The 85,206-nt window shown below is 65.4% G+C and carries 70 protein-coding genes (1 of these 70 cut by a window edge); 39 read left to right on the forward strand and 31 right to left on the reverse strand.

Annotation, left to right across the window (positions count from 1 at the left end):
* Together C7H84_RS22805 and C7H84_RS22810 are read right to left on the reverse strand one after the other, a co-directional pair.
* Positions 1-1,250 carry the 5' portion of an aldehyde dehydrogenase family protein gene (locus C7H84_RS22805; protein WP_121860879.1) on the reverse strand. It extends 223 nt beyond the left edge of the window, so 1,250 of the gene's 1,473 nt are visible here — the first part of the coding sequence; the start codon lies at positions 1,248-1,250; its stop codon lies off the left edge, out of view.
* The gene (locus tag C7H84_RS22810; protein WP_121860880.1) at positions 1,247-2,941 is read right to left on the reverse strand and encodes a 5-guanidino-2-oxopentanoate decarboxylase; all 1,695 of its coding nucleotides are present in this window, start codon (positions 2,939-2,941) and stop codon (positions 1,247-1,249) included. Before C7H84_RS22810 ends, C7H84_RS22805 begins: the two co-directional genes overlap by 4 nt.
* Before the next feature lie 466 nt (positions 2,942-3,407).
* Here C7H84_RS22810 and C7H84_RS22815 point away from each other — a divergent pair, with 466 nt between their 5' ends.
* The 6 genes from C7H84_RS22815 to hutC all read left to right on the forward strand — a co-directional run bounded on the left by C7H84_RS22815 (position 3,408) and on the right by hutC (position 8,959).
* On the forward strand, positions 3,408-4,268 hold the full coding sequence (locus C7H84_RS22815) for a transporter substrate-binding domain-containing protein (RefSeq protein ID WP_121860881.1): 861 nt from the start codon (positions 3,408-3,410) through the stop codon (positions 4,266-4,268).
* A 92-nt stretch (positions 4,269-4,360) separates the two neighbouring features.
* Entirely contained in the window at positions 4,361-5,083 is a 723-nt protein-coding gene (locus C7H84_RS22820; RefSeq protein ID WP_121860882.1) for an ABC transporter permease subunit, read from the forward strand.
* A gap of 12 nt (positions 5,084-5,095) precedes the next feature.
* The gene (locus C7H84_RS22825; RefSeq protein WP_121860883.1) at positions 5,096-5,842 is read left to right on the forward strand and encodes an ABC transporter permease subunit; all 747 of its coding nucleotides are present in this window, start codon (positions 5,096-5,098) and stop codon (positions 5,840-5,842) included.
* A gap of 28 nt (positions 5,843-5,870) precedes the next feature.
* The gene (locus tag C7H84_RS22830; RefSeq protein WP_121860884.1) at positions 5,871-6,662 is read left to right on the forward strand and encodes an ATP-binding cassette domain-containing protein; all 792 of its coding nucleotides are present in this window, start codon (positions 5,871-5,873) and stop codon (positions 6,660-6,662) included.
* A gap of 7 nt (positions 6,663-6,669) precedes the next feature.
* Entirely contained in the window at positions 6,670-8,163 is a 1,494-nt protein-coding gene (gene hutH / locus C7H84_RS22835) for a histidine ammonia-lyase (protein ID WP_121860885.1), read from the forward strand.
* Between the two features lie 40 nt (positions 8,164-8,203).
* Complete coding sequence (gene hutC, locus C7H84_RS22840; protein WP_121860886.1) at positions 8,204-8,959, forward strand: histidine utilization repressor; 756 nt, start codon at positions 8,204-8,206, stop codon at positions 8,957-8,959.
* A gap of 91 nt (positions 8,960-9,050) precedes the next feature.
* Here hutC and C7H84_RS22845 read toward each other — a convergent pair whose 3' ends face one another.
* From C7H84_RS22845 to C7H84_RS22855, 3 genes are all read right to left on the reverse strand, one after another.
* Positions 9,051-10,490: an MFS transporter gene (locus tag C7H84_RS22845; protein ID WP_121860887.1), complete on the reverse strand. Its 1,440-nt coding sequence runs from the start codon at positions 10,488-10,490 to the stop codon at positions 9,051-9,053.
* A gap of 135 nt (positions 10,491-10,625) precedes the next feature.
* A complete protein-coding gene (locus C7H84_RS22850; protein ID WP_121860888.1) occupies positions 10,626-11,777 on the reverse strand; it encodes a CaiB/BaiF CoA-transferase family protein in 1,152 nt (383 codons plus the stop codon).
* Positions 11,778-11,784: 7 nt separating this feature from the next.
* Positions 11,785-12,726, reverse strand: a complete 942-nt coding sequence (locus C7H84_RS22855; protein ID WP_121860889.1) for a hydroxymethylglutaryl-CoA lyase — start codon at positions 12,724-12,726, stop codon at positions 11,785-11,787.
* Between the two features lie 137 nt (positions 12,727-12,863).
* Here C7H84_RS22855 and C7H84_RS22860 point away from each other — a divergent pair, with 137 nt between their 5' ends.
* On the forward strand, positions 12,864-13,781 hold the full coding sequence (locus C7H84_RS22860) for a LysR family transcriptional regulator (protein ID WP_121860890.1): 918 nt from the start codon (positions 12,864-12,866) through the stop codon (positions 13,779-13,781).
* Positions 13,782-13,844: 63 nt separating this feature from the next.
* On the opposite strand, the gene C7H84_RS22865 is transcribed toward C7H84_RS22860, so the two are convergent.
* From C7H84_RS22865 to C7H84_RS22875, 3 genes are all read right to left on the reverse strand, one after another.
* The gene (locus C7H84_RS22865; protein ID WP_121860891.1) at positions 13,845-15,026 is read right to left on the reverse strand and encodes a fumarylacetoacetate hydrolase family protein; all 1,182 of its coding nucleotides are present in this window, start codon (positions 15,024-15,026) and stop codon (positions 13,845-13,847) included.
* 32 nt (positions 15,027-15,058) lie between these two features.
* The gene (locus tag C7H84_RS22870; protein WP_121860892.1) at positions 15,059-16,840 is read right to left on the reverse strand and encodes an IlvD/Edd family dehydratase; all 1,782 of its coding nucleotides are present in this window, start codon (positions 16,838-16,840) and stop codon (positions 15,059-15,061) included.
* Between the two features lie 112 nt (positions 16,841-16,952).
* Positions 16,953-17,990: a LacI family DNA-binding transcriptional regulator gene (locus C7H84_RS22875; RefSeq protein ID WP_121860893.1), complete on the reverse strand. Its 1,038-nt coding sequence runs from the start codon at positions 17,988-17,990 to the stop codon at positions 16,953-16,955.
* 300 nt (positions 17,991-18,290) lie between these two features.
* On the opposite strand from C7H84_RS22875, the gene C7H84_RS22880 reads away from it, so the two are divergent.
* A complete protein-coding gene (locus C7H84_RS22880) occupies positions 18,291-19,637 on the forward strand; it encodes an MFS transporter (protein ID WP_121860894.1) in 1,347 nt (448 codons plus the stop codon).
* Positions 19,638-19,742: 105 nt separating this feature from the next.
* Here the strand turns inward: C7H84_RS22880 and C7H84_RS22885 are convergent, their stop codons facing one another.
* The 4 genes from C7H84_RS22885 to C7H84_RS22900 all read right to left on the reverse strand — a co-directional run bounded on the left by C7H84_RS22885 (position 19,743) and on the right by C7H84_RS22900 (position 24,738).
* Positions 19,743-21,059, reverse strand: coding sequence for an MFS transporter (locus C7H84_RS22885; RefSeq protein WP_121860895.1), 1,317 nt, complete (start codon positions 21,057-21,059; stop codon positions 19,743-19,745).
* Positions 21,060-21,125: 66 nt separating this feature from the next.
* Positions 21,126-22,328 (reverse strand): tricarballylate utilization 4Fe-4S protein TcuB, encoded by a 1,203-nt coding sequence (gene tcuB / locus C7H84_RS22890; protein WP_121860896.1) that lies wholly within the window; start codon positions 22,326-22,328, stop codon positions 21,126-21,128.
* On the reverse strand, positions 22,315-23,721 hold the full coding sequence (gene tcuA, locus C7H84_RS22895) for an FAD-dependent tricarballylate dehydrogenase TcuA (protein WP_121860897.1): 1,407 nt from the start codon (positions 23,719-23,721) through the stop codon (positions 22,315-22,317). The genes tcuB and tcuA overlap by 14 nt, the downstream gene beginning before the upstream one ends.
* 75 nt (positions 23,722-23,796) lie before the next feature.
* Positions 23,797-24,738 (reverse strand): LysR family transcriptional regulator, encoded by a 942-nt coding sequence (locus tag C7H84_RS22900; protein ID WP_121860898.1) that lies wholly within the window; start codon positions 24,736-24,738, stop codon positions 23,797-23,799.
* Between the two features lie 275 nt (positions 24,739-25,013).
* On the opposite strand from C7H84_RS22900, the gene C7H84_RS22905 reads away from it, so the two are divergent.
* From C7H84_RS22905 to C7H84_RS22915, 3 genes are all read left to right on the forward strand, one after another.
* Entirely contained in the window at positions 25,014-28,469 is a 3,456-nt protein-coding gene (locus tag C7H84_RS22905) for an adenylate/guanylate cyclase domain-containing protein (protein WP_121860899.1), read from the forward strand.
* Between the two features lie 92 nt (positions 28,470-28,561).
* Positions 28,562-29,611 (forward strand): patatin-like phospholipase family protein, encoded by a 1,050-nt coding sequence (locus C7H84_RS22910; RefSeq protein WP_121860900.1) that lies wholly within the window; start codon positions 28,562-28,564, stop codon positions 29,609-29,611.
* Positions 29,612-29,651: 40 nt separating this feature from the next.
* Positions 29,652-30,266 (forward strand): hypothetical protein, encoded by a 615-nt coding sequence (locus tag C7H84_RS22915; RefSeq protein ID WP_121860957.1) that lies wholly within the window; start codon positions 29,652-29,654, stop codon positions 30,264-30,266.
* A gap of 40 nt (positions 30,267-30,306) precedes the next feature.
* Here the strand turns inward: C7H84_RS22915 and hpaR are convergent, their stop codons facing one another.
* On the reverse strand, positions 30,307-30,708 hold the full coding sequence (gene hpaR / locus C7H84_RS22920; protein ID WP_121860958.1) for a homoprotocatechuate degradation operon regulator HpaR: 402 nt from the start codon (positions 30,706-30,708) through the stop codon (positions 30,307-30,309).
* Positions 30,709-30,881: 173 nt separating this feature from the next.
* Here hpaR and C7H84_RS22925 point away from each other — a divergent pair, with 173 nt between their 5' ends.
* From C7H84_RS22925 to C7H84_RS23005, 17 genes are all read left to right on the forward strand, one after another.
* Positions 30,882-31,649, forward strand: coding sequence for a fumarylacetoacetate hydrolase family protein (locus C7H84_RS22925; RefSeq protein WP_121860901.1), 768 nt, complete (start codon positions 30,882-30,884; stop codon positions 31,647-31,649).
* Complete coding sequence (locus tag C7H84_RS22930) at positions 31,646-32,404, forward strand: fumarylacetoacetate hydrolase family protein (RefSeq protein ID WP_121860902.1); 759 nt, start codon at positions 31,646-31,648, stop codon at positions 32,402-32,404. Before C7H84_RS22925 ends, C7H84_RS22930 begins: the two co-directional genes overlap by 4 nt.
* A 16-nt stretch (positions 32,405-32,420) precedes the next feature.
* The gene (gene hpaE, locus C7H84_RS22935) at positions 32,421-33,878 is read left to right on the forward strand and encodes a 5-carboxymethyl-2-hydroxymuconate semialdehyde dehydrogenase (RefSeq protein WP_121860903.1); all 1,458 of its coding nucleotides are present in this window, start codon (positions 32,421-32,423) and stop codon (positions 33,876-33,878) included.
* Positions 33,879-33,934: 56 nt separating this feature from the next.
* The gene (gene hpaD, locus C7H84_RS22940; RefSeq protein WP_121860904.1) at positions 33,935-34,798 is read left to right on the forward strand and encodes a 3,4-dihydroxyphenylacetate 2,3-dioxygenase; all 864 of its coding nucleotides are present in this window, start codon (positions 33,935-33,937) and stop codon (positions 34,796-34,798) included.
* 16 nt (positions 34,799-34,814) lie between these two features.
* On the forward strand, positions 34,815-35,216 hold the full coding sequence (locus C7H84_RS22945) for a 5-carboxymethyl-2-hydroxymuconate Delta-isomerase (RefSeq protein WP_121860905.1): 402 nt from the start codon (positions 34,815-34,817) through the stop codon (positions 35,214-35,216).
* Positions 35,217-35,236: 20 nt separating this feature from the next.
* Positions 35,237-36,040, forward strand: coding sequence for a 2-oxo-hept-4-ene-1,7-dioate hydratase (hpaH, locus tag C7H84_RS22950; protein ID WP_121860906.1), 804 nt, complete (start codon positions 35,237-35,239; stop codon positions 36,038-36,040).
* Between the two features lie 19 nt (positions 36,041-36,059).
* A complete protein-coding gene (hpaI, locus tag C7H84_RS22955) occupies positions 36,060-36,866 on the forward strand; it encodes a 4-hydroxy-2-oxoheptanedioate aldolase (RefSeq protein WP_121860907.1) in 807 nt (268 codons plus the stop codon).
* A 147-nt stretch (positions 36,867-37,013) separates the two neighbouring features.
* Positions 37,014-37,823, forward strand: coding sequence for a GntR family transcriptional regulator (locus C7H84_RS22960; RefSeq protein WP_121860908.1), 810 nt, complete (start codon positions 37,014-37,016; stop codon positions 37,821-37,823).
* Positions 37,824-38,086: 263 nt separating this feature from the next.
* Positions 38,087-38,848 carry a cupin domain-containing protein gene (locus C7H84_RS22965; RefSeq protein ID WP_121860909.1) on the forward strand — a complete coding sequence of 254 codons (762 nt, stop codon included), beginning with the start codon at positions 38,087-38,089 and terminating at the stop codon, positions 38,846-38,848.
* Entirely contained in the window at positions 38,848-39,396 is a 549-nt protein-coding gene (locus tag C7H84_RS22970; protein WP_121860910.1) for a 2,4'-dihydroxyacetophenone dioxygenase family protein, read from the forward strand. The genes C7H84_RS22965 and C7H84_RS22970 overlap by 1 nt, the downstream gene beginning before the upstream one ends.
* Positions 39,397-39,418: 22 nt before the next feature.
* Entirely contained in the window at positions 39,419-40,666 is a 1,248-nt protein-coding gene (locus tag C7H84_RS22975) for a CoA transferase (protein ID WP_121860911.1), read from the forward strand.
* Positions 40,663-41,427, forward strand: a complete 765-nt coding sequence (locus tag C7H84_RS22980) for an enoyl-CoA hydratase-related protein (RefSeq protein WP_121860912.1) — start codon at positions 40,663-40,665, stop codon at positions 41,425-41,427. Before C7H84_RS22975 ends, C7H84_RS22980 begins: the two co-directional genes overlap by 4 nt.
* Positions 41,412-43,220 (forward strand): acyclic terpene utilization AtuA family protein, encoded by a 1,809-nt coding sequence (locus C7H84_RS22985; protein WP_121860913.1) that lies wholly within the window; start codon positions 41,412-41,414, stop codon positions 43,218-43,220. Before C7H84_RS22980 ends, C7H84_RS22985 begins: the two co-directional genes overlap by 16 nt.
* The gene (locus C7H84_RS22990) at positions 43,217-44,377 is read left to right on the forward strand and encodes an acyl-CoA dehydrogenase family protein (protein ID WP_121860914.1); all 1,161 of its coding nucleotides are present in this window, start codon (positions 43,217-43,219) and stop codon (positions 44,375-44,377) included. Before C7H84_RS22985 ends, C7H84_RS22990 begins: the two co-directional genes overlap by 4 nt.
* Positions 44,378-44,449: 72 nt before the next feature.
* Positions 44,450-44,944: a YbhB/YbcL family Raf kinase inhibitor-like protein gene (locus tag C7H84_RS22995; protein WP_205611452.1), complete on the forward strand. Its 495-nt coding sequence runs from the start codon at positions 44,450-44,452 to the stop codon at positions 44,942-44,944.
* A gap of 87 nt (positions 44,945-45,031) precedes the next feature.
* Positions 45,032-46,111 (forward strand): SMP-30/gluconolactonase/LRE family protein, encoded by a 1,080-nt coding sequence (locus C7H84_RS23000; protein WP_121860915.1) that lies wholly within the window; start codon positions 45,032-45,034, stop codon positions 46,109-46,111.
* Between the two features lie 193 nt (positions 46,112-46,304).
* A complete protein-coding gene (locus tag C7H84_RS23005; protein ID WP_121860916.1) occupies positions 46,305-47,438 on the forward strand; it encodes a porin in 1,134 nt (377 codons plus the stop codon).
* 100 nt (positions 47,439-47,538) lie between these two features.
* Here the strand turns inward: C7H84_RS23005 and C7H84_RS23010 are convergent, their stop codons facing one another.
* Positions 47,539-47,967, reverse strand: a complete 429-nt coding sequence (locus C7H84_RS23010; protein WP_121860917.1) for a TetR family transcriptional regulator — start codon at positions 47,965-47,967, stop codon at positions 47,539-47,541.
* Between the two features lie 179 nt (positions 47,968-48,146).
* Between C7H84_RS23010 and C7H84_RS23015 the strand changes: the two genes are divergently transcribed.
* Positions 48,147-48,902 carry a TetR/AcrR family transcriptional regulator gene (locus C7H84_RS23015; RefSeq protein ID WP_121860918.1) on the forward strand — a complete coding sequence of 252 codons (756 nt, stop codon included), beginning with the start codon at positions 48,147-48,149 and terminating at the stop codon, positions 48,900-48,902.
* A 62-nt stretch (positions 48,903-48,964) separates the two neighbouring features.
* Here the strand turns inward: C7H84_RS23015 and C7H84_RS23020 are convergent, their stop codons facing one another.
* Genes C7H84_RS23020 through C7H84_RS23045 form a run of 6 tightly spaced genes read right to left on the reverse strand, consistent with a single transcriptional unit; the run spans position 48,965 to position 58,633 of the window.
* Complete coding sequence (locus C7H84_RS23020) at positions 48,965-49,720, reverse strand: PqiC family protein (RefSeq protein ID WP_121860919.1); 756 nt, start codon at positions 49,718-49,720, stop codon at positions 48,965-48,967.
* Positions 49,717-51,312, reverse strand: a complete 1,596-nt coding sequence (locus C7H84_RS23025; RefSeq protein WP_121860920.1) for an MlaD family protein — start codon at positions 51,310-51,312, stop codon at positions 49,717-49,719. The genes C7H84_RS23020 and C7H84_RS23025 overlap by 4 nt, the downstream gene beginning before the upstream one ends.
* Before the next feature lie 51 nt (positions 51,313-51,363).
* Positions 51,364-52,785, reverse strand: coding sequence for a PqiA/YebS family transporter subunit (locus C7H84_RS23030; protein WP_276208411.1), 1,422 nt, complete (start codon positions 52,783-52,785; stop codon positions 51,364-51,366).
* A 51-nt stretch (positions 52,786-52,836) separates the two neighbouring features.
* A complete protein-coding gene (locus tag C7H84_RS23035; RefSeq protein WP_121860922.1) occupies positions 52,837-54,300 on the reverse strand; it encodes an efflux transporter outer membrane subunit in 1,464 nt (487 codons plus the stop codon).
* Positions 54,301-54,302: 2 nt separating this feature from the next.
* Entirely contained in the window at positions 54,303-57,476 is a 3,174-nt protein-coding gene (locus C7H84_RS23040; RefSeq protein WP_121860923.1) for an efflux RND transporter permease subunit, read from the reverse strand.
* The gene (locus tag C7H84_RS23045) at positions 57,473-58,633 is read right to left on the reverse strand and encodes an efflux RND transporter periplasmic adaptor subunit (RefSeq protein ID WP_121860924.1); all 1,161 of its coding nucleotides are present in this window, start codon (positions 58,631-58,633) and stop codon (positions 57,473-57,475) included. Before C7H84_RS23045 ends, C7H84_RS23040 begins: the two co-directional genes overlap by 4 nt.
* A gap of 213 nt (positions 58,634-58,846) precedes the next feature.
* On the opposite strand from C7H84_RS23045, the gene C7H84_RS23050 reads away from it, so the two are divergent.
* Positions 58,847-59,563, forward strand: a complete 717-nt coding sequence (locus tag C7H84_RS23050; protein WP_121860925.1) for a TetR/AcrR family transcriptional regulator — start codon at positions 58,847-58,849, stop codon at positions 59,561-59,563.
* Between the two features lie 188 nt (positions 59,564-59,751).
* Here the strand turns inward: C7H84_RS23050 and C7H84_RS23055 are convergent, their stop codons facing one another.
* Positions 59,752-60,867, reverse strand: a complete 1,116-nt coding sequence (locus tag C7H84_RS23055) for an AI-2E family transporter (protein ID WP_121860926.1) — start codon at positions 60,865-60,867, stop codon at positions 59,752-59,754.
* Positions 60,868-61,170: 303 nt separating this feature from the next.
* Between C7H84_RS23055 and C7H84_RS23060 the strand changes: the two genes are divergently transcribed.
* The 6 genes from C7H84_RS23060 to C7H84_RS23085 all read left to right on the forward strand — a co-directional run bounded on the left by C7H84_RS23060 (position 61,171) and on the right by C7H84_RS23085 (position 70,315).
* A complete protein-coding gene (locus tag C7H84_RS23060) occupies positions 61,171-62,268 on the forward strand; it encodes a VOC family protein (RefSeq protein ID WP_121860927.1) in 1,098 nt (365 codons plus the stop codon).
* Between the two features lie 36 nt (positions 62,269-62,304).
* On the forward strand, positions 62,305-63,261 hold the full coding sequence (locus C7H84_RS23065; protein WP_121860928.1) for a fumarylacetoacetate hydrolase family protein: 957 nt from the start codon (positions 62,305-62,307) through the stop codon (positions 63,259-63,261).
* A complete protein-coding gene (locus C7H84_RS23070) occupies positions 63,258-65,276 on the forward strand; it encodes an acyl-CoA synthetase (RefSeq protein ID WP_121860929.1) in 2,019 nt (672 codons plus the stop codon). The genes C7H84_RS23065 and C7H84_RS23070 overlap by 4 nt, the downstream gene beginning before the upstream one ends.
* Before the next feature lie 245 nt (positions 65,277-65,521).
* The gene (locus C7H84_RS23075) at positions 65,522-66,259 is read left to right on the forward strand and encodes an OmpW family outer membrane protein (protein WP_121860930.1); all 738 of its coding nucleotides are present in this window, start codon (positions 65,522-65,524) and stop codon (positions 66,257-66,259) included.
* Between the two features lie 185 nt (positions 66,260-66,444).
* On the forward strand, positions 66,445-69,423 hold the full coding sequence (locus C7H84_RS23080) for a molybdopterin-dependent oxidoreductase (RefSeq protein WP_121860931.1): 2,979 nt from the start codon (positions 66,445-66,447) through the stop codon (positions 69,421-69,423).
* Between the two features lie 10 nt (positions 69,424-69,433).
* Positions 69,434-70,315, forward strand: a complete 882-nt coding sequence (locus C7H84_RS23085) for a 4Fe-4S dicluster domain-containing protein (RefSeq protein WP_121860932.1) — start codon at positions 69,434-69,436, stop codon at positions 70,313-70,315.
* Positions 70,316-70,480: 165 nt separating this feature from the next.
* Here C7H84_RS23085 and C7H84_RS23090 read toward each other — a convergent pair whose 3' ends face one another.
* The 8 genes from C7H84_RS23090 to C7H84_RS23125 form a co-directional block, all read right to left on the reverse strand.
* Entirely contained in the window at positions 70,481-72,751 is a 2,271-nt protein-coding gene (locus tag C7H84_RS23090) for an aminomethyltransferase family protein (RefSeq protein ID WP_240462077.1), read from the reverse strand.
* A gap of 123 nt (positions 72,752-72,874) precedes the next feature.
* The gene (locus C7H84_RS23095; protein ID WP_121860933.1) at positions 72,875-74,245 is read right to left on the reverse strand and encodes an NAD(P)/FAD-dependent oxidoreductase; all 1,371 of its coding nucleotides are present in this window, start codon (positions 74,243-74,245) and stop codon (positions 72,875-72,877) included.
* 49 nt (positions 74,246-74,294) lie between these two features.
* Positions 74,295-75,161 (reverse strand): bifunctional methylenetetrahydrofolate dehydrogenase/methenyltetrahydrofolate cyclohydrolase FolD, encoded by an 867-nt coding sequence (folD, locus tag C7H84_RS23100; RefSeq protein WP_121860934.1) that lies wholly within the window; start codon positions 75,159-75,161, stop codon positions 74,295-74,297.
* Entirely contained in the window at positions 75,158-76,015 is an 858-nt protein-coding gene (gene purU / locus C7H84_RS23105) for a formyltetrahydrofolate deformylase (protein ID WP_121860935.1), read from the reverse strand. The genes folD and purU overlap by 4 nt, the downstream gene beginning before the upstream one ends.
* A gap of 83 nt (positions 76,016-76,098) precedes the next feature.
* A complete protein-coding gene (locus C7H84_RS23110; RefSeq protein ID WP_121860936.1) occupies positions 76,099-77,229 on the reverse strand; it encodes an aminomethyltransferase family protein in 1,131 nt (376 codons plus the stop codon).
* Between the two features lie 49 nt (positions 77,230-77,278).
* Positions 77,279-78,295, reverse strand: coding sequence for a DUF3445 domain-containing protein (locus C7H84_RS23115; RefSeq protein WP_121860937.1), 1,017 nt, complete (start codon positions 78,293-78,295; stop codon positions 77,279-77,281).
* Positions 78,296-78,305: 10 nt separating this feature from the next.
* Positions 78,306-79,241 carry a PDR/VanB family oxidoreductase gene (locus C7H84_RS23120; protein WP_121860938.1) on the reverse strand — a complete coding sequence of 312 codons (936 nt, stop codon included), beginning with the start codon at positions 79,239-79,241 and terminating at the stop codon, positions 78,306-78,308.
* On the reverse strand, positions 79,238-79,855 hold the full coding sequence (locus C7H84_RS23125; protein ID WP_121860939.1) for a dimethylamine monooxygenase subunit DmmA family protein: 618 nt from the start codon (positions 79,853-79,855) through the stop codon (positions 79,238-79,240). The genes C7H84_RS23120 and C7H84_RS23125 overlap by 4 nt, the downstream gene beginning before the upstream one ends.
* 223 nt (positions 79,856-80,078) lie before the next feature.
* On the opposite strand from C7H84_RS23125, the gene C7H84_RS23130 reads away from it, so the two are divergent.
* From C7H84_RS23130 to C7H84_RS23140, 3 genes are read left to right on the forward strand one after another with little or no spacing between them, the layout of a single operon-like run.
* Positions 80,079-81,170 (forward strand): ATP-binding protein, encoded by a 1,092-nt coding sequence (locus tag C7H84_RS23130; RefSeq protein WP_205611453.1) that lies wholly within the window; start codon positions 80,079-80,081, stop codon positions 81,168-81,170.
* On the forward strand, positions 81,170-81,823 hold the full coding sequence (locus C7H84_RS23135; RefSeq protein WP_121860941.1) for a response regulator: 654 nt from the start codon (positions 81,170-81,172) through the stop codon (positions 81,821-81,823). Before C7H84_RS23130 ends, C7H84_RS23135 begins: the two co-directional genes overlap by 1 nt.
* A gap of 20 nt (positions 81,824-81,843) precedes the next feature.
* Positions 81,844-82,584 carry a PAS domain-containing protein gene (locus tag C7H84_RS23140; protein WP_240462083.1) on the forward strand — a complete coding sequence of 247 codons (741 nt, stop codon included), beginning with the start codon at positions 81,844-81,846 and terminating at the stop codon, positions 82,582-82,584.
* Between the two features lie 102 nt (positions 82,585-82,686).
* Here C7H84_RS23140 and C7H84_RS23145 read toward each other — a convergent pair whose 3' ends face one another.
* Entirely contained in the window at positions 82,687-84,375 is a 1,689-nt protein-coding gene (locus tag C7H84_RS23145; RefSeq protein WP_240462078.1) for an APC family permease, read from the reverse strand.
* 325 nt (positions 84,376-84,700) lie between these two features.
* The coding region (locus tag C7H84_RS23150; protein ID WP_205611454.1) for a 4Fe-4S dicluster domain-containing protein at positions 84,701-85,206 on the reverse strand (506 nt) is incomplete at its 5' end.

Here is an 85,206-nt window from a genome sequence, read left to right on the forward strand (position 1 = left end):
GTATCGTTCGCGGCCGCGATCGCGTCGTCCTCGGTGTCGAACGCGCGCACGCACAGCACCGGCCCGAAGATCTCGTCTCGCCATAGCGCGCAGTCGGCCGGCACGTCGGCGAACAACGCAGGCCGGATGAAGTAGCCGGGGCCGGCGAGCGCATCGCCGCCCGTTACGAGCCGCGCGCCGTCGGTCTGAGCTTGTGCGATATGGCGCTTCACGCGTTCGTATTGCGCGCGGCTCGTGAGCGGGCCCATCTGTACGCCCGGTGCGAACGGCGGGCCGACGACGGTTGCGTCGATCCGCCGCGCGAGGCGCGCGATCAGCTCATCGGCGAGCGGCGCGGCGACGAGCACGCGCGAGGTTGCCGAACACATCTGCCCCGCGTTGAACAGGCCGCCGCCCGCGATCAGTTCGACCGCGTGATCGAGGTCGGCATCGTCGAACACAATGATCGACGACTTGCCGCCGAGTTCGAGGCCGACGCCCTTGATCGTGTCCGCGGCCGTCTTCATCACTTGTGCGCCGACCGCCGTGCTGCCGGTAAACGACACCTTCGCGACGAGCGGATGGGCGCACAGCCGGGCGCCGACGTCGTGACCGGTGCCCGTCACGACGTTCAGCACGCCGGGCGGCAGGCCGGCTTCGGCAACGATCGCGGCGAGTTCGAGTTCGGGCAGCGGCGTGATTTCGGACGGCTTCAGCACGACGGTGCAACCGGCCGCCAGCGCGGGCGCGAGCTTCCAGGCGGTCGTGACCATCGGGAAGTTCCACGGCACGATCAGCGCGGCGACGCCGGCCGGCTCGCGCCGGATCCAGGCGCGATGGTCGTCGCCGGGCAGCGCGACCTCGGCTTCGCAGTCGGTGTCGAGCGTGTCCGCGAGGCCCGCGTAGTAGTCGAAGGTGGCGATCACGTCCGCGACGTCGATCTCGGCTTCGGCGAACGGCTTGCCGTTGTTGAGCGACTGCAGGGTCGCGAGCCGGACGCGGCGTGCGTCGACGCCGCGCGCGATCGCCCGGAGCAGGGCCGCGCGCGTGGCACCGGTCGTGCGTTTCCAGCCGGGAAACGCGCGCGATGCCGCTTGCACGGCGTGCTCGACCTCCGCATCGCCGCCCGCGCTGACGGCGGCGAGGACCGCTTCGGTCGACGGGTCGATGACGGGCAGCGTCGCGCCGCTGACGCTCGTGCACCACGTCCCGTCGATGAAGTGGCGCGTGTGCAGCGGCGGATCGAACGCGCGTTCGGGTGTCGTGCTCATCGCTGCACCCGATCGAACCAGGTCGTCTCGTCGATTTCGATCACGGTCGGAATCGTGCGTACCGCGGCATCGCGCAGTGCTTCGGCAAGTGTGTCGGGCGTCGCGGCAGCTTGCGCCGCGCAGCCGAAGCCGCGCGCGAGTGCCTGGAAATCGGGCGTGTACGGATCGACGCCGACCGGCGTGATGTCGCGCGCAACCATGTATTTGCGGATCTCGCCGTAGCCGCGGTTGTTCCAGACGATCACGATCACCGGCACGCGGGCCTCGACCGCGCTCGCGAGTTCCGGCAGCGTGAACTGCAGGCCGCCGTCGCCGATCAGGCACACGACCGGCCGCGCCGGTGCGGCGAGCTTCGCGCCGATCGCCGCCGGCAACCCGTAGCCGAGCGTGCCGTAGCCGGTCGACGAGTTGAACCAGCTGCGCGGTGCCGGCGCATCGTGCGTGAAATTGCCGACATAGACCGGACTCGTCGAATCGCCGGCGATGATCGCGCCGGGCAGCGCCGCGACGACGGTGTCGATCAGCTGCGCCTGCGCACGTGCGGCGTCGTCGTGACCGGACGCGACCGCGTCGCGCACGGCGGCCACCCGCGACGCACCCCAGCCGGGCTCGGGTGTCGGCGCCGGTCTTTCGTGCAGGCGGGTCGACAGTGCGCCGAGCGCCAGCCGCGCATCGCCGGCGATGGCGATCTCCGCGCGGGCATTGCGCATCAGCTGTTGCGCGTCGATGTCGATGCGGATCAGGCGGCCGTCGATCGTGAAGCCGCCGTCGAACGTGACGTCGTAATCGGTTTCGCCGAGTTCGGTGCCGACGGCGAGCACCACGTCGGCATCGCGGATCGCCGCACGGGTGGCCGGCAGCGACTGGGTGGAACCGATCAGCAGCGGGTGACCGGCCGGCAGCAGGCCCTTCGCGTTGATCGTCAGCGCGACCGGTGCGTGCAGGCGCTCGGCGAGTTCACGCAGTTCCGCCGCCGCCTGGATCGTGCCGCCGCCGGCCAGGATCAGCGGCCGGCGCGCGTGCGCGAGCAGGTCGGCCGCCGCGCCGATCGCGTTCGCATCCGGCGCGGGGCGCGCGGGCAGGGCAAGCGGCGCGGTCGGCAGTGCGGGCGCCGGCATCACGATCACGTCGAGCGGAATCTCGATATGCACGGGCCGCGGCCGTGCGCTTTCGAACACCGCGAAGGCGCGCGCGAGCACCTGCGGCAGGTCGGCCGCATCCAGCAGCGTGTGCGAGAACGCGGTCAGTCCCGCGAACACGTCGCGCTGCGACGGCAGCTCGTGCAGGTGACCGTCGCCGCTGCCGAGCTCGCGCCGCGCGTTGACGCTCGAAATCACCAGCATCGGGATCGAGTCGGCGTAGGCCTGGGCCATCGCGGTCGCGATGTTGGTCATGCCCGGCCCGGTGATGATGAAGCAGACGCCCGGCCGCCCGGTGACGCGCGCATAGCCGTCGGCCATGAAGCCGGCCCCTTGTTCGTGGCGCGGCGTCACATGGCGGATCGACGAGGCGGCGAGACCGCGATAGAGCTCGACGGTATGCACGCCGGGAATGCCGAACACGCATTCGACACCCTGGCGTTCGAGCAGGTCGACGAGCGCTTCGCCGCAGGTGCGTGGGCGGACATGGAACGATGCTGCCGTGGCCGCGCGGGCGTCGGCGATGCAGGAGACGAGGGCTGGATGGCTCATGGGTCGTGATGTGCCGGTTGGGAGGGTGAGTGGCCCGTACCGCAAACGAAGGGGCATGAAGCCGATTGTCGATGCCGATCGGCGCTGCCAACAATCGATTAGTTCTCATGCGGCGCATGTGTGCCGCGCATGGCGATGTCGATTCGCGCCGTGGCGATTGCCGGTCGTCATGACAACGGTCTGACGTTTCCGTCCTCACCCGCCGACGAGCGCGACCGTGATCGAATCCGGAATTTGTCTAGTCATCCTTGAGATTGAATCGTGCCGCCTGCACCAACTGCGTGCCTGAATTCACCGCAACGAGGCACGTCGGAGCCCTGAAATTAGGGGATTTCCCGCGTTTCGCCGGTTTTTTTTGATCGCTGCTTGTCGCGCCGTTTTTCTTCTTGCATGCTTGTATAGACAAATTCCTGAGGCGGCTTGCTGCACCGAAGGGATGGCGAACCTCAACGCAAGGAGAACTCTCGTGAACGGCAAGCGCATCAAGTGGGCAATCAGGACGATCGGCGTCATCGCGGCTGCAGCGGCAACGCTCGCCGCACCGGTACAGGCGAAGGAATGGAAGACGGTCACGGTCGCGCTCGAAGGCGGCTACGCGCCGTGGAACCTCACGCTGCCGGGCGGCAAGCTGGGCGGTTTCGAGCCGGAACTCCTCGCCAACGTGTGCGAACGGATCAAGGTGCAGTGCAACATGGTCGCGCAGGACTGGGACGGGATGATTCCCGGCCTGCAGGCCGGCAAGTTCGATATCCTGATGGATGCGATTTCCATCACGCCGGAGCGCGAGAAGATCCTGCTGTTCTCGCGTCCGTATGCGGCGACGCCGGCGACGTTCGCCGTCACCGATACGAAGATCCTGCCGAAGGCCGCGGCCGGCGCGCCGATCGTCAAGCTGACGGGCGACGCGAACGCCGACAAGCCCACCGTCGACACACTGCGCAAGCAGCTGAAGGGCAAGACGATCGGCATCCAGTCGGGCACCGTCTATACGAAGTTCATCAACGACAGCTTCAAGGACATCGCATCGATTCGCGTGTACAAGACTTCGCCCGAGCGCGATCTCGACCTCGTCGCCGGGCGTATCGATGCGTCGTTCGACGACGTCACGTACTACGCGGCGAACAACACGAAGAAGGACACCGCGTCGATCGTGCTCGCGGGGCCGAAGCTCGGCGGGCCGATCTGGGGGCCGGGCGAAGGGCTCGCGTTCCGCAAGCAGGATGCCGACCTGAAGACGAAGTTCGATACGGCAATCGGCGCGGCACTCGCGGACGGCACGGTGAAGAAGCTGGCCGACAAGTGGTTCAAGACCGACGTCACGCCGTAAGCGCGGGTTCTGCCGCCGCCGCGTAAGCGGCTCGCACGACGCGCGGCGGCACGCATCCTGCCGATTCACTCAACGCTTGCCGGGAGGCACGCATGGCGATTCTCGAAATGCTCGGCTTCGGAACCGAAGGCTGGGGCGGTGTGCTGCTGCTCGCCGCATTGATGACGGTCGCGCTGACGCTCGCCGCGCTGGCCGTCGGCGCCGTGATCGGCACGGCGATCGCGGCCGCGAAGCTGTCGCGCTACCGCAGCGCCCGCCTGCTCGGCGATCTGTACACGACCGTGTTCCGCGGCGTGCCCGAACTGCTCGTCATCTATCTGTTCTACTTCGGCGGCTCGACGCTCGTCACGGCCGTCGGCCAGTGGTTCGGCGCGGAAGGCTTCATCGGCGTGCCGCCGTTCGTGATCGGTGCGCTCGCGGTCGGCATGATCTCCGGCGCGTACCAGGCGGAGGTGTATCGCGCGGCGGTGCTCGCGGTGTCGAAGTGCGAGCTCGAAGCGGCGCGCTCGATCGGCATGCCGGGCAGCATGGTGCTGCGCCGCATCCTGGTTCCGCAGGTGCTGCGCTTCGCGCTGCCCGGGATCGGCAACGTGTGGCAACTGAGCCTGAAGGACTCGGCACTGATCTCGGTCACCGGGCTCGCCGAACTGCTGCGCACGAGCCAGATCGCCGCGAATTCGACCCACCAGTATTTCGTGTTCTTCGTCGCGGGCGGCGCGTTGTATCTGCTGATGACGGTCTTGTCGAACCGCGTGTTCAACCGCGCCGAGGCGATCGTCGGCCGATCGTTCCGCCGCAATTTCGCGCGCAACTGACGGAGAACCCGCATGTCCATCGATTTCGCTTTTCTCGTCGACACGCTGCGCCAGCTCCTCGCGGCCGTGCCGACCACGCTCGGCCTGTTCTTCGCATCGCTCGTGCTCGGCGGCCTGCTGTCGCTCGTGATCGTCGCGATGCGCGTGTCGCCGCGCTGGCTGCCGAATCGCTTCGCGCGCGCCTACATCCTCGTGTTTCGCGGCTCGCCGCTGCTGATCCAGATGTTCCTCGTGTATTACGGGCTCGGCCAGTTCGGCGCGATCCGCGAGAGCTTCATGTGGCCGCTGCTGCGCGAGCCGTACGTGTGCGCGGTGCTCTCGCTCGCGCTGTGCACGGCGGGCTACACGGCCGAGATTCTGCGTGGCGGGCTGATGGCGGTGCCGGTCGGGCAGATCGAGGCTGGCTATTCGATCGGTCTGTCGGGCTTCGCGCTGCTGCGACGCGTGATCGGCCCGATCGCGTTGCGCCAATGCCTGCCCGCGTATTCGACCGAAGCCGTGCTGCTCGTCAAGTCGACCGCGCTGGCCAGCCTCGTCACCGTATGGGAAGTCACGGGCGTCGCGCAGCAGATCATCCAGCAAACCTATCGGACGACCGAGGTGTTCGTCTGCGCGGCCGTCATCTATCTCGGCCTGAACTTCATCGTCGTGCGCGTGCTCGGCGCGCTCGAATGGCGGCTCTCCGCGCACCTGCGTGCGCCGAAGCCGTCCGGTGCGCCCGCCGCGGCGGCGCGCAATGCTCAACGCGTCGCGCCCTGAGCGTGCCCGTCCTTACCAGGAGAACCCGATGAACACCGCTGCTCCCGTTGCGCTGTCGGTCAAGAACATTCACAAGTCGTTCGGCGATCACCATGTGCTGAAGGGCATTTCGCTCGACGCGTACGAGGGCGACGTCATCTCGATCCTCGGCGCGAGCGGCTCGGGCAAGAGCACGTTCCTGCGCTGCCTGAACCTGCTCGAGACGCCCGACGACGGCTCCGTCGCGCTCGCCGGCGAGGCGCTGGCGATGAAGCGCGCGCGCGACGGCAAGCTGCATCCGAGCGACCGGCGCCAGGTCGACCGGATCCGCTCGCAGCTCGGGATGGTGTTCCAGAACTTCAACCTGTGGTCGCACATGACGGTGCTCGATAATCTCGTCGAGGGGCCGCTGCGCGTGCAGAAGCGCAGCCGCGCGGAAGCGGTCGAGGAGGCCGAGGCGCTGCTCGCGCGCGTCGGCCTCGCCGACAAGCGCGGCTACTATCCGGCCCATCTGTCGGGCGGCCAGCAGCAGCGCGTCGCGATCGCCCGCGCGCTCGCGATGCATCCGAAGGTGATGCTGTTCGACGAACCGACGTCCGCGCTCGACCCGGAGCTGGTCGGCGAGGTGCTGCGCGTGATGCGCTCGCTCGCGGAAGAAGGGCGCACGATGCTGGTCGTCACGCATGAGATGGGCTTTGCGCGGCACGTGTCGAATCGCGTGATGTTCCTGCATCAGGGCGAAGTCGATACCGACGGCACACCCGACGAAGTATTCGGCGGCCAGACCTCCGAGCGCTTCCGGCAATTCGTGTCGAGCCACCACGACCGCACCACGAACTGAGGCTGCGATGACCGTATTCCGTAGGGCTCAGCCACTCGATTGGCGACAGGTGGCGGCGGTGGCGGCCGGCGAGCCGCTGGCGCTGGCGGACGACGCGCGCACGCGTGTCGTGGCCGCTCGCGAACTCGTCGACGAGATCGTCGCGCGCGGGATTCGCGCGTACGGCGTCAATACCGGCGTCGGCGCGCTGTGCAACGTGATCGTGTCGCCGGCACAGCAGAGCGCGCTGTCGCGCAACATCCTGATGAGCCACGCGGTCGGCGTCGGCATGCCGCTCGGCGCGGCCGAGACGCGCGCGATCATCGCGGCGGCGATCAACAATTACGCGCACGGACATTCGGGCGTCCGTGCCGACGTCGTCGACCAGCTCGTCGCGCTGCTCGACCACGATTGCCTGCCGGAGGTGCCGGCGCACGGCTCGGTCGGCTATCTGACCCACATGGCGCACGTCGCGCTCGTCTGCATCGGGCATGGCCATGCGCGCCATCGCGGCGAACGCATTCGCGGCGACGAGGCACTGCGGCGCATCGGCCGCGAACCGCTCGAGCTCGGCGCGAAGGAAGGGTTGAGCCTCGTCAACGGCACGCCGTGCGTGACGGGGCTCGCCGCGCTCGCACTCGCCCGCGCGGAACGGCTGCTCGATTGGGCCGACTGGATCGCGGCGGCCAGCTTCGAGAATCTTGGCGGGCAACTCGCCGCGTTCGACCCGGCGCCGCTCGCGCTGCGGATTTCGCCCGGTATCGGGCACGTCGGTGCGCGCTTGCGGACGATGCTCGCCGACAGCCCGATGCTTGCCGCGGCGAACGGTCGGCATACGCAGGATCCGCTCAGCCTGCGCACGATTCCCCATGTGCATGGCGCGGCCCGCGACGTGTTCGCGGCCACGGCGGAAGTCGTCGATCGCGAGCTCGCATCGGTCACCGACAATCCGATCGTGGCCGGCACGCGCGACGCGCCGACCGTTCATTCGCAGGCGCACGCGGTCGGCGCGGGCATCGCGCTGGCGATGGACAGCCTCGCGGCCGCGATGGCGCAGGTCGCCGCGATCGCCGAGCGGCGGCTCGACCGTCTCGTCAATCCGCTCGTGAGCGGGCTGCCCGCGTTTCTCGCGGCGCCGGGCGGCACGTGTTCGGGGTTCATGATAGCGCAGTACACGGCGGTCGCGCTGGTCGCGCAGAACCAGCGGCTCGCGGCGCCCGCGAGCCTCGACGGCGGCATCACGTCGGGGCTGCAGGAAGATCACCTGTGCCACGCGACGCCGGCCGCGCTGAAGGCGCTCGACATCATCGAGAATGCAACGCGGGTGCTCGCGATCGAGCTGCTTGCCGCCGCGCAGGCCTACGATCTGCAAGCGAACGAAGCGCGCAGCGCCGCATCGACCGACGCGCTGCGGCGGCATGTCCGCGAACGCGTGCCGGTGTATCGCGACGACCGGCCGCTGGCCGACGACATCGCGGTCGCGTCCGGCATCGTCGCGGGCGAACCGCCGCCATTGCAGTGACGACGGGCGGCTCATCCATCATTCATTCGGTCGAGGGTGCATGAACGAAACGGAACGACGACCTTTCGCACGGCCGGCCGCGGCATCGGGCGATGCCGTGCCGGCGCGCGCACTGCCGGCCTATCAACAGATCAAGCGCTACGTCGTCGAGCGGATCGCGAAGGGCGACTGGAAGCCGGGCGGCGCCATCCCGACCGAGGCCGAGCTGGTCAAGGAATTCGGCGTCGCGCGGATGACGGTGTCGCGCGCGCTGCGCGAGCTGACGGCCGAGCGCGTGCTGACCCGCATCCAGGGTGCCGGCACGTTCGTCGAGCGCCGGCATTACGAATCGACGGTGCTGGAGATCCGCAACATCGCCGACGAGATTGCCGAGCGCGGTCATCGGCACAGTGCCCGCGTGTTGCTGATCGAGCGCAGCGTCGACGCGGAAGCGATCGAAGCGCTCGGTCTTCGTTCCGGGCCGGTGTTTCATTCGCGCATCGTGCATTTCGAGGAAGACGAGCCGATCCAGTTCGAGGATCGCTACGTCAATCCGGCGTTGTTTCCCGCCTATCTGGAGCAGGATTTCTCGATCGAGACGCCGAACCACTACATGGTGCGGCTCGCGCCGATCCAGCGCGCGGAATTCCGGATCTATGCGGAGAAACCCAATGCGCAGGTGCGCCGGCATCTCGTGATGGAAATCGGCGAACCGTGCCTGGTGCTGAGACGTCGCACCTGGGTTGGCGAGCACGTCGCCACGTCGGTCCGGCTGTGGCATCCGGCGTCGCGGTTTCATCTGGCGGGGAAGATGTAGCACGGGATGCAGCACAGGCGAACGGGAAGGCCGTGGTGCGCATCGATGCATGCATCTTTTCGCAATGGCGCCTTCCCGCGTGCGCCGCGCATCAGCGATTGAGTTCCTCGAGCCGCATACCGTTGGTGCGCGGGCCGAACACGCCGATCACCAGCGCCACCAGCAGCATGAAGATCGTGATCCCGGTGAACACGCCGGGCACGCCGAAGTCCTTCAGCAGCGCGGCGATGACGAAGCCCGACGTCATCGCGCCGACGCGGCTCGCCGAATACACGATGCCGCTCGCACGGGAGCGCACTTCGGTCGGGAACAGCTCGCACTGGTAGGCGTGAAACGACACGGAGATCGTCTGCCCGGCGAGGCTGATCAGCACGCCGAGCACGATGAGCGGCACCACGGCCTTCATCTGGCCGAACGCGAGCCCGCAGACGATCACGGCGAGCGCACCGCCGACGATCAGATGCTTGCGCTGGACGCGGTCCGCATAGAGGATCGCGAGCAGCGGCCCCGCCGGCATCGCGAACGCGATGATGAACGCGTACAGCAGGCTCTTCGTAACGGTGATGCCCTGGCCGATCAAGAGCGTCGGAACCCAGTTCGCGAATCCGTAGTAGCCGATCGCCTGGCAGAAGTTGAACGCGATCAGCATCAGCAGGCGCGAACGATAGGGCGCGCGCCAGAGCGTCGCGAAGGCCGCGCGCGGCACGTCGGGCGGCGCGACCGCATCGACCACCGGCGGCAGAGGTGCGCCCGACTGGCGCGCGACGATCGCTTCCATCTCGCTGACGATCCGCTCGCTCTTCTCGATGTCGCCGCGTGCAGCCAACCAGCGCGGGCTTTCCGGCACCGCGCGGCGAATGAACCAGACGATCACGGCGCCGGCCGAACCGGCCAGCACGACGATGCGCCAGCCGTCGAGCCCGAACACCGTCTGCGGCACGAGCCACCACGACAGGAGCGCGGCAACCGGTGCGGCCGCGAACATCACGACCTGGTTGAACGCCATCGCGCGGCCGCGCATGTGTTGCGGCACCAGCTCGGTCACGTAGGTATCGATCGTGATGATTTCCAGGCCGACGCCGATGCCGGTGATGAAGCGCCACAGCAGCACGCCGTCCGGCGTCGTCTGGAACGCCATGATGGCCGAGCCGACCGAGTACCACAGCAGCGAGAACGTGAACACGGCGCGGCGTCCGTAGCGGTCGGGCATCCAGCCGCAGCCGAACGTGCCGACGAACAGCCCGGCGAACGTTGCCGCGATGAAGGCGGCGATCCCGGTGAAGCCGAAGAACGCTTGCGTGGTGGTCTGCAGCAGCCCGCTCTTCGTCATGCCCGGCGCGATATAGCCGGTGAAGATCAGGTCATAGACCTCGAAGAAGCCGCCGAGCGAGATGAGCAGCACGAGCATCCACAGATGCCGGGTGGCCGGAAGCCGGTCCATGCGCGCGGAGATTGCGGCGCCAACGTTGACGCCGGCGCGGGCAGCGGGCGTGTCGAGCGCGGCGCTGCGCGCGGTGAGGGTCTGCTGCATGTCTGTCTCCTGACATTTTGCATCGGCGGCGTTTTTTATCGATGTGCCGGCCGTGACGAAGGTAGATGCGCGCACGTCGCTCGTGCGCCGGTTCGGCTGCTCGCTACGGTGGGCCGAGCGCGTGCGAAAGCACGCTCATGCGATCGCCCTGCGCTTCAGGCGCGACAGCACCTCCTGCGTATGCTCGCCGACGCGTGCGAGCGCCTGGCGCACGCCGGGGCGCCGTCCGCCCATCGTGATCGGCAGCAACACGACCTCGGTCGTGCCGCCGTCGTCGGTCTGCATCGGCACCAGGCCGCCGCTCGCCTTCAGATGCGGGTCGTCGAGCAGTTGCTCCGGACGCGCGATCGGTGCGTACGGAATGCCGGCCGCTTCGAGCCTCGCCGACAGTTCGTCAGCGCGATGGTGTTTCAGGATCGCGCCGAGCCGCTCAAGCAACTGCGGACGCACCGCGACGCGCGACGCGTTGGTCGCGAAGTCCGGTTCGGCCGCGAGTTCGGGGCAATCGAGCACGTCGCACAGCGTGATGAACTGCTTGTCGCTCACCGCGCCGATGAAAAGCTGTTCGCCGTCGGCCAGCGTGAACACGTCGTAGACGCTCCACGCCGACACGCGCGCGGGCATCGGCGGCGGCGCCTCACCGGTCATCGCGTACTGCTGCATGTGTTGCGCGCACAAAAACACGCAGTTCTCGAACAGCGCGCTCTGGACTTCCTGGCCGAGACCCGTACGTTCGCGCTCGCGCAGCGCGGCGAGCACGCCGATCGCGCCGAACATGCCGCCCATGATGTCGTTGACCGACGTGCCGGCGCGCAGCGGACGGCCGACCGGCCCCGTCATGTACGACAGCCCGCCCATCATCTGCACCACTTCGTCGAGCGCGAGGCGCTTGTCGTACGGGCCGGGCAGGAAGCCCTTGTGCGATACGTAGACGAGTTTCGGGTACTGCTTCGACAGCGTCGCGTAGTCGAGGCCGAGCTTCGTCATCAGGCCGGGGCGGAAATTTTCGAGCATCACGTCGCAGGTGCCGATCAGTTCGACCGCCGCTTCGTTGCCTTCCGGCGAATTGATGTCGAGCACGACGCTCTTCTTGTTGCGATTGAACGACCGGAAGAAGCCGATGCCGAGGCCGGGCAGGTTGCGGGTCTTGTCGCCGCCCGGCGGTTCGATCTTGATCACTTCGGCGCCGAGATCGGCGAGGATCATCCCGCAGATCGGCCCCATCACCATGTGCGTGAATTCGATGACGCGAACGCCGTCGAGAGGGAGTCGGGTGTCGTGGTTCATGATCGTCTCAGTCGGTCGTGACAGTCGCGGCGGCGTGGGTGTTGGGCAGGCCGGCACGCCAGAGCGCACCGTGCAGCGTCTCGCCGTCGAGCCAGCCGGCCACCTTCGCGCGCAATTCGAGCAGCGCGGCGATGTCGATGCCGGTTTCGATGCCCATGTCGGCGAGCATGAATGCCAGGTCTTCGCTCGATGCGTTGCCGCTCGCGCCTGGCGCATGCGGACAGCCGCCGATACCGGCCAGCGTCGCGTCGAAGCGCGTGACGCCCGCTTCGAGCGCCGCATAGACGTTCGCGAGCGCGAGCCCGCGCGTGTCGTGAAAATGACCGCACCAGAAGCGCGTGCCGGCGATCTCGAGCGCCTTGTCGAACAATTCGCGCACGGCGGCCGGGCCCGCATAGCCGACGGTATCGGCGAGGCTCACGCGATCGGCGCCCGCATCGAGCAGCGCCTGCATGCAGCGCAGCACCTCCGACGGCTCGACGCGGCCCTGGATCGTGCAGCCGAACGCGGTGCCGATCCCGCCTTCGATCAGCGCTTTCGACCCGGCCGCGTCGCGCGCGGCGCGAATGCGGGCGACTTCGGCGACGACTTCGTCGGGCGTCTTGCGCAGGTTCGCGAGACTGTGTGCGCGGCTCGCCGACAGCGGCACGAGGATCAGGTCGGCACCCATCTCAAGCGCGCGCTCGGCGCCCTTCAGATTCGGTACCAGCACCGAAACGCGCAGGCCGGGCAGCGTCTTCGCGTACGTGACCAGTTCGGCCGTATCGGCGAGTTGCGGCAGCAGCCGCGCCGGCACGAACGAGCCGACCTCGATCTCGCGCTGGCCGGCGGCGTGCGCGTCGCGGATCCATTCGAGCTTGCGTTCCGTCGGAACAATGCGCTGGATGCTTTGCAGTCCGTCGCGCAAGCCGACTTCGCGAACGACCACGTGCTGGGGGAACGAGGGCAAGGGGCTGTCTCCATGTGCTTGGCCGGTCGTGGATGCGCCGGCGTTGTGCTAACTTTAGACATTCCTGTTGAACATTAAAGCGGTATTTCGGAACCGTCATGCTTCCGAACCGGAATGTCTAAGCCTGGAGACGGCGAATGCGCGACATCGACCTGAAGACGCTGCGGTTGCTGGTGGCCGTATGCGATCACCGCAACATCGCGCGGGCAGCGGAGGAAGCGCATATCGAACCGTCCGCCATCAGCAAGCGCATCGCGCAACTCGAGAGCGATCTCGGCGTGCCGCTGCTCACGCGTTCGCGACGCGGCGTCGAACCGACGGCCGCCTGCAATGCGCTGCTCGAGCATGCGCGCAGCATGCTGTTCACGATGGAGCGCATCGCGAGCGACATCGCCGCGTTCGGCGGCGGGCTGAAGGGGCACGTCAGCATTTGCGCGTCTGCTTCCGCGATCGCGGAAGCGTTGCTCGACGACATTTCATCGTTCATGCGCGAGCCGGCCAACGAGAACATCCGCGTCGACGTGGAAGAGCGGCTGTCGTCCGAGCTCGTGCGGCAGTTGCGCGAAGGCGCGGCGAGCGTGGGCGTGTGCTGGGACAGCGTCGACCTGCAGGGCTTGCAGCACCGGCCGTATCGACAGGATCGGCTGGCGCTGGCCGTGCATCGCGATCATCCGCTCGCGAACGAGGCATCGTTGCGCTTCGAGCAGACGCTCGGCTACGAGCACGTCGGCCTGCTGCCGTCGACGGCCGTGCACACGATGCTGCAGCGCGCGGCGGCCGGCGCGGGCAAGACGGTGTCGTACCGCGTGATCGTGTCGAGTTTCGATGCCGCGTTTCGCGTGGTCGCGTCGGGCCTCGGCATCAGCGTCGTGCCCGTCGAAGTGGCCGAGACGTACCGGCCGGTACTCGGCATCAAGGTAGTGCCGCTCACCGATGCGTGGGCGAAGCGCCGGTTCGTCGTGTGTTTCCGGCGCTTCGACGCGCTGCAGCCCGCCGCGCAGCGGTTGGTCGATTATCTTGCGAGCCGGGCGGAGGAGGTGGAGGAAGGAGCGTGAGAGGGCGGCAGCGGCTCCGTAGCCGACCGATGAGCATGAACGCCCCCTGCGAAACGCTCCGCGTCACGCACCGAGCAGCCCGCGCGCGGCCAGATTCGCATACAGCGCGCGCACGCCGAAGGTCCACGGCGCGATCTCGGTGCACAGCCGCACGGTGTTGACGAGTGCGCCAAGCGTGGGCGTGGAGATGGTCACGCGGTCGCCGAGGTGATGAGTGAAGCCGCCGCCCGGCGCATCGCGATCCTGGATCGGCGAGAACATCGTCCCCAGGAACAGCATGAAGCCGTCCGGGTACTGATGGTGCGTGCCGCACGTCTGCGCGACAAGGTCGGCCGGGTCCCGACTGATCTCGCGCATGTGGCTGATGCCGTCGAGGACAAAGCCGTCATCCGCGCCTTCGACGCGCAGCGATACGCTCGCGTGCCGCACGCTGTCCAGTGTGAAACCGCCGCCGAACAACCGCACGAACGGGCCGATCGCGCACGAGCCGTTGTTGTCCTTGCACTTGCCGAGCAGCAACGCCGAGCGGCCTTCGATGTCGCGCAGGTTCACGTCGTTGCCGAGCGCCGCGCCGACCGGCGTGCCGGCGCTGCTGACCGCCAGCACGATCTCCGGTTCCGGGTTGTTCCAGACCGACGCCGGCAGCAGACCGACGTCCGCGCCGAAGCCCACCGCGGACATCGGCTGCGATTTCGAGAACACCTCGGCATCGGGGCCGATGCCGACTTCCATGTATTGCGACCACGCGCCGCGGCGTTCGAGTTCCGCCTTCAGACGCATCGCGGCTTCCGAACCGGGAACGATCTTCGACAGGTCGGTGCCGATGGTCGCGGCGATCGTTTCGCGCACGTTCCGCGCCTTGGCCGGATCGCCGCCGGCCTGTTCCTCGATCACGCGTTCGATCAGGCTGACCGCAAACGTGACGCCGCACGCCTTGATGGCCTGCACGTCGCACGGCGCGAGCAGATGCGTGGCGCCGGACGTGCCGTCGAGCGCCGCCTGCAGCAGCGGCTCGACGCGGCCCAGCGATTCGCCGGGGGCGGCACGAGCGATATCGACCGCGTCGGGGCGGTCAAACAGATCCGCGGTGGTGGGCACGACGCGCGTGATGTCGAACAGTTCGCCGCCGCGCACGGCGACGACGCTCGGGCCCGCGTGGGCGCCATCGTGCCGCCAGACGCGGCCGATCAGCAGTGCGTCGGCGAGGTCGTGCGGCAGGCAGTCGGAAACGGAGAGATTTCGCATGGTCGGCTCGGCAAGATCGTGGAGCGGTTGGGTCAGTGCGAGTGGCGCGGGTTGCCGCGCTGCTCGATCACCTTCAGGTACAGCGTGGCTGGTTCGAGACAACCGCCGGTGGACAACTGGCCGACGAACCGGCGATAGAGCTCCTGCCACGGCGTTTGCGCCTGGGGCACGGCGAAGCTTGCAGTCTCGCGGCGGCGCGCGAGTTCGTCTTCATCGACGAGCACGTCGACGCTGCGGCGATTCAGGTCGACGCGGATGCGGTCGTTCGTGCGTAGTAGCGCGAGGCCGCCGCCCACCGCGGCTTCCGGCGACACGTTCAGGATCGACGGGCTGGCCGACGTGCCGCTCTGGCGTCCGTCGCCCAGGCACGGCAGCGACGTCACGCCACGCTTCACCAGCTCGGCAGGCGGCGCCATGTTGACCACTTCCGAACTGCCCGGGTAGCCGACCGTGCCGCAGCCGCGGATCACCAGGATGCAGCGTTCGTCGATTTGCAGCGCGGGATCGTTGATGCGGGCATGGTAGTCCTCGGGGCCGTCGAACACGATCGCGCGTGCGTCGAACGTATTCTCCGCACCGGGGTCGGCGAGGTAGGTCCGGCGAAAGGCTTCCCCGACCACCGACATCTTCATGATGGCGCTGTCGAAGAAGTTGCCCGACAGCACCATGAAGCCTGCGCCATGCTTGAGCGGCTCGTCGGGCGTGCGAATCACGTCGCGATCGGCGTCCGGCGCGGCGTCGGCAATCTCGCCGATCGCGCGGCCGGACACGGTCACGCAGTCGCGCCGCAGCAGGCCGGCCGCATCGAGCTGGCGCAGCACCGCGGGCACGCCACCGGCGCGGTGGAAGCTTTCCCCGAGGTATTCGCCGGCCGGCATGCAATTGACGAGCAGCGGCACGGATTCACCCAAACGCTGCCAGTCGTCGAGACTCAGTTCGACGCCCATGTGGCGTGCAATCGCGATCAGGTGCGGAGGGCAGTTCGTCGATGCGCCGAGCGCGGACGCGACGACGATCGCGTTCTCGAATGCCGCGCGCGTCATGATCTTCGATGGGCGCACGTCTTCGCGAACCAGCGCGACCGCACGCTTGCCGGTCGCATACGCCATCTGGCCTCGCTCGCGGTACGCGGCCGGAATGCTCGCGCAGCCCGGCAGCGACATGCCGAGCGCCTCGGCCAGGCTGTTCATCGACAGCGCCGTGCCCATGGTATTGCAGTGGCCGATCGACGGCGACGAGGCCGTGGTCAGCTGCATGAAGCCCTCGTAGTCGATCTCTCCGGCGGCCAGCAAGTTGCGGGCATGCCAGATCACCGTGCCCGAACCGACACGCTTGCCCTCGTGCCAGCCGTCGAGCATCGGCCCGCCCGACAGCACGATGGCGGGCATGTCGACCGTGGCCGCGGCCATCAGGCACGCGGGCGTGGTCTTGTCGCAGCCGGTCGTGAGCACCACACCGTCCAGCGGAAAGCCGTGCAGCACTTCCACCAGGCCCAGGTATGCGAGATTGCGGTCGAGCGCGGCCGTGGGCCGGCGGCTCTGCTCGGCCAGCGGATGCACGGGGAACTCCATCGGAATACCGCCCGCGTCGCGGATGCCGGCCTTGGTGCGCTCGGCCAGTTCGATGTGATGGCGGTTGCACGGCGCGAGATCACTACCAGTCTGCGCGATGCCGATGATGGGGCGCCCGGACTGCAGTTCTTCGCGCGTCAGGCCGTAGTTCATGAAGCGCTCGACATAGAGCGCGGTCATGTCGGCATGCGCGGGATCGTCGAACCATTCCTGACTGCGCAGGCGGCGAGCGGGGTGTGACATGGCGGGCTGTCTCCGAATGGGGCCGTAGCCGTTTTTTCGTGCCGGATAGTTACCGGTAACATTCGAGCTGATGTTAGCACGGGGATTTCGCGTTGAGGAAGGGCCCGGTCGCTCAGGCGCTTTCCCGCACGACGATCGTGTAGTCGATGCGGATGCTTCGCGATTCGGCCGGTTCGCCGTCATCGCGTGCTTGCAGCGCGCCCAGCAGCGCCTCACCCGTGTGCAGGCCGATGCCGTAAGCATCGACCGAAACCGTCGTGATGGTCGGGTGGCAGCAAGTCGCCACTTCGAAGTTGCCGAAGCCGGCCACGGCGACGTCTCCCGGCACGGACAGTCCGCGCCGGTGACACTCCATGATCGCGCCGAACGCCGACATGTCGCTCACGCACATCACGGCGTCGGTGTCGGGCCACTGCTCCAGCATGGCCGCCATCGCGGGCCCGCCGTGGCTCATCGTGATCGGCGAGTCGCCCAGCCGCACGACGCGCGGCGCGCACAGTCCGAGTGCCTTGATCTCCGCCCGATATCCGTTGAGCCGGTCCAGGCCGCGGCGGTCCAGTTCGCTCGCGCCGCCGAGAAAGCCGATGCGCCGGTAACCGCGCTCGGCAAGGTGCCGCACCATCGCACGCGCGGCGCGCACGTTGGAGAAGCCCACGGCGGTATCGATCGGGCGCGTGGGCAGATCCCACATCTCGACCACAGGAATGGCCGAGCGCTCCAGCAGCTTGCGCGTCGCATCGGTGTGCTGCGCACCCGTCAACGCAATGCAGCGCGGCTGGTGGCGCAGCATCGAGCGCACCAGCCGTTCCTCGCGCTCCAGGTCATAGTCGGTATCGCCGAGCAGCAGTTGCAGGCCGTGCGGTTCGAGTGCATCGGTCAAACCCCGCACCGTGTCGGAAAAGTTCGAACTCGACAGCGACGGCACCAGCACCGCGACGAATTCCGAGCGCCCCGACGACAGTGCGCCTGCCGCGGCATCGGCCACGTAGCCCAACTGGTCGATGGCCCTGCACACCCGTTCGCGCGTGTCGGCGGCCACGCTGTGGCCGGCAAGCACACGCGATACGGTCATCTTCGATACGCCGGCCAGGCGCGCTACATCGGACATGCGGGGCGGTCCGGCGGGCCGGACGGCAGTGGGACTGGGCATCGGAATCGCGATCGGGAGAAAGCCGGGAAGGCTACATCATACCGGTGCCGGATGCCGTGCAGGCCTGCCGCCGGGCGTCCGTTGCCGCGACGTCGGCACTAGGGAAACCACGCGTGGTTCAGGCCTTGAATGCACACGTCACGGCATGCTAACTTGATTGATGTTATCGGTATCAGCGCACCGGTTGCTCCCGTCGTTCCGTCGGCGGATTTTTTTTGCCCCGGAATGTTATCGGTAACATCAGTGCATCACCGAACCCGCCGGTACGAAGAAGACCTACACGATCAGGAGACAAGACCGATGCCATCCATTACACAGACCGCTGCCGCCTCGGCCGCGGCCGATTCCTCCGAGGACGCCCTTTACCGGAAGGTCATGCGGCGCATCCTGCCATTGCTGCTGCTCTGCTACGTCGTCGCGTATCTGGACCGCGTCAACGTGGGTTTCGCCAAGCTGCAGATGCTCGACGACCTGCATCTGAGCGACGGCGTCTATGCGCTCGGCGCCAGCATTTTCTTCTGGGGCTATTTCCTGTTCGAGATGCCGAGCAACCTGCTGCTGCATCGTTACGGCGCACGCTTCTGGATCGCGCGGATCATGATCACGTGGGGCATCGTGTCGTCGTCGATGGCTTTCATCGTGCCGCTCGCGCAGTTTTTCCACGTGCAGACGTCCACCATGTTCTACACGCTGCGCTTCCTGCTCGGCCTGTGCGAAGCCGGCTTCTTCCCGGGTGTGATCCTGTACATGAATTACTGGTTTCCCGCGCGCCGCCAGAGCGTGGCCATGTCGGGCTTCCTGGTGGCGATCCCGCTGAGTCTCACGCTGGGCAGTGTGGTTTCCGGATGGCTGATGGAACAGACGCATGGCTTGTCGGGCATGAGCGGCTGGCAATGGATGCTGCTGCTCGAAGGGCTGCCGTCGATCGTGGTGGCGTTCATCGTGCTGGCCTGCCTCGGCGATGGTCCGCAGTCGGCGAAATGGCTGTCCACCGACGAGAAGGCGGTGGTGTCGCGCAACCTCGAACGCGAGGCCACGCACAAGTCGCACAGCGTCGGTGCCGCGCTGCGCAGCCCGCGCGTCTGGCTGCTGACGTTCATCCTGCTCACGTTCAATACCGGCTTCTACGGGCTGGCGTTCTGGCTGCCGTCGATCATCCGCGCGTCGGGCGTGCGGAGCCCGCTGCATATCGGCCTGCTTACCGCAATACCGTACCTGACGGCCATCTTTGCGATGGTGTGGAATGCATCGCACTCGCGCAAGACCGGCGAACGTCGCCTGCACGCGGCGATTCCCGCGCTGATCGGCGGCGTCGGTCTGATCGCGAGCGCGGCGTGCGCGCAGAACGTCGGACTGTCGATCCTGTTCCTGACCATCGCGACGTGCGGCATTCTCGCGCTGATGCCGATCTACTGGACTTTCCCCGGCCAGATCCTGTCGGGCACGGCCGCCGCCGCCGGCATTGCGCTGATCAACTCGGTGGGCAACCTGTCCGGCTTCACGGGTTCGATGATCACCGGCATTGCCAAGGAGATGACCGGCAACATCAACAACGGCACGTATGCGCTGGGCGCGTGCCTGCTGGTCAGCTGCGTACTGATCATGTTGATTCCGCGCAGCATCCTGCTTCCGTCGGTGGAGCAGTAGGCCGTTTGCCATTCGTCGGTCGTGGTGCCGCCCCGGTATGCCGGTGGCGGGCCGCGACCGGCCGGCGCATGTCCACTTCGCGCATGCGCGGCCCGCCAGCGCCGGTCAGGCAAGTGAAGCCGCGCGTTCCGCGGCGCCACCTCGGCGATAGAGCGCAAGGGTGGCCAGCAGTCCGCAGCAGGCTGCGGCACTGAGCCAGTACCCTGGCGCCGCCTTGTCTCCGGTGACCTGAATCAGAAAGGTCGACACCGCGGGCGTGAAGCCGCCAAAGACGGCGGTCGCCAGACTGAACGCGAGCGAGAAACCCGCCACCCGAACGTTGACGGGCATGATTTCGGTGAGTGCCGCAACCATCGCGCCGTTGTACATCCCGAAGAAGAATGAAAGCCACAACAGCACGCCGAGCATCCGACCGAAGCTGGGTGCGGACGACAGCCATGCAAGCGCGGGATACGACGTCGCGATGGCCATGATCGTGATGGCCACGAGAATCGGCTTGCGTCCGATGCGGTCCGACAATGCGCCGCCGACGGGCAGCCAGAAGAAATTCGACACGCCCACGCACAACGTAACGATCAGGCTGTCGGCCGTGGACAGTTTCAGGACGGCCTTGCCGAAGGTCGGCGTGTAGATCGTGATGAGATAAAAAGTGGTCGTCGTCATCGCCACGAGCAGCATGCCGGCAAATACCGTGCGCCAGTTTTGCAGCATCGTCGCGAACACTTCGCGCGCGCGCGGATGATGCGTGCGTGCTTTGAATTCGTCGGTTTCCCGCAGCGTTCGGCGAAGCAGGAAAATCGCCGGCACGATCGCACAACCGATGAAGAACGGAATGCGCCAGCCCCACGCGGCGATTTCCTGGCTCGTCAGAAGATGATTCAGCACATAGCCGAGCGCTGCGGCCACGACGATGGCGACTTGCTGGCTGGCGGACTGCCAGCTCGTGTAGAAGCCTTTGTATCCCTGCGTCGCCATTTCCGCCAGATAGACGGACACGCCGCCGAGTTCCGCACCCGCGGAAAAGCCCTGCAGCAGGCGTCCAAGCAGCACCAGCACCGGTGCAACGAGTCCGATCGTCGCATAGCCCGGTACGCACGCGATGAGAACCGTGCCGCTCGCCATGATCGAAAGCGTCACGATCAACCCCTTGCGCCGACCCACTTCGTCAATGTACGCGCCCAATACGATCGCGCCGAGCGGACGCATCAGGAAGCCGGCACCGAATACGGCGAACGTCAGCAACAGCGATGCGAATTCGCTTGCGGTCGGAAAGAACACCCGCGAGATCGTGGTCGCATAGAAGCCGAACAGGAAAAAATCGAATTGCTCGAGGAAGTTGCCGCTGGTGACGCGCAGGACCGTGCCGAACGTCGACGTTCGAGTGGCAGCGCGGTCCTGGGCAGCTGGCGGTGAGCGATGCATGATGTGTCTCCTATGGATGTCTTGTACGAATCCGGCGACAGGCCGAATCGCTTCGCATGACCCGGTTCAATCCGGGCTCGATTGCAGGCGCGTGGCCTGGCGTTTTTCGATCGACGACTTGAGCAGTGCCGCGCAGCGGAAGATGCCGTGCGCGAATTTTCCGTACGGCAGCGTGGCGAAAAGCGCCATCACGACACCGAGATGGATGGCCAGCAGGCACGCCATCGCACTGCTGTCGCGCCACGCAAGCAGCGCCAGACCGGACGCGCTCACGAGCATCAGCAGCGCGATGAAGCCGCGATCCATCGGGCGTTGCTTCGGATCGGTCCGCTCCGTGGCGCGACGCACATTGAGCCAAAGCAAGCCGGCCGGCCCGATCAGCAGGCCGATTCCGCCCGTCGTGCCGAGCAGCACGGGAAGGCTCAGGAACGCGTACGGCGCGTGCAGGCCGAGCGCGTAGTGATAGAACGTCGCCACCACGGTGGCCGCGAAGCACAGCATGAAGCCGTAGAACGTGAAGTGGTGGAAGCGTCGTCGAGCGAGCGTGAACGCATCGTCCGACTCGTTGCAGCCGTCACCGTGGCCGCCGTCGAGATAGGTCAGCGCAAGCGCGTGCTTCGCTGCTTCGGCGACTGCAGGACCGTTCGCTGTGCCTGCCGACACGTCGCGCCAGAATCGCGTCACACCGATTCCCAGTGCGAGCATGGCCACGCCGAACACGCTGCCGAACATCACGGCAAGCAGGTTGTGCGGAAAAATCGCATAGAAGTTGCCGCCCACCGGACCGTTCAGCAGCGAACCGTGCATCGTGACGCCGAGCTGCAGGAACAACGCGAGCGCGGCAGCCAGCGCGAGTGCGACCGTGAGACCATTGCGCTGGTAGAGCCGGCCCATCGGTGCGGGCCACGCATATTCGACATACGTATCGAAGCGGACTTGCGCCATCGCCTTCGGCACGTTCACGGCGAACTCGTGCGGCGGCGCGTACTGGCACGCGTGATAGCACGCGCCGCAGTTGTGGCACAGGTTGGCGAGGTAGTTGACGTCGGCCTTCGCGAAATCGAGGCGGCGCGTCATGGCCGGAAAGACCGCGCAGAATCCTTCGCAATAGCGGCACGCGTTGCAGATGCTCATCTGCCGCGAAACCTCCGCTTCGTTGTCGGTGACGGGATGCACGCGAATGACCGCGGCACCGCTTGTGCCGCCGGACGCCCGGCGGGCGGGCGCGAGCGGCTGCGCGTCGCGAACGCGCTCTTCAAGATTCTGCACATTGAACTCCAGTCGATTGAGCGGCCTTCGCCGCCTGAGTGCCGGCGATACGCCCGAATGCGGTGCCGATCGACATGCCGACGCCAGCCGTATATCCCTTGCCGAGCACGTTGCCGGCCATCATTTCACCGGCAACGAACAGGTTGCCGCTCGGCCGTCCGCCGAAATGGACTTGCGCGAGTTCGTTGACCTTGAGCCCCAGATACGTGAACGTGATGCCGGGGCGCAGCGCGTAACCGAAGAATGGGGGGGTGTCGATCGGACGCGCCCAGTGGGTTTTCGCGGGCGACAGCCCTTCGGTACGACAGTCGTCGAGCGCCGTGTGGTCGAAGGTGCCGATCCGGCATGCGGCGTTGTACGCGCGCAGCGTGTCGACAAACGCGTGCTCGGGCAGATTCAGGCGGCGCGCGAGCTCCGGCAGCGAATCGGCTCTCGCGCCGGGAAATACCGGCGGCATGAATCGTCCGACCGCCTTCGCGTCGATGATCGAGTAGGCGATCTGGCCCGGTTGCCCGGCGACGAGCCGGCCCCAGATCGCATAGCGCTTCGGCCAGAAATCTTCACCCTCGTCATAGAAGCGCCGTGCATCGCGGTTGACGACGACACCGAGCGACACGCAGTCGATGCGCGTGCAGATGCCGCCGTCGTAGAGCGGCGCGCGGGCGTCGATCGCGACGCAATGCGACTGCGACGGGTCGCCGATCGTGTCCGCGCCGGCGTCGATCATGTATCTGAGCAGCACGCCTTGATTGAACCGCGTGCCGCGGATGAGGAAGTTGTCAGCGGGCCATTCGCCGCGCTCGTCTTGTCCCCAGGCTTCGCGCAACCATTCGCGATTGGATTCGAATCCGCCTGCCGCCAGCACGCAACTGCGGGCCTCGAAGCGTTGTGCGCCGCTGCGCGCGGCGACGAAGCGCTCGCCGTCGAGTTCGATCGCATCGACCGGCGTGTCGTAACGGATCCGTACACCCAGCGCTTCGGCACTGCGGTAATACGCGTTCACCAGCGCTTTGCCGCCGCCCATGAAGAATGCGTTGGTTCGCGCGACGTGCAGCGCGCCGGACAGCGGTGGCTGAAAACGCACGCCATGCGAATGCATCCACGGACGACACGTCGACGACGCGCGGATCACCAGCCGGGCCAGCGCCTCGTTCGTGATGCCACCGGTGACCTTCAGCAGGTCTTGCCAGTATTCCTCTTCGGGATAGGCGCCGACCAAAACGTCCTGCGGCGCGTCATGCATGCAGCGCAGGTTGCGGGTGTGCTGGGAGTTTCCGCCGCGCCATTCGCGCGGGGCCGATTCGAGAAGCAGGACCGAGGCCCCGGCTTCACGCGCCATCAATGCGGCGCAGAGTGCGGCATTGCCTCCGCCGATTACGAGAACGTCGACCATCTGAGCTGTCTCCTTTGAGACGTCACTCTACGGATCGACCCGACGTGCCGCCATCAGCGGAACGGCAACACGTCTTCAGTTTTCGTGAAGAGGCTGGGCGCGCAGCGTGGCGCCGGGCCATCCTCCGGCCGCGACGATGTCGCGCGCGACGTCGGCGAGCACGACCCGCGCTGCCAGCCCGGCGGGCGATAGCTCGTCGTCGGAAATGCTCACGATCAGGTTGGGCCTGATCGCGTGTACGTCGGCGACCGCGACGCTGGCGAGCGTGGAATTTTCGTGCCGCGCGAGCGCCGCGCCCGGTTGAATCGTTGCGCCAAGGCCACCGCGCACGGCGTCCATCAACATCGCGAGGCCGTCGACTTCGGCGGCGATGTACGGGCTGAAACCGGTACGAGCGAAGGCGGCGTCGAGCAATGCACGCAGGCCGTGCGGGCCGCTGGGCAGGATGAGGGGCAGTGCGCCGAGGTTCGCGAGGGAGACTTGCGGCCCTGCAGGCATGCCAGGCTGGTCGGCGGCGCCGATCACGAACAGATGCTCGTCGAGCAACGGCATGACGCTCCAGCGCTGCGCGGGTTCTTCGCGGAACAGCACCGCCAGATCGATTTGCCGTGCACTCAGCATCGCGCCGAGGTAGCCCGACAGGCTTTCGACCATGCGCAGCCGGACATCCGGATAGCGCTGCCGCATCGCTTTCATGAAGGCGAGGCCGAGCACCCCGGTGGTGCTCGGTGCGAGCCCGACGCTCACGTGGCCCGACAGGCGCGCCTGACGGGCCGCAACGGCCGCGTCGTCGACGTGGCGCAGCGCGAGCTGCGCTTGTCTCCAGAATGCGAGACCCGCATCCGTCGGGACGACCCCCGCGGACGTGCGTTGCAGCAGGCGAGTAGACAACTCGCTCTCGAGGCGGCTGATCTGCTGGCTCAGCGCGGACGTCACCACACCGAGCTCCAGTGCGGCCTTGCCCATGCTGCCGTGCTCCACGACGCAGACGAAATAGCGCAGTTGCCTGAGTTCCATCGACACCCCGAATCGATTCGATCGCGGTATTGTCGCAGCCATCGATGCGCGGGTCGAATCTTCAGATCCGTTCGAGAGGGAGCGATCGCGCCGCATCGTGGCGCTGCACATCCATGGTGTTTCGCTCTGGCCGACGTTTCGAGTACGGATCGACTACCGTTGAATCGTCGATTCGTCCGCTCATCGACATGCAACATACCGCTCACCGAACCTGGATTCCCGCAGCGCGCAGCGCATAATATTCAGATGTCGACCCTTGGCAGGCAGAGGGTTTTATGCGCTGCACAATCTGCGGATCCGAGAATCCTCCCGACGCGAGGTTCTGCCGGGAATGTCAGGCCGTGCTGTCCCGCACCTGCCCGCAGTGCGGATGCGAGACGACACCCGCGGCCCGCTTCTGCAGCAATTGCGGGACGCCGCTCGCGACAGCCGCCGCCGCGCCCGCAATTTTCCCTCCATCGGCGCCCGAGCTGCCGCCTACCCCCGTTCATTACACGCCCGATCATCTCGCCGAGCGGATCCGCGCCGAACACGCGGCGATGGAAGCGCGCGGCGAACCTGCCGGCGAACGCAAGACGGTGACCGCGCTGTTCGCCGACATGGCCGGCTCGACCGCGTTGATCCACGACCTCGATCCCGAAGTCGCGCATCGGCTGATCGTGCCGGTTGTCGAGCTGATGATGGAAGCCGTCCACTACTACGAAGGCTACGTTGCAAAATCGCTCGGCGATGGCATCCTCGCGCTGTTCGGCGCACCGATCGCGCACGAAGACCATGCACAGCGGGCGCTGTTCGCCGCGTTGCGCATGCAGCACGCGATGCGGCAGCACGGCGACCGCATTCGTCTGCAGGAAGGCATTCCTCTGCAGATTCGCGTCGGCGTTCACACGGGCGAGGTCGTCGTCCGTTCGATCCGCACCGCCGACCTGCACACCGATTACGATCCGCTCGGGCATACGATCCATATCGCGTCGCGGATCGAGGGCATCGCGGCGCCGACGTCGATTCTCGTCAGCGAGTCGACCCACAAGCTGGCGGAAGGCTATTTCGAGTTCAAGGCGCTCGGGGCAACACAGCTCAAGGGCATTCCCGCGCCGCTGAGCGTCTATGAGGTGCTGGGCCTCGGTGCATTGCGCACGCGCCTGCAACTGGCCGCGCACCGTGGGTTCGCGCGGTTCGTCGGCCGCGAGACGGAAATGGAGCACCTGAACGGCGCGCTGGAAACCATGCGGAGCGGCCATGGCCGCGTGGTTGGCGTGGTGGGGGAGGCCGGCGTCGGCAAGTCGCGCCTGTTCCACGAGTTCAAGGAGCGCTCACGTCGCGGCGCGCTGGTGCTCGAGACGTTCTCCGTCTCGCACGGCAAGGCGTTTCCCAATTTGCCGCTCATCGAACTGCTGAAGAACTATTTCCAGATCACGACGCAGGACGACGAGCGGCGCTGCCGCGAAAAGGTCATCGGCAAGGCGCTCGCGCTGGAGCGCAGCTTCGAGGAACTCGTGCCGTACGTGCTCTATCTGCTCGGCATCGGTGAAGGCGCGCCGGTACTCGTCGAGATGGATCCGCAAATCCGGCGCGACCGTACCTTCGACGCGATCCGGCAGTTGCTCGTGCGGGAGAGCCAGAACCAGCCGGTCCATCTGCTGTTCGAGGATCTGCAGTGGCTCGACCGCGAGACGGAAGCCTTCCTGACCTACCTGATCGACCACGTGCCGGACGCGCGCATCCTGCTGCTGGTGAACTACCGGCCCGAGTATCGGCCTGCATGGGCGCACGCGGCGCACTGGAGCAAGATCCGGCTCGAACCGCTCGGCCGCGCCGATGCGCAAGGGCTGCTCGCGGCGCTGCTCGGCGAGGATCGCTCGCTCGCGCCGCTCAAGCAGCTGATTCTGGAGAAGACGGAGGGCAATCCGTTCTTCATCGAGGAAGTGGTCCAGACGCTGGTCGAGGAGCAGTCGCTGCTCGGCGAGGCCGGGCGCTATCGGGTCGTCGAGACACCGGCGACGCTGCACATTCCGACGACCGTGCAGGGCGTGCTCGCCGCGCGGATCGACCGGCTGCCGATCGAGGAAAAGGAACTGCTGCAGGCACTGGCCGTGATCGGCCACGAGTTTCCGTTCAGCCTGATCCGGCGCATTTGCGCGGACGCGTCGGCACCGGACGACGAACTGCGGCGTCTGCTCGCGCATCTGGAAGCGGCGGAGTTCATCTACGAGCGCCCGGCCTTTCCGGAGGTCAGTTATGCGTTCAAGCATGCGCTGACCCAGGAAGTGGCCGGGCGCTCGCTGCTGACCGAGCGGCGTACCACGCTGCACGAGCGCACCGCGCAGGCGATCGAGTTGCTGTTCCCGACGCGCATCGCCGACTACTGCAGCGAACTCGCGCACCACTACAGTCAGAGCGGCAACATTCCGAAGGCCGTCGAATACCTGCATCGTGCGGCGCAACAGGCGCTGCGCCATGCGGCCCATCACGATGCAATGAATCACCTCGGCGCGGCGCTCGCGTTGCTGAAGGGCCTGCCGGACACACCGTTGCGCGCGCATTGGGAACTGACGCTGCTGCTTTCGCTCGGGCCCGTCCTGATGGATGTTCGCGGCTACGGCTCGACGGAAGTGGGCGCGACCTATACGCGCGCGCTCGCGTTGTGCGAGCGGACCGGGGAGGCATCGCAACGCTTCGCGACGCAGTTGGGATTGCGGATGCACCACGTGGTGCGCGGCGAATATGCGCTCGCGACCGACCTCGGCAAGCAGATGCTCGGTACGGCCCGCGATGCGAACGATCCGGATTTTCTGATCGAGGCGCACAGTGCGCTGGGTTCGTGCTTGTTCCTGAAGGGCGATTTCGCGGCGGCGCGCACACATCTGGAGCAGGCGCTGGCCATCTACGATCCGGAGCAGCATCAGGCGCATGTGTTCGCGCACGGAGTGGATCCCGGCATTCGCGCGCTCAGTTTCCTCCTGCTCACCTTGTGGTTTCAGGGCTATCCCGACCAGGCGCTCGAACGCAGCGTGGATGCGCTCGCGCTGGCAAAGTCCCTGGCGTATGGGCCGTCGCTGGCGTTCAGTCTGACCTACATCGCGCACTTGCACCAACTCCGCGGGGAGCCTGCGCTTGCCGCCGAGCGCGCGGAGGCGGTCATTGCCGTATCCACGGAGCACGGCTTGCCGTACTGGCTCGCATGCGGGACGCTGTTTCGCGGCTGGGCGATGAGCGCGCAAGGCAACCTCCAGGGCGGTATCGCGCAGATGCGGCAGGGGCTCGATGCGCACCGGGCCGCCGGCGGCGAAGACCAGCGGCCGTATTTTCTCGCGCTGATCGCCGACAGCTACTGGCGCACCGGTGACGCGCGCGCGGCGCTCGCGACGCTGGACGACGCGTTGGCGATCGTCGAGCAATCCGGCGAGCATTGCTACGAGGCCGAGCTGTACCGGCTCATGGGGGTCTATCTCGCGGAAACGACGAGCGAGGACAGCGCTGCAGCGGCAAGCGACCACCAAGCCGTCGACTGCCTTCACAGAGCGATCGAGCGCGCACGCCGGCAGGGCGCCCGCGCGCTGCAATTGCGCGCCGCGTCCGATCTCGCCCGGCTGTTGCAACGGCAGGGAAAGACGGCCGAGGCGAAGCAGGCGCTGTCCGATGTGTACGCTGGCTTCACCGAAGGGTTTGCGACGAACGATCTGCGGGAAGCGAAAGCGCTGCTGGATGCGTGCGGCACGCACGCGGAATGAATGGAACGACGGCGCACCGCCACGCCTCGCGTGACGACGTGCGTTCAATGACAGGTTGCTGCTCCGCATGACGGGGCGTTGAGGAGACGGGCATGGCGACCACGCACACGAGACGCCGCAACGATGTGCCGCGCAAGCCGATCGCGCTCGCGTTGCAGGGCGGCGGGATGCATGGGGCTTTCACGTGGGGCGTGCTCGACCGGCTGCTCGAAGACGGGCGGCTCGACATCGAAGGGGTCAGCGCGACCAGCGCCGGTGCGATGAACGCCGTCGTACTTGCGTACGGGCTCCAACAGGGCGGCGAGGACGGTGCGCGTCAGGCGCTGAACGATTTCTGGCAGGCGGTCGCGCACTCGGCGGAGCGCTACAACCCGCTGCGCTGGGTGCCGTGGCTGAAGGGCACGCACAGCTTCGGGCTCGATCATTCGCCGGTGTATGCATTCACCGACATGATGCTGCGCGTTTTTTCGCCGTATCAGTTCAATCCGAACAACCTGAATCCGCTGCGCGAAGTGCTCGACGGCCAGGTCGACTTCGCCGCGCTGCGCAAGCAGTGTCCGATCCGGTTGTATCTGTGCGCGACCAACGTCGAGACCGGAAAAATACGTCTCTTCACGGCGGAAGACATTTGCGCCGACGCCGTCCTCGCATCGGCTTGCGTGCCGACGTTGTTCCAGGCCGTGTCGATCGACGGCGAGTACTACTGGGATGGCGGCTACATGGGCAATCCGGCCATCTACCCGTTGATCTACCACTGCGCGACGCGCGACGTCGTGATCGTGCACATCAATCCGCTCGTGCGCCGCGGCGTACCGACCACGGCCGCGGAGATCCTCAACCGGATCAGCGAGATCAGTTTCAATTCGTCGCTGATGCGCGAGATGCGCGCCATCGCGTTCGTCACCGAGCTGATCCAGCAGGGGACGATCCAGCGCGGCGACATGAAGGAAATGCTGATCCATTCGATTCGCGCCGACGACGCGCTGAGCGCGTTGAGCGTCTCGAGCAAGTACAACGCGGACTGGGGTTTCCTGAGCGAGCTGCGTGACCACGGACGACGCGAAGCGGATGCATGGCTCGCGCATCATTACGGCAACATCGGACAGCGTTCGAGCATCGACATTCGCCGGGAATTTCTCTGAGCGCGTCGAAGTCATGGACGCCCCGCCCCAAGGAGTGAACGTGAACCGGACGCGCGCACGGTTTGTCGCGTTGTGGTCATCCAGCGGCGGCACGCATGCCGAGGACGTCTATCGGATGCTCGCGCACTGCTACGCGGAGCCGGTGCGTCATTACCATACGCTCGTGCACGTGCGGCGCTGCTTGCGTCAGCTCGATCTCGCGCGCGACGCGATTCCGGACCCGGACGCCGTCGAACTCGCGCTGTGGTTCCATGACGTGATTTTCGTGCCAGGCGCGCAGGACAACGAACCGCGCAGCGCGGACTGGTTCCGAAGCCGGGCGGCGGGGCGAATCGGCGCGTGCGAGCGGATCTGCGCGATGATTGTCGCGACGAACCATGCGGGCGCCGCTGAAGAACCGGATACGCGCTTCGCATGCGACATCGATCTGGCAGCGCTGGGTGCGGCTCGCCGCCGGTTTCGCGATGACGGCCGGCGCCTGCGCGCGGAGCGCCCCGATCTTGACGACCGGGCGTACGACCTTCAGGAGCGAAGCCTGCTTCGCGGGCTGCTCGCCCGCCCGCGCATCTATCTGACGGACTTCTTCTACACGCGTTGCGAGACGCAGGCGCGCAGGAATTTGAACTGGCGGCTGGGGTTGCCGGTTCAGGGATGACGGCGGCGCGTCGCCGCGCCGGCCGCACGCACGCGAGCAATCAGTGTTCTTCCAGCCCGGAAAGCAGATCGTCGACTGCCTTGTAGACCCGCGCCACGACATCCTTGCCGACCTCGCGTTCCAGGTCGGCATATCGCATTTCCAGATCCTTCGTCAGGGCCCGAACCAGCTCGATGCTGGTCGGCGTCAGCGAGACCAGAACGCGTCGCTGGTCTTCCGCGAACCGCTCCTTCGTAATCAGTTCCAGAGCCTCCATGCGCGCCAGAACGCCGACCATGCTCGGGCTCGAGATCGTACACAGATCCGAAAGCTGTCGCGGCTCCAGCGGCCCTTGCTCGTGCACCGCGCGGATGATGCGCCATTGCTGCTCGGTAAGCCCGTGCGCGGTCAGGAGCGGCCGGAACCGCTCCATGATCTTCTCCCGCGCGCGCAGGAGCATCATCGGAAGGTTGCGATGGGGTGCGTCGTGCTTGTCTTTGACATCCATACCGTTGATTGCGCTTCTGCTTCGGTGCAGCCGGGAATTCTGTTGGCCTGCATGTTCTCTCTTGACGCCCGATAATATCAGGCGAAATAATACTAACATGTGAGTGAACGCCGGAGGAACGAATCGTGATGTTTGCACCCGTCGACCACGTGCTTCGCCTTGAAGGGGAGCCGGTTGCGCGCGATGTCGACGCCCGTACGGCGGCGTCTCTGTTGTCGAGCGGAGCGAATTGCCGGCCCCCGGTCGAGGGCGCCGTCTATGGGACGTTGCTGAACGACCGCGCGGCGCTCGAGGCACTGGGCGATGCGGTCAACGCCGCGCCGTACAAAGCGCCGCCCAAAGCGCCGGTGTTGTATGTCAAGCCCCGCAACACGCTGGCCGGGCACGGCGCGAAGGTTGTGGTGCCGAACGGCACGAGCGGCGTTCAGATCGGCGGCTCGCTCGGGATCGTCATCGGGCGGACCGCGTCGCATGTGAGCGTTGCCGACGCGCTCGGATATGTCGCCGGATACACGATCGTGGCCGATCTGTGCGTGCCGCATGAAAGCGTGTATCGCCCATCGGTGCGGTTCCGTGCGCGGGACGGCTTTTGCGTAATGGGGCCGACCGTCGTCGCGCGTCGCCTGGTCGCGGACCCGGACGCATTGCCGATCTCGGTCAGCATCGACGGCAAGGAGACGTTCAGCGCGAATACGGCGACGTCGATCCGGAACGTCGCGCAACTGATCGCGGACGTCACCGACTTCATGACGCTATCAGCGGGGGATGTGCTCACACTGGGCGTGCCTCGCGGTGCGCCTCTGGCTCATGCAGGTGATGTCGTTCATGTATCGATCGGGGGATGGCCGACCCTCACGTTTTCGATGACGAGCGAAGCAGCAGGAGGTCAACAATGATGCGGGGCCGTGTTGCCTATTCGGGCGCGATTCATGAAGCGTATCCGCACGAAGCGGGCGTCCGGCTCGCCGACGGCCGTGTGTGCCGCGAAAGCGACGTCGTGTGGCTCGCGCCGATCGAGCCGGGGACGATCTTCGCACTGGGATTGAACTACGCGGAGCATGCGAAGGAGCTGCAGTTCTCGAAGCAGGACGAGCCGCTGGTGTTTCTGAAGGGGCCGGGGTCCGTCATCGGTCACCGCGGGGTCACGCGCCGTCCTGCCGACGTCACGTTCATGCACTACGAATGCGAGCTGGCGGTCGTGATCGGCCGCCCGGCCAAAGAGGTCAAGCGCGAAGACGCGATGCAATACGTTGCGGGCTACATGATCGCGAACGACTACGCGATCCGCGACTATCTGGAGAACTACTACCGCCCGAACCTGCGCGTGAAGAATCGCGACGGCGGCACCGTGTTGGGCCCGTGGTTCGTCGATGCGGCCGACGTTGCCGACGTCACGAACCTGGAATTGCGCACGTTCGTGAACGGCAAGCTCGAGCAAAAGGGCAACACGCGGGATCTGGTGACCGGCATTCCCGCGCTCATCGAGTATTTGAGCAGCTTCATGTCGCTCGCACCCGGCGACATCATCCTGACCGGTACGCCGGAAGGCATCGTCGATGTGAAGGCGGGCGACGAAGTCGTGTGCGAAATCGACGGTCTTGGCCGTCTTGTCAACGTGATTGCCTCTGACGCGGAATTCGGCCGCAACTGACCGATTAGGATTACTCATGCGCATCGACCATCTGATCAACGGGAAGTCCGCTGCGGGAAGCAGCTACTTCGAGACCATCAATCCGGCAACGCAGGAGGTACTCGCTGAAGTCGCGAGCGGTACCGCCGAGGACATCGATGCCGCGGTGCGCGCGGCGAAGGACGCATTCCCCGCATGGGCCGGCACGCCGGCGACCGAGCGTGCCAAGGCGCTGCGCAAGCTCGGCGAGCTGATCACGAAGCACGTGCCGGAACTCGCGAACACCGAGACGCGCGACACGGGGCAGACGATCTCGCAGACGGGCAAGCAGCTCGTGCCGCGGGCCGCGGACAACTTCACGTATTTCGCGGAAATGTGCACGCGCGTCGACGGGCACACCTATCCGACCGCTTCGCATCTGAACTACACGCTGTTCCATCCGGTGGGCGTCTGCGCGCTGATCTCGCCGTGGAACGTGCCGTTCATGACGGCGACGTGGAAAGTCGCGCCGTGTCTCGCGTTCGGCAACACGGCGGTGCTGAAGATGAGCGAACTGTCGCCGCTGACCGCATCGATGCTCGGCGACCTCGCGCTTGAAGCGGGCATTCCCGCCGGCGTGCTGAACGTCGTTCACGGGTATGGAAAGGAAACCGGCGAGCCGCTCGTCGCGCATCGCGACGTGCATGCGATTTCATTTACGGGCTCCACGGCGACCGGCAACCGCATCGTTCAGGCCGCGGGGCTGAAGAAGTTCTCGATGGAGCTCGGCGGCAAATCGCCGTTCGTGATCTTCGAGGATGCCGACTTCGAACGCGCGCTCGACGCCGCGGTGTTCATGATCTTCTCGAACAACGGCGAGCGTTGTACGGCCGGCTCGCGCATTCTCGTGCAAAAGTCGATCTACGCGAACTTCGCCGAGCGCTTCATCGAGCGCGCGAAGCGGCTGACCGTGGGCGACCCGCTCAGCGAAAGCACCATCGTCGGCCCGATGATCAGCCAGGGGCACCTCGCGAAAGTCCGCAGCTATATCGAACTCGGCGCGAAGGAAGGCGCGACGCTCGCCTGCGGCGGCCTCGGTGCACCGACGCTGCCGGACGCGTTGAAGAACGGCAACTTCGTGACACCGACCGTGTTCGTCGACGTCGACAACCGCATGCGCATCGCGCAGGAAGAGATCTTCGGCCCGGTGGCCTGCCTGATTCCGTTCGACGACGAGGCCGACGCCGTCCGCCTCTCGAACGACATCGCGTATGGCTTGTCGAGCTACGTGTGGACCGAGAACACCGGCCGCGCGCACCGCGTCGCGGCTGCGATCGAAGCGGGCATGTGCTTCGTGAACAGCCAGAACGTTCGCGACCTGCGTCAGCCGTTCGGCGGCACGAAGGCGTCGGGCGTCGGCCGCGAAGGCGGCACGTGGAGCTATGAAGTGTTCCTCGAGCCGAAGAACGTCTGCGTGTCGCTCGGTTCGCATCATATTCCGCGCTGGGGCGCGTAAGCAGCGTCGCCTGCTTCATCCGCGAACTGCGCGATCAGCAGACAAGGAGACACAAATTGGGAAAGCTCGCCCTCGCCGCGAAAGTCACGCACGTGCCGTCGCTGTATTTGTCGGAGCTCGACGGCCCGCACAAGGGCTGTCGCCAGGCCGCGATCGACGGTCATCATGAAATCGGTCGACGCTGCCGGGAACTCGGTGTCGACACGATCGTGGTGTTCGACGTTCACTGGCTCGTCAACAGCGAATATCACATCAACTGCGCGTCGAAGTTCGAAGGCATTTACACGAGCAATGAACTGCCGCACTTCATCAACAACATGAGCTACGCGTACCCGGGCAACACCGAGCTCGGGAATGTGATCGCAGAAGTTGCGAACGAGATGGGTGTGAAGACGCGGGCGCACAGCCAGACGTCGCTGGATCTCGAATACGGCACGCTGGTTCCGATGCGATACATGAACGCGGACCAGCACTTCAAGACCGTGTCGATCTCCGGCTGGTGCATGTGGCACGACCTGCCGACGAGCGCGCGTTTCGGCCTGGCGGTGCGCAAGGCAATCGAGGAGCGCTACGACGGCACCGTCGCGATTCTTGCAAGCGGCTCGCTCAGCCATCGCTTCGCAAGCAACGGCACGGCCGAACAGTTCATGCACAAGGTGTGGGATCCGTTCCTCGAGCAAACCGATCGGCACGTGGTGTCGCTGTGGGAGAAAGGCGACTGGAAAACGTTCTGCGGGATGCTGCCGCTCTACAACGAAAAGTGCTGGGGCGAGGGCGGCATGCACGACACGGCGATGCTGCTCGGCGCGCTCGGCTGGGATCGCTACGAAGGCAAGGCCGAGGTGATTACCCCGTATTTCGGCAGTTCCGGCACCGGCCAGATCAACGCGATCCTGCCGGTCACACCATTGCCCGTCTGATCATTGGGAGCAGAAGATGCCACACCTCACACTCGAATACAGCAACAACCTGGCGGACGAGGACAGCATCGCGCTGCTGTGCCGCAAGCTCGCGCAAAGTCTCGACGCGCAGCGCGACGGCGACCGACAGGTCTTCCCGCTAGGCGGGATCCGCGTCCGCGCGCTGCGCTGCGACGCATTCTGCATCGCGGACGACCGGATCGAGGGCGCCGCGTTCCTGCACGGGAACCTGAAGATCGCGGCCGGACGTTCCGAGGCTGTGAAGCGGGCAGCCGGCGATGCGCTGTTCGACATCATCAAGCAGCACTTCGCCGATACGTTCGACCGGCAGGGGCTGGCGTTGTCGCTGGAGATCAATGAATTCAGCGAGGCCGGCAGCTGGAAGCACAACAATCTTCATGCGCGTCTGAAGGCCTGAGCGCGAAGGGCAAGTTCATCATGTTGGATCAAGCGACAATCCGCGAACTCGCGGCGAAGCTCGAGCATGCGGAAAAGACGCGCACGCAATTGCGCCATTTCTCCGCGGCTTACCCCGAGATGACGATCGAGGACGGGTACGCGATCCAGCGCGAGTGGGTGAAGATGAAGCTCGACGCCGGGCACGTGATCAAGGGCCGCAAGATCGGCCTGACCTCGCGTGCGATGCAGCGTGCGTCGCAGATCACCGAGCCGGATTACGCGCCGCTGCTCGACAGCATGTTCATCGAAGGCGGTCAGGACATTCCGGCGGATCGATTCATCGCGCCGCGCGTCGAGGTGGAACTCGCGTTCATTCTCAGCAAGCCGCTGAAGGGTCCGAACGTGACGCTGTTCGACGTGCTGGACGCGACTGCCTACGTGACGCCCGCCGTCGAGATCATCGACGCGCGCATCGAGCAGTTCGATCGGGATACGAAGGCACCCCGCAAGGTGTTCGACACGATTTCCGACTTTGCGGCCAATGCCGGGGTCGTGATGGGCGGCCGACCGGTGCGTCCGATGGAAGTCGACCTCCGATGGGTCGGCGCGTTGCTGTACAAGAACGGTGCCGTGGAAGAGAGCGGTCTCGCGGCAGCGGTGCTCAACCACCCCGCGACGGGCGTGGCGTGGCTCGCGAACAAGATCGCACCGTACGACGAGAGCCTGAACGAAGGCGACGTGATTCTCAGCGGCTCGTTCACGAGCCCGATTCCGGCGCGCGCGGGCGATACGTTTCACGTCGACTACGGCCCGCTCGGCGGCATCGCGTTCAAGTTCGTCTAAGAGGCCATAAGGAGCCGGCATGGAGCGAGTCAGGAATTCATTCAAGCGAGCGCTGGCCGAAGGCACGCCGCAGTTCGGCCTGTGGGCCGCGCTCGCGGATCCGTACGTGGTGGAGTTGCTTGCGACGGCCGGCTTCGACTGGCTGCTGATCGACAACGAGCACGCGCCGAACGACGTGCGCAGCACGCTCGCGCAATTGCAAGCGGTAGCCGCGTACCCGACGCATCCGATCGTGCGCCCGGTCAAGAGCGATACGGCGCTGATCAAGCAGTTTCTCGATATCGGCGCGCAGACCTTGCTGCTGCCGATGATCGACACGGTCGAGCAAGCGCGCGAAGCGGTCGCGGCGACCCGCTACCCGCCTCACGGCGTGCGTGGTGTCGGCAGTGCGCTGGCGCGGGCATCGCGATGGAACCGGGTGCCGGATTACCTGGCTACCGCCAGCGACGAGCTGTGCGTGCTGGTGCAGGTCGAAACCGTCACGGGGCTCGCGAATCTCGACGCGATCGCGAAGGTCGACGGGGTCGATGGCGTGTTCTTCGGGCCGGCGGATCTGAGCGCTTCGATGGGTTTCCTCGGCAAGCCGGGCGAGGACTCGGTTCGCAACGCCATTCGCGACGGCATCCGGACGGTGCGCCAGGCCGGCAAGGCCGCGGGCGTACTCGCGCCGGACCGCGCGTTTGCAAACGAGTATCTGGAAGCCGGCGCGACCTTCGTTGCGGTCGGCACCGATACGGGATTGTTGAGCGCGGCGTCCGCGCGGCTCGCGGCGAGCTACAAGGGCGACGGTGCAGCGCGACCGGGCGCTGAACGGGGCGGGTACTGAAGATCGGGAAAGCCGCCGGGAGACCGGCGGTTTTTCGTTTCAGGACGTTGGTCGCATGGAGTTGTCGCGGCGTGCACCCGGACCGCGAGCGGACGGTCGCCCCATCACCGGCATATAATTCCAACATTGGTTGATTGGGATTATGCGATGACGGAAGAGCGACCCATTGGGGCCGGGCGGGTGGAATTGCCGGCTGAGCGCGGCGTTGCACAGTATCAGCGGCTGGCGTCCCTGCTGCGGCACCGGATAGCGAACGGCGAGTACCCGCTCGGCACGCAGCTGCCGCCGATCACGCAGCTTGCAGACGATCTCGGCGTCGCCGTCGTTACCGTTCGGCAAGCATACGAGCTGCTTTCCAAGGAAGGTTTGGTCCGCAGCCAACGGGGCGTCGGAACCCACGTTACCGCGCTTCCCGCCGGCACGGCCGACCTCGAGCAGGTAATCAACAACCCCTTCGCCGCGCCGCAGGCGCTCGTCTTCGAGATACTCGAAGTCCGGCACTGCACCAAGGTGCCGCAGGAGCTGCTCGGGCCCGATGACCGGGCGGTCGACGACTACGTGTGTGTTCGCAAGCTGCACTCGTATTCCGGCGAGCCATTCTGCTACACCGAAATCTATCTGCCCATTTCGGTATTCGAATCACTGCCCAAGGACACCGCCAGGAAGCGCAAACTGCTTGCCGCGGTGCTCGACCAACTGGGCGCGCGCTGCAAACGCTTGCGGCAACGCATGGCCGTGATGCCCGCGGATTTTCCGCTATGCGACATGCTGAAGATTCCGTTTGCGTCGCCCGTCGCGAAGATCTCGCGGCGCCTGGTCGACGGTAAAGGCAACGTGCTGTACGCCGGTGCCGCCTGGTATCGGGGCGACCGCTACGTCTCCGAGATCGACCTCCCGGCTTCCGCGCTGAAAACGGCGCCCGAAATCACCGAACCGCAGCGACGCACTGTCGGATAAGTCCGCGACCGTCGGGTAAGCCCGTACTTGACGTCATTTTGCGCGCACCTAAACTACTAACATTAGGCATTTAGGTTCAACTCTCCGAAGTTAAATCCTCGCTGGAGTTCGATGCGCATGCGGAACCTTCTCCTCCTCGCTGCCTCCTTGCTCGCATCGCAAGCAAGGTATGCGGCTCTATATCCGACCAACCCTGTCGCTTCCAGCTTCAGGGCCGCGCAGGCCACGGGCCCGGCGACGACGACCACCTGGTGCCAGCCCGAATGAAGCCTGTACCTACCGTGATCCGGGCGGCAGACCTTGCCGCCTACGCGCCGGCCAACCATACCGGCACCTCCAATGTGCGTGTGATTGGTCCCGAGACCGTCGGCGCGACGGCGCTCGAAGTGCTGGTCGGCACGATCGTGAAATCGCACGGTGCGCGGCCGCACGCGCATCCCAACCTGGAGCAATGCGCGTACATGATGGAGGGAACCGGCGAGTCCGGGGCCCAGGGGCGCGTGGAAGCGATGGAGCCCGGGACCTGGGCCTACGTACCGGCAGGCGTGTTCCATTCGTTTCGCGTGACCAGCGAGCAGCCCGGGCGTGTGCTGGTCGTCTATACGCCGCCCTATGGCGAGAATGCCGCGCACACGATCACGGAACCGGACGCCGCGCCCGGCACGAGCGGTCCCGGCAAGGTGCGCGTGCTTGCCGTCGGGGATGCTGCAACGGGCACCGTTCCGCTTATCGACCGGGAGACCGTTGGCGCGCGCTGGGTCGACATTGCCGCGCTGCGCATGAGCGCCGGCAGCGTATCGGTCTGCAGCACGGAGCCCGATGCCGAGCAGGTTCTCTACGTGGAGAGCGGGCGGATCGATGCGTGTGTCGACGGGCAGCCCTTCGGTCTCGCCCCGGGCGATTTCCTGTTTGTTCCGCGCGGGGCGGCCGCCTCCCTGCGCTCGTTGCAGCCTGCGTCCGGCTTCCTTGTCAAAGGGCGCGTTCCACCCACTGCCTTATCTTCACCCACCATCGGAGACAACTGATGAACGCACGGATTCTCTCGCAGCCCGCCACGTCCACCGGCGCCCCGCTGCCGCTGCCCGCTCTGCCGCAGGACAAGCTCCTGACCGTCAACATCGAGCAGATTCCGCTGATCAAGGATGTCTTCCCGGGCATCCACATCAGGCCGCTGCGCCTGGACCTGGAGCGCGGCGAATGGGTCATCATGGCCATCCTGGAACCCGGCTGCTCGCTGCCGATTCACTACCACACCGGTACGGCACAGGTGTGGACGATCCAGGGCCGCTGGATGTATCGCGAATACCCCGATCAGCCGCAAACGGCGGGCTCCTATCTGTACGAGCCTGGCGGCTCGGTGCATACCTTCTACACCCCGGCGGACAACACCGAGGACACCATCACCATTGCCTGGATCGAGGGCGCGCAAGTCAGTTTCAACGAGGACGGCACGTTCCATTCGCTCAATGATGCGGTCTCGATGCGGTACGCGATCGAAGCGCTCGCGGCGGCGCGCGACATCGGGCCGGTGCCCTACATCCGCGGCAATGGTGCCGACGTAGCCGGTAACTGACCGAAAGAGGAGCACGGGCCAGATGAAAAACGACTCCGACCGAGGCGGACCGCTCGCGGGCTTGCGCATTGTCGATATCACCGAAGTCGTCATGGGACCTTCGGCCACACAGATGCTGGCCGACCTTGGCGCCGATGTGATCAAGGTCGAGCCCCCCGGCGGCGACATGCTGCGCGCCACCGGTCCTGGCGGGCGCGCGGGCGCTGGCCCGCTGTTCCTCAACCTGAACCGCAACAAGCGCAGCATCGTGCTGGATCTGAAACACCCCGAAGGAAAGGAGGCGCTGCTGAAGCTGGCGCAGACGGCCGACGCGCTGGTCTACAACGTGCGGCCGCAGGCGATGAAGCGCCTCGGGCTCGACTACGACGTGCTGCGGCAGGTGAACCCGCGCCTGATTTATGTTGGCACGTTCGGTTTCAGCCAGCGCGGCCGCTATGCGGACATGCGCGCGTTCGACGACCTGATCCAGGCGGCCGTCGCCATCCCCGAAGCCAGCGTACGGGCCGGTTCGGACGTGCCGCGCTATGCCCCGCTCAATCTGTCGGACCGGGCGACGGGCCTGTACGCGTTCGGTGTGATCTGCGCGGCGCTGCTCGCGCGCGAACGCACCGGCCGCGGCCAGCCGGTCGACGTGCCGATGTTCGAAACGACCGCGCAGATGATGCTGGGCGACCATCTGTACGGCCACACGTTCGTCCCGCCGCGCGGCGGCTTCGGCTATCCGCGGCTGCTCAACCCTCAGCGCCGGCCGTACGCCACGCAGGACGGCCTCGTGTGCCTCGTCGTCTACACCGACGAGCAGTGGAAAGCGTTCATGCGCGTGATCGGCGAAGCCCAGCTATTCGAGAGCGACCCGCGGTTTGCCGATGGTGAAACGCGCACGCAGCACGTCGAGGCGTTGTACCAGATCCTCTCTGATGCGCTGAAAACGAAGACCACGCAGCAATGGCGCGAACTGCTGGAGCCGCTCGGTATTCCGGTATTGTCGGCACACACCTTCGAGTCGCTGCTCGACGATCCGCACCTGCAGGACATCGGGTTCTTTCAGCAACTCGAACATCCCACCGAGGGGGTGCTGCGAACCCTGGCGGTGCCCAGCGAATGGCCGCAAACACCACTGCCGCCGCTGCGGCCGCCGCCTTTGCTGGGCGAGCACAGCGCGCAAGTGCTGGCCGAAGCCGGCTACTCGCCCCAGCAGATCCGCGAGATGGTGCAGGCGGGTGTGACGCACGTGGCGGCGTGTAGCGAGTCAACGGGAGTCGCAGCATGAGCGAACTTGTGCACGTCAGCCGGCAGGATGGGCGGCTAATGCTCACCATTGACCGCCCGGAGCGCCGGAATGCACTCAACGCGGAAGTGATCGGCACCTTGCAGGATGCACTTGATCGCGCCCGATCGGACGAGACGATTCGCGCCGTGGTGCTCAGCGGCGCAGGCGACGACGCGTTCTGTGCCGGCGCCGACCTGGGCGGGGATGCGTTCGCGTTCGACTACGCGATGCCGAACAGCGCCTATGCCAACCTGCTGCGCACGGCCCGCACGCTGAACGTGCCGCTCGTCGCGCGCGTCAACGGCGCCTGCATGGCCGGCGGCATGGGGCTGCTCGCCATCTGCGATCTCGCGATCAGCACCCGGCATGCCACGTTCGGCTTGCCGGAGGCGAAGGTGGGCGTGTTCCCGATGCAGGTGCTTGCCGTGCTGCAGGCTCAGTTGCCGCAACGCTGCCTGGCGCAGCTGTGTCTGACGGGCGAGCCCATCGACGCGGCGCGGGCACGCGAGATCGGTCTGGTGAATGAGGTGGCCGACGACCTCGATGCTGCACTCGAGCGCCTGCTGGCGCGGCTGCTCGCCAACTCGCCCACCGCGCTGCGGCGCGGCATGTATGCGATGAAGGCGATGCGTTCGATGTCCTTCGAAGAGGCGATTGCGTTTGGCGAAGGGCAGCTCGGCCTGCTGGCACTCACCCGCGATGCGCGCGAGGGCGTGGCTGCATTCAAGGAAAAAAGGAAACCGCAATGGACGGGCAAATGACAATCTCGACGCCGGGCAAGGTCGTGCGCATCGGCGGCGCATCGGGCTTCTGGGGCGACAGCAGCCTCGGACCGGCGCAACTGGTGCGCCGCGGGGGCATCGATTACCTGGTGTTCGACTATCTCGCCGAGCTCACCATGTCGATCCTCGCCGGCGCGCGGGCGACGCGGCCGGAGGAGGGTTATGCCATCGACTTCGTCACGGTGGCGCTGCGCTCGGTGCTGAAGCAGGCGGTCGAGCAGGGCATTCGCATCGTCAGCAACGCGGGTGGCGTGAACCCGAAGGGCTGCGCGACAGCGGTGCAGGCGCTCGCCGACGAACTCGGCGTAGCGGTGCGCGTCGCGATCGTCGAAGGCGACGACGTACTTCCGCTCGCCGACGCGATGCGGGCGGCCGGTACGGTCGAAATGTCCAGCGGCGAACCCATGCCTGAGCGGCTGGTATCGGCCAATGCCTATCTCGGGGCACTGCCCGTCGCGCAGGCTCTGGCCGCGGGCGCCGACATCGTGATCACCGGGCGCTGTGTCGATAGCGCCGTCACGCTGGGCGTGCTGATGCATGAATTCGGCTGGGCGTCCGACGACTTCGACCGGCTCGCCGCCGGCAGTCTGGCCGGCCACATCATCGAATGCGGCTGCCAGGCGACGGGCGGCCTGCACACCGACTGGGCCAGCGTGCCGGACTGGGCGAACATCGGCTATCCGATCGTCGAGTGCCACGAAGACGGCAGTTTTGTCGTCACCAAGCCCGCGGACACCGGCGGCCTCGTCACGCCCGCGACCGTCGGGGAGCAACTGCTGTACGAGATCGGCGATCCGGCCAGTTATCTGCTTCCGGACGTGACTTGCGACTTTCGACAGGTGCGCACCGAACAGACCGGGCCACATCGCGTGCTCGTGACCGGCGCGCGCGGCCGGCCGCCGACCGCCACCTACAAGATCAGCGCCACTGCGTCGGCGGGCTTCAAGGTTTCAGGACAACTTACCATCGTCGGAATCGACGCCGCGGCCAAGGCGAGGCGCACGGGCGAGGCGCTGCTCGAGCGAGGCCGGCTGCTGCTGCGTGAGTGCGGGTTCACGGATTTCCTGCGCACCCATATCGAGTTGCTCGGCACGGAGTCGGCCTACGGGCCCCACGCGCGCCCGTTGCCGACACGCGAAGTCGTGTTGCGCGTGACGGCGACGCATGCCGACCGGCGTGCACTGCAGATGTTCAGCCGCGAGTTCGCCGCACCGGGCACATCCTGGTCACCCGGCACGACCGGTGGAGGTGGCCGTCCGTCGGTGTCGCCGGTGCTGCGGCAGTTCGCGTGGCTCATGCCGAAGGAGCAGGTGACGCCGACGGTCACGCTCGGCAACACGACATTCACCGTGCCGCTGCCGCCACCGCAACCGCAGGTCGCGCGAGAACCGCTGGCGCCTGTCGAAGGTTCGCTGCCTGCCGGCCCACGCCAGACCGTGCCGCTGTTGAGAATCGCGCTCGGACGCAGCGGCGACAAGGGCGACATTTCCAACATTGGTCTCATCGCGCGGCATCCGGCCCTGCTGCCGGTGCTGAGAGACCAGGTGACATCCGAGCGGGTCGCGACGTACCTCGGCCATCTGGTGCAGGGGCCGGTGCAACGTTACGAATTGCCCGGCATCCATGCCATCAATCTCGTCTGCGAGCGGGCATTGGGCGGCGGCGGGATGGCATCGATGCGCAATGACCCGCTCGGCAAGGGCATGGCGCAGATGCTCCTCGACATGCCGGTCGACGTTCCCACCGGCATGTTGCAGGAGTACCCCGCGTGAATTTCGATTTCTCCGACGACCAGCTTGCGATTCGCGACGCCGTCGACGCGCTTTGCGCCGACTTCGGCGCCGATTATTGGCTCCAGCGCGACCGCGATGGACGCTGGCCCAGCGAGTTCTGCGATGCCGTTGGCCGCGGCGGGTGGTTTGGCGTGACCATGCCACGGGAACACGGCGGCGCCGGCCTCGGCATCTCGGCGGCCGCTATGGTGATGCGCACGATCGGCAAGCTGGGGTCGGCGGCGGTGTCGTCGGTACACGTGAATCTGTTCGGCCCGCAGCCGGTGGTCGTGTTCGGCAGCGACGCGCAAAAGCGGCGCATGCTGCCGCCGCTGATCGACGGTTCGGATCGCGCCTGCTTCGGCGTGACGGAACCCAACATCGGTTCCGACACCACACGCGTCAGAACCTCAGCCCGCCGCGCGGGCGACCGCTACATCGTCCACGGCCAGAAAGTCTGGACTTCGACGGCCCAGCAAGCGAACAAGATACTGCTCGTGGCACGCACGACGCCGATCGAGGCATGCGCGCGGCCGATGGACGGCGTGACGCTGTTCTACACCGACATCGACCGTTCGCATCTGCGTATCTGCGAGATCGAGAAGATGGCGCGCAAGGCGGTGGACTCGAACGAACTGTTTATCGACGGGCTGGAAATCCCCGTCGAGGATCGCATCGGAGAGGAAGGCCAGGGTTTCAGGTACCTGCTGCACGGGCTGAACCCGGAGCGCATCCTCGTCGCGGCTGCCGCGCTGGGCGCCGCCGAGACAGCGTTGGCGCTGGCCACGGACTATGCCAGGGAACGCGTCGTGTTCGGCCACCCGATCGGCAAGAACCAGGCGATTCAGCATCCGCTGGCGGAATGCTGGATGCGCGTTCAATCGGCCGAACTGCTGATGTGGAAGGCGGCGGCGCTCTATGACGCCGACAAGCCCTGCGGTGTCGAGGCCACGGCGGCCAAGTACCTGGCGGCGGAGGCCAGTTTCGAGACGTCGTTGCGTGCGGTGCGCACGCACGGCGGCTACGGCTACGCGAAGGAGTACCACGTCGAGCGAGGCTTGCGCGAAAGCGTGCTGTCACTGCTCGCACCGGTGACGCAGGAGCTCGCGCTGTGCTACGTGGCCGAGCAGGCGCTCGGGCTGCCGAAGTCGTACTGAGATGGAAACATGTCAGTGAGATAAACGGTCAGGTATCGAAATTGCAAACCAGAGTCAATCAAAGGAAATGGCGTGAAGAACTTCACAGTAATATCGCCTGAATTCATGGATCTGGAACGGCTGCAACGGGTGCATGAGTTCAATGGCTTCGATGGCACCGGTCAGAACCAATCACCCGCCTTGAAATGGCACGGGGCGCCGGAAGAAACCAGGAGCTTCGCGCTGACGCTCTACGACCCTGACGCACCCACCGGCAGCGGCTTCTGGCACTGGATACTGTTCGATATCGATTCGTCCGTCACGCAGCTTGCCGCCGGTGCAGGCTCCACCGGCGCCTCTGACCACGGCGCCAGCGGCACGCAGGTCCCCAATGACTACGGCACCACCGGCTACGGCGGTCCCTGCCCACCCAAGGGCTTGCCTGCGCACCGCTATATCTTCACCGTGCATGCGCTGCGTGTGCCCAAGCTGGAATTGCCGCCCAATGTGCCCAACGCGGTGGTGCGCTTCCTGATCCACCAGAACACGCTCGCCACGGCCACCCTGACCGGCCTCTACAGCCGCTGACGTGCTCGCTTGAATGAGGCGGACACGATCGATTAATCCGACGCATTACCACTCCCCAACTTTGGAGACTGCAAGATGAGAACGGGCATGGTCAAAACGGTACTGATAGTGCTGGCGTTGTTGACGACGCCGCTCGCCACGAAGGCCTGGGAGCGCGGCAAGGTCGAGACATTTGCCACGTTGCCCGCTGGCGAGGCGCATCCCGAGGGGATCGCCCTGGACCATGACGGCAACGTCTACGTCGTGACGGTCGCGGCGAACAAGCCGGTGACGAGTGAGGGAACACTCATTGTGTTCGACCCACAGGGCGACCACCTTCGGACGGTTCGCATCAAGGGCTCAAGCAGGCTATTGCTCGATGTGGGTTTCAATCCGCAGACCGGCAAGTTGCTCGTCATCGATTATCAGTATGGGAAGGTTTTGAGCGTCGATCCCGATACGGGTGCCTCATCGGTATTCATGACGGTCACGGGCAAGAACCCCGGCCTTGACGGGATGACGTTCGATGCCGCCGGCAACGTGTACGTCACCGACTCCCACCAGGGGATCATCTGGAAAACTGGACCACGCGGCGGCGAAGGGTTGGCATGGGTAAAAAGCCCATTGCTCAGTCCGACAAGGCCCGCGCCGGACATCGGCGCGAACGGTCTGGCGTTCAACAAGGAGCAGACGGCGCTGTTCGTCGCCAACACATCGAACGACACGATCGTGAAAATACCGGTGACCGGCTCGACGCTTGAACCCGGCACGCCCGAGGTCTTCGTCAATCGCATCGGCGGCGGACCCGACGGCCTGATCATCGACGAGCACGACAACATCTGGATTGCATGCAACCAGTCCAACGAGATTGTCGTGCTCGAGCCGACACAGGGGCGAGTGATTGCAAAGCTTGGCGATTTCGGCGGAATCGATCGCAACGGGGCGCCCATCGGTTTCCTTTGGTCGAATAGCCTGGTCTTCCGCGGTGACGACGTGCTTGTCACCAACTTGTCTCTCGATTACGCCGCGGCGCTTTCGAGGCTTAGCGACGAGCTTGGCTTCGCGCATCCCGTGGCCGCGGATCTGCGGACAATCGATGGGCCATGGGCAGGCCAGGTGAAGGTCCACACGATCTCGAAAATCAAGAGGCGGATACCGCAAGGCCTGGACCTCACCGCACGGCAATAGGATTCTGCTGCTCCACTGCACTGCGTTCGACCGCCGGCGTGCACATCACCCGATCGAGCAGATGCAGCGCAAGACCGAGATGAATCGGCGAATGGTCGGTATGTGACGTCAATGCAAGCAGTGGGAATAAGGATCGCATCGAGATCCTCATTGCCGCTCGATATCCACCGTGAAAGGAAGAAAGGAGACGAACGTGCAATTTTCTACAAAGACCATTTGCGGGGCTACATTCCTGTTAGCGGCCGGGAGTGCAGCCGCAGAGTCGAGCGTCACACTGTACGGCGTGGTCGATACATTCGTGCAGTATCTTAATAACGGCGGTCGCACTTCGTACTCCGAAAGAAGTGGTGGTGAATCGGGTTCGCGCTTCGGGTTATTGGGCCGGGAGGATCTGGGCGGAGGGCTTCAGGCAAAGTTCGATATTGAAACGGGCTTCAACGTCAACAACGGGACGCTCTTTACCGATACGACAGCATTGTTCTACCGTCAGGGATGGGTCGGGCTCTCCGATAACAAATATGGTTCGCTGACGTTCGGACGACAGTATCAGCCCTCATTCAATACCGCCTATGGCGCCGATCCGTTTGCGCTCGACGAAGTCCTGTCGCCGCTTGTCGCGGCGGTCCTTGCCGTAGACAGGAATACCCTGTCGACACAATCGATCACCGGGCGCACGAGCAATGCCGTGCTCTATCAATCGCCGGACTTCGGTGGCGTGCGGCTGGCCGCGATGTACGCGTTCGCGGCGACGGTCACGCAACCCGTGCCAGCTTCGACGGGCAACCTCCTTGACGTGTCCGCGACTTACACCGGGTATGGGCTGTATGCGTCTGTCGCCTATCAATCGCAGCGTCCGGGAACGCAGGCGATCACCGTCGGGCCGTTTGCTTCGCTGAACCTGGTCGCCACCGAACACTTCACCGGTGCACTCGCATATCGCTTCGGGATTGCGAACATCCAGTTCCTCTATACGTACGCGCGACCGCACGACGCACCGGGCTCGGCGGCCGCACTCGCCGGCAGTGCGCATCCGGTAAGCATCGCGGGCATCGGCGTAACCATTCAGGCATCGCCGCAAGACGTTGTCGAGATCTCGGGAATCGAACGTAACGTGCGCGGCTCACACGACAATACGATTGGCATCCAGCTGGGTTACGACCATCTCCTTTCGAAACGGACAAGTTTGTACGTTCGGGCCGGCCATATGAAGAACAACGGGACCGCAACGACGAGTTGGGTCGGGATACGGGTTGCCACGCCGACGGGTGCGCCGGATTTTGGTGCGTCTCAGACACTCGTCGCGGTAGGCATCTCGCATCGCTTCTGATTTGGCTCTCGGCAGCCGCGCCATCATGGCGATACGCCAGGTGGCGTGATTCGCTTTCATGAAGTCGAACTCTTGTCGGGCAGCGTTGCGGCAGCGCCGTTCAATTCCCTCGATGCGCCACGCATGGCTCGCTTGCCTCGCCGTCCGAAACTGGAGTGGCGGGTGTCGCGTCGTCCAGGACTGAATCGAATCGCTTGCGAAACGCGGGGTCGCGCTTGGCGAGAAGGGTCGCCTCGACCCAGAGGGTAAAGCGATCGTCGCTCTGCAAGTAATCATGGAGTTTCAACAGCGCTGAGCGCAGGTTGCACGTCAGCTCGTTCTTCTTCCAGTGCAATGATTCGATCAACAAGTCGGATTTGTCGTAGAAGTTGCAATAGAACGCGCCGCGCGTGTAGCCCGCCGCTTCGGCGACATCGGCCACGCTGGTCGCCGGAAACCCCTTTTCGATGAAGAGCGCCCGAGCGGCTTCCACCATTTGCTCGCGCGTTTGCGCTCTTCGTTCCGCGTGCGTCAGCCTTTTGCGTTTCATTGGATGTCCATGAGAAGCCCAGTGTCCCGATGGGCGGATCGGAGCAGGCTGCCGGCTGACGCCTGAGCAAAGACGAGGCCAATTCCGCGATTGGAAATGATATTAAACTCAATAGTGAGTTGTTTGTCGATTGAGACGTTTGAATCTATACTGCGGTTCTGATCGAGATCGGAATCGTCATGTCGAAGACCACAAATCGCCCGATAAAAAAGCCCGCTGCCGCGCAAACGCCTGCCGTCACTTTGGAGGCCGCCGACGCGCGAGAGCCGCGCGGCGCCCGCCGCAAGAGGGAGACGCGGGCCCGCTTGCTCGAGGCAGCGCTCAAGCTCATGGCCGTAAAAGGCATGGAAGGCGTGGCCATCAACGAAATCACCGAGGCGGCCGACGTCGGCTTCGGCTCGTTCTACAACCACTTCGAGTCCAAGGAGGCGATTTACGCGACGCTGGTCGAGTCCGTGTTCGATGAGTTCGCCGACTGGCTCGATCGTCTCACGACAGGCTTGTCCGACCCGGCCGAGGTGATCGCCGTCTCCGTGCGCTATACCTTGTTGCGTGCGCATCGCGAGCCGCTTTGGGGCCAATTCCTGGTACGGGAGGGCTTTTCGCCGCGCATGCTTACCCGCGGACTGGGTCAGCGTTTGTTGCGGGATGTGCAACGGGGCGTCGACGCAAAGCGTTTCGCCGTCGCCGATCCATTCGTCGCGTTCTTGTCCGTGGGCGGCACCGTGCTGGCCGCGGTGACAGCCGAACTCGGCGTCGCCGCGCCGGAGGCGCCGAATGCCGACGCGTTGAACGCGTTCAATCTCACCAGCGAGCATCTCGCCGAGCGCGTGGCCGCCGTTCTGCTGCAAAGCCTGGGCCTCAAACGGGCGGAAGCCGAAAAGGTTGCGACGCGTCCGTTGCCGATCGTGGAACCCGCTGTCGAAGCCGACTGAAAGCCATGACGGCATACCGCTCGGCTGACCGTCGGCAACGCGGGTAGCCAAGCGGTATTCGCTCATTGCGCGAACCCCGAACGGGCTGCATACGATCCCGAATTCGATGTGGCGTCGTTTGCGATGTGGGTCGCCGCGGACGGACACTGCACCGTCCGCGCCGAATTCGCTGAACGGCTCGTCGTCGTCATGAGCGGGCCGCCCGCGCCGGCGTCGAGGGCGCGAACGGTCGCCGCCAGTTGTCCCGCGATGGTTGTCAGCGCGCGGCGATGACCGTCCGCCAGCGCATCGTAACCGGCGGCTACAGGCTCGAACACCGTGCTGCGGCACGTCAGCTTTTCACCGGCCGCTCCCGGCGAGCGAATACTCCAGATCGCATCGACGACCACCCGCGCACCGGGCCACGACTCGAAACGCTGCATGTCGACGGCAACGCGATAGACGTGCGCATCGCCTTTCTGCATCGGACGGGGCGCGTTGAAGTCGCTCAACTGTTGTGTCGCTGCGATCGACAGGGCCATGCGTATTTCATCGCTCAATGGCGACGCCCAGCGTTCGTTTTCGAGCACTTCGACCTGCGTGTCGCTGCGCCTGACGACGAGCTGATTGCGCGCCACCTGGTCAGGCACTCTGACCGACTGAATGTCGATCAACGCAGCGGGACCGGAAACGCTCGAAGCGGCCCCGGCTCGCGCATCCGGCGCCAGCGTATAGAACCGGCTCGGCGGCGACGACGCACAGGCGGACAGCGCGATCGCACTCGCCGCTGCCAATACTCGAATGACGGCGGCGCGTCGTTGAAATACGTTGAACATCATTGACGATCCCCTTTCTTGCCGAACAGGAGCGCCTCGGGATGGCGATCCAGATAGTCCGCGAGCCCGTTCAGCGACTGCAACGTGCGGGTCAATTCCTGCATCGCCCCGTGAACGTCCGCTTGCATCGGCGAATCCTGTCCAAGGGTCGCTTGTGCGGCGTCGAACGTCTTCTGCGCGGATGCCAGCGTGGATCGCGCTTGCGGCACGACTTCCGTGTTGAGCTGACCGAACAGGCGGTTCGCGCTTTCGAGTGTGCCGTTCAGATTCGTGCCGATCTTGTCGAACGGAACCTGATTGAGCTTCTTGGCGATTTCGGCAATCTGCACTTGCAGTTCATCGAGCGTATTCGGCACGGTGGGCAGCTCGATCGGCGTGTTGCGCAGATTGACCGTTGCGTGCGCTGCATGCGGGAACATGTCGAGTGCCACATAAAGCTGGCCAGTGAGCAGGTTGCCGGTTCGCAATTGGCCGCGCAGCCCCTGCATGACGAGGTGTTGCAGCATGTCGTGACCGCCCTGGCTATTCGGCGCGGGCAGCGACGTGTTCGAACGGCGGCTGAGCCGGTCGGGGTAGAGCGCCATGGTCACTTCCATGCTGAAATTCTCGGCCTTCTCGTCGTACTCGAGACCGATCTTCGTTACTTGACCGAGCGTGATGCCGCGCAGATCCACCGGCGCGCCGACCGACAGTCCGCGCAGCGACTGGTTGAAACGCATGGCGACATAGAGCGGTGCGCCGTCCGGCTCTCGCATGGCGTCGGTTTCGTCCGACGCGAGCCTGAACGTCGCGCCGTCGGCGGCTTGCGGGCTCGCATCTTGTCCCGGCGGCGCTTCGAAGGCCAGCCCGCCCATGATGACGGTAGCAAGCGATTGGGTGTTGAGCTTGAGCCCGCCGGAGTCGAGACGCAGATCCACGCCGCTCGCGTGCCACCAGCGCGTGTCGGTCCCCACGTACTTGTCGTACGGCGCCTTGACGAACACGTTGACGATCACGCCCGATCCCTTGGGGTCGAGCGAAAAACCGACGACCTGGCCGACTTGAATCCTGCGGTAGAAGATGGGTGCACCGATATCGAGCGAGCCGAGCGAATCTCCTCGCAGCGTGTATTGATGCCCCTGCTGGTCGGCGGTCACGATCGGGGGATTCTCGAGACCGGTGAAGGCTGTCTTGCGCACGGTCGAGCGGCCGATATCGGCGCCGATATACGCGCCGGACAGCAACGTGCCAAGGCCGGATATGCCGCTCGCGCCGACGCGCGGGCGCACCACCCAGAATCGCGATCCGTCGGTGGCGAACTTTCCGGCTTCCTTGTCGAGCTGGACCTTGACGCGGACATGCCGAAGATCGTCCGACAGCGCGATAGTGCGCACGGTGCCGATCTCGACATCCTTGTATTTGACCTTCGTTTTGCCGGCCTCCAACCCTTCGGCGTTATTGAAGATCACGGTGATGGTCGGCCCTTCATCGGTGATGGATTTCGCGAGTAGAGCAATACCGATCAGCGCCGAGATCAAGGGAATCAGCCATACCAGAGAAGGAAGCCAGCGGCTGCGAGGCTTGATCTCCGGATGCGGTAAGTCAGGGATTTGCATCGCAGAAAGGAATCGAATGAAGGGTTGTGGAAGCCGGACGGTACGCGGCGATTACGATCGTGCGGAAGAACGTGCCGGCCGGTGCCGGACGTTGTCCCAGATCAGGCGCGGATCGAACTCGTTCGCCGCGAGCATGGTCAGCACCACGACCGAACCGAAGGCCAATGCTCCCGGGCCCGCGGTGATCTGCGCCAGCGATCCGAAATGCACGAGTGCCACGGTGAGCGACACGACGAATACGTCGAGCATCGACCAGCGCCCGACGCGCTCCACCATGCGGTAGAGCCTGGCGCGCTCGAGCGGCTGCCAATCGGAGCCGCGCCAGGCGGTGACGGTTTGCAGCGTGAGAATGGCGAGCTTGAGCATCGGCACCATGACGCTGGCGACGAACACGACGACCGCGAGCGGCCAATCGCCCGAGCGCCAGAAGTAAGCGATGCCGCCAAGAATCGTGTCGTCCTCGGCGCGTCCAAGCGACGAGGTATGCATGATCGGCAGCAGATTCGCCGGGATATAAAGCAACGCAGCGGCAAGCAGCAGCCCGAAAGTCCGCGTGATGCTTGCGGGGCGCCGCTCGTGCAGCGGCGAGCGGCACCGGACGCAGTGTGAATCGACTACTTGCGCGCTGCGCGAGTGAACGAGACCGCAGCAGTGACAGGCGATGAACCCGGCGTGCCTGGCGGTGACGGGGGCCGGTGCCGACTCGACAGCCGACTCGACAGCCGATTCAACGGCCGGCGCAGCATCTCCATGCATGTCACGCTGCTTGTTGCGTCGCCGCGCCGGCGCGGCGGGAGCGCCACCCCGATTCATGACCTCGTCGCGAATCTCCCATAGCATGCAGGGGTCGAAAGCGGCGATCACGCAAAACATCAGCGTCAACGCGCCGAACGCGAACAGCGATGTTCCCGGGATGACTCGCGCGAGACTCACCATCTTCACGATCGTAATCAGCACCCCGAGCATGAAAACCTCGGTCATGCCCCACGGACGCACGAATTGAACGACGCGCAGGACAGCGTCGAAAGCGCGCGGCACACGGCCCGTACGCAGAGGCAGCAACAGATAGAGCAGGGCGACGAGTTCGAACGACGGGAACAACATCGTTGTGCTAAATACCATAGCTGAAACGATATGCATCTGGCCTTTCCATAGCGCCTCGACGGCTTCAAACAGCGTGGCGTGCGACGTCAGGCCATTGGATTCCAGCGCGAGTACCGGGAACGCCTGCGCGATCAAGAACGTGATCAGTGCGGCGACCGTGACTGCACAAGCCTTCTCGAGCGTCAGGCCGGCGTGACGCACCCCTTTCATGCTTGCGCCGCAAGAAGAGCAGTGCGCAACCAGACCGCGCAGACGCGGCGGTTTGCGAAAGAGCGAGTCGCACTCGTGACAGGCAATCAGATCTCGATGTTCCATATGGAAGAAAACAGAACGGACGAACTTGGACGACCGATCGTGGCGGGGCGGCACGCTTCTCGCGTGCCGGCCCGCCCGATCGCAAATGCACCGAACGAGCGCGACTCAATCGCGCGACGCCGACTTCCCTGGCTCGGGCGGCAATTCGCCCATCGCTTGAAACAGTGCGGCGGTATCGCCGAGCCGCTGGCTCTGCGCGCGGACCGCGTCGAGCTGTGCCGTCAGGAACTGCTGTTCGCTCGCTTGAGCCGCCGATACCGGCAAGGACCCGAGTCGATAACGCGACGTCGTTTCGTCGAACAGTTCATGCGCCGAGCGCGCCTCGATTTCGGTCGATGCGAGCGTCTGCGCGTCGTTGTCGAGCGCGGCGAGCGAATCGGCGACATTCTCGAACGCGGACAGGACCGTCGACTTGTAGTGCAGCACCGCTGCCTCATACGTCTCCTTCGTCGCACGCCGATGCGCGAGCAACGCGCCGCCATGGAAGATCGGTTGCGCAGCGCTTGCACCGATCGCCCAGATGCCGCCGGCGCCGGTGAACAGGGCCGGCCAACTGAAGCCGGCGCGGCCCATCGAGGCCGTCAGCGACAGGCTCGGGAAAAGCTGCGCCGTCGCTTGGCCGACATCGGCCGCGGCCGCTTGTAAAGCGGCTTCGGCGGCCTGAATATCCGGACGCGAGCGCAGCAACTGCGCCGGCACGGCGACCGGTACGTGCTCGGGCAGCGCAAGGCTGTCCAGATCGGGGACGACAGGCGCCGCATCCGGCGTTCGACCCAACAGCACTGCCAGCGCGTGGACGGTGCTCGCGCGCTGCTGTCGCAGCGGCGGCAGGGTCGCGGCGAGTGCGCCGGCCTGCCGCGCGGAGGCCAGTGCCTGCGCATGCGAGATCGAGCCGAGCGCTTGACGCTGCGCATCGTCGCGCGACGTATCTCCGGCGAGCGTCACGAGACGTTCGGTGAGCGCGATCTGACGATCGAGCGCCGCGACATGGATGGCGGCGCCGACGATATTCGCGGCGAGCGCGCGGCGCGCCGCCTCCAGTTCATACGCCTGCACGTCGACGCGCGCCGCGCTGGCCTTGTTCCCGTAGCGAGTGGCGCCGAACAGATCGAAGTTGTACTGCGCCTGCAACTGACCGACGAAGACGTTGTAGCGTTCGGTGCTTGGACCGATGCCGGGGACGACGGGCGAACGCGTACGCTCGACCTGCGCGCCAGCGTCGACCGACGGCAACGTCGACGCACCGATCTGGGCCCGCAGTTCCTGCTGCGCGGCATTGAGCGAGCGCTGCGTGGCGGCGAGCGTCGGGTTGTTGCGCAGCCCTTCCTCGACGAGCGCATCGAGTGCGTCGGAGCGGTACAGCTTCCACCATTGCGGGCCTGGCGTTGCGCCGACATCGAAATGCTGCGCTGTACCGCCTGCCGCGACGGTCTGCTGAGGTTGCGACTGCGCCCCATAATGCGCGGGCGACGGCATCGCGGGCGGCGTACCGCTCGGGCCCAACGAACAGGCGCTCGTTGCAAGTGCCGCGAACACGGCGATAACGGATGTCTTGATGGCAAGTTGCATGATCAGATCTCCGCGTGTTCGACGACGGGCTGCTGCAGTGCGCGCTCGTCGCGCCGAACACGGAAGGAAGTCGCATAAAGGGCCGGCAGGAAGAACAGCGTGAGTACGGTCGCAATCGTGATGCCGCCCATGAGCGAGGTCGCCATCGGGCCGAAGAAGCCCGAACGAAGGAGCGGAATCAACGCCAGCACCGCGGCGGCGGCCGTGAGCATGATCGGACGGAAGCGCCTGACGGTCGCGCCGACGATGGCATCGAAACGCGGCTGGCCGGCCGCGATGTCCTGCTCGATCTGATCGACGAGGATCACCGAATTGCGCATGATGATGCCGAACATCGCGATCACGCCGAGCATGGCGACGAACCCGAACGGTTCGCCGAGCAGCAGCAGCGCACCGACGACGCCGATCAAGCCGAGCGGTGCGGTCAGCACGACGATGAACGTGCGCGAGAAGCTCTGCAGCTGGATCATGAGCAGGGTCAGCACCGCGATGATGAGGATCGGCATTTCGGCATTGATCGACGTCTGGCCCTTCATGCTTTCCTCGACCGAGCCGCCCACCACGATCCGATAGCCGATCGGCAGTTGCGCGCGAAGCTCGCTCAGTTGCCGGTCGACGTCGTGCGTGACGTCGATACCTTGCGCGTCGCCGCGAATGTCGGCTTGCACCTTGATGGTCGGCTGCCGATCGCGTTCCCAGATCACGCCGTATTCGAGCGCCGTGCGCACATGGCCGAGCGTGCCGAGCGGCACGGGGCCGCTGGGTGTCGGAACGGCGAGGCTCGCGAGTTGCGACGGATCGACGCGCTCGCTCTTGGGTGCGCGCAGATCGACGTCGATCAGCTTGTCGCGCTCGCGGTACTGCGTGACCGTGTAGCCGGAAAGCGTCATCGCGAGGAAGTTCGACACGTCCTGCGAGGTCACACCGAGTTGACGAGCGCGGTTCTGGTCGATCTGGAACGACAGCGAGCGCTCTTGAGGCTCATCCCAGTCGAACTGCACATTGCGCGTGCGTGCGTCGGCCCGCACCTTGTCCGCCACCTTTTGTGCGATATCGTGCACCGTCGCGATGTTGTCGCCGCTCACGCGGAATTGAATCGGATAGCCGACGGGCGGCCCGTTCTCGAGTCGCGCCACACGCGTTCGTACGCCGGGGAATTGCTTCTCGAGCGTGGCGTCGAGCCATTTCATGAGCTTTTCGCGTTCCTCGACGTCCTTTGCCGTGATGACGAATTGCGCGAAGTTCGGCTGCTGCAACTGCTGGTCGAGCGGCAGATAGAAGCGGGGCGCGCCGGTGCCGACGAAGTCGACGACGCGATCGATTTCGCGGCGGCCGTGCAGGGTCTGCTCGAGGCGCTGCGCTTCACGCAGCGTCGCGGCGAATGAAGCGCCTTCGGGCAGGCGCATGTCGACCAGCAACTCGGGGCGCTCGGAGTTCGGGAAGAACTGCTTCGGCACGCGAGTGAAGGCCGCCATGGCGACGGCGAATGCGATCGCCGTTGCGCCCAGCACCAGCCAACGGTGCTCGATGCACCAGGCCACCCAGCCGCCCATGCGGCGATAGAAACCCGTGTTGTAGATATCGTCGCCGTGGCCGTGGCCACCGTGCTCGCCGGCCTTGCGTTCCGGCAGCAGGTGATAACCGAGCAGCGGAACGAGCACGACGGCGGCGAACCACGAAACGATGAGCGCGATCGCCGACACTTCGAAGATCGAGCGCGTGTATTCACCGGTGCTCGACTTGGCGAGCGCGATCGGCAGGAAGCCCGATACGGTGACGAGCGTACCCGTCAACATCGGAAAGGCCGTGCTCGTATACGCGAAGGCCGCCGAGCGCGTGCGGCTCCAGCCTTGCTCGAGTTTCACGGCCATCATCTCGACGGCGATGATGGCGTCGTCCACGAGCAACCCCAGCGCGAGCACGAGGGTGCCGAGCGAGACCTTGTTCAGGCCGATGCCGAACAGATACATGCACAGCGACGTCACGGCGAGCACGATCGGGATCGAGATCACGACGACCATGCCGGTGCGCAGGCCCAGCGAGACGAGGCTGACCACCAGCACGATCGCGACGGCCTCGGCCACGGCCTCGACGAAATCGTCGACCGAATGCTTGACGGTGTCGGGCATGCTCGAGATCTGGACGAGCTTGAGCCCCGCGGGCAGGCGTGCCTGCAATTCGGCGCGCTCGCTGTCGAGCGCCTTGCCCAGGCGGATCACGTCGCCGCCGGTCTGCATCGTGACGCCGATCCCGAGCACGGCATGGCCGTTCGTGCGCATCTGCGTGACGGGCGGATCGTCATAGCCGCGGTGGATCTTTGCGACGTCGCCGAGGCGGAACGTACGGTGATTCACCGAAATCAGCATGTCTTCGAGCGCATGCACGTCCTTGAACGCACCGCTGGCGCGCACGAATACGCGGTCGTCGGACGTGGTGAACGTGCCGACCGGCGCCACGGCGTTCTGCGCATCGATGGCGTGAGCGAGTTCCGCGGGCGTGATCGCGAGCTTCGTCAACTGCGTGTTCGAAATTTCGATGAAGATGTGCTGGCCGGGGTCGCCAAAGTAATCGACCTTCGCGACGCCCGGCACGCGCAGGAGCACCGTGCGCAACTGGTCCGCATAGTCGTGCAGCTGCGCGGCCGAAAAGCCGTCGCCTTCAAGCGCATAGATGTTCGTATAGACGTCGCCGAACTCGTCGTTGAAGAACGGGCCGACGATGCCTTGCGGCAGCGTTGCGCGGATGTCGCCGACCTTCTTGCGCACCTGATACCAGGTTTCAGGCACTTCCTTGACGGGTGCCGAGTCCTTCATCGCAAAGAAGATCATCGACTCGCCGGGGCGCGAATAGCTCTTGATGTTGTCGACGTAGGGCGCGGCCTGAAGCTGGCGCGCGATGCGATCGGTGACCTGCTCCTGCACTTCACGTGCGCTCGCGCCCGGCCAGTACGTCTGAATGACCATCGTCCGGAACGTGAACGGCGGATCTTCGGATTGCGAAAGATGGGTGTAGCCGATGACGCCGAACAGCGTCATCAGACCGATCAGGTAAATGACGAGCTGCTGATGACTCAGCGCCCATTCGGAAAGATTGAAGCCGCCTTTGCCTTTGCTTTCGGCCTGCGGAGCGGCGGCGGGCGTCGTGTCGCCGGCCTTTTCGTGATCGACGATGCTCATGATGCGAAGTCCTCGGGATGCAACGGGGCGACGACTTGCACATGCTCGCCGGCGCTCACGGTATGGACACCCTGCACGACGACGCGGTCACCGTCGTGCAGGCCGGTGGCGACTTCAACCATTCGCTCGCCGTAGTTCGTGACGGTGACGGGACGCAGCACGAGCTTGTCGGTGCCCGGTTGAACGACCCAGACGGCGGGCTTGTCGCCATCGTGAAAGAGCGCCGTGGCCGGCAGCGCGAAGGGGGAAGCGCCGTTGTTCGCGTGGGCGATATCGAATTGCACCTGAGCCGTCATGCCGAGCCGGACCTCGGGAGTCGGCGCAATGAGCGTCAGCTTGACGCGCCAGGTGCGGCTTTGCTGATCGGCGGTTGGCGCGACCTCGCGCACGCGTGCTTCGAAGGTCTTGCCGGGCACAGCCGACAGCGTGACCTTCGCCGACTTGCCGACGGTGAGCGAATTCAGTGCGCTCTCGGGGGCGTCGCATGCGATATCGATATCGCCGCTCCAGTCGAGGTGATAGACGGCCTGCCCTTGCTCGACGTTCTGGCCCGTATCGGCGTCCTCGGACTTGATCACGCCGTCGTGGTCCGCGACCAAAGTCGTATAGCGCAGGTGGTCTTCGGCCAGGCCCATCTGAGCCAACGCCGAATCGCGCTGCGCGAGCGCCGTTGCATAGGCGTTCTGCGTTTGCTCCAGCTGCGCCGGGGCAATCAGGTTGGCCTGCGCCTGCGCTTGGTCCCGAGCGAGTTGCTGCTTCTGATAGGCGAGCTGGTGCGTTGCCGCATCGAGCTGAGCGCGTGCGTTCGCCACATTGTTGCGCAGGTCGGTGGGGTCGAGCAGCGCGAGCACTTGCCCGGCTTTCACCGTATCGCCCAGGTGGACGCGGCGCTCGGCAATCTTGCCGCCGACGCGAAACGAAAGCGTCGTCGCGTAGCGCGCGTCGACCTGGGCCGGCAATGAGGTGGCGTCCGGCGCACCGTCGGCATGCACGGCGAGCGCGACGACGGGCTTCACCTCGGGCGCGACCGGTTCGCGCGAATGACAAGCCGCGAGCAGGACCGCGCCGCAAACGACGAGACAAAGGCCGGCCCGACGGGGCAGCGCAGTGGAAGACGGGCGCGAGGACGGCCGCGTTTCAAGACCTGGGAGTTTCACGATGTTTCCAAAGCAAGGGTTAGCAACAGGAAAGGCGACCAGTCTTTCGTCAGGGTTTTTACCGATAAGCACCGATCGATGGTGACATTAAAGTCGAAGATGATAGAATTGTCAATTATGACTTTTGGGTCCGAAACGATGAGCGATAAAAAAGAGACGGGCGCGCCGGTGAACGGTGGGCACGCGGGGGCGCAATGGCCCGGCCAAGGGGCAATGGAAGTCGGCGGTGCTCATGCGGTGGGCGGTGCGAGCCCCGGCGATGGCGACCGGCGCGAACCTCGCGGTGCGCGGCGCAAGCGCGAGACGCGTGCTCGCCTGCTCGAGGCGGCGCTCGCCCTGGTGGCGACGAAAGGTTTCGAGTACGTGACCATCAACGAGATCACGGAAGCGGCGGATGTGGGCTTCGGCTCGTTCTACAACCACTTCGAATCGAAGGATGCGCTTCATGCGGCGCTCGTCGATTGGGTGATCGAGGAGTTCGGCGACCGACTCGATGCGCTTGTGAGCGGCCTATCCGATCCGGCGGAAGTGATCGCCGTGTGCGTGCGACACACGTTGTTGCGCGCGCGGCGCGAACCGGTTTGGGGGCGTTTCCTGATCCGCGAGGGATTTTCGGATCGCGCACTGCACCTCGGTATGCATCGGCGGCTGCGGCGCGATAGCGAGATGGGCATTGCCGCCGGACGCTTCGCCGCGGCCGATCCCTTCATGAGCCATGTCTCGGTAACCGGCATCGTGCTCGCGGCGATTGCCGCGGAACTCAATGTCGCCGCTTCGGGCCGATTGCCGGCCGAACGGGATCAGGACCGGGACGTTGCGCAAGAGCAGCTTGCGGAGCGCGCCGCCGTGGCCGTATTGCAGACGTTGGGTTTGGATCGTGCCGAGGCAGAGCGCGTCGCACTGCGGCCGTTGCCGGTAGCGCCGCGTTGACGGCGAGCGGATGGGTGTAACCGGGACGGTCTCGTTTCCCGACACACCAAATGTTCTGAAGATTGCCGGCGTCGTGCTGCCGCGCTCGCGGTGGCTGCGGGTGCCGGCGTCCGCCGCGCCCGCGTTCTAATCGTATGAACCCTGTCTCATGCTTGCTACGGCAGCGCGTTTTTCTGGCGGAGGGGAGCCTACTCCCGCCCATTCGTATAAAGCGTGCTTGCCAGATAGCGCCGACGCACCTCGCGCAGTGCCGTCGCAAGGATGGCGCTGACAGGAAGCGCGAGCAGTACGCCGAAGAAGCCGAACAGTTCGCCGAACGCCAGCAGCGCAAAAATTGCCGCGAGCGGATGCAGGCCGATGCGCTCGCCGATGAGCCGCGGCGTCAGAAACGCCGTCTCGAGCACTTGCCCGATCCCGTAGATCAAGGCCACCGCACCGAAACCGTACCAGTCGCCGAACTGGAGCAGCGCGGCGAGTAGCGCGAGTACGAGCCCCGTCGCGAAGCCGACATAAGGGATGAAGACCGCAAGCCCGGTAAACAGGCCGACAGGCAATGCGACGCCGAAGCCGGCGAGGCCCAGCGCGATCGGGTAGAACGTGGCGAGCACGACCATGACGAGCAATTGGCCGCGCAGATATTGCGACAGAATCTGATCCATCTCGGTAACGAGCGCGTATGTTTTGCCGAGCCACGGCCGAGGCACGAGGCTTTCGATCCGAGCGAAGAACTTGCGCCTGTCGTATAGCAGGTAGTACAGCACGAGCGGAACCACGACGACATTGCCCACCACGGCAACCAATGCGCTGCCGCCCGTGCGCACATAGCGCCATGCTGCAAGCTGTACCGACTGCTCGCCGCCTTCGAGCCGGCTCGTCAGTACGGTGCGCAAGCTCGACAAATCGAACGACCCGTCCAGGCCGAACATGGCGAGCTTCGGCTGCAGCCACGCATTGATCTGTGCCGACAATCCTGGAACTCGCGCGGCGAGCGCCGGCAGCTCCTTCTGGATCACGGCGAACACGAGCAGCCCGAGCGACACGATCACCGACGCAAACAAAAGCATCATGACGAGCGCTGCCAGAGAGCGTGGAATACGCCGACTCGCGAGCCATTCGACGCCGGGCTGGAGCATGTAGGCAATCAAGCCGCCAAGCAAGAACGGCGTCAGCACCGGACGCAAGGTCCACATCAGGACGCCGAGCCCGACTGCGAGGGCACCGCAGAGCAGGGCCTGGCGCTGGTATGAATGGGGTCGCGCACGCTCTTGCTGCGGCTCGCGCGTTGCGGGTGGATTCGTCGACATCTTCGGGCTCGTGCGTGGCTGGCCGGTGCTGCTTCTCGGGATGGGGAGACGACGACCGTCCGGCTTGATGTCGACTCTAGATACGACATCGTACCCACAAATGATATATTTATCAACTATGACGAAATAGGCTGCGTGTGGGCGCGCCGGCATCCGAGGATACAGCGCTGCCCCAGGCAGCGCCGCCAGGCAAGTACCGTCTCGATCGCACTTATTGACAAAAATATCAGCGATGAGTTTAATGTCATCAACAGGCCGAGCAATGAATCGGACCACCAACCATAGAGACGATAGGAGCTGAGCGTGGAGACAAGTGCGCATCGTGGCGTTCCCGGATTGACGACTGCACAACCGTCGCGTCATCCCCATCCGACGACCAGGGCATCGGCGTTGTCGTACTTGATCTTCGACCGTCCGGACCTCGGACAGGCCGAGCGATTTCTTAACGACTTCGGACTGCGAACGGTCTTTCGAAACGAAGCACTGTTGCTGTTGCGCGGCACTGGCCCGGCGCCGTTCTGTTATGTCGTTCGCCACGCGACGAAGGCCCGGTTTGCCGGCTTTGGGTTGCAGGTCGACAGCAAGTCGGACCTGCATGCGCTGACCAAACTTCCCGGCGCCTCGGGAGTGGAATCGTCGGACTGGCCAGGCGGCGGATATCGCGTCACGTTGACCGACCCGTCGGGCTTTCGCGTCGATGCGGTCTGGGGCATTCGCGAAGTCGAACCATTGCCCCATCGAAACGCGCTTCAATTCAATTCCGTGGACGCGGCAGTACGAATCAACGACACGCAGCGCCCGCCGGCGGACGCGTCTGAAGTCATCAAGCTGGGGCATGTCGTGCTCGAGCTGGCGGACTTCCAGGAAACGTGCGCGTGGTACACACAGCACTTCGGTTTTATCCCGAGCGATGTGCAGACGCTCCCGGACGGCTCACCCGCCGTCGCCTTCATGCGCCTGGATCTGGGCGAGCAGCCAGCCGACCATCACACGCTCGCGCTGGCGCAAGGCTTCATTCCGAAGTACAGCCATAGCGCCTTCGAATTGATCGATGCGGACGCGGTCGGCATGGGGCAGCGCGTGCTGCGCGAAAAAGGCTGGACGCACGCTTGGGGTATCGGACGTCATATTCTGGGCAGCCAGATATTCGACTACTGGCAAGACCCCTGGGGCGACAAGCACGAACACTACTGCGACGGCGACCTCTTCACGTCGGACGCACCCACCGGCCAGCATACGGTCAGCCGTGAAGCGATGGCCCAATGGGGGCCGGCGATGCCACGCAGTTTCACCAAACCCAAACTCTCGCTGTCGAGCCTGGCCGCCCTCGTTCGCAACCTCCGGCGCAGTCCGGATCTGACGCTGAGCAAGCTGCTGGCGCTCGCCAGGATATTCGCCTGACACCCCCGCATTTCCGCACACTAGAGGCACGAAACCATGTCACTGCATGTTCTGCATTATCGGCACGAAGGCCGCGCTCGTTGGGGCGTGGTACGAAACGGCACCATCACGCCCATTCCCGGCGAATTCGCGACCACGGCGGAATTTATCGCCGCGAATCCGGTTGAGCGCCTGCTCGAACTCGACGGTCCGACGATTCCCGAGTCGACCGTGCAATGGCTCTCGCCGGTCACGGCGAATCAGCAGTTCATCTGCCAGGGTGCGAATTATCGCCAGCACATGATCGAATCGGGCATGGACCCGGACGTCAAGAAGTTCAACATGATCTTCACGAAGGCCGCGAGCTGCATCGTCGCTGCCGACTCGAAACTGGTGAAGCCACGCGAGGTACGGTTTCTCGACTATGAGATCGAGCTCGGTCTGGTCCTCAAGCGCGACATCACGTCCCGCGAAACGGTGACTGACGAGAACCTGCACGATTTCATCGCCGGCACCGTGATCGTCAACGACTACTCCGCGCGCGACATCCAGATTCCGCAGATGCAGTTCTACAAGGGCAAGAGCTATCGCACGTTTGGCCCGGTCGGCCCTTACCTTTGCCTGCTCGAGAAGCACGACATGCCGAAGCTGAAGGACCTCGCGTTGACGCTGACCGTCAACGGAACGGTTCGACAGAGCGATTCCACTTCGGGTCTTGTCTACGGTCCGGCAGAGACCTTGACCGAGTTGTCCGGCGTTCAGGACCTGCATGTCGGTGACTTGCTCGCAACGGGTACGCCTTCCGGTTGCGCGCTGATCATTCCGTCGCCGGAGAAGCAGCGCGCCGCGGCACAGCTGCCCGAAGCGGAGAAATGGCGTCTTTTCCTCGCGTTGCAAGCGGAGCGGCCGCAGTACCTGCACGACGGCGATGTGGTGGAAGCCCGCATCGTCAGCCAGGATGGCTCGATCGATCTGGGCACCCAGCGCAACGTCGTCGTCGCAGAGGCCGCATGAAAGGCGTCGCAAACGAGCAGGATGTCCACGCTATCGAATCGCAGGGGCAACCGGCGGATATTCCGTCGAGCACCTACGAAATGATCTGCCGGGGCGCCGCCATCGATCCATCGGCACCCGCGCTTTCGTTCTTCGCAACCGCGGACGCCTACGCGAACCCGGAGCGCTGGACCTACAGCGAACTGGTGCGCGACATCACGCGCACGGCCAACATGCTGTCGCGACTGGGCGTGCAGCGAGACACGGTCGTCGCCTATCTATTGCCGAACCTGCCCGAAACGCACTTCGTGATCTGGGGAGGCGAGGCGGTCGGCATTGTCTGCGCGATCAATCCACTGCTCGAAAGCGACGCGATCGGCGAGTTGCTCAATGCGTCCGGCGCCAGTGTGATCGTCACCTTGGCACCGTATCCCGGCACGGACCTGTGGCAGAAAGTGCAGGCGGTGTTGCACAAGGTTGCGTCGCTCAAGCATGTCGTGCTGGTGAACCTTGCCGACCATGCGCCGGACGAACAGCGATTTGCGGCGCGAATGCTTCAGCGCGGCGAGTGCTCGAGATTGCACGGCGAGGAAGGTGTGCGAGGCGCGGTTCCTGCGCAGATCGCCATCCACGACTTCGGCGAAGCAATCGCACGGGAGCCGGGCATGGAGCTCTCCACGCCGCACCGAAAGAACAGGGGCGACGTGTCGTCCTACTTCTGCACGGGCGGCACCACGGGCCTGCCTAAGATCGCGATGCGCCGGCACGGCAACGAGGTGGCCAATGCATGGAGCGCCGGACGGTTCCTCGGCGAAAGCGTCGGCCCGGGCAAGACGATGTTTTGCGGCTTGCCGCTGTTCCACGTCAATGCCGTGATGGTGACAGGGCTGCTGCCGTTTTCACGCGGTGCGCATGTCGTGGTGGGCACACCGCAAGGGTATCGCGGAGAAGGCGTCGTCAAACGCTTCTGGGATATCGTCTCGCATTACCGGATCAACTTTTTCAGCGGCGTGCCGACCCTCTATGGCTCGTTGCTTGACGTGCCCGCTGAAGGCCGAGACATCAGTTCGCTCGAATACGGGTTGTGCGGTGCTGCGCCGATGCCGATGGAACTGTTGCGTGCTTTCCAGGCGCGAACCGGAATCAGGATCCTCGAAGGCTACGGTCTGACGGAAGGCACCTGTATCAGCAGCGTCAATCCGCCGCTTGGCGAACGGCGGATCGGCTCGATCGGCCTTCGCCTCCCGGGCCAGGCCATGAAAGCCGTGATGGTCGATGAAGCGGGCCGCTATGTGCGTGACTGTGTTGCGGACGAAGTTGGCCAACTGGTGATCTCGGGTCCGAACGTGTTCATCGGCTATATGCGGCCGGAGCAAAACAGCGGCATCTGGATGGATCTGGCCGATGGCGCCAGATGGCTCAATACCGGCGATCTTGGGCGCTGCGACGCAGACGGCTATTTCTGGCTCACCGGCCGAAAGAAGGAGCTGATCATTCGTGGCGGACACAACATCGATCCGGTAGCGATCGAAGAAGCCCTGCACCGACATCCCGCAGTGCAGATTGCCGCGGCAGTCGGGCGTCCTGATGTGCACGCTGGCGAACTGCCGGTCGCCTATGTCCAGCTCAAGCCGGACGTAACGGCAAATGAAGCGGAAATGGCAGCGTTCCTGCGTGACGAGATCAGCGAACGCGCTGCGATTCCCAAAGGCATACGGATCGTTGAAACGATGCCGTTGACGGGTGTCGGCAAGATCTTCAAGCCCGCGCTGAAGCGGATCGAAACCGGCGATGCGCTGCGGTCTGCGCTCGTGGAAGCTGGCGTCGAAGGCGCAACGGTTAGCGTCGTTGAAGACGCGTCGCGCGGGATTTCGGTTCATGTCGAACTGCCCGACGCGGAACTCGAATCGTTGGCGACTTCCGTGCTTGGACGTTTTCCGTTCGCGTTTTCGATCGCGATCGCGGCGAGTGCCGGGAGCAGTGTTGACGGCAACGCGGCGTCGGATACGCACGGGGTGCCAAAGCGACAGAGTTAAGAAGGGAAAGAAGTAGCAGACGTTCGCAGTTCCTGACTCCACACGGTGCGAAGACATCAAGCAACTCGGGGACTCGGAGAAATCATATCGTTGTACTGATTATAAATACGTAAGAAGGGGGGCGATGTTTGGATTCGGTCTGGAGATGCGAGAACCGATCCAACGATCCGGCGCAATGCGCGGGATTGTTAAAGCCGTGTGGACGATAAAAGCCATTTAGCCGATGAGGCAGGAGAAGACGCGTGATGAACTACTGGAAAAATGTTCGGCCTGCCGTTGCGGCGGGTGTTATCTGTTCGGCTGCGCTTGCCGGAAATGCGCATGCCCAGTCGGCCGGAAGCTTTACCCTGTCGACAGGGTGGCTTCACGTCGCACCCCAGGGCAATGCCACGCCGCTCACCGTGGAGAGCGTGGGTGGTGTCGCCGTCAATCAGCAGTTACCGGGCACGGGTGCACACGCGTCGTCAACCGATACGCTCGGCATCAACACCGAGTACTACGTGACCGACCACCTCGGCATCGCCACACTCATCGGCCTGCCGCTCACGGTCAATCTGAAGGGCAACGGTACGCTCGCGAAGTACGGCACCCTCGGCACGACGAGGCCGATGCCGCCCGCCATCGAGCTTCGATATCACCTGTTCGAGGCGCAGTCGAAGTTTCGTCCTTTCGTCGGAGTGGGTGTGAACTACACGTGGTTCACGCAGGTTCGAGCAACCAACACCCAGTTCATCACCGATAGCGTGGGTCCTGGCGGATCGATACGCGCGACCCTCAGTGCATCGTGGAACCCCGTGTTCGACGTCGGGGCAACTTACGCGATTTCCAAACACTGGTCGGTCGGAGCGTCGGTCGGCTACATCCCGCTCAAGACGCACATGACCATATACGGACGCACCGCAACCGGAACGCAGATCGTTTCCAGGTCGACGCTCCGGATCGAACCCATTAACGTCTTTCTGAACGTCGGCTATACGTTCTAGCGCGGACGGCCCACGTTCCCTGACGTCAATCCCGGCGGCGGATTGTGCAATGGGCCCGGCTTTGCCGGGCCTTTCAACCACCACCAGACATGACCGCGCCCACCTGAGCAGTTTGCCCGCTCGGGGAAGCCGGTCCGTAATGCGCCGATGCTTGCACTGGCTCAGACTTTCCATTGGATCAAAAAGTGAAACGACAGATCCTCAAGACCATTCTCTTTGCCATGCCCAAGGTCATCGACCTGACGGCACGCCGCTTCCCTGCCTATCGCGATCGGCTCAAGGAGCGCGATCTCGTCGCGTGGATCGGGCTCATGGATCAAAGCATCGGTCGCGTCATCAAGATCAAGAACGGCCGCATCCGGTCGTGTGCGGGCAGGCATCCTCAGCCCGACGTGCGCATGCAATTCAAGGACGTGGCCACCGCGCTGAAATTCCTCTCCGCCAGCCCGGACTACCTGGATATCATCCATGCGGCGAAAAACTTCAAGGTGGTCACTGAAGGCGACGATGCGTTGCTGGTGTGGTTCATGCAGACGCTGAGCATGATGCAGACCATCAGCCTGCCGATGGGTACGGCGATGCGCGACGGCACGCAGCGCTACACCACGTGCACCAATGGCGGCCCGTTATTCGTGTACGTGAAAGATGGACGCATCGTTCGCGTGACGCCCGTCGATCTCGACAACAAGGATGCACGCAGCTGGGAGATCCAAGCGCGCGGACGCCGTTTCAGCCCGCCACGGCGTGGCCTCGTCGCGCCGCACGCATTGGCGATCAAGTCGCTCGTCTATTCGGAAAAGCGCATCCTTCATCCGATGAAGCGAGTCGATTTCGACCCGGACGGCGAGCGCAATCCGCAAAACCGCGGCAAGTCTGGCTATGTGCCGATCAGCTGGGACGAGGCGTTGGATATCGTCGCGAAGGAGATCAATCGGCAAAAGCGGGTTCACGGTCCGGGCTCCATCACGTTTCCGATGTCGTCGCACCATCAGTGGGGCAATATCGGCTACTACCTCAGCGCGTTGACGCGTTTTGCCAACCTGATCGGTTTCACCCGGGTGGCCGCGAATCCGGACAGCTGGGAAGGGTGGTACTGGGGCGCCATGCATCACTTCGGCAACTCGATGCGCGTTGGCGTGCCGTCCGGCTATGGCGGAATCGAGGATTGCCTGAAGGAAGCCGAAATGATCGTCTTCTGGTCCAGCGACCCGGAAAGCACGAATGGCGCGTACGCCGGATTCGAAGGTACGCCGCGGCGTCTTTGGGCCAAGGAACTCGGAATCGAGTTCGTCCATATCGATCCGCACTGCAATCCGACTGCGCAGTTGCTGGGCGGGCGATGGATTCCGGTCCGGCCGCAAACGGATGCGGCCCTCGCCACGGCCATCATGTATGTATGGCTGATGGAGGACCTGTACGACAAGGATTACGTCGCTAATCGCACGACCGGGTTCGACGAATGGCGGGCCTACCTGACGGGCGAGACGGATGGCGTGCCCAAAACGCCCGAATGGCAGGAGCTGGAAACCGGCGTGCCGGCCAAGGACGTTCGAGCCCTGGCGCGGCGGTGGGGAAACAAGAAGGTGTATCTCGCCGTCGGCATGACGGGCGCGGGATTCGGTGGAGCGGGACGCGGTGCGACCGGGGCCCAATGGGCGCGCTGCATGATCATGATGATGGCGATGCAGGGGTGGGGCAAACCGGGCGTCAACTTCGGCTGCCTCGAAATCGGCGTGCCGCACGATCTGAATTTCTACTTTCCAGGCTACGCGGACGGCGGGATGTCGGGCGAGCTCGCGTGGACCGCGAACGCCGTGAACAACTATCAACGCATGCCGCACATCCTGACGATGAATCCCGTCAAGCAGATGGTGCCCCGGCAGCAGTTGCCCGATGCAATCATCAACGGCCACGCGACAGGCTACCTGTGGGACGGCATGTCGCAGGAAGCGCAATTCGCGCCGTTCAGTTACCCGATGCCCGGTTATTCGCCGATCCGCATGATCTATCGCTATGGCGGCTCCGCGTTCAGCACCGTCACGAAGGCAGGGCGCTGGGCCGATGCTTACCGTCACCCGAGCATCGAGTTCGTGGTCAATCAGTCGATCTGGATGGAAGGCGAGGCGACGTTCGCCGATATCATTCTGCCGGCATGCACATCGCTGGAGCGGTGGGACATCGGCGAATGGTCGAATTCCGGCGGCTACGCGCATCACGGCTTCAATACGGTCAATCACCGCATGATCACGCTGCAGCACAAGTGCATCGAGCCTTTGGGCGAGTCCCGCTCCGACTACGACATCTTCACCGCCATTCTGACCCGTCTGGGACTTGGCGGCGTGTTCACCGAGGGCTGCGGCGAGCTGGACTGGGTCAAGCGGGTTTTCGACTCGTCGGATTTGCCGGATCACATTTCGTGGCGTGAGTTCTGCCGTAAAGGCTACTTCGTCGTGCCGACCGAAAAACCGGAATTGCGACATCCGGTGGACATGCGCTGGTTCGCGGAAGGCCGGCGCAAGGATCTGCAGGAGCCGCATCCGATGCCGTCGCAATATGCCGAGAAATTCGGCATGGGCCTGCAGACGCCCAGCGGCAAGCTCGAGTTCGTGCCCGAGTTGCTGAAGCGGCACACGGCGGACAACCCGGAGCGACCGGCGGTGAACCGATACATCCCGTCCTGGGAGGGCTTGCGCTCTCCACTGGCACAGCGGTATCCGCTGCAACTGATCGCCACGCACAGCCGTTACAGCTTTCACACCCACTGCGACGGCAAGAACTCCTCGGTCAACAGCATCGAGGATCATCGTGCGTTGATTGGCGGACATCGCTTCTGGCTGCTGAGGCTCGGTGCCGTCGACGCGGCGGCCCGCGGCATTGCCCATCGCGATCTCGTCAAGGTCTACAACGACCGCGGTGCGGTGATCTGCGCGGCCGATGTATCGCCGCTGGTCACTGCCGGGGTAGTCAAGTCGTACGAGGCGAGCGCTGAATTCCAGTTGATCGAATTGGACGGGGAGTGCGTCGAAATTGGCGGCTGCATGAACCTGCTGACCCCCGATCGGCCGCAGACGGCGGGTACCAGCAGCATGAGTCCGAATTCATGTCTGGTGCAGGTGGAAAAGTGGAAAAGCGCGGATGCGTTCCTGATCCGTCGCGCAGCGTGAGGAGCACACGATGAGCAAATGGAATCTGGTTATCAAGGTCGGGCAATGCGAGAACTGCCAGAACTGCGTCATCGCGGCGCGCGACGAGCATGTCGGCAATGACTTTCCCGGGTATGCCGCGCCTGCCGCGGCCGGCGCCGAAAGCCCCATTCGCATCCTGCGCCGCGTGCAGGGCGAGTCCCACATGGTCGAAACGACGTACTTGCCGGTGATGTGTAATCACTGCGACGACGCGCCCTGCATGCGCGTCGGCGGCGACGCGATCCGCAAGCGATCCGACGGCATCGTCATCATCGATCCGGACAAGGCCCGAGGGCGCACGGACATCGTCAAGGCCTGCCCGTACAAGGCGATCGTCTGGAACGAGGAGCTGCAGCTGCCGCAGACCTGGATCTTCGACGCGCATCTGCTCGATCAAGGCTGGTCACACCCGCGTTGTCAGCAGTCGTGCCCGACCGAGGTGTTCGAAGCGGTCAGGCTCGATGACGCGTCGATGGCCGAGAAGGCTCGGCGCGAGGGCCTCAGGGTGCTGCAGCCGAACTTCGGGACGAAGCCACGCGTGTGGTACAGCGGCCTGGAGCGATGGGACACCTGCTTCATCGGGGGAAGCGTGAGCGCGCAGATTGGCGATGTGATCGAATGCATCGCGGGTGCGGAAGTGACCCTGTACAGCGGCGATTGGAAGGTGGCCGAAACGGTGTCGGACGGCTTCGGCGATTTCCGGTTTGGTGGCCTGAAGAAGGACAGCGGCGTCTACAAGGTCGAAATCCGTCATGCACACGGGGAGGCTTCGCGCCAGTGCGAACTGGGCGAAAGCGCGTACGTTGGCGAACTCCGCCTTGCCCCGTCTTCACGCAATATCGCGAATGACGAACTCCATTCCGTTGCGTGATCCGAGCGCCGCGGTTCCGTCACCTCGTGACGGAACCATCTCGCGCGATTCGTGCGGCCGTCCGATCCTGGCGGCGGCCGCATGCGTCAGCTGCGAACGCGCGACTTCTGAGGATCGTAAAAGACGGGGGCAGTCACCCGCGCGTCGATGCGTTTCTGCTGGCCGTCAAGCTTGCCGACGTGGAGCACGTCGCCTGGCTGCGCGTGATGCACGTCGATTCGTGCGGAGTGCGATGTTCGTGCCGAGGATCGGCGAGCGCATGCCGCTCGTGACGACACCAACCTGCGCCCGCCCGTCGTGCACGCAATCGCCATGATGGGCCGGCTCGTTGCCGGCGAGTTCCAGCCCGACCAGCCGGCGATGCGGATGCGCGCTACGGCGCAGCAGCGCGTCCCGCCCGACGAAGTCGTCGGTCTTCGTGTTGAGCGGAACGCTGAATCCGATGCCGGCCTCGAACGGATCGGTTTCGTCGGTGAATTCGTATCCGGCGAACACGAGCCCGGCTTCGATCCGCAGCAGGTCGAGCGCATCGAGGCCGAGCGGCACGAGCCCGTGCGGTTGACCTTCCGCCCAGATCGCGTCCCATACGGCCTCTGCATCGCGCGGATGACACCAGACCTCGTAGCCGAGTTCGCCGGTGTAGCCGGTCCTGCTGACGATGACGGGGCAGCCGTCGTCGCCGCCGAGGCGGCCGATCAGGAAGCGGAACCAGCCGAGGCTGTCGAGCGACGGTTGCGTCGCGGGCGTCCGGACCAGCGCGCGCAGGATCTCGCGGCTGCGCGGCCCTTGCACCGCGACATTGTGGATCTGGTCGGACGACGACTTGATCCATGCCTTCATGCCGAGCCTCTCCGCCTGCTCGCGCAGCCAGATACCGGCGAAATCGTCGCCGCAGATCCAGCGGAACGTGTCGAGGCCGAGCCGCATCAGCGTGCCGTCGTCGAGCATGCCGCCGTGCGGATGGCACATCGCCGAGTACACGACCTGGCCGACCGCGAGCCTGCGCACGTCACGCGTCAGGCAGTATTGCAGCAGCGCCTCGGCGTCGGGACCGACGACGTCGAACTTGCGCAACGCGGACAGATCGATGATCGCCGCGCGCTCGCGACAGCCGTAGTATTCGTCGATCGCGCCGTAGCCGTCGAAGCGCGCCGGCAGGTGCCAGCCGCGATAGTCGACGAATTGTCGCGTGAGCGCCGTCGTGCGCGAGTGGAAGCCCGATTGGCGCGTCAGCACGGGCAGCGCGTCGGGTGTGGATCTGAGAGCGGTGGACATAGTGAAGCGCGCTTCGCTTGAGTAGGTTCGGATCCGGATGTCGGTCGGTTGCCACGCGTTTGCGGAATCGATGTCGTCGGGGCACGACGTGCTGACGCAGAGCAGCGGCTTCAACGCGCGCATCAGCACGTAGTCGCCCGGGCGCGACCACGGTTCATCGATCGTCATCTGCCCGTGCGCGTCGATCGCGGTGTTGAAGAAGAAATTGATTGCCGGCCAGCCGGGGCGCGCGGCGACGCCGTAATCGGCGAGCGCCGCGCTGATGTTGTCGCTGCAGTTCGGATGGCCCGGGTAGCCTTGCGTTTCGTAATAGCGTGCCGTGCAGGCGAGCGCGAACGTGTCGTGCCGGCCGACGGTGTCGTGCACGACTTCCAGCATCGGCTGCATCAGCTGGTCGAAGAATCGTGCATACAGTCCGGGCAGCGGATACGCATGGCCGTTCAGCGTGCGCGTGACGGTCGGATCGATGCCGACTTCCTGATGGCGGCCGAGTGCGTCGAGATCGAATGCGACGAAATCGGAGCATTGCCTGCCATCGACGTCGACGATCTGGATGTACTCGCCGGCAGCCACCGTGTAAGCGACGGCGGTGCCTGGACGGATCACGAAATCGGCGAGCGGATCGGCGAGCGGCGCACTCGTCTGAGTGGCAGCGGACGTTCGCGCGCGCACGACGGACAGCTCCAGTTCCGTCGCGGGCCGGCCGGCCTGGTCCACGGGCACGGGGCCGCCCGGCGCCGCGACGATCGCGACGAGCGGCTCCGTCGCGACGAACGTGCGCGCGCAGCCGGCATGGGTGTCGCCGGACCAGAGGATCGCACCCGCCGGCAACGGCGCACCGGTCAGCCCGTGTCGTTCGAACAGCGTCGTGACATCCCGTTGTGCGGCGCAACCGCCGTTCAGGCGTTCGGAGATGAAGCGCGCGCCGTCGTCGGGCGTCAGGTCGAGCGCGGCAAGCGCGCTGCCGCCGTCATGCACGCGCAAGGCGAGCAGTTCGGCCCGCTGCCGGCCCTCGACATCGATCACCTGCAGCGTGTCGCCGGCATCGAGCATGACGGCGGCGAGCCCCGCACCGGCGACGCGATGGCGTTCGCGGCCGGCCGCATGGGCGGACAACGCGGGTTCGTGCGGCCGCGACACGGACGGCGGACGAATGAGCATGGACGTTCCTTGCATGGATGGCATGGATGGACGGGCGCGGCTCGCGATGCACGCGGGCGCGAATGACACGGCTCGTGTCGCGGCGCCCGGCGCACGGCCGGATGGCGCGACGCGACGTGACGGTCAGCCTGCGCGCACGCGCGGCTCGGGCGGCCGCTCGCCGAGGTACGCTTCCATCGAATCGTCGAGCGCGTCGAGCCACGGCGTGTGATGCGGCGGCGACTGGGTGCCGGTCATCAGCGAGCGATAGGACTTGTCGCGATAGCCCATGATGTTCTCGTGCTTGTCGTGCTTCCACGCGAGGAACGTACGATTGACGCTGGCGATGTCGAAGTTCGGATAGTCGGTCGCGTCGATCAGGTCCTGGATATAGCTGCCCTGGTACTCGAACATCTGCTGGTTGGTGACCAGCGCTTCCTCGCGCGCGCGCCACGCGAGACTGTCGGCGTGCATCGCGTCGAACCCGGGCAGCGCGATGCGGCCGAGGATCACGTCGCGTGCGTACCAGGCTTGCGCGTCGAACATGTTGAACGAGTACCAGAGGTCCTGCATGCCGAGATAGATCAGTTTCGGATTGCGTTCCCAGAAGATGCCCTTGTACAGGTCGAGCGGCCAGAGCCGGTTGTTCGTTTTCAGCCGCAGGCTGTCGGGCAGGAACGGGAAATGGTGCTGGTATCCGGTGCAGAGGATGATCGCGTCGATCTTCTTGCTGCTGCCGTCGGCGAAAAACGCGACGTTGCCGCGAACGCGCTCGAGCAACGGCTTTTCTTCCCAGTTCGCCGGCCAGTGATAACCCATCGGCGCGGTGCGATAGCTGCTCGTGATGCTGCGCGCGCCGTACTTGTAGCATTGCGACCCGATGTCCTCGGCCGAATAGCTGCTGCCGACGAGCAGGATGTCCTTGTCCTTGAATTCGAGCGCATCGCGAAAGTCGTGCGCGTGCAGGATGCGCCCGCCGAAACTGTCAAAGCCGGGAAAGCTCGGCAGGTTCGGCGTCGAGAAATGGCCGCAGGCGTTCACGACGTAGTCGAAGTCTTCCGCATACACGACGTCGTTGTCGAGATCGTGCACGGTCACCGTGAAGCGGCCGCTGGCGTCGTCGAACGCAATCTGGCGCACGACGGTGCCGAACCGGATGTACGGACGCACGCCGGCCTTCTCGACGCGGCCCTTGATGTAGTCCCACAGCACTTCGCGCGGCGGATAGGACGCGATCGGCTTGCCGAAGTGTTCCTCGAACGTGTAGTCGGCGAACTCCAGGCATTCCTTCGGGCCGTTCGACCACAGATAGCGGTACATGCTGCCGTGGACCGGCTCGCCGAATTCGTCGGTGCCGGTGCGCCACGTGTAGTTCCACATGCCGCCCCAGTCGCGCTGCTTTTCGAAGCAGACGAGTTGCGGGATGTCCGCGCCCTTCGCCTGGGCCGACTGGAAGGCGCGAAGCTGGGCCATGCCCGACGGGCCCGCACCGATGATTGCAACACGTTGTGTCATCGCGTTCTACCTCGTTGGAAGTGATTTGCCATTCGGGCGCGGACGTCGGTCACGTCGCGCGTTGCCGCCGCGCCGCGAGCGCGGTGTTCTTCATCAGGAAGGCGATCGTCATCGGGCCGACGCCGCCCGGAACCGGCGTCAATGCACCGGCGACGCGCGCCACGCTCTCGTGGTCCACGTCGCCGACGAGCCGCGTCGCGCCGCCGGATTCGATCCGGTTGATGCCGACGTCCACGACGACCGCGCCCGGCTTGATCCAGCCCGCATCGACGAGCCCCGGCTTGCCTGCCGCCGCGACGACGATGTCCGCCTGGCGGCACAGTTGCGCGGCATTCGTACTGCGCGAGTGGACGGTCGTCACCGAGCAGTCGCACTGGAGCAGCAGCGCCGCCATCGGCTTGCCGACGATGTTCGAGCGCCCGACGACGACCGCATGCTTGCCGCGCAGATCGCCGACGATCTCCCGCAGCAGATGCAGGCAGCCCGACGGCGTGCACGGCACGAACACGTCCTGGCCGAGCGCGAGGCCGCCGACGTTCTCGCGATGGAAACCATCGACGTCCTTGCGCGGATCGATCGCGTCGATCACGGCAGCGGCGTCGAGCTGCGCGGGCAGCGGCATCTGCACGAGAATCCCGTGTACGTCGCGATCGGCGTTCAGTTCGGCGACGAGCGCGAGCAAGGTGGGCGCCGCGGTGTCGGCGGGCAGTCGATGCTCGATCGAACGGATGCCGACCTGCTGCGCGCGCAGGATCTTGTTGCGCACGTAGACGTGGCTCGCCGGATCGTCGCCGACGAGCACGACCGCGAGGCCGGGCATCACGCCTTCCGCGCGCAGCCGCGCGACGTCCTGCCTGACGGATTCCAGCAGCGCGTCGGCGATCGCCTTGCCGTCGATGAGCGTCGCGCCGCTCATTTGAAGATCACCGTGCGGCTCTGGTTCAGGAACACGCGGTGCTCGGTGTGGTACTTGACCGCGCGCGACAGCGCGACCGTCTCGGTGTCGCGCCCGATCGACACGAGATCGTCCGGTTGCAGCACGTGGTCGACGCGCTGCACCTCCTGCTCGATGATCGGCCCTTCGTCGAGGTCGGACGTCACGTAGTGGGCAGTCGCGCCGATCAGCTTCACGCCGCGCTCGAATGCCTGGTGGTACGGCTTCGCGCCCTTGAACCCCGGCAGGAACGAGTGATGGATATTGATCGCGCGGCCGGCGAGCCGCTCGCACAGGTCGTTCGACAGGATCTGCATGTAGCGGGCCAGCACGACGAGCTCGGTGCCGGTTTCGTCGACGATGCGCATCAGCTCGGCCTCCTGCCGCGCCCGGGTGTCCGGCGTGATCGGCAGGTAGATGAAGCGAATGCCCTCGCGCTCGGCCATCGGCCGCAGGTCGAGATGGTTCGACACGACCGCGGTGATCTGCATGCGCAGCTCGCCCTTGCGGAAGCGGTACAGCAGGTCGGACAGGCAGTGGTCGAACTTGCTGACCATCAGCAGGACCTTCATCGGATCGCCGGCGCTTTTCAGTTGCCACTGCATCGAGAAGTCGCGCGCGACGCTGCCGAAATCGCGCTGCAGCTGCTCGACGTTGCCGCTCGCACCAGCGTTGAAGCGGAACACGGCACGCATGAAGAACGTGCTGCTGACCTCGTCGTCGTACTGCGCCAGTTCGCTGATGTAGCAGTTCGATGCGGCGAGATGAGCGGTGACGGCAGCGACGATGCCGGACGTGGCCGGGCAGCTGATCGTCAGGATGTAGTTCGGATTCACGTCGGGTGTCCTCGAAACGGATCGGATTGCGGGGAAGGCCGGCCGCCGCCGGTGGCGTGCGGCCGCGCACGATCGTCACGGCGTCAGCCGATGGCGGTGCGCTTCGTCTTGTCGGGATCGTCGAACGGCAGCAGCGCGGCGCTCGCGCGCGTCTCGATGCTGCCCTTCACGACGAGCGGTGCGCCCGCGTGGGCATGCTCGACGCCGAGGCGGGCGATCGCGAGCGAGCGCCCCGTCAGCCGCGACACCATCGCGCACGTGATCACGCCAACCTGTCTGCCGTCCCGCCATAGCGTGTCGCCCGCCTGCGCGGCCTTCGTGGCCTCGAGCTCGACACCGAAGATCCGGAACCGCTCCTTGCCGGCCAGCCTGGCATGCTCGGCAGCGCCGCAGAATTCGGTCTTGCCGGGTGACACCGTGAAATCGAGGCCGAGTTCCCACAGCGTGTCGCCTGCGCGTTCGTCGGCGAACGGGTACATCTCGGAGTTGTCGTACGGATAGAACAGCAGGGAACTCTCGACGCGCAGCCAGTCGAGCGCGGTGAACGCGCACGGGACGATGCCCATCGCGCGGCCTTTCTCGATGATCGTGTCCCAGATCAGCGGCGCGTCGGCAGCCTTGCAGAAGAGCTCGTAGCCGCGCTCGCCGGTGTAGCCGGTGCGCGAGATCATCACCGGCCGCCCGAACAGGCGCGTCTGAATATGGTGGAAGTAAGGCAGGTTGCGGATGTCCGGCACGTATTCGGCGAGGAAGTCGACCGCGACGGGCCCTTGCAGCGACAGGTCGTGCAGGTCGTCGTCGAACAGCACGGCGACCTGCCGGCCGTACGCGGAGCGCACGAGGCGCTCGTACCCCGTGCCCGCGCCGTGAACGACCATGAACGCGTTGGGGCCCGTCCGGTAGACGATGCAGTCGTCGATGAACTTGCCGCGCTCGTCGAGCATCGTCGCGTACACCGACTTGCCCGGATACAGCTTGCCGATGTCGCGCGTGGTCGCCCAGTTCAGCAGGCTTTCGGCGTGCGGGCCGACGTAGTGCACCTTCTTCAACCCCGATACGTCCATCAGGCCGGCGCGGGTGCGAATGGCCTCGTGGTGGTCGGCGAGATCGCTCGCATAGGTCCACGCGGTGCCCATGCCGTTCCAGTCCTCGAGATTCGAGCCGAGTGCGCGATGCCGGTCCGCGAGGGCGGAGATGCGCCAGGAGTTCGCCATCTTGAATGCTCCATACGAAAGTGAAGGTCGATCACGAAAAAACGCCGGGTCACGCGTCGACGTCGAACTGGCTGAGCCACTCGACGAGCGTGTGCCGGTAGCGGGACATGCCCTTGTATTCGGCGATCGGCTCGGGCAGGTCGCGCAGCACGCGGTGCAGCCGGCGCGCCCAGACCGGATTGCCGACGAGGTCGGCCATGCTGCAGAGATAGGTGCGGATGCCGAACATCAGTGCGTTGCTGCGCGGCAGCCGCGCCATCAATTGCAGCTCGACGCGCAGATGCACGGCGTCGCCGACGTTGTCAGGCGTCACGCGCCCGCGGTCCGCGCCCCACAGGTGATAGGTTTCGGGCGACGTGTCGAGGCGAGGATGGATGGTCAGCGTCCAGTTCAGGCGGCGCACCGGTTGCCCGACCTGCACGGCGAGCAGGTATTTCAGCGCGCGCTCGAATACGCCAGCCTGGTGCGCGAGCGGCACCGGCGCATGCCATTGCCTGAAGCTCATCCCGGCATCGAACGCGAGCGACCAGTCGGCCGGGCCCGTGACGACGCCGGCGTCCATGTACAGGTCGCCGTCGCGCTGGTCGAGCAGCGCGATGTCGCCTTGCGTCTGCCGCATGATGTATTCGAGCGGGCCGTACGGCAGCGTGCGCGCATCGCCGAACACGAAGCGCTGTTCGAGGTCGAGCGCGCGGTTTTGCCAGCGCCAGCGATCGTCGTCGCGCTCGAGCGCGAACCACTCCGGATAGTCGTGCGCCAGGTGCGTCATGACCATTTCCAGCGTGTCCCACGACGCGGTCTCCATGTGCGGCATCACGATCGCACGGCGCGGCTCGGCGTCGAGCACCCGCGCGCGTTCGGCGATCTCGGAGCGGTAGTGCTCGTCGATGTCGAAGCAGTGCGCGTAGACCGAGCCGGGATCGCGCGGCGTCGCGGGCTCGATGTTGACCGAATACATGTACCGGTCCTCGGCGAACGGAAACGGAAAGCGTGCGATCGCCGCCGGGCTGTTGCGGAACGAGAAGTCGTCGCGATACGTCTGCGCGGGCTTGATGGATACGCTCATGGCACGGATCTCACAGGTCGAGGGTCAATGCGCCGCCGCACGCGCGCGACACGCAGGGCATCAGATGGGTCGCGCGCGCGTCGGCGTCGAGGAACGCGTCGCGATGCTCGACCGCGCCGTCGAGATAGCGCGTCGCGCACTGGCCGCATGCGCCGCCGCGGCACAGATTGGGCACGTCGATGCCGGCCGATTCGAGCGCCTCCAGCAGGCTCTGATCGGCACCGACCGCGATGCGGCGGCCGCTGCGCCGCAGGTCGGCCGTGAACGGCTGGCCCGGCGCCGGCGCCACGAAGGCTTCCCAGTGCACGCGGCCGGCAGGCCAGCCGAGTGCGGCGGCCGCGTCGCGCACCGCGCGCAGCAGGCGTTCCGGGCCGCACACATAGACGTGCGTGCCGAGCGGCTGCCTCTCGAGCATCGCGATCGCGTCGAAGCGGGCCTGCACGCCGTCATAGCCGTGAAAGCGCGCGCCGAGCCGCGCGTCGAGCGCCGCGCGATAGGCATCCGTCTGGCCCGTGCGGTACGCATAGTGCAACTCGTGGCTCGCTTGCCGGCGTTGCAGCTCCGCGAGGTGCGCGATGAACGGCGTGATGCCGATGCCGCCCGCGACGAGCACGTGGTGGCGCGCGGTGGCGTTCAATGCGAACAGGTTCGCCGGGGCAGTGATGCGCAAGCGCGTGCCGGGCTCCAGACGGTCGTGCACGAACGCGGAACCGCCGCGTGACGACGCCTGCCGCCGGACCGCGATCCGATAGACGTTCCGTTCGGCCGGATCGCCCGCCAGCGAGTAGGCGTTGCGATAGGTGCGGCCGCCATCGTTCAGCATGACCTGCACGTGGCTGCCGGACGAGAAGACGGGAAGGGCGCCGTCGAGCGCCGTCAGCGCCAGTTCGCGCACGACGGGCGTGAGCATGCGGGCCTCGGTCACGCGAACGTCGAGCAGGCTCATGCTGCGTCTCCCGCGTAGGGCCGGTCGGCATCCGCGCAGACGCCGAGATAGGCGCCGAGCCGCGCGGAGAAATGCTGGCGGACACTCAGGCGGACATCGCACGACGGGCAGGTGACCTCGTCGCGTGCATCGTGCCCGTCTTGCGCATGCGAGGTCCCGCAATGCACGCAGTACACGGTGCGCCGCGCGCCGGACACGCTCGCGACCACCTCGTCCGGCAGCATGCCGGCCGCCTGCGCGATGCGCCGGATGTGCCACACGAACGCCTCGTCGCCACACACATAAAGACGCACGCCGACGGCGCTTTCATTCAGCCTGCGGCGCACGTCGTCCTCGAGCGCGTCGAGCGATGCATGAAACACGGTCGGCAGGCCGGTTGCCTGCAGATTGCCGAGCGTGACGAGCAGCGCGGCGCCCGGCAGCCCGGCGAGGCCATCGACGAGCGCGCGCACTGCGTCGAGCGCCTTGCCTTGGGCGACCACGAGATGCGAGCGGGCGGCGCAGCAGGGCTGCAACGGCGCGTATTGAGGCAAGCTCGGCGGCACGAACGGCGTGTGCGCCGGTTGCGCTTCGCACGTTCGGCTGCTGGTGGCGAACGGTTCAATTGAGTGCATTGATCGACTCCCAAAATGGGGCGTTTGCATCACGAATGGGCGTACGGCAGGCGACAGTCGCTGCGTCCCGTTGCGTTCCTGTTGTTCAACATAGTTTCTTGCCAGTAATTGCCGTTCAATCCTGAAGAGGAGGTATGCCCTAAGAGGTAGCGCGCAGGGAAATCGCAGAGAGGCATGGAACTTGCGTCGTATTTCGATCCTGGTTTGTGCGTACCGAATGATCGTGACTCCCGATGACAGCCTGACCGACCGATGCATGCCGCCCTTGGGCGGCGCGTCGTTGCCGACGCGCTTTCGCGATGCGCTGCTCGCGTTGCTGGCCGGATGCGTCAACGGTGCGTCGCGCCACGCGGCGTTTCATGCGTTCTATACGGGGCTTGCGCGCGAACTGCCGGACGCACGGGTCGTGCTCGCGTTCGATGGCGGCGCGGGCTACGAATCCACGCCGGACACGCTGGTGCGATGCACGCAGGGGCAGCGCTGCAAGCTCAGGCACGCGGCAAGCGACGGTGCGTGCGAACTGTGTCCGGACTGCGTTGGCGCCGGCCACGGGCGCGCGGTGCGTGCGATCGGCGATGCGGTGCTGGTGCTGGACATCGCATTGCCGGCCGACCCGACGCTGCTGACGGACCTCGATGTCATCGCGGGCACGATCCGCGCGGCGCTCACGCGTCGCGAGCCGGTCGACGCGCACGGGCGCGACGCCGCCAACCAGTCGGAGGCGTTGACACGCGAGTTGCACGACTCGGTCGCGCAGCAGCTGGGCTTCATGTCGTTTCTGGTGGCTCGCCTGCAGCAGCAGGACGCGACCGGCGATCCGCTGCTGGCCGAACTGCGCACGATGACGACGCGCCTGCAGCGCGAGGTGCGCGAGCTCATCACCAGCGCGCGGCTCACGCTCGACGGGCGCTCGCTGCAGCAGGCGCTGGCCGATTCGGTCGCGGAGTTCTCGCGCCGGTGCGATGTCGTGTTCGAGCTCGACAATCGCGTGCCCGACCTGCGGATCGATCCGCGCATCGCGCTGCATATCCTGCAGATCGTGCGCGAGGCGCTGTCGAACGTCGTGCGTCATGCGCAGGCGGCGCATGCGTGGATCGCGCTGCGGACCGACGGCGAAGGTTTGCAGGTCTCCGTCGTCGACGACGGCATCGGGCTCGGCGACGGAGCGGCCGACGTGAATCACCATGGCCTCGACATCCTGCGCGAACGCGCGGCGGCGATCGGCGGGCGCATCGCGATCGAGCGCGGCGCGTTCGGCGGGACGCGCGTGGCGCTGTTCGTGCCGGACGGCGCGATATTCGGAGAAACGATCTGATGGAACCGACCACGCTGCTGTTGATCGACGACCACCCGCTGTTTCGCCGCGGCGTGGCCGAATTTTTCAGTGCGACCGGGGAATTTCGCGTGGTCGGCGAATCGTCGAACGGCGCGCACGGGATTTCGCTCGTGGGCATGCTGCGGCCGGAGCTGGTGCTGATCGACCTGCACATGCCGGGGCTCGGCGGGCTCCAGGTGCTCGACGGCCTCAGGCGCAAGGAAGCCGATTGCGTGAAGGTGCTGCTGACGGCATCGATGGATCGCGAGGAACTGCGCGCGGCGGTGCGGCTCGGCGCCGACGGCTACGTGCTGAAGGATTCGGAGCCGCAAGCGCTGCTCGCCTACGTGCGCAGCTGCATGCGCAGGCTCGTGGTGCTCGACGACGAGCTCGCCGACGAAGACGGCGTCGCCGTCGCACAGGCTGACGCACGGTCGGCCGACCTCACCGCACGCGAAACGCAGACACTGACGCTCATCGCCGACGGCATGAGCAACAAGCAGATCGCGCGCGTGCTCGGCATCAGCGAGGGCACGGTGAAGGTCTACGTGAAGAACCTGCTGCGCAAACTGGACGCGCGAACGCGGCTCGAGCTGGCCGCATCGGTGCACCGCCGCGCGATCGGCGCGGCGAACCGCGAACGGGCGGCGTGATGAACGACGACACGCCCGTGATGCACCCATTGGGCAGCGCGTTCGACGCGGACGATTGCCCGCTCGCGCTGCTGAAGCTCGACGGCGCGGGACGGATCGCCGCGTTCAACGTCGCATGGACCGACGCGATGGAACGGCCCGCGGCCGGCCGGTGCTTCATCGACTATGTGCATCCGGAAGACCGCGACATCTGGATCGGCATGCTGCAGCGTTCGTTGGCGATCTCGCGCGGCGCGGTCCGCGAGCGTCTGCGCTGCGTGCGCCCGGATGGCGAACTGCGCTGGTTCGAGGTGTCGTTGAAAAGAAATGCCGACGGATCATCCGTCGCGCTGTCCGACGTGACGTACGACCGGCGGCGCGAGACGGCGACGCAGGCTCACCTGAGAAGCGTCGAGGGGCTGCTCGACAGCATTCCGGGCCTCGTCTACCGTGGCCGCAACAACCGGCTGTGGACGATGGAGTACGTGAGTGCCGGATGCGAGGGATTGACCGGCTATCCGCGACAGTGGTTTCTCGACGGGCACGCGCATGCGTTCGGGCAACTGATCGTGCCCGACGATACCGATTACGTGTGGATGGGCGTTCAGCAGGCGCTGGCGGTGCGCGGCGTATTCGATCTGAGGTATCGGATCCGGTGCGCCGATGGGTGGATCAAGCCGGTGTGGGAAACCGGCGTCGGGATCTATTCGGCAAGCGGCGAGGTGCTGGGGGTCGAAGGCGCGATCTTCGAGGCGCGGCCTGGCGATCGACCTGGTGTTTGAGTCGGCCGCATGCGCGCGCGGCGGGTGGAACGCATCACCGAAAACACGACGCCCGGCTGCGAACCGGGCGTCGTTTCAAGCCGCGAGCGACCGCGATCGCGCCTACGGCGCGATCCAGTGCGTCGCGATGACGACGACCACGCCGAGCAACAGCGTCAGATACGGCAGGTAGCCGGCCTTGCGCGGCTGTTCGCCGCCGGACAGCGCCATGTCCTCCAGCATCTGGTCCGGGAAGCGGCCCTTGTCGGTCACGTAGTGCCGCCAGACGAACACCGGCAGGATCAGCGCGGCGAACACGAGGCCCGAGACCAGCGTGCCCTTGCCCCACACGTCGGCGCCGAATCCCATCAGCGCGAGGTTGACGAACGACAGCAGCGCGCCGAGCGCGAGCAGCCAGCGCGGCGCGCGGAACGGGCGTGTCCAGTTCGCGCGGTCGAGGCGGTGAATCCAGGCCGCGTTCAGGTTGAGGAAGTTGAAGATGATGTACCCGACGTTCGACATCGCGAGCACGACGGTGTAGTCGGACATCAGCAGCAGGAACAGGTTGAAGCAGAGATCGGTCCACATCGCGCGGGTCGGCGCGCCGTTCTCGTTCACGTGCGACAGGTATTTCGGCAGCCAGCCGTCGACCGATGCCTGGTACAGCGTGCGCGACGATCCGGCCATCGACGTCATGATCGCGAGCACCAGCGCGAACACCAGCATCGGTTTCAGGATGTATTCGCCCCAGGTGCCGACGTGGACGATCTGCGTCATCGCTTCGGCGACGCCCATGCCGCTGAAGATGCCCGGCGACAGCACGCCGTCATACACCGCGGCCTGCGTGACGTTGCCGGCCGCATCCTTCACTTCGGGCGTGACGAGCTGGCCGAGGCCCAGTGCGCCCTGGAACGCGAGCGGGACCATCGTGAAGAACACGAGGCACAGCAGGCCGGAATAGACGATGGCCTTGACCGTGTCTCGGCGCGGATCGCGAAACTCGCGCGTGTAGCAGACGGCCGTCTCGAAACCGTAGGTCGACCACGCGGCGATGAAGAGGCCGCCCGCCATCAGCTGCAGGCCCGCGAGATTCCACGTGCCGTCGATCACGCGGCCGGCTGCGTCCTTCGCGAGCGGGTAGAGCGGCAGCAAGTGCGACTTGGGCAGGTCGCCGCTCAGGATCGGATACAGGCCGACGAGCAGCAACGGCAGCAGCGCGGCGATCGCGAGAATCATCTGCAGCTTCGCGGCCTGCAGGATCCCGCGATGCTGGACCGCGAAGGTGGTGAGCAGGATGATCGCGCCGATCACGAAGGTTGCGTTGATACGCAGCGACAGGCCGCTTGCGAGCCAGCCGAGATCGAGCAGCGTGATCTGCCAGGTGTTGATCGCGGCCGTGGCCGGGAACAGCATGTTCAGCACGTAGCCCGCGCCCATGCCCGAGCCGATCGCAAGCACCGGCGACCACGCGAACCAGTTGCACCACACGGAGAGGGGGGCGAGCAGCTTGCTGTAACGCACCCACGCGATCGCGCCGTAGACCGATGCACCGCCCGACTTGTGCGGAAAGAGTCCTGCAATCTCCGCGTAAGAAAACGCCTGGATGAAACCGAACAGGATCGAGATCATCCATACGATCCACGATGGCTTGCCGACGGTGGCCGCGATGGAGCCGATCGAGAAGAGCACGAGCGCGGGCACGCCGCTCGCGACCCAGAAGGCACCGGTCCAGCTGATCTTGCGCTGAAGTCCGGCCGTATCGGCATGCGCGGCGGGGAAATCCGCCTGTGCGCTGTCAGGGAGGGAACTCATCTGGATCTCCGTCAAGTCGGGTTGGGTAGGATGCGATCAACGATCGTCGGCCAATAACGCGCCAGCAACTCTCATGAAGAGGTACTCCTTCGGAGAGAGAGTCGGCAGGGCGCGGCGACGGAGGTGAGATATCGGCGCGCGATGTGGCGCATGCGCGGGCCTTGCGCATGTGCAGTGCAGGCGAAGCGGGGGCGCTTCGTTGGGTGGACGAAGGAAATGGATCGAGGGGCGTGGTGGGTAATGCGTGGTCGCGTAGCGACCTGCGCACGAGACGCGCATCGTGCTCGGCGAAACGCTGCCGCGCGAGGCGGCGTTTTCCGGCAGCTTACATGTTCGGGTAATTCGGCCCGCCGCCGCCTTCCGGCGTGACCCACACGATGTTCTGCGTCGGGTCCTTGATGTCGCAGGTCTTGCAGTGCACGCAGTTCTGCGCGTTGATCACCAGTCGATCGCTGCCGTCGTCGTTCTTCACGAACTCGTACACGGCCGCCGGACAGAAGCGCGCTTCCGGCCCCGCATACGTGTACAGGTTCACGTTTACCGGCACGCTCGCATCCTTCAGCGTCAGGTGCGCCGGCTGGTTTTCCTCGTGGTTCGTGTTCGAGATGAACACCGACGACAGCCGGTCGAACGTCAGCTTGCCGTCCGGCTTCGGATACTCGATCGGCGTGCACTGCGACGCCGGCTTCAGCATCTCGTGATCCGCATGCTTGTGATGCAGCGTCCACGGCACGTTGCCGCCCATTACCTTTTGCTCGAGGCCGACCATCAGCGTGCCCAAGTACAGGCCCTTGGCCATCCACTGCTTGAAGTTGCGTGCGCGATACAGCT

It is taken from the genome of Burkholderia sp. Nafp2/4-1b (genome assembly GCF_003635165.1).
In the GTDB taxonomy this organism is placed as follows: Bacteria; Pseudomonadota; Gammaproteobacteria; order Burkholderiales; family Burkholderiaceae; genus Burkholderia.

What these genes read in the sequence shown, in the direction of transcription:
- C7H84_RS22820 (WP_121860882.1), top strand. Translation starts at nt 4,361, where the DNA reads ATGGCGATTCTCGAAATGCTCGGCTTCGGAACCGAAGGCTGGGGCGGT.
- hpaI (WP_121860907.1), top strand. Translation starts at nt 36,060, where the DNA reads ATGGAGCGAGTCAGGAATTCATTCAAGCGAGCGCTGGCCGAAGGCACG.
- C7H84_RS23025 (WP_121860920.1), bottom strand. Translation starts at nt 51,312, where the DNA reads ATGCAAATCCCTGACTTACCGCATCCGGAGATCAAGCCTCGCAGCCGC.
- C7H84_RS22960 (WP_121860908.1), top strand. Translation starts at nt 37,014, where the DNA reads ATGACGGAAGAGCGACCCATTGGGGCCGGGCGGGTGGAATTGCCGGCT.
- C7H84_RS23020 (WP_121860919.1), bottom strand. Translation starts at nt 49,720, where the DNA reads ATGATGTTCAACGTATTTCAACGACGCGCCGCCGTCATTCGAGTATTG.
- C7H84_RS22910 (WP_121860900.1), top strand. Translation starts at nt 28,562, where the DNA reads ATGGCGACCACGCACACGAGACGCCGCAACGATGTGCCGCGCAAGCCG.
- C7H84_RS22925 (WP_121860901.1), top strand. Translation starts at nt 30,882, where the DNA reads ATGTTTGCACCCGTCGACCACGTGCTTCGCCTTGAAGGGGAGCCGGTT.
- C7H84_RS23055 (WP_121860926.1), bottom strand. Translation starts at nt 60,867, where the DNA reads ATGTCGACGAATCCACCCGCAACGCGCGAGCCGCAGCAAGAGCGTGCG.
- hutC (WP_121860886.1), top strand. Translation starts at nt 8,204, where the DNA reads ATGAACGAAACGGAACGACGACCTTTCGCACGGCCGGCCGCGGCATCG.
- C7H84_RS23075 (WP_121860930.1), top strand. Translation starts at nt 65,522, where the DNA reads ATGAACTACTGGAAAAATGTTCGGCCTGCCGTTGCGGCGGGTGTTATC.
- C7H84_RS22830 (WP_121860884.1), top strand. Translation starts at nt 5,871, where the DNA reads ATGAACACCGCTGCTCCCGTTGCGCTGTCGGTCAAGAACATTCACAAG.
- C7H84_RS22900 (WP_121860898.1), bottom strand. Translation starts at nt 24,738, where the DNA reads ATGGAACTCAGGCAACTGCGCTATTTCGTCTGCGTCGTGGAGCACGGC.
- C7H84_RS23095 (WP_121860933.1), bottom strand. Translation starts at nt 74,245, where the DNA reads ATGACACAACGTGTTGCAATCATCGGTGCGGGCCCGTCGGGCATGGCC.
- C7H84_RS23065 (WP_121860928.1), top strand. Translation starts at nt 62,305, where the DNA reads ATGTCACTGCATGTTCTGCATTATCGGCACGAAGGCCGCGCTCGTTGG.
- C7H84_RS22980 (WP_121860912.1), top strand. Translation starts at nt 40,663, where the DNA reads ATGAGCGAACTTGTGCACGTCAGCCGGCAGGATGGGCGGCTAATGCTC.
- C7H84_RS23040 (WP_121860923.1), bottom strand. Translation starts at nt 57,476, where the DNA reads ATGAGCATCGTCGATCACGAAAAGGCCGGCGACACGACGCCCGCCGCC.
- C7H84_RS23145 (WP_240462078.1), bottom strand. Translation starts at nt 84,375, where the DNA reads ATGAGTTCCCTCCCTGACAGCGCACAGGCGGATTTCCCCGCCGCGCAT.
- C7H84_RS23140 (WP_240462083.1), top strand. Translation starts at nt 81,844, where the DNA reads ATGCACCCATTGGGCAGCGCGTTCGACGCGGACGATTGCCCGCTCGCG.
- C7H84_RS22880 (WP_121860894.1), top strand. Translation starts at nt 18,291, where the DNA reads ATGCCATCCATTACACAGACCGCTGCCGCCTCGGCCGCGGCCGATTCC.
- C7H84_RS22825 (WP_121860883.1), top strand. Translation starts at nt 5,096, where the DNA reads ATGTCCATCGATTTCGCTTTTCTCGTCGACACGCTGCGCCAGCTCCTC.
- C7H84_RS22875 (WP_121860893.1), bottom strand. Translation starts at nt 17,990, where the DNA reads ATGCCCAGTCCCACTGCCGTCCGGCCCGCCGGACCGCCCCGCATGTCC.
- C7H84_RS22845 (WP_121860887.1), bottom strand. Translation starts at nt 10,490, where the DNA reads ATGCAGCAGACCCTCACCGCGCGCAGCGCCGCGCTCGACACGCCCGCT.
- C7H84_RS22905 (WP_121860899.1), top strand. Translation starts at nt 25,014, where the DNA reads ATGCGCTGCACAATCTGCGGATCCGAGAATCCTCCCGACGCGAGGTTC.
- C7H84_RS22865 (WP_121860891.1), bottom strand. Translation starts at nt 15,026, where the DNA reads ATGCGAAATCTCTCCGTTTCCGACTGCCTGCCGCACGACCTCGCCGAC.
- C7H84_RS22985 (WP_121860913.1), top strand. Translation starts at nt 41,412, where the DNA reads ATGGACGGGCAAATGACAATCTCGACGCCGGGCAAGGTCGTGCGCATC.
- hpaR (WP_121860958.1), bottom strand. Translation starts at nt 30,708, where the DNA reads ATGATGCTCCTGCGCGCGCGGGAGAAGATCATGGAGCGGTTCCGGCCG.
- C7H84_RS22970 (WP_121860910.1), top strand. Translation starts at nt 38,848, where the DNA reads ATGAACGCACGGATTCTCTCGCAGCCCGCCACGTCCACCGGCGCCCCG.
- C7H84_RS22885 (WP_121860895.1), bottom strand. Translation starts at nt 21,059, where the DNA reads ATGCATCGCTCACCGCCAGCTGCCCAGGACCGCGCTGCCACTCGAACG.
- C7H84_RS23115 (WP_121860937.1), bottom strand. Translation starts at nt 78,295, where the DNA reads ATGAGCGTATCCATCAAGCCCGCGCAGACGTATCGCGACGACTTCTCG.
- C7H84_RS23120 (WP_121860938.1), bottom strand. Translation starts at nt 79,241, where the DNA reads ATGAGCCTGCTCGACGTTCGCGTGACCGAGGCCCGCATGCTCACGCCC.
- hutH (WP_121860885.1), top strand. Translation starts at nt 6,670, where the DNA reads ATGACCGTATTCCGTAGGGCTCAGCCACTCGATTGGCGACAGGTGGCG.
- hpaE (WP_121860903.1), top strand. Translation starts at nt 32,421, where the DNA reads ATGCGCATCGACCATCTGATCAACGGGAAGTCCGCTGCGGGAAGCAGC.
- C7H84_RS23000 (WP_121860915.1), top strand. Translation starts at nt 45,032, where the DNA reads ATGGTCAAAACGGTACTGATAGTGCTGGCGTTGTTGACGACGCCGCTC.
- C7H84_RS23135 (WP_121860941.1), top strand. Translation starts at nt 81,170, where the DNA reads ATGGAACCGACCACGCTGCTGTTGATCGACGACCACCCGCTGTTTCGC.
- C7H84_RS23015 (WP_121860918.1), top strand. Translation starts at nt 48,147, where the DNA reads ATGTCGAAGACCACAAATCGCCCGATAAAAAAGCCCGCTGCCGCGCAA.
- C7H84_RS23110 (WP_121860936.1), bottom strand. Translation starts at nt 77,229, where the DNA reads ATGGCGAACTCCTGGCGCATCTCCGCCCTCGCGGACCGGCATCGCGCA.
- C7H84_RS22810 (WP_121860880.1), bottom strand. Translation starts at nt 2,941, where the DNA reads ATGAGCCATCCAGCCCTCGTCTCCTGCATCGCCGACGCCCGCGCGGCC.
- C7H84_RS23070 (WP_121860929.1), top strand. Translation starts at nt 63,258, where the DNA reads ATGAAAGGCGTCGCAAACGAGCAGGATGTCCACGCTATCGAATCGCAG.
- C7H84_RS23035 (WP_121860922.1), bottom strand. Translation starts at nt 54,300, where the DNA reads ATGCAACTTGCCATCAAGACATCCGTTATCGCCGTGTTCGCGGCACTT.
- C7H84_RS22870 (WP_121860892.1), bottom strand. Translation starts at nt 16,840, where the DNA reads ATGTCACACCCCGCTCGCCGCCTGCGCAGTCAGGAATGGTTCGACGAT.
- tcuA (WP_121860897.1), bottom strand. Translation starts at nt 23,721, where the DNA reads ATGGTCGACGTTCTCGTAATCGGCGGAGGCAATGCCGCACTCTGCGCC.
- folD (WP_121860934.1), bottom strand. Translation starts at nt 75,161, where the DNA reads ATGAGCGGCGCGACGCTCATCGACGGCAAGGCGATCGCCGACGCGCTG.
- hpaH (WP_121860906.1), top strand. Translation starts at nt 35,237, where the DNA reads ATGTTGGATCAAGCGACAATCCGCGAACTCGCGGCGAAGCTCGAGCAT.
- C7H84_RS22860 (WP_121860890.1), top strand. Translation starts at nt 12,864, where the DNA reads ATGCGCGACATCGACCTGAAGACGCTGCGGTTGCTGGTGGCCGTATGC.
- C7H84_RS22975 (WP_121860911.1), top strand. Translation starts at nt 39,419, where the DNA reads ATGAAAAACGACTCCGACCGAGGCGGACCGCTCGCGGGCTTGCGCATT.
- C7H84_RS23125 (WP_121860939.1), bottom strand. Translation starts at nt 79,855, where the DNA reads ATGCACTCAATTGAACCGTTCGCCACCAGCAGCCGAACGTGCGAAGCG.
- C7H84_RS23010 (WP_121860917.1), bottom strand. Translation starts at nt 47,967, where the DNA reads ATGAAACGCAAAAGGCTGACGCACGCGGAACGAAGAGCGCAAACGCGC.
- C7H84_RS23085 (WP_121860932.1), top strand. Translation starts at nt 69,434, where the DNA reads ATGAGCAAATGGAATCTGGTTATCAAGGTCGGGCAATGCGAGAACTGC.
- C7H84_RS22930 (WP_121860902.1), top strand. Translation starts at nt 31,646, where the DNA reads ATGATGCGGGGCCGTGTTGCCTATTCGGGCGCGATTCATGAAGCGTAT.
- C7H84_RS22945 (WP_121860905.1), top strand. Translation starts at nt 34,815, where the DNA reads ATGCCACACCTCACACTCGAATACAGCAACAACCTGGCGGACGAGGAC.
- C7H84_RS23050 (WP_121860925.1), top strand. Translation starts at nt 58,847, where the DNA reads ATGGAAGTCGGCGGTGCTCATGCGGTGGGCGGTGCGAGCCCCGGCGAT.
- C7H84_RS22965 (WP_121860909.1), top strand. Translation starts at nt 38,087, where the DNA reads ATGAAGCCTGTACCTACCGTGATCCGGGCGGCAGACCTTGCCGCCTAC.
- C7H84_RS23090 (WP_240462077.1), bottom strand. Translation starts at nt 72,751, where the DNA reads ATGCTCATTCGTCCGCCGTCCGTGTCGCGGCCGCACGAACCCGCGTTG.
- C7H84_RS22850 (WP_121860888.1), bottom strand. Translation starts at nt 11,777, where the DNA reads ATGAACCACGACACCCGACTCCCTCTCGACGGCGTTCGCGTCATCGAA.